The following is a 99,870-nucleotide window of genomic DNA, read 5'->3' on the forward strand; positions in this document are numbered from 1 at the left end:
CCACCACCCCCTGCGACCTCCTCGGCATCGGCATCGGCCCCTTCAACCTCTCCCTCGCCGCCCTCGCCGACCCCGTCCCCGCGCTGCGCACCGCCTTCTACGACCGGTGCCCCCGCTTCAGCTGGCACCCCGGCCTGCTCCTCGACGACGTCACCGTCCAGGTCCCCTTCCTCGCCGACCTCGTCACCCTCGCCGACCCCACCAGCCCCTGGACCTTCCTCAACCACCTCAGAGCCCGCGAACGGCTCTATCCCTTCTACTTCGCCGAGCACTTCCACATCCGCCGCACCGAGTACGACGCCTACTGCCGCTGGGTCGCCGACCACCTCCCCTCGCTCCGCTTCGGCCACCACATCGACACCGTCCGCTGGAACCACCGGCACGCCCTCTTCGAGGCGGAGTTCACCCGGCTCGACCCCGACGGGCGCACCGCCGCCACCGGCCGCGTCCACGCCCGCAACATCGTCCTCGGCATCGGCACCGAACCCTTCACGCCCGAGCCGCTGCGCCCCCTCGCCGAGACCCCCGGCGTCCCCGTCGTCCACGCCGAGGACTACCTCACCCACCGCGACACCCTCCTCGCCGCGGGCCATGTCACCGTCATCGGCACCGGACAGTCCGGCGCCGAGATCTACCTCGACCTGCTGCGCCGGCGGCCCCCCGGCCGCGAGCGGCTGCACTGGATCGGCCGGACCGGGGCCTTCGCGCCCATGGAGTACTCCAAACTCGGCCTCGAGCACTTCACCCCCGACCACACCCGCTACTTCCACGCCCTGCCCGAACCCGTCCGCGACCGGCTCGTCCCCGCCCAGTGGCAGCTCCACAAGGGCGTCGACGCCGCCACCCTCGCCGCCATCCACGACGAGCTCTACCGGCGCACCCTGCACGGCGGCTGGCCCGACACCGTCCTCACCCCCGCCGTGCACGTCCGTGCCGCCCGCCGCACCGACCGCGCGCGGATCGAGCTCCACCTCGAACACGCCCACCAGCAGACCCACGCCCGCCTGACCACCGACGCCGTCGTCCTCGCCACCGGCCACCGCGCGCGCCCCCTGGACCGGCTCCTCGGCCCCCTCGAACCGCACCTGCGCCGCGACCGCGCCGGCCGGCCCCGCATCGACGCGCACTTCCGCCTCGGCCTCGACCGCGTCATCACCGGCGGCGTCTACGTGCAGAACGCCGAACTCCACACCCACGGCGTGGGCGCCCCCGACCTGGGACTGGCCGCCTGGCGCAGCGCCACGATCCTCAACCACGTCGCCGGCCGGCCCGTCTACCCCCTCCCCGCGCGCACCGCCTTCACCACCTTCGGTCTGCAGCCCCGGACGCGTCAGGTCCCGCCCGCCCGGCGAGCCGCACGGCTCGCCCCCCTGGCGGACGGGACCTGAGGTCACCCGCGACGTCGGGCGGCGGTCAGAACACCGGCGTGCCGTCCCGCGTCAGCCTCCAGTCCGCCGAAGCGAAGTCCGCCGGGTCCAGCACACCCTTGTCCGTCACCCACTCCGCGATCCGGGTCCGGATCTCCGTCGACTCCGCCCACAGCTCCCGCGCCGACGCGACGTGCGGGAACGCGCCGCCGCCGTTCGCCCGGTAGTTGTTCACCGCGAACACGAACTGCCGCGCGTCGTCGAGGGCGGCACCGTCGTGGGTGACGTTCCGGATCCGCGACCCGGCCGGGCGGGCGATGTCGATCTCGTACCGGAGTCCCGACACGTAGTCGTAGTTGTAGTCGGGACGGCCGCCCGCGTTCGTCAGCCGCTCGACGTCGACCGGCGCCCCGGCCGGGGTGTGGACGAAGTACTCCGCCGAGTACTCGAGGTACGCCCGGACCTGGGCGCCCGTCATCAGCTTCGCCACCAGCGTGTTGTCGTACACGTACAGGCTCGACAGGTCCCGGATCGTCACCTCGCCCGCGGGGATCTCGGAGGTGCGGGAGAACGGCGACGCCTGCGACAGCACCGGCAGCGACGCGTACGCGGTGCCCGCGAGGGCCGCCCGCACCACGTCCTCCTGCACCTTGCCGATCAGGTCGATGATCGGCGCGTCCTCGTAGCGGGCCCGTGCCGTGGTCAGCGTCTCGGTCGCCGACCCCACCACCTGGTTGACGTAGGCCACCACCTCGGCGTGCTCGTCACGCAGCAGCCGGGTGATCCCCGGGTCGTCCGGCACGGTGGCCGCGTCGCGCAGCGACGCCCGCACCGACTCCACCCGCCAGCGGCCCCGCTCGAAGACCAGCTCGAAGTCGAACAGCGACAGCCGTTCGGCGTAGCACAGCGGCTCCGACAGCACGACCTCCCTGCCGGTCACCTCGTTGGTGACCCGCAGCTCGGGGATCTCCGCGTGCGCGTGCCCGACCAGGATCGCGTCGATCCCCGGCACCTGCCGCGCCACGTTCGCCGCCGCGTTCTCCACGTACGGCAGCTGGTCGCCGTACGACGAGGTGCCCGAGGAACCCGAGTGCGCGGACACCACGACCACGTCCGCGCCCATCGACCGCAGCTTCGGCACCCACTTCGCCGCCTGCTCCTCCAGGCCCGGGAAGGTCAGCTTCCCCTGCACGTACGCCTTGTCCCAGATCGCGATCCCCGGGTTCGTCAGCCCCAGGACGGCCACCTTGACCGGGGGAGCGCCCTTCACCCGGAACGTCTTGAGGAAGTATGGGGGGAAGGCCGGCTTGAGCGTCCTCGCGTCCAGCGCGTTGGCCCCCAGCAGCGGGAAGTCGCACTGCTCCTCGAACTTCCGCAGCGTCTCGATGCCGTAGTTGAACTCGTGATTGCCGAGCGCCACCGCGTCGTACCCGATCGCGTTCATCGCCTGTGCCATCGGGTGCACCGGGCCGCCCTCGGCGGTGATCGGGTCGACCTTCGCGTAGTAGTACGTCAGGGGCGTGCCCTGGATGGTGTCGCCCGCGTCCAGCAGCAGCGTGTTCTCCCGGCCCTTCTCCTCACGGATCCGGTCGACCAGCGTCGACACCCGGGCGAGGCCCTGCGCGTTGCCGGCCGCGTCGGTGTACTCGGCGTCCTTGAAGTAGTCCCAGTTGAAGACGTGCCCGTGCAGGTCGGTCGTGCCCATCACGGTCAGCGCGTACCGCTTCACCGGCTTCCTCCCCCGTCCCGCCCCGGCCGCCGCGGCCGCGGGAGCCGCCGCAGCGCCCGCCAGCGTCACCCCCGCCCCCGTCACGGCGGACCTCGTCAAGAACTTCCGGCGGTTCAACGCCATGTCAGGTTCCTCTCGCACCACAACGAACAACGCGCGTAGATTCGCCCGACGATTCTGACCTGAACACGTCGACCGGAACAGTCCCCGCGGGTTGTGAATACGGTGAGGGCGAACTCGGCCGAGTGCTGTCCGGAACCGGTGTCCGCGTGCTCATCGGAGCGGACGGGTGCACAATTCAACACTTGTCAATAACCCTTCATCGGCCGGTCGTTGAGTCGTCACGCGCCACCAGATCGCTACCCGCCGGTAAGCCCTAGGCTCGCACCATGCGCCGAGCGAAAATCGTCTGCACCCTGGGGCCCGCCACCGACTCGTACGACCAGATCAAGGCGCTGGTCGACGCCGGAATGGACGTGGCCCGGTTCAACCTCAGCCACGGCGAGCACGCCGAGCACGAGGACCGCTACCACCGGGTGCGCAAGGCCGCCGACGAGACCGGCCGCAGCGTCGGCCTCCTCGCCGACCTCCAAGGCCCGAAGATCCGGCTCGGCCGATTCACCGAAGGACCCGTACTCCTCGAACGCGGCGACACCTTCACCATCACCGTCGAGGAGGGCGCCGAAGGCGACCGCCACGGCTGCGGCACCACCTACGCGGGACTCGCCGAGGACGTCACCACCGGTGAGCGCATCCTCGTCGACGACGGCAAGGTCACCCTGGAGGTCACCGCCGTCGACGGCCCCCGGGTGCGCACCCGCGTCGTCGAGGGCGGCATGGTCTCCGACCACAAGGGCCTCAACCTCCCCGGCGTCGCCGTCTCCGTCCCCGCCCTGTCCAAGAAGGACGAGGACGACCTCCGCTGGGCCCTGCGCACCGGCTTCGACGTCGTCGCCCTCTCCTTCGTCCGCAGCGGGCGCGACATCAGGGACGTCCACCGCATCATGGACGAGGAGGGCCGCCGTCTCCCCGTCATCGCCAAGGTCGAGAAGCCCCAGGCCGTCGAGAGCATCGACGACATCGTGGCCGCCTTCGACGGCATCATGGTCGCCCGCGGGGACCTCGGGGTCGAGATGCCCCTGGAGCAGGTGCCCATCGTCCAGAAGCGCGCGATCAAGCTCGCCCGGCGCAACGCCAAGCCGGTCATCGTCGCCACCCAGATGCTCGACTCGATGATCGACAACGCCCGCCCCACCCGCGCCGAGGCGTCCGACGTCGCCAACGCCGTCATCGACGGCACCGACGCCGTGATGCTCTCCGGCGAGACCAGCGTCGGCAAGCACGCCGTCGACACCGTCCGCACCATGGCGCGCATCGTGGAGGCGGCCGAGGAGGACATCCTCGCCAAGGGGCTGCCGCCCCTCACCGAGCGCAACAAGCCCCGTACCCAGGGCGGTGCGGTCGCCCGTGCGGCGGCCGAGATGGGCGACTTCCTCGGCGCGAGGTTCCTGGTGGCCTTCACCCAGTCCGGTGACACCGCCCGCCGCCTCTCCCGCTACCGCTCCCCGATCCCGGTGCTCGCCTTCACCCCTGATCCGGCCACCCGCTCCCAACTCAGCCTGACCTGGGGCGTGGAGACCTTCCTCGGCCCGCATGTGAACTCCACGGACGCGATGGTCGAGCAGGTCGACGAGCTGCTCATCGGCTACGCCCGCTGCGCGGTGGGCGACACGGTCGTCATCACGGCCGGCTCCCCGCCGGGCGTTCCGGGGTCCACGAACCTCGTGCGCGTCCACCACATCGGTGAGGACGACAGCCCCGCGTAGAGGGCGGCCGGGCAGGGGACGACGGCCCCGGGGCGAAGGGTCGCGGCGCTTTCACGCAGGACACACGACAAAAGCGGATGTTCACCCAAAAGGTGAACATCCGCCATTAAATGGTGACCTTGAATACAGAGGAAAAGTACCCCGGGTCGGATTCGAACCGACGCTGGATGGTGTTTGAGACCATTGCCTCTACCGCTGGGCTACCGGGGCGCCCTACAAAACGAAGGTCGACGGTTACCCGCCGTGTCCCCACCTTATCGCAGCTGGGTACGCTCTTGTCAGCAGTACCGGCCTGCCCCGCATCAAGGAGCCCAGAGTGAGCGCCCCCGAGTCGCCCCAGCCCGCAGACGTGCCCGACGAGGACAAGTCGCACGTTCCTCCGATGACGACGCGCGTCGTCATCGCCGAGGACGAGGCCCTGATCCGGCTCGATCTCAAAGAGATGCTGGAGGAGGAGGGGTACACCGTCGTCGGTGAGGCCGGTGACGGTGAGCAGGCCGTGGAGCTGGCGCGCGAGCACCGGCCCGACCTGGTGATCCTCGACGTGAAGATGCCCAAGCTGGACGGCATTTCGGCGGCCGAGAAGATCGCCGAGGAGAGCATCGCCCCGGTGCTGATGCTGACCGCGTTCTCGCAGCGCGACCTGGTGGAGCGGGCGCGCGACGCCGGCGCGATGGCGTACCTGGTGAAGCCGTTCAGCAAGAGCGACGTGGTGCCGGCCATCGAGATGGCGGTGTCGCGGTTCACGGAGCTGAAGGAACTGGAGCGCGAGGTCGCGGACCTGAGCCTGCGGCTGGAGACGCGCAAGCTGGTGGACCGCGCCAAGTCGGTGCTCCAGACGCAGTACGGGCTGAGTGAGCCGGCCGCGTTCCGCTGGATCCAGAAGACCTCGATGGACCGCCGGATGTCGATGCAGCAGGTGGCGCAGGCGGTCATCGACGACGCCGAGGAGAAGAAGGCGTCCAAGGGCTAGGACGGCGTACGGCCGAGGCCCGCACCCCCCGTCGCGGGGGGTGCGGGCCTCGGCCGTGTGCGGGTGCCTCAGTCCTCGCCGAGGTAGGCCTTGCGGACCGACTCGTCGTGGAGCAGGTCCCGGCCGCTGCCGGAGAGGACGATGTTGCCGACCTCCATGACGTGGCCGTGGTCGGCCAGGGACAGGGCGGCCTGGGCGTTCTGCTCGACGAGCAGGATGGTGGTGCCCTGGGCCTTCAGCTCGGCGATGGTCGTCATGATCTTCTGCATCATGATCGGCGACAGACCCATGGAGGGCTCGTCGAGCATGAGGAGCTGGGGCTGGGACATGAGGGCCCTGCCCATGGCTAGCATCTGCTGCTCACCGCCGGAGAGGGTTCCCGCGGCCTGCTTGCGGCGTTCCCCGAGGATGGGGAAGAGGTCGTAGGCGCGCTGGATGTCCTTCTCGATGCCCGCCTTGTCGCCGCGCAGGAAAGCACCGAGGCGGAGGTTGTCCTCGATGGTCATGCGCGGGAAGATGTGCCGCCCCTCGGGGGAGTGGGCGAGCCCGAGGGAGACGATCTTGTGGGCGGGGATCTTCTTGAGCGACTTGCCGTTGAACTTGATCTGGCCGCCGACGGGCTTCAGGAGCCCGGAGAGCGTGCGCAGCGTGGTGGTCTTCCCGGCGCCGTTGGTGCCGATGAGGGTGACCACCTCACCCGCCTCGACACTGAACGAGATGCCCTTGACGGCCTGGATCTTGCCGTAGGCGACTTTGAGGTCCTCGACTTCGAGGAGTGCGGTCATCGGTCGTTCTCCTTGCCGGGCGCGGCGTCCGTGGCGGCCTCTGCCTCGGCCGCGGCTTCGGCCGCCGCTTCGGCGGCCTCGACCTCGGCGGCTTCGGCGGCGCCGGGGTCGTTCTCCATGGGCTCACCGATGTAGGCGGCGATGACGCGCTCGTCGCCCTGGACGGTGGCCGGGTCGCCCTCGATCAGCTTCTGTCCCTGCACGAGGACCGCGACGCGGTCGCAGAGGTTGAAGATGAACCGCATGTCGTGCTCGATCACGAGGACCGCGGTGCCCTGGTCGCGGATGGCGAAGATGAGCTCCTCGGCCGCCCGGGTCTCCTGGGGGTTCATACCGGCGGTGGGCTCGTCGAGGAGCAGCAGACCGGGGTCGCTGGCGAGGGCACGGGCGATCTCCAGCTTGCGCTGCTCGCCGTAGGGCAGGTTCCGCGAGAGGTGGTCGGCCTTCTCGGCGAGGCCGACGAACTCCAGGAGTTCCATGGCACGGGTCCGGGAGGCCGCCTCGGCCCGGTGGAACCCCGGTCCGCGCAGGACGGCCGACCAGAAGCCCTCCTTGGTGCGGGTGTGCCGGCCGACGAGGACGTTCTCCAGGACGGTCATGTTGGAGAACAGCCGGATGTTCTGGAACGTCCGGGCGATGCCGGCGGCCGTGACCTTGAACGGCTTGGGCGGCAGCACCTTGTCCTTGTAGCGGACCTCGCCCTCGGTGGGGATGTAGAGACCGGTCAGGCAGTTGAAGAAGGTGGTCTTGCCGGCGCCGTTGGGGCCGATCAGGCCGACGATCTCGCCGCTGCGGACGGTGAGGTCGACGTCGCGGACGGCGGTGAGGCCGCCGAAGCGCATGGTGACGCCGCGTGCGTCGAGGACGGTGTCACCGGGGGCGGGTGCGCCCGCGGTGGTGTCCTTGGTGGTGGTGTCGGTGGTCATGGTGGTCAGGCCCCTGTCTTGCTCAGGACTGTGGGCGCGTCGGCCTCTTCGTGGAACTCCAGCTGGCGGCGCCGGTTGGGGATGAGCCCCTCGGGACGGAAACGCATCAGCAGGACGAGTGCGAGACCGAAGGCCAGGAGCTGGAAGTCGCCGAGGAACTGGAGCTTGTTGGGGATCAGGAAGAGCAGCGCCGCTCCGATGAGGGGTCCGGCGATGGTGCCCATGCCGCCGAGGACGACCGCGGCGAGCAGGAACGCGGAGTTGGGCGGGGTGGTGCCGGCGAACAGGTACTGCTCGGGCGTCACGGTGTAGGTGACGTGTGCCTGGACGGTTCCGGCGAGACCGGCGAGGGTCGCGCCGACGGCGAAGGCGATGAGCTTGACCCGGAAGCCGTTGATGCCCATGGCGAGGGCCGCGGTCTCGTCCTCGCGGATGGCGACCCAGGCGCGCCCGATGCGGGAGTCGCCGCTGCGCCGGAAGACGAGGACGACGACGGCCGTGATGAGCAGCATCAGGAAGAAGTAGTTGGCGAACCGGCCGATGGTGAAGCCGGCGATGTCGTGCTGGATCCCGAAGTCGAAGCCGAAGATGTTCAGGTCCGGGATCGACGCGATGCCGTTGGAGCCGTTGGTGATGTCGGGACCGGAGGTGCCGTCGGTGTTGTTGACGGCGATGCGGAAGATCTCACCGAAGCCCAGGGTGACGATGGCGAGGTAGTCGCCGCGCAGCCGCAGCGTCGGGGCACCGATCAGCACGCCGAAGATCAGCGAGGCGACGGCCCCGACGAGCACGGCGGCCCAGAAGGGGAAGTGGACGCCGAAGGGCGAGCTGGGGGAGCCGGAGACGAGGGCCGCCGCGTAGGCGCCGACGCCGAGGAAGGCGACGTAACCGAGGTCGAGCAGGCCGGCGAGTCCGACGACGATGTTCAGACCGAGGGCGACCGTGGCGAAGATGAGGATGTAGACGCCGAGGGTGGCGTACTGGTCGTCGGTCTGGGTGAAGGGGAAACAGGCCGCCGCGATGAACGCACCGCAGACGGTGATGTTCGTGTGGCGTGCGCTGATCTGCGAGGCGTGGGCGATCAGACCGGCGCGGTTCAGGGCGCTGAACCCGAAGCCGGCGGTGATCAGGAAGCCGACGAAGAGCTCGTCGTACTCGGTGCCGATGCCGTACGTGAAGACGATCAGACCGAGCGCCAGGATGCCGACGATGATCAGGATCTCGACGTAGGACGGCAGGGTGCGCACGGGGCGCGGGCTACCGGAGGCAAAGGCGGCCCGGAAGGTGGCCCAGCCGTGGCCGGCCTCGTGCTTGAACCGCTCCCAGCCCGTCTCGTCGGGGTCGATGGGGTCGGGCTCGGGCCGGTCGAAGGGCAGGGCCAGCGCGCCGAGGAGGGCTATGAGCGTCGCCGCCGCGACGAGGTAGCCGCCGGGTTCGAGGTTGACGAGGCCGCCGAGCTGGAAGCTGATCGCGAGGACGGTGTACCAGGCGGTGGCGAAGGTGCCGAGCACGGCGTACTTGAGGGCCGCGTCGGCGCCGGCCGGGGTGAGCCAGCCCAGGCCCTTGACGCCGTAGGAGGCGAGCCCGAACAGCGTGGCGAGCAGGCCGCCCACGAGGACGAGGACTTGGAGTCCGCCGGGGTAGCCGTAGAAGGTGAGGTCGCCGGGGAACTCGTCGGTCCAGGTCCAGGCGAGGAAGGTGGAGACGACGGCGAGGACGCTGCCGCCGGTGGCGAGGGCGCGGCCGAGGTGCGCGGGGATGCCGATGAGGCCGGTGGGAGCGCTCGCGGTGGGCGCGGCCACGGGGGTGGTGGCGGTGGTGTCTGTGGTCATCGGTGTCACGCCCTGTCCGCGACGCGCTCGCCGAGCAGGCCCTGTGGCCGGAACAGCAGCACGAGGATGAGGAGGATGAAGGCCCAGACCTCGGCCCAGGACTGGCTGCCGAACTGGTGCAGGCCGGGGATGTCGGCGATGTAGGCGGTGGCCAGGGTCTCGACGACGCCGAGGACCAGGCCGCCGATCATGGCTCCGTAGATGTTGCCGATGCCGCCGAGGACTGCCGCGGTGAAGGCCTTGAGGCCGAGGATGAAGCCCATCTTGAAGTCGATCTGGCCGTACTTGAGACCGCTCGCGACACCGCCGACGGCGGCGAACACGGCGCCGAGGGCGAAGGCGATCACGATGATGCGGTCGGTGTTGACACCCATGAGCTTGGCGGTGTCGGGGTCCTGCGCGGTGGCCTGCATGCCGCGTCCGGTGCGGGTGCGCATCACGAAGTAGGCGAGGAAGGCCATGCTGATGGGCGCGGCGACGAGGAGGAAGATGTCGCCGGTCTGGATCGTGGCGCCGCCGATGGTAAAGGGGCCGCCCTCGATCTGCGGGAAGGCCAGCTTGGACTTCGCCTCGGGGTAGAAGGCCCAGACGGCCTGCTGGAGCGCGAGGGAGAGGCCGATGGCCGTGATGAGCGGTGCCAGGCGGGGCGCGCCGCGCAGGGGGCGGTAGGCGAACCGTTCCGCTCCGATGGCGACCAGGACCGAGACGATCACGGCGCCCAGCAGCATCAGGGGCAGCGCGACCCAGATGGAGGTGCCGTCGGGCAAGACGTACAGATGGACGGTGATGGCGCCGAAGGCGCCGACCATGAAGATCTCGCCGTGGGCGAAGTTGATGAGCTGGACGATGCCATAGACCATTGTGTAGCCGATGGCGACCAGGCCGTACATGGATCCCAGTAGCAGGCCGTTGACCAGCTGCTGCGGCAGTTCGTTCACCGCATGTCCTCCGAGACTTTCGGAAAATATTCGACGGATGGGGCCGGATGCGAGTCCGCGCGGGGCGCCAGTGGAACAGCGCCCCGCGCGGCTCGTGGGAGGGGTACGGGCGGCGGTCAGCCGGTGAAGGTGCCGGACTTCACGGTGGCCCAGTTGCCGTCCTTGACGGAGTACACGGTGAGCTGCTTGTTGGTGGCGTCACCGAACTCGTCGAAGGAGACCTTGCCGGTCACGCCGTCGAAGGAGACGTTCTGCATGGCGTCGACGACCTTGGCGCGGGCGTCGTCGGGGAGCTTGCCGTCGTTGTCCTCGACGACCTTCTTGACGGCCTCGATGATCGCCCAGGCGGAGTCGTAGGAGTAGCCGCCGTACGCCTCGAAGGCCTCCTTGTAGCCGGCCGCCTTGTAGTTGGCGACGAACTCCTTGGCGGAGGGCAGCTCCTCCACGGGCGCGCCGACGGAGGTGGCCAGGTCGCCGGTGCCGGCGGCACCGGACAGCTTGATGAAGTCGGCGCTGTAGATGCCGTCACCGCCGACCAGCGGGATCTTGGCGCCGGCTTCCTTGATCTGCTTGCTCAGCGGGCCGGCCTGCGGGTACTCGCCGCCGTAGTAGACGACGTCGGCGCCGCTGTTCTTGACCTTGGTCGCGACGGCGTTGAAGTCCTTGCTGTCGGGGTTGATGTGCTCGGTGCCGACGACCTCGCCGCCGAGCTTCTTGAACTCCTCGGTGAAGGTGGCGGCCAGGCCGGCGCCGTAGGTCTTCTTGTCGTCGATGACGAAGACCTTCTTCTTCTTGGCCTCGTTGAAGACGTACTGCGCGGCGAACGGGCCCTGGATGGCGTCCGTGGTCGCGGTGCGGAAGTACGACTTGTACGGCCGGACCTTCTCGGTCTGCCACTTCACGCCCTGGGTCAGGGCGGGGTTGGTGTTGGCGGGCGACACCTCGACCAGCTTGGCGGTGTCGAAGACCTTCTGCATGGCCTCGCCGACGGAGGAGTTCAGCGGCCCGACGACACCGAGGACGTCGTCGTTGGCGACGAGCTTGGTGGCGTTCTGCTGGCCGACGGAGGCCTGGCCCTGGTCGTCGAGGGCTTCGATCTTGAAGGTGACGCCCTCGACGTACTTGTCCTTGTTGGCGGTCTTGGCCGCGAGGTCCACGGAGTTCTTGATGCCGAGGCCCAGCGCGGACAGGTCGCCGGTCATCGGCGCGTCGACACCGATGACCACGGTGGTGCCACCGTTGCCGGAGTCCGAGCTGCCACCGCCGTCGTCGTCGCGTGAACCGCAGGCGGTGAGGGTGAGTGCACCCGCCGCCAGGGCGGCGGTGATGGCGATGAGCGAACGTTGACGCACGATCCAGTCCTTTCCCCAGACAGCCGCCTCCCGGTGGAAGCGGCCGAGTCGAGCGCTGGGCCGAATGAGAATCAGGCGGCGCGGTGACTGGCCGTGACTCTAAGCGCGGGTGGGGAATGCGGAGGAGACTCTGGCCAAGGCTGTGACGCTCTTGTTATGACACGACGTATTGCAGAGCGGTACTGAGTGGGGGGAAGAGCAGAATTCTCGCCGTTTTGTTCTGTCCGCATGGTGAGAAACCGCAGGACCCGGCAGGGTTGGTTCAGGTGTATCAGCGGTTTTGGTGATTACCGGGAATCGTTGCTGCAGGCTACCTGTAGGGCCCGGGAGAGGTCCTGTGCGTACTGGGGGCCGAGGATGAAGCTGTGCGCCTGCATTGCGCGCGTATTACGCAGCGTTACATCCAGGAAAGGGAGTCCGGCATTCCGTGGCACTTTTCCGCATTCTGTCACCCGCATGGTCAGGGTGATCTTGCGGGGTGATCCGGATTTTGTCCGGAATGGTGTGCGGGGACTGGAGGTCACGGACAGGCCCGCGTACGGCTGGGAAATCCTGACGACGGTGACCGGAGGGCCGGATTCCGTGGTCACCTCCACGGCGAAAGTGAAGCTGCGCGGGGTCGATTCGGCGTCCGTGACCTGCGGATACAGATACTCGACGGCGGTCACCTGGTTCGGGTACGGAGGGACCGGCGGCGGCTCGCTCCGGGGCCGGGTGACATAGAGGGAGCCACCGCCCGCGAGGACGGCGACCACGAGGAACGCGCCTGCCACGGCCCTGCGGTGCTCCTCCGCGTACCGTGCGGCAGCCCCGCGTCGGAGCCGGGGCGCGGGCGGGACGTCCTGGACGTGAGTGCCCTCGCCCGGCTCGACGGGCCCCACCCCGCTCACTGCCAGGGCCCCTCGCCGGGCCCGCCGGAGCGGTACCACGCGACGCAGCCCCCGCGCGCCTCACGGTCGATCAACTGTCCGATGTCCGCCTGCCCTTGGCGCCGGGCGGCGCGTGCGGAATCGACCACCTCGCGCAGGATGTCGTACTGGCCGCCGGACAGCCCCATCGACTGGTAGTCGCCGTAGCCGCGGCCGTCGAGCACCTCGCGCGACCAGTGGCCGACGATCTCGGTGCACAGGTCCTCGTCGGACGTCACCCGGGGTGACGGTGAGGCGGACGGGCCCGCCTCCCGCGCGTGGCCGGAATCCGCCGTCCCACACCCGGCCACCGCCCACACGGCCACGAGGGCCGAGGCGATCGCCCCGGCCCGTGCCCCCGCCCATGCCCGAGAGGTGCCTCCCCGTCGCATGCCCCGAACCTAGGACGCCCGCCCGCCGGAGGCAATGGCGGTGCGGGCGGGCGGAGTTGTGGTGCGGGCGTGCCGCCACCGCGCCGGAACGGCGACCGGGCCGCCCGCCCGCCGGAGGCGATGGCGGTGCGGGCGGCGGGAGTTGTGGTGCGGGCGCGCCGGCCGGGCGCGCTGCTCCCGTGAGGCGGCGGCGGTCAGCCCGCCGCCGGCTGCGCGTCCCCGGGGTTCACGTCGCGCAGCAGACAGGTCAGCCGCGCGGTGCACACCCGCTTGTCCGCCTCGTCGGTGATGACGATCTCGTAGGTCGCCGTCGACCGCCCCCGGTGCACCGGCGTGGCCACCCCGGTGACCAGTCCGGAGCGCACGCCCCGGTGGTGCGTGCAGTTGAGGTCGACACCGACCGCGATCTTGGAGCTGCCCCCGTGCAGCATCGAGCCCACCGACCCCAGCGTCTCGGCCAGCACCGCCGACGCGCCGCCGTGCAGCAGCCCGTACGGCTGGGTGTTGCCCTCCACCGGCATCGTCCCGACCACCCGGTCCGCGGACGCCTCCAGGATCTGCACGCCCATCCGGGTGCCCAGATGGCCCGCCGAGAACAGCGCCGGAAGGTCCACACCGAGCGCGGCGTACTCGTCGATGACCCCTTGCGGGAACTTCACCTGCTGCTGCTCTCCCATGGGCCGGGCTCCATTCGTCTCGTCGTGCGTCGTACGGCTGACTGGTGAGCGAACGCTCAGTCGGTCGCCGATTGTTCCAGACGCACCACCACCGACTTGCTGGCCGGGGTGTTACTGGTGTCCGCGGTGGCGTCCAGCGGCACCAGGACGTTCGTTTCCGGGTAGTACGCCGCCGCGCAGCCCCGCGCGGTCGGGTAGTGCACGACCCGGAAACCTGGCGCCCTGCGCTCGACACCGTCCTTCCACTCGCCGACCAGGTCGACGTGGGCGCCGTCCGCCAGCCGCAGCTCCCGCGCGTCCTCCGGGTTCACCAGCACCACCCGGCGGCCGTTCCTGATCCCCCGGTAGCGGTCGTCGAGGCCGTAGATCGTGGTGTTGTACTGGTCGTGCGAGCGGAGCGTCTGCAGCAGCAGCCGGCCCTCCGGCAGCTTCGGGTACTCCACCGGCGCGGCGGTGAAGTTGGCCTTGCCGGTGGCCGTGGGGAAGCGCCGCTCGTCGCGCGGCGCGTGGGGGAGCGCGAAGCCCCCGGGGCGCGCCACACGCGCGTTGAAGTCCTCGAAGCCGGGGATCACCCGCGCGATGCGGTCCCGGATCGCCGCGTAGTCCCGCTCGAACTCCTCCCACGGCACCGTGCTGCGCTCGCCGAGGACACGGCGGGCCAGCCGGCACACGATGGCCGGCTCGGACAGCAGCTGCCCGCTCGCCGGTTCGAGCCGGCCCCGCGAGGCGTGCACCATGCCCATCGAGTCCTCGACCGTCACGAACTGCTCACGGCCGCCCCGCACATCGCGTTCGGTGCGGCCCAGCGTCGGCAGGATCAGCGCACGCGCGCCCGTGACGGTGTGCGAGCGGTTCAGCTTGGTCGACACGTGCACCGTCAGCCGGGCCCGGCGCATCGCCGCCTCGGTGACCTCCGTGTCGGGGGAGGCGGAGACGAAGTTGCCGCCCATGGCGAAGAAGACCTTCGCGTGGCCGTCCCGCAGGGCGCGGATGGCCCGCACCACGTCGTATCCGTGCTCGCGCGGCGGCGCGAAGCCGAACTCCTTCTCCAGGGCGTCCAGGAACGCCGGCGCGGGCCGCTCGAAGATGCCCATGGTGCGGTCGCCCTGCACGTTGGAGTGCCCGCGCACCGGGCACACACCCGCGCCCGGCCGGCCGATGTTGCCGCGCAGCAGGAGGAAGTTGACGATCTCCCGGATCATGGGCACGGAGTGCTTGTGCTGGGTGAGGCCCATCGCCCAGCAGACGATGACGCGCTCGGACGCGAGGACCATCCGCAGGCACTGCTCGATGTCCCCGCGCGTCAGGCCGGTCGCGGTGAGCGTGTCCGCCCAGTCGGCGGCACCCGCGGCCGCGGCGAACTCCTCGAAGCCGTGCGTGTGTTCGCGTACGAACTCCTCGTCCACCGCGCCCGGCGTGTCCAGGATCAGCTTGTTGAGGAGACGGAAGAGGGCCTGGTCGCCGCCGAGGCGGATCTGCAGGAACAGGTCGGTCAGGGCGGTGCCGGCGGCGAGTCCCCTGGCGGTCTGCGGGTTCTTGAACCGCTCCAGGCCCGCCTCGGGCAGCGGGTTGACGCTGACGATCCGCGCGCCGTTGGCCTTGGCCTTCTCCAGGGCGGTCAGCATCCGCGGGTGGTTGGTGCCGGGGTTCTGCCCCGCGACGATGATCAGATCGGCCTGGTACAGGTCCTCCAGCAGCACGCTGCCCTTGCCGACGCCGATCGTCTCCGACAGGGCCGAGCCCGACGACTCGTGACACATGTTGGAGCAGTCCGGCAGGTTGTTGGTGCCGAGCTCACGGGCGAACAGCTGGTAGAGGAACGCGGCCTCGTTGCTGGTGCGGCCGGAGGTGTAGAAGACGGCCTCGTCCGGGGAACCGAGGGCCGCGATCTCCTCGCCGACGATGTCGAACGCCCGCTCCCAGGTCACCGGCTCGTAGTGTGTCCCGCCCTCGGGGAGGTACATGGGGTGCGTCAGCCGGCCCTGCTGCCCCAGCCAGTAACCGCTGCGGCCGGCCAGGTCCGCGACCGGGTGCGCGGCGAAGAACCCGGGGGTGACCCGGCGCAGGGTGGCCTCCTCGGCCACGGCCTTCGCCCCGTTCTCGCAGAACTCCGCCCTGTGCCGGTGCTCCGGCTCCGGCCAGGCGCAGCCCGGGCAGTCGAAGCCGTCCTTCTGGTTCACGCCGAGCAGTGTCAGCGCCGTGCGCCGCACGCCCATCTGCTGGTGGGCCATGCGCAGGGTGTGCCCGATCGCGGGGAGCCCGGCCGCCGCCCGTTGCGGCCCGGCGACCTGCGGCGCGTCCTGAACCGGATCGCCCTGGGGCGGCTTCGTTGCCATCGCGCACTCCTGTCCACGCACACGTGTGAGGTACGCCTCCGATCCTGCCACGCGGCACCTGCGCGAAGGGCCCGCCCCCGGCGGGGAGGCCAGGGGCCCGGCCCCCCGGGGGAGCGGGAGCGTCGGGGACCCGGTGCCGCAGGCGGCCGGGACCGGCTGTCAGTGACCCATGGCAGGATCGGACATGTGGCAGAGACAGCATCGAAGAAGAGCGACCAGACCCCCGGCGGCTCCCGTCCCCGCCTGATGCTCATGGACGGGCACTCACTCGCGTACCGCGCGTTCTTCGCGCTGCCCGCGGAGAACTTCACCACCGCGACGGGCCAGCCGACCAACGCCGTCTACGGCTTCGCGTCGATGCTGGCCAACACGCTCCGTGACGAGGCACCCACCCACTTCGCGGTCGCCTTCGACGTCTCCCGCAAGACATGGCGCTCCGAGGAGTTCACCGAGTACAAGGCGAACCGCTCCAAAACCCCCGACGAGTTCAAGGGCCAGGTCGAGCTGATCGGCGAGCTGCTCGACGCGATGAACGCGCAGCGCTTCGCCGTCGAGGGCTTCGAGGCCGACGACGTCATCGCCACCCTCGCCACCCAGGCCGAGGCCGAGGACTTCGAGGTGCTGATCGTCACCGGGGACCGCGACTCCTTCCAGCTGGTCTCCGAGCACACCACCGTGCTCTACCCCACGAAGGGCGTCTCCGAGCTGACCCGGTTCACCCCGGAGAAGGTCTTCGAGAAGTACGGCCTGACCCCCGCCCAGTACCCCGACTTCGCCGCGCTGCGCGGCGACCCGTCCGACAACCTGCCCGGTATCCCCGGCGTCGGCGAGAAGACCGCCGCGAAGTGGATCAACCAGTTCGGCTCCTTCGCCGAGCTCGTCGAGCGCGTCGACGAGGTCAAGGGCAAGGCCGGGCAGAACCTGCGCGACCACCTGGAGTCCGTCAAGCTCAACCGCAGGCTCACCGAGCTGGAGCGCCGGGTCGAGCTGTCCAGGGGCGTCCTCGCCCTGGAGCGCGCCGCCTACGACCGCAAGGCCGTGGCGATGATCCTGGACACCCTGGAGATCAGGAACCCCTCGCTGCGCGAGCGGCTGTTCGCCGTCGACCCGGGCGCCGAGGAGGCCGAGGCCACCCCGGTCGTCACCGAGGGTGTGGAGCTGGACGGCACCGTCCTGGGCACCGGCGAGCTGACCGCCTGGCTCGCCGAGCACGGCACCGGCCCCCTCGGGGTCGCCACCGTCGGGACCTGGGCGCTGGGCACCGGCTCCGTCGCCGAGATCGCGCTGGCCACGGCCGCCGGACCGGCCGCCTGGTTCGACCCCTCCGAGCTGGACGAGGCCGACGAGCGGGCGCTCACCGCGTGGCTCGCCGACGCGGAGCGCCCCAAGGTGTTCCACAACGCCAAGGGCGCGATGCGTGTCTTCGCGGAACACGGCTGGACCATCGAGGGCGTCACCATGGACACCGCGCTCGCCGCGTACCTGGTGAAGCCGGGCCGCCGCTCCTTCGACCTGGACGCGCTGTCCCTGGAGTACCTGCACCGCGAGCTGGCACCCGCCTCCGCGCCCGACGGGCAGCTCGCCTTCGGCGCGGACGACGGCGCGGAGGCCGAGGCGCTGATGGTGCAGGCCCGCGCCGTCCTCGACCTCGGCGAGGCCTTCGAGGCCCGCCTGGAGGAGGTGGGCGCGGCGGACCTGCTCCGTGACATGGAGCTGCCCACGTCCGCGCTGCTGGCCCGCATGGAGCGGCACGGCATCGCGGCCGACCGTGAGCACCTGCAGGCGATGGAGCAGATGTTCGCGGGCGCCGTGCAGCAGGCGGTGAAGGAGGCCCACGCGGCGGCGGGGCACGAGTTCAACCTGGGCTCGCCCAAGCAGCTCCAGGAGGTCCTCTTCGGTGAGCTGGCGCTGCCGAAGACGAAGAAGACGAAGACCGGCTACACCACCGACGCGGACGCGCTGGCCTGGCTGGCGGGCCAGACCGACAACGAACTGCCGGTGATCATGCTCCGTCACCGTGAGCAGGCGAAGCTGCGCGTCACGGTCGAGGGCCTGATCAAGACGATCGCCGCGGACGGCCGCATCCACACCACGTTCAACCAGACCGTCGCCGCGACGGGCCGTCTGTCCTCCACGGACCCCAATCTGCAGAACATCCCGGTCCGCACGGACGAGGGCCGCGCGATCCGCCGCGGCTTCGTCGTCGGCGAGGGCTTCGAGTCGCTCCTCACCGCGGACTACAGTCAGATCGAACTGCGCGTGATGGCGCACCTCTCGGAGGACGCGGGCCTCATCGAGGCGTTCACCTCGGGCGAGGACCTGCACACCACGGCGGCGGCGCAGGTGTTCTCCGTGGAGCAGTCCGCGGTGGACGCGGAGATGCGCCGCAAGATCAAGGCGATGTCGTACGGCCTGGCGTACGGTCTGTCGGCGTTCGGCCTGTCCCAGCAGCTGAACATCGAGGCGGCGGAGGCCCGCGCCCTGATGGACGCGTACTTCGAGCGCTTCGGCGGCGTCCGGGACTATCTGCGCCGGGTCGTCGACGAGGCGAGGGCGACGGGCTACACGGCGACCCTGTTCGGCCGCCGCCGCTACCTGCCCGACCTCAACAGCGACAACCGGCAGCGCCGCGAGGCGGCCGAGCGCATGGCGCTCAACGCGCCGATCCAGGGGACGGCGGCGGACATCGTCAAGATCGCCATGCTGAACGTGGACCGCGCCCTGCGCGAGGCGGACCTGCGCTCCCGCATGCTCCTCCAGGTCCACGACGAAATCGTCCTGGAACTCGCCCCCGGGGAACGCGCCACGGTGGAGGACCTGGTCCGCCGCGAGATGGCCTCGGCCGTCCAGCTCCGGGTCCCCCTGGGCGTCTCCGTGGGCGCGGGCCCCGACTGGGAGTCCGCAGCCCACTGACCCGACCGCTCGCTCCCGCCGCGACGGCGGCCGGGCACCACGGTGAAACCCGCGGCGCCCGGCCGCCCGCGCCGGGCGGCGGCGCGACTACCCCGGCGTCGGACGGCCGGCGGCCGCCACCGGGGGCCGCTCGCCGCCCGCCGTGACAGCGGCCGGTCACGCGGGTGCGGCCCCGTCGCGGCAGGACTGCCGCAACGGCGTGTCTCCGCAGCGGGGGCGACGGCCGGGTTCCGGAGGGGTCGGACTTTACGGAACAGACCGCTGCCCATCACGGAGCGGCCGGGCGGCAGCCGCCGGAGAGGGCTTCACCCGCGTGGACCCCGCGGGCACGCCGTCGGCCGGGTTGGCCGACAGGATGCGACGCATGGGTATACGCATGCTTCACCGCACCGCGGCACCCCCGCGGGACGGCGCCGACGGACGCGGTCCCGAGGCGTTCCCGCCGGTTCCGGTCTTCGCGGCCGCCGCGAGCACCGCCCGCGTCCCCGCCACCCTCGCGACCGTGCTCCGCAACGCCACCGCGGTCCTCGGCCGCCGGAGAGGCCACCGCACGACCACCGGCGAGCAGCCACCCTGGCGGCTGTGGGCCGAACTGGCCCGCGCCCGTCTCACCCTCGTGGTGAGCCTGCTGCCGCGTCCCCGCCCCGTCCGCACCGTCACCGTGTTCGTGGCGGCGAGCGAGACCCTCAGCGTGCGGCAGTACGGTCCGGCCGCCGCGTGCCGGGTCCTGCCCGCTCCGCCGTGGCCGGGGTGGCCGGACGCCACGCCCTGACCGCCAGCGCGTACAACGGCAGCGCGAGGACCAGCCCCGCGCCCGCGCCGAAGCACACCGTGGGGATCAGCTCCCAGGGCTTCGCGGCCGACCCCCAGTAGGCCCACCACCGCGAGGCCCGCTGCACCGCCCCCGCCACCGCGCACCCGCCGAGCAGCGCCACGGCCGCCCACCGGTCGGCACCGGAGAGCACCGGCACCCCCACCGGCCCGGCCGCGGCCCCCGCGCTCTCCTCCGCCGCCGGCCCCGTCCGGCGCAGCGCCCGCGCCACGAACAGCGCGATCACGACCGCGGCCACCGCCGAACCGCCGTACTGCAGGTACCAGTACAGCGGCGACCCCGCGAACTCCTCGCCCAGGACGGGGAACACCCGCATCCCCCACCGGTCGAGATGCGTGAACGCGTCCCACACCACGTGCGTCGACGCCCCCAGCACCGCCGAGACGTACCAGCGCCCCACCAGCGAGGGACGGACGCGCGCCCGCGGCGCCCCGCAGCGCACCAGCGCCGCCGGCCGCCCCTGCCGCGCCCGCGGCACCAGCGCCACCAGCGGCTCGCGCACCAGCAGCCACAGTCCCACCAGCGCCCAGGCGATGAGCACGTCGACCGTGAACACACCCCGGAAGTCGTGCGTCACCTCGCCGAACTCCATCGCCCCCGGCAGGACACTCGCCGCGTAATAGGTCATGTCGGGAGCGAAACTGCCCGCGACGAGCACGGAGGGGACCAGCGCGCCCCGGCCGCTCCCGTCGGTGCGCACGGCCGGCAGGACCGCCGCCGCGTGGCTCAGCGTGAACGGCAACTCGGCTCCTCGCGGCAGACGTTCATCGGAAGGCCCCAGTATGCGCGACACCCGGCCCGGCACCGGCCGCAACGGAAACGTGGCCAACCGGTGAATATCGGTCATGAACGGGTGTTGGCGCAAAGGAAGTTGTCGTAGGGTCGCGAGGATCGTCGTGGCGGACGGCCGCACCGGGCAACCGGCCCGGCGGGCAGGAACGTCACAACAGGGCGGACACGGCACACACGTCGACGGGCGCCACGGCGTCCACGGGAGGGGTTCACTCTATGGCGGCGCAATTCGGCAGGAGGCTGTGCAAGGGAGCCGCGACCACCGCCGTGGCCGCGGCAGCGGTGGCAGCCCTGTCCGCGTCCCAGGCTCCGGGCGTCACGGTCGACGGCCAGGGCAGACAGACCACCTCCGGCACCGCACCGTCGCCCGGGGAGACCGCCGACGGCGGCAGCGCGACCGGCAACTCGCCGTACTACACGGACCTGCCGCCCCTCAACAGCCCCAACCCCTCCCCGACCAGCGGCACCGGCACGGTCGACCCATCAGCGGCCGAGGCCGGCATACCCGCGACCGTCCTCGACGCCTACAAGCAGGCCGAGGCGGCGCTGCGCGAGAAGAAGCCCGGCTGCAACCTGCCCTGGCAACTCCTCGCCGCCATCGGCAAGGTGGAGTCGGGCCAGGCACGCGGCGGACGCGTCGACGCCGACGGCACCACCCTCTCGCCCATCCTCGGGCCCCAGCTCGACGGCAACGGCTTCGCCCTCATCAAGGACACCGACGACGGCGCCTACGACGGCAACAGCACCTACGACCAGGCCGTCGGCCCCATGCAGTTCATCCCCTCCACCTGGAAGTGGGCGGGCCGCGACGGCAACGCGGACGGTCGTAAGGACCCCAACAACATCTACGACGCGGCCCTCGCCGCCGGGCACTACCTGTGCCGCTTCGACTGGGACCTGTCCGACCGCCGCGACCTGAGGAAGGCGATCCTCAGCTACAACAACTCGACGGACTACCTGAACACCGTCCTGTCGTGGCTGGAGTACTACCGCAAGGGCACCCACGAGATCCCGGACGGTTCCGGCGCGCTGCCCGGGGACCGCAGCGACAACGGGACGACGGTACGGCCCTCCTCGCCGGTCTCGGCCACCCCGCCGGCGCCCAGGCCCACGCCCACCCCCAAGCCCACCCCGCCGCCCGGCAAGCCGGGCGGCGCCGGCCCGGGCCCGAAGCCGACCGACCCGGGCAGCCCGACCACCCCGCCGCCGGCCACCACCCCGCCGACCCCCACCGACACGGTGGACCACCTGGAGGCCGCGGGTACCGTGACGCTCACCGCGATGGCGGGCGACACCTTCGACACGAGGGCCGCCGCCCGGGCGGAGACGGACGCCGGCGAGGCGGTGGCCAAGGTACGGATCCGCTTCACCGTCCAGGGCGACACCGACACCACGTTCACCGGCGGCGAGAGCGTGGCCACCGTGGTCACCAACGCGTCCGGCGTCGCCGTGGCACCCGCGCTGCAGGCCGGTGAGAAGACCGGCGCGTTCGCCGTCCGTGCCGTCGTGGTGGGCCGCGACATCCCGGGCGTCGCGTACAAGGCGAACGTCACCGAACGCGCCGCCGACACCCTCGTCCGCACCGGCGACGCGGCCCTCACGTGCACCCCCGGCGGCGAGTTCGCCGAGGTCGGGCTGAAGGCCACCTACGGCGGCGCCGCCGCCGGCAAGGTCGCCGCCACCGCCACGCTCGTCACGTCCGCCGACGACCCGGCCGTGAACGACAAGGGCCCCTACTTCAAGGACGCCGACGGCAAGGCGGTCCGCTCGCTGAAGGGCCTCAAGACCGACGCGGACGGTCTGCTGACGCTGCCGCGGCTGTACGCGGACGACACCACCGGCACGTTCCTGCTCCGCGTCACCACCGCGGGCGGAGCGACCCTCACGGTCGAACTGACCGTGGCGGCCGCCGAGAACGGGAACGAGACCGGGACCGGCGCCGGGACCGGGTCCGAGGCACCGTCCCCGGCCCCGTCGACCGGACCCGACGCCTGACGGCACGCCGGCGCACGGCTCAGCGCCGGAGCCGTGCGCTCGTGTGCCGGGTCGGTTCGGCGGCGGCCGGGTCCTCGGGCCACGGGTGCTTGGGGTACCGGCCGCGCAGTTCGGCCCGTACGCCCCTGTAGCCGTCGCGCCAGAAGGACGCGAGGTCGGCGGTCACGGCGGCGGGACGCCCGGCCGGGGACAGCAGGTGCACCAGCAGCGGCACCCCGGCCACCCGGGGCGACTCCTGGAGCCCGAACATCTCCTGGAGCTTCACGGCGAGCACCGGCCGCTCCGGGTCCGCGTAGTCGACCCGGACCGCGGACCCACTGGGCACGGTGATCCGCTCGGGCGCCAGCTCGTCGAGCCGCGCCGCCTCACCGGAGGCCCACGGCAGCAGCCGGCCCAGCGCCTGAGCGGCGTCGATCCGGGCGAGGTCGGCCCGCCGCCGGGCACGGCTCAGCTCCGGCTCCAGCCACTCCTCCACCCGCGCGTACAGCGCCTCGTCGGACACGTCGGGCCACGGTGCGCCGAGCCGGCCGTGCAGGAAGGCCAGCCGCTGCCGCAGTACGGTCGCCCCGGCGGGCCGGCGCAACAGGGCGAAGCCCTCCCGCCGCAGCCCCTCCAGCAGCGCGCCGCGCACGAGGGAGGGGTCGGCGCCGGTGTGCGGCCGTACGGTCAGCTCCACCGCTCCGAGCCGCTCGACCTCCCGCGCGACGACGTCCCCGTCGGCCCAGTGGACCTCCTCCCGGCGCTCCAGCAGCGCGGCCGCCGCGTACCGGGCGATCCCCTCGTCGACGACCGCCCCGAGCGTCACGCGCGCGTGCCCGCGCCCCACCGGCCGGTCGGCCACGGCCACGGCGACCCACTCCGCGCCCCGCACCCCTGACCCGGCCCCCGGCTCGGCCCGGGTCCCGCCCGCCATCAGATACGAACCGCCGTCCGAGCGGGCCACCCGCTCGGGGAACGCGAGCGCCGCCACCAGCCCGACCCGCGCGTCCTCCCCGCCGGCCCCCGAGGCGAGCGGACCACCGCCGGACACCCGCACGGTGCCGGACGGCCCAGGAGCGGACGTGTCCCCGGCCGCACCGGCCCCTCCAGCCGCTCCTGTCCTGCCGTCCCCACGGGTTCCGCCGGTGTCCTCGGGCACGAGCCCCCGCAGCCGGCGGACCTCCGTACGCCACCGGCCGGCATACGCGTCGCCCCCGCGGCGCGCGGTGCGCAGGGCGCCCGCCAGGTCGTCCCCGTACTCGCGCGGCGGCTCCTCACCGATCAGGGCGACCACCTCGGCGGCGAGACCGGGACCCACCACCGGCGCCGCGTCCAGCAGGGCACGCCCCAGCCGGGGGTGCAGCCCCAGCCGCGACAGCCGCGCACCGCGCGCCGTGGCACGGCCGTCCGCGCCCACCGCGCCGATCGCCGTCAGCGTGGACCGGGCCGCCGCCATCGCGCCCGCGGGCGGGGCGTCCAGCAGCGCCAGCCCCGAGGCGTCCGGATCGCCCCAGCAGGCCGCCTGGAGCGCGAACGCCGTCAGATCGGCCACCTTGATCTCGGGGGAGGGGAACCGCGGCAGCCGCGCGTCCTCCGCCTCCGCCCAGCAGCGGTACACCGCGCCCGGTGCCTCACGCCCGGCACGCCCCGCCCGCTGCCGCCCGGAGGCCCGCGAGGCCCGGACCGTCGTCAGCGCGCTCAGCCCCCGCGCGTGATCGACCCGCGGCTCGCGCGCGAGACCCGAGTCCACGACCACCCGCACCCCCGGCACCGTCAGCGACGACTCCGCCACCGCCGTCGCCAGCACCACACGGCGCCGCTCCCCGCCGGTCAGCACCGCGTCCTGCACGGCCGCCGGCGCCCGCCCGTGCACCTGGAGCACCTCGACACCGTCCAGGCCGCCCAGCAGCCCGGCCACCCGGGCGATCTCACCGACCCCCGGCAGGAACACCAGCACGTCCCCGTCCCGCTCGGCCAGCGCCCGCCGCACCACCGACGCCACGTGCGTCAGCAGGGCCGGATCGACCCGCATGCCGTGCGGCGGCCGCACCGCGCCCGCGGGAGGCGCCCAGACGACCTCCACCGGGTACGCCGCACCGCGCGCCTCGACCACCGGCGCACCGCCCAGCAGCCCGGCCCAGCCCTCCGCGTCCGTCGTCGCCGACGCGGCCACCAGCCGCAGCTCCGGGCGGAGCGTCCCGCGCACGTCCCACAGGAACGCCGCCGCCGTGTCCGCGTCCAGATGCCGCTCGTGGCACTCGTCGAGCACCACCACGTCCACCCCGGCCAGTTCCTGATCGCGCTGGAGGCGCTGCAGGAGCACACCGGTCGTGACGACCTCCACCCGCGTGCGCGGTCCCACCGCCCGCTCCCCGCGCACGGTGAAACCGACCTGCCCGCCGACCCGCTCGCCCAGCAGCCACGCCATCCGCCGGGCCGCCGCGCGGGCGGCGATCCGCCGCGGCTCGGCCACCACCACCCGCCGCGCGGGACCCGCCCCGAGCAGTCCCGCCAGCGCCAACGGCACCAGCGTCGTCTTACCGGTCCCGGGCGGCGCCACGAGCACCGCCGTGCCGTGCGCGTCGAGCGCGTCGGTCAGCCCGGGCAGCGCCTCGCGTACGGGAAGGGTGTCCAGGGCGTCGTGACGGATCACGCGCTCAGTCCCGCACGCACACGAAGATCGCCGTCCCCGGGATCAGGTTGCCGCGCAGCGGGGACCAGCCGCCCCACTCGGAGGTGTTCCAGGCCGGCCACTGCGGCTCCACCAGATCCACCAGCCGGAACCCCGAGGCGACGACGTCCCGCACCCGGTCCCCGATCGTCCGGTGGTGCTCGACGTACACCGCGCGGCCGTCCTCGTCCTGCTCCACGTACGGAGTGCGGTCGAAGTACGACGCCGACACGCTCAGCCCCTCGGGGCCCGGCTCGTCCGGGAACGCCCAGCGGATCGGGTGCGTCACCGAGAACACCAGCCGGCCGCCCGGCCGCAGCACCCGGCGCACCTCGCGCAGCACCAGCCGCGGCTCGGCGACGAAGGGCAGCGCCCCGTACGCCGAGCAGGCCAGGTCGAAGGAGCCGTCGGCGAACGGCAGCGCGCCCGCGTCGGCGCACACCAGCGGGAACGGCCCGCCGATCCGCAGCGCGTGCTGCAACTGCCGGTGCGAGATGTCCAGCGCCACCGGACGCGCCCCCTGGGCGGCCAGCCAGCGCGAGCACTGCGCCGCGCCGGCGCCCAGCTCCAGGACGTCGCGCCCCTTCAGCTCCTCCGGCGGACCGAGCAGCTCCGCCTCCACCTCGTCCAGACCCTCGGGACCCCACACGAAGCGGTCGTCACCGAGGAACGTGCCGTGCTCGGTCTGGTACTCGTCGGCGTTGCGGTCCCACCAGCCCCGGTTGGCGCGTGAGCTCTCCGTGACACCGGCCTCCCGCCGGGTCGCCTCCGGTTCGGGCGCTACGGACTCTTGGATGATCGGCTCCCTCGTCGTACTCTTCCGTCCAGCCGGACTCCGGTGTGTCGCAGAAGCGGATTCCCAGCCCCTGCGTGGCCTCGGATGACGGGACTTGTGCCGGTTATGCGGCGATCCGCCCCGGGTGGGCGGCTTCGCGCATTGACCCTGCCCGGCTGCCCCCGTATGCTACAAGTTGCGCTGCGAGCCTGCGCGCCTCAGACGTAGCAGGCTGCGCTCGCATCTGTTGTATGTCCCCTCGGTTCTCGAGGCGCCGACGCCAGTATCTGGTGGAGCGCTTCCTTGGCTGTCCGGCTTCGGCAGAGCGAAACGGGCTCCGGCGTAGCAGTACCTACGACTTCAATGTCCGTACCGGAGCCCTTTCCCACATGACGAGCAGCACCGAGACCACCGCCACCACCCCGCAGGTAGCGGTCAACGACATCGGTAACGAGGAAGCATTCCTCGCCGCGATCGACGAGACGATCAAGTACTTCAACGACGGCGACATCGTCGACGGCGTCATCGTGAAGGTCGACCGGGACGAGGTCCTGCTCGACATCGGTTACAAGACCGAAGGTGTCATTCCGAGCCGAGAGCTCTCGATCAAGCACGACGTCGACCCCAACGAGGTCGTCGCCGTCGGTGACGAGATCGAGGCCCTTGTTCTCCAGAAGGAGGACAAGGAAGGCCGCCTGATCCTCTCGAAGAAGCGCGCCCAGTACGAGCGTGCCTGGGGCACCATCGAGAAGATCAAGGAAGAGGACGGCATCGTCACCGGTACCGTCATCGAGGTCGTCAAGGGTGGTCTCATCCTCGACATCGGCCTCCGCGGCTTCCTTCCGGCCTCCCTGGTCGAGATGCGCCGTGTCCGCGACCTCCAGCCCTACGTGGGCAAGGAGCTCGAGGCGAAGATCATCGAGCTGGACAAGAACCGCAACAACGTGGTCCTGTCCCGCCGTGCCTGGCTGGAGCAGACCCAGTCCGAGGTCCGCCAGACGTTCCTCACCACCCTCCAGAAGGGTCAGGTCCGTTCCGGCGTCGTCTCCTCGATCGTCAACTTCGGTGCCTTCGTGGACCTGGGTGGCGTCGACGGTCTGGTCCACGTCTCCGAGCTGTCCTGGAAGCACATCGACCACCCGTCCGAGGTTGTCGAGGTCGGCCAGGAAGTCACCGTCGAGGTCCTCGACGTCGACATGGACCGCGAGCGCGTCTCCCTGTCGCTGAAGGCGACCCAGGAAGACCCGTGGCAGCAGTTCGCCCGCACCCACCAGATCGGCCAGGTCGTGCCCGGCAAGGTCACGAAGCTGGTTCCGTTCGGTGCGTTCGTCCGCGTGGACGAGGGCATCGAGGGTCTGGTCCACATCTCCGAGCTGGCCGAGCGCCACGTGGAGATCCCGGAGCAGGTCGTCCAGGTCAACGACGAGATCTTCGTCAAGGTCATCGACATCGACCTCGAGCGCCGTCGCATCAGCCTCTCGCTGAAGCAGGCCAACGAGGCCTTCGGTGCCGACCCGTCGTCGGTCGAGTTCGACCCGACCCTGTACGGCATGGCCGCGTCCTACGACGACCAGGGCAACTACATCTACCCCGAGGGCTTCGACCCCGAGACCAACGACTGGCTCGAGGGCTACGAGACCCAGCGCGAGGCGTGGGAGACCCAGTACGCCGAGGCGCAGTCCCGCTTCGAGCAGCACCAGGCGCAGGTCATCAAGTCCCGCGAGGCGGACGAGAAGGCCGCTGCCGAGGGTGGCGAGGCTGCCGCTCCGGCCGCGTCCGGCGGCGGTTCGTACTCCTCCGAGGGTGGCGACCAGTCCGGCGCGCTCGCCTCGGACGAGGCTCTCGCCGCCCTGCGCGAGAAGCTGGCGGGCGGCCAGAGCTGAACGCTCCCCGCTGACGCCTAGCCGTTGACTGAGGGGCCGTACCCACCCGGGTACGGCCCCTCAGTGCTACCCGCACACCCACCCCCTGGGGGCGCGGGGAACTGCGCGACCAACCCCCACCGACCCGCGGCTGCCCACCCACCCCCCAGGGGCGCGGGGAACTGCGCGACCAACCCCCACCGGCCGCAGCCCCTCCACCACCCCCCGGAGGGAACCGCACGGCTCGGGAATGCCTGTGTCGCCCGACACGTTGTCCCGTACGGACACAAGGAGGAGCGGTCACTGTGCTTGATCCGCAGGATTTGTACGCATGGGAGCCGAAGGGGCTCGGCGTCGTCGACATGGCGCTGGCCCAGGAGTCGGCCGGACTAGTCATGCTCTACCACTTCGACGGATACATCGACGCGGGAGAGACCGGGGACCAGATCGTCGACCGGCTCCTCGACTCGCTGCCCCACCAGCTCGTCGCCCGCTTCGACCACGACCGGCTCATCGACTACCGCGCCCGGCGCCCCCTGCTGACCTTCACCCGTGACCGCTGGAGCGACTACGAGGTGCCCGCACTCGAGGTGCGCCTCGTCCAGGACGCCACCGGAGCGCCCTTCCTGCTGCTGTCCGGTCCGGAGCCGGACGTCGAGTGGGAGCGCTTCGCGGCGGCCGTCCGGCAGATCGTGGAGCGCCTCGGCGTCCGCCTGTCGGTGAACTTCCACGGCATCCCCATGGGCGTCCCGCACACCCGCCCCGTCGGCATCACCCCGCACGGCAACCGCACCGACCTCGTCCCGGTGACCAGCAGCGTCTTCGACGAGGCGCAGGTGCCCGGCAGTGCCGAGGCCCTCGTCGAGTACCGGCTGATGCAGGCCGGCCACGACGTCCTGGGCGTCGCCACCCACGTGCCGCACTACATCGCCCGTTCCGCGTACCCGGACGCGGCGCTGACCGCCCTGGAGACGATCACGGCCGCCACCGGGCTCGTGCTGCCCGGCGTCGCGCACTCGCTGCGCACCGCCGCCCACCGCACCCAGACCGAGATCGACCGCCAGATCCGCGAGGGCGACGAGGAACTGACCGCCCTCGTCCAGGGGCTCGAGCACCAGTACGACGCAGCCGCCGGCGCCGAGACCCGGGGCAACATGCTCGCGGAGCCGGCGGAGATCCCGTCGGCGGACGAGATCGGCCGCGAGTTCGAACGCTTCCTCGCGGAGCGGGAGGGCGAGAGCTGACATCCCCCGGCCCGGCCCGGCGCACGCCGGCCCGGGCTGTGGACCTAGGCTGCTGTCCATGCTGACAGTGGGCCTGACCGGTGGTATCGGCGCCGGCAAGAGTGAGGTGTCGCGGCTGCTCGTCGAGTGCGGGGCCGTGCTCATCGACGCGGACCGCATCGCGCGCGAGGTCGTCGAGCCCGGCACGCCCGGTCTGGCGGCGGTCGTGGACGCCTTCGGCGAGGACGTGCTGGCCGCCGACGGGCGCCTCGACCGGCCCCGGCTCGGCTCGATCGTCTTCGCCGACGCGGAGAAGCTGGCCGTGCTCAACTCCATCGTCCACCCCCTGGTGGGCGCCCGCTCCCGCGAGCTGGAGGAGGCCGCCGCCGAGGACGCCGTCGTCGTGCACGACGTCCCGTTGCTCACGGAGAACGGTCTCGCGCCCCTCTACGACCTGGTGATCGTCGTCGACGCGAGCCCCGCCACCCAGCTCGAGCGGCTCGTGGGCCGGCGCGGCATGAGCGAGGACGACGCACGCGCGCGGATGGCCGCCCAGGCGACCCGTGAGCAGCGCCGGGCCGTCGCCGACATCGTCATCGACAACGACGTCCCGCTCGACGAACTCGCCGAACGCGTCAAGGACGTGTGGTCCGAGCTCGTCCGCCGGTCGCGGGCATCCCGCCCGGAGCGGCCGCAGCCTCCGGAACAGCCGGAATAGAGGCCCCCGGGCGAGGCGTTGAACCCCATCAGCGAGGGAAGGATGCCGCCGTGCCCGAGACCAGTGGTTCGACCGGACGTACGCCGGAGACGCATGTCATCGACTTCCGTGCCGCCGAGCATCTCCTCGCCTCACGGGATCCGCGGGGCGCGGTGAAGCTGCTGGACGGCGTGATCGACGTCCACCCCGAGAACACCGCCGCGCGCCTGCTGCGGGCCCGTGCCTTCTTCGCCGCGGCTCAGCTGCGCCCCGCCGAGCTGGAGTTCTCCCTCGTCCTTGAGCGCGAGCCCGACAACGCCTACGCCCACTTCGCGCTCGCCCGCACCTACCAGCGGCAGAACCGTCCCCACCCGGCCAAGCGCCACTTCCGGCTGGCGGCCGCCCTGGACCCCAACCCGGAGTACCTGAGGGCGGCCCGCTTCGACGCGTGACGGCGGTGTGCCGCCTGCGCGCTACCGCCGCCCGGCCGGCGGTTCGTACGGAGGGACGTCGCGCCCCGGCTGGTAGTGCGATCCCTGACGGATGTGCCGGACGACGAGGACCAGGTCGACCGTGACGAGCAGCCACAGCGCCGCGCAGGCCACCGCCCAGCCGGGGTATCCCGCGAGCGCGAAGGCCACCGTCCCGGCGACCGTCCAGACCTCGCCCCACACACTGAGCCAGAACCGCATCCGCAGAGCACTGCGCGCGGTCACCGGCTCACTGCCCGTCCGCATCGTCCTCACCGCCGCTCACGCCCGAATCCGGTCCGCGACCTTCGTTCCTGTCCCCTCCGGGTCCCCGGAACCGGCCGTTGCTCACACGTTCGAGTGAACCCGCGACGGACAGGAACGGACGTGCGAGCACGGGCCGTTGGACGGACATGGAGCTGAGAATGCGTGAGGGGTACGAGGGGACGGGGCCCGGGGCGATCACCCCGGACGGCTGCGCGGTGGAGCTCTACTCGCGGCTGCCCGTCGGGGACGAGCCGGACATCATCGCCGCCGCGGTGAAGCCGGGGGCGCGGGTACTGGAGCTGGGCAGCGGCGTGGGACGGATGACGCACGCGCTGCTGGAGCGTGGCTTCGAGGTGACGGCGGTCGACGAGTCGCCGGAGATGCTGGAGCGCGTGCGCGGGGCACGGACGATATGCGGCCGCATCGAGGAAGTCGACGTCGGGGAGACGTTCGACGTGGTACTGCTCGCGTCCTTCCTGGTTCACGCGGGAGACGTCGAGGTGCGCCGGGGCATCCTGCGCACCTGCGTACGGCATCTGGCGAAGGGCGGATGCGTGCTCATCCAGCGGGAGGGCGAGGACTACCACACCGACGTGCCGCGCGAGCGGGTCGACCCGGCGGGCTTCACCGTGCGGATCGTGTCGGTGGAACCGGTCGGCGACGGGGTCGACTCGGTGCACGCGGAGTACGTGTTCCCGGACGCGGTCTGGACGCAGACGTTCCGGTCCCGTCCTCTCGACAGGGAGCAGTTCGAGGAGGCACTGGGGGAGGAGGGCCTGGGAGTCGACCGGTACCTGACGGCCGACGGGATGTGGGTGCGGGCGGTGAGAGCAGACCCCGGACAGCGATGAGGTCACGCGCGGGAGACGCCCTGCCTCCCTCACCGCACGGAGTGTGGCCCTTCACCGGGCCCGTGCGGCCACACGGCTGCCGGCCGCGCGGCGACGGCTGCCAGGGTCAGCCGCGCCGGGAGCCGCCGGGGCCTTGGCGGCGGGAGGTGCGGCCGGGCTCGGCGCCCCTGCCGCCTGCCGCACGTCGGTCGGTGGTCCTTCCGCGGCGGCCGGCGTCACCGGGCGCGGCACCCGGGTCAGGGGGCCCGGGCATCCCACCGGGCACGCCCGGCCCGCCCAGGCCGCGCAGGCGTTCCATCTCGCGCCGGTCGCGCTTGGTCGGGCGACCGGTACCGCGGTCGCGGATGCCGGCCGGAGCGACGGCGTCGCGGGGCGGAGGCGGCGGCGAGTTGTCGACATAGCACTGGACTGCCACCGGGGCGCCCACCCGCTTGCGGATCAGCCGTGTGACGACGACGATCCGCTCCCGGGTCTCCACCCGCAGACGCACCTCGTCACCGACACGGACGGAGTGGGAGGGCTTCACCCGCTCGCCGTTCACCCGGACGTGCCCGCCCCGGCAGGCGGCGGCGCCCATGGAGCGCGTCTTGACCAGCCGCACGGACCAGATCCAGCTGTCGATCCGCACGGATTCGCCGCTCGGCGGGCCGGCCGCCTCGGCGGCCGCCACCACCGCGGCGATCCGCGGGTCGGCGGGCGCGGGCGCCGCCTCACCCGGGCCGGGCGTGTCCGCCCCGGCCGTCCTGTCGTGCTCCGCACCCTCGCTCACCATGTTCCCGACCTTAGCCCGATCGCCCCGCGGACCGTACGGGGATTTCCCCCCGGGGATCTCCCCCTGTCCCGAACGCCTACCGTGGAGTCATGGACCGCAGCGCCCTCTCCCGGCTCGACCGGCGCATCGCCGGCTGCCGTGCCTGCCCCCGGCTGGTCGACTGGCGTGAGGAGGTCGCCCGTACCAAGCGGGCGGCGTTCGCGGACTGGACGTACTGGGGCAGGCCGGTCCCCGGGTTCGGGCCGCCGGACGCCCGGCTGCTGATCGTCGGCCTGGCCCCCGCGGCACACGGCGGGAACCGCACGGGACGGATGTTCACCGGGGACCGTTCCGGGGACGTGCTGTGCCGGGCGCTCCACGACGTGGGGCTCGCCTCCCGGCCGACGGCCACCCACGCCGACGACGGACTGGAGCTGTACGGGGTGCGTGTCACCTCACCCGTGCACTGCGCCCCGCCCGCCAACAAGCCCACGCCCGGGGAGCGGGACGCGTGCCGGCCCTGGCTCGTTCAGGAACTGCACCTGCTGCGGCCGACGCTCCGGGCCGCGCTCGTCCTCGGTGCCTTCGGCTGGCAGGCGGCGCTGCCCGCGTTCGCCGAGGCCGGCTGGGCCGTGCCCCGGCCCCGGCCCGCCTTCGCGCACGGCGCCCGCACCACCCTGGACGCGGCCGACGGCCCCGGTCTGCACCTCTTCGGCTGCTTCCACGTCAGCCAGCGCAACACCTTCACCGGCCGGCTCACCCCCGAGATGCTCAGGGACGTCCTGCGCACGGCGGCCGACGCGGCGGGACTGCACACCGGGAAAAGGGGATGAGCGCCACCGGCCGGCACCGATAGCCTGCGCCGATGGCCAGATACCCGGAGATCGAACCGTACGACCACGGCATGCTCGACGTCGGTGACGGCAACCACGTCTACTGGGAGACCAGCGGGAACCCGCAGGGCAAGCCCGCGCTGGTGCTGCACGGCGGCCCGGGCTCCTCGGCCGGCCCGAACCTGCGGCGCTATTTCGACCCGGCCGCCTACCGCATCGTCCTGCTCGACCAGCGCGGCGCCGGGCGGTCGCTGCCCCCGGCGAGCGATCCCGCCACCGACATGAGCGTCAACACGACCGCGCACCTCATGGCGGACCTGGAGCGGCTCCGCGCCCACCTGGGCATCGAGCGGTGGCTGGTGTGGGGCGTGTCGTGGGGGTCGGCCCTCGGACTGCGGTACGCGCAGACCCACCCCGGGGTCGTGTCCGAACTCGTCCTGACCGGGGTGGCCACCGGCTCGAACGCCGAAGTGGCCCTGCTGACCAGGGGACTCGGCACGGTCTTCCCCGAGGCGCACGAGCGTTTCCTCGCCGGGCTGCCCGCCGACGAGCGCGACGGCAACCTGGCCGCCGCCTACAACAGGCTGCTGGAGTCACCCGATCCGGAGGTCAGGGAGCGGGCCGCGCTGGCCTGGACCGACTGGGAGACGGCGACGATCCCCGCCCCGCCGGGCTCGGTCGAACGCTTCCGGGACCCGGTGTACCGCCTGGGCTTCGCCCGCACCGTCACCCACTACTGGGGCAACGACCACTTCCTCGGTGACGGCGAAGGACGGGACAACGACGACGGTGTCGTCCTGCGCGACGCCCACCTGCTGAAGGGAATCCCCGGCACCCTCGTCCAGGGCAGCCTCGACTTCGGCAACCTCCTCGGCATCGTCTGGCGGCTCCACCACGCCTGGCCGGGCAGCGAGCTGGTGATCGTCGACGACGGCGGCCACGACACCGGCACGGCCGGTGACGACGCCCTCCTCGCCGCGACGGACCGCTACGCCCGCCGCCGCGGCTGAGGTCTCACGGCCGCCACCGGTACCGCACGTCCGGCTCCCGCTCCTCGTTGCCGGAGCCGTCCGTGTGCTCCACGGCCGTGAATCCGTGCCGTTCGTAGAAGCGGTGCGCGGGCGCGTTGACCTGGAAGGTCCACAAGGACAGGCCCACGGGGCTGCGTTCCTTGGCCAGGGCCACGAAGCGGTCGCCGAGCCCTCGCCCGCGCCAGCCGGGTTCCAGGTACAGCTGATCCAGCTCCGCACCCTCCAGCACCAGCACCCCGACGACGCCCTCGCCCGCCGCTTCCGCCACCCACGTCTCCCGCAGCGGCACCAGGACGTGCCGGAAGTAGTCCCGCACCTCGTCGTCGGAGCGGGGCCGGACCACGTCCGGCAGCGCGGCGGCGAAGGAGCGCAGCCACACCCCGGCCGCGGCCGCGGCGTCCACGGCGTGGGCCCGGCGCAGTGTCACCGGACGCTCGCCGGCGGTCACGCGGCGGCCGGACCGGGGCCGGGGACGACCGCCGTCGCCGTGATCTCGACGAGCTGCCCGGTGTAGCCGAGGCAGGCCACGCCGATCAGGGTCGACGAGTGGGGTCCCGTGCTCAGCCCGGACGCCTCGACGACGTCCCACACGGCGGAGAGCACGGACGGCTCGGCGCTCACGACGTACACGTCCGTCGCGACGACGTGCTCCAGGTCGCTGCCCACCGCCCGCAACTGTTCGCCGAGGTTGGCGATGACCTGCCGGGCCTGCCGCACCGGGTCCCCGGCTCCCACCAGCTCGCCGTCCGCGTCCAGCGGGACGGACCCGGCGAGGAACGCCAGCCGGGTGCCCGCCTCGACGACGGAGACGTGGGAGTAGACGGGCGGCGGGAACAGGGAGGGCACGGTGACGCGCTGGATCACGAAGGCTCCTGGAAGGGGAACGGTGGACGGCCGGTGCCGTCCACCGTTCCACCGCTCGGCCCGCCCCCGCATCCGAATTACCCCCGGAGACCTCCGGCCGCCGCGGGCTACGGGTGCAGGATCACCTTGGTGTAGCCCTCGATGCGCTTGTCGAACTTGTCGTAGGCCGACGGCGCCTGATCGAGGGGCATTTCGTGGGAGACCACGAAGCTGGGCTTCGCCCGCCCCTCGATGATCATGTCGCGCAGCTGCCGGTTGTAGCGCTTCACGTTGCACTGTCCCGTGCCCAGCTTCAGGCCCTTCTCGAAGAGCTTGCCGACCGCGACGAGGAGCATGCCCTGCTTGGACTGCTCGTCGGGGGCGCCGGGGTCGGACGGGACGTAGAGCCCGGGAATGCCGAGCATGCCGGTGGCCCGGACGGTGCGCACCAGCGAGTTCAGCACGGTCGCCGGCTCCTCCCGGTCCGAGTCCTTGCCGCCCGCCGACGCCTGGTAGCCGACCGCGTCGACGCCCTTGTCGGTGCCGATGCCCTCGGTCTGCGCGTGGATCTGCTCGACCGGGTCGCCCTCGGCGAAGTTGATGGGCACCGCGCCGATCTCCTCGGCCTTCTGCAGCCGCTCGGGCACCCGGTCCACGACGAACACCTTCCTCGCGCCGCGCAGCAGCGCCGAGTAGGCGGCCATCAGACCGACCGGGCCCGCGCCGTACACCGTGACGCTCTCGCCGGGCCGCACCTGGGCGAGTTCACAGCCGTGGTAGCCCGTGGGGAAGATGTCGGCGAGCAGGATGAAGTCCTTCTCGTGTTCCGTCCCCTCGGGCAGTTTCAGGCAGTTGAAGTCGGCGTAGGGGACGCGCAGGTACTCCGCCTGGCCGCCCTTCCACGGCCCCATCGCGACGTAGCCGTAGGCGCCGCCGGGGAAGCCGGGGTTCACGGTCAGGCAGTAACCGGTGAATCCGTCCACGCAGTTGGTGCAGAACCCGCAGGCGACGTTGAAGGGCATGACCACCCGGTCGCCCTCCTTGAGCGAGGTGACGCCCGGGCCGACCTCCGCGATCGTGCCCATGTTCTCGTGGCCGAAGGTGATGCCGGGCTCGGCGGCGGTACGGCCCTCGTACATGTGCAGATCGGAACCGCAGATGGCGGTCGAGGTGACCCGTACGATCACGTCGTTCGGATGCTGGATGGTGGGGTTGTCGACTTCTTCGACCGCAACCTCGAACGGTCCCTTGTACACGACGGCCTTCATGGCTCAGACCTCCACTCGGTGGTGTGCGTGTCCGGTGCCGCGCCTCCCCCGATGCTCCGCGTGACCCATTTCTCATGGTTATCCGGTCTGTCCCGCTGGGCAAGCCGGTAATGTCCCCATACGTATCGTCCTACGAAATACGTATCGTCCTACGAAAGCGAAGGGGGCCGTCATGGCGGCACAGCGGCTGGGAACCCTGCTCGTCCCCGTGCCCGGGCTGTCCGGCACGACCTACCCGGTGGGCACCACCGTGACCGTCCGTGGTCGCGGCGCGACGGTCGACGGGTTCGTGAACGGCGACTGGCTGCCGCTGTCGTGGTGGGAGTTCTCCGACGGCCTCCGTGAGGACATCGCCGACCGCTGACCCCCCCGCACGCCGCACCCGGACGGTCCCCGTCAGCCGTCGTCGCTCACCCGCACCCAGTCCAGCGTGCGCTCCACCGCCCGCTTCCAGTCCTGGTAGCCCTCCTGACGCCGCTCCTCGTCCCACTGCGGCTGCCAGCGCTTCGACTCCTGCCAGTGGGTGCGCAGCTCGTCGGTGTCGGACCAGAAGCCCACCGCGAGTCCGGCGGCGTACGCGGCACCGAGCGCGGTGGTCTCGGCGACCACGGGACGGCTGACCGGCACCCCCAGCACATCGGCCTGGATCTGCATGCACAGGTCGTTGGCGGTGACGCCGCCGTCGACCTTCAGCACGTCCAGGTGCACGCCGGAGTCCTTCTCCATCGCCTCGACCACGTCACGGCTCTGGTAGCAGATCGCCTCCAGGGTGGCCCGCGCGATGTGACCGCCGGTGTTGTACCGGGACAGTCCGACGATGGCGCCCCGGGCGTCGGAGCGCCAGTAGGGGGCGAACAGGCCGGAGAACGCCGGGACGAAGTACATCCCGCCGTTGTCCTCCACCGAACGCGCCAGCTGCTCGCTGTCCGGGGCACTCCCGATGATCTTGAGCTGGTCACGCAGCCACTGCACGGCCGCACCGGTGACGGCGATGGAGCCCTCCAGCGCGTAGACCGCGGGGCTGCCCGCGAACTGGTACGCCACCGTCGTCAGCAGGCCGCTGCGTGACCGCACCAGTTCCTCGCCGGTGTTGAGCACCAGGAAGTTGCCGGTGCCGTAGGTGTTCTTCGCCTCGCCGGGGGAGAAGCAGACCTGTCCCACGGTCGCGGCGTGCTGGTCGCCGAGCACGCCGGTGATCGGGACGGCGGCGCCCAGCGGCCGGGAGGTGCGGGCGGTGCCGAAGGCCTCGCTGTCGGACGAGGGGTGGATGGCCGGCAGCATCGAGCGGGGGATGCCGAAGATGCCGAGCAGTTCGTCGTCCCAGTCCAGGGTCTCCAGGTTCATCAGCATGGTGCGGCTGGCGTTGGTCACGTCCGTGGCGTGCACACCGCCGTTGGGTCCGCCAGTGAGGTTCCACAGCACCCAGGCGTCGGTGTTGCCGAACAGGGCGTGGCCCGCCTCGGCGGCCTCGCGCAGCCCGTCCACGTTCTCCAGCAGCCACTTGATCTTGCCGCCGGAGAAGTAGGTGGCCGGCGGCAGACCGGCCTTGTGGCGGATGACGTCGCCGTGCCCGTCGCGTTCGAGAGCCGCGGCGATGCGGTCGGTGCGCGTGTCCTGCCAGACGATGGCGTTGTAGTACGGGCGGCCGGTGCGCGGGTCCCAGACCACGGTCGTCTCGCGCTGGTTGGTGATGCCGATGGCCCGCAGGTCGCTCGCCGACAGGCCGCCGTCCCGCAGGGCGTTCTGGATCACCGTGTTGGTGCGTTCCCAGATCTCCACCGGGTCGTGCTCCACCCAGCCGGAGCGCGGCAGGATCTGCTGGTGTTCCAGCTGGTGCCTGGCCACCTCGTTGCCGGAGTGGTCGAAGATCATGAAGCGTGTGCTGGTGGTCCCCTGGTCCACCGCGCCGACGAATTCTGGCATCGCTGCCACCTCTCCTGGTGTGACGACAGAGCCTGGGGATCTACGGTTCCTCGGTGGCGGGGCCTTCCTCCTGCGCTCCCGCCCTGGCGGTGATCACCGGCTTGAGGAGCAGGTCGTAGACGAGGACACCGGCGATTCCGCCGATGAGCGGGCCGGCGATGGGGATCCACCAGTAGCCGCTGAACCATCCGAACGTCCCCGGCAGGGCGATGTCGCCCCAGCCTTCGAAGTAGGTGAACAGACGGGGTCCGAAATCACGCGCGGGATTGATGGCGTATCCGGCATTCGTGCCGAACGTGAGACCGATCGCGACGACCACCAGGCCGATGAGGAACGGGTGGAGATTCGACAGCGGAGCCACGTTGCGCATGTCGATGAGCGCGCAGATCAGCAGGAGGAGAATTCCCGTTCCCACGATCTGGTCCAGCAGCGGGCCCCACCAGGAATCACCGAAGTATTCGGCGGGGAACGTGGCGAAGATGGAGTAGGTCGCCAGTGACTCGTCCCGCGGGATCGCCGCCTTGGTGTTGGCCGCGTCGATGGCCCACCGGTAGCAGGCGTAGACGAGCGCGGCGCCGACGAAGGCGCCGAGGATCTGGGCCAGCCAGTACGGCAGGACCTTCTGCCAGGGGAAGTCCCTGCGTACGGCGAAGGCCAGCGTCACCGCGGGGTTGAGGTGGGCTCCGCTGATGCCGCCGGCCACGTAGACACCGAAGACCACGGCGAGGCCCCAGCCCCAGGAGATGATCAGCCAGTTGGCCGGCCCGAATTCCACGAATTGTCGCCCCGACCCGGGCAGGCCCACGACGGCGACGGCCACCGACCCGATTCCCAGCAGAAGCAGGACGAACGTTCCCAGGAATTCGGCGAGCATGTCGCCGGCAATTCCTTCTTTGTATCCACGGCGACGTGGCGGTGCTGCAATGCGTTCAGCCATCGGCTCTCCTCAGCAGGAATGGCGTGGGCCTTTCCTCCCCCTGACGGCAGCGTAGGTCGAACACGCCGACAGGGCGCGCGGAGCGGCATAATTACCTCCAACAGCCCAATTCGGCTCGTCAGCGGTGGCGGGCGAGTTCACCGGACACGGCGGCATTACGGCGTGCCGGCCCCCCCCACGGTCCGGACCCCGTCGCAGGAGATCGAGTGCGGTCAGTTGCCCGGGAGTCCGTCCGGGGCCGGGGCACGGACGCGGCCGGACGAATTTCCGTGGCCGCGCGCTCCACGGCGCCCTAGCCTGTCCGGCGGCCCCCGCACACCCCGGACCACCAGGAGCCGACCGTGCCGCCCGTCCCCTCCGACGAGGACTTCCTCGACCGTACGGCCGACCGCCTCGCCGCCCTGCCCGGTGTCCACGCCGTCACCCTCGGCGGCTCGCGCGCCCAGGGCACCGAGCGGCCCGACAGCGACTGGGATCTCGCGCTGTACTACCGAGGCTCCTTCGACCCCGGCGATCTGCGCGCCCTCGGCTGGGAGGGCGAGGTCTGCGGCATCGGGGACTGGGGCGGCGGCGTCTTCAACGGCGGCGCCTGGCTGACCGTCGAGGGGCGCCGCGTCGACATCCACTACCGGGACCTCGCCGCCGCCGAACACGAGCTGGCGGAGGCCGAAGCGGGCCGCTTCCGGGTCGAACCCCTGATGTTCCACCTCGTCGGCATCCCGACCTACCTGATCGTCGCCGAACTCGCCGTCAACCGGGTGCTCCGGGGCGACACACCCCGCCCGCGCACCTACCCGCCGGCGTTGCGCGCGAGCGCCCCACCTCACTGGACCGGCATCGCCGACGCCACCCTCGCCTACGCCAGGGCCGGCCATGCTCCCCGGGGAGCCCTCGCCCAGGTCGCCGGTGCCGTCGCCGTGGCCGCGACCTGCGCCGCGCACGCCGTGATGGCGGCACGCGGGGAGTGGGTCACCAACGAGAAGGGGCTGCTCCAGCGCGCCGGGCTGGGCGGGATCGACGAGTTGGTCACGCGGCTGACCGCCACGCCCGACACGCTCGTCCAGGGCGTCACCGAGGCGGAGGACATGCTCGCGCGGGCGGTCGCGGAGGCCCGGCCCGCCTGAACCGGACAAGGGGCGGCGGCGGATCCAGGATCAAGGCTACGAGGGGGCTTCGAAGGGCTCCGAGGGGCTTCGAGAGGGCTCCGAAAGGCTCCCAAGGGCCTCGAAGGCACTCACGACACGTGCGATCACCTTCACCGAGCGTCACCGATTGCTCCGTAAAGACGAGAGCCCGCTCACACTTGGCGGTGAACGGGTGTCAACTACGTCTCAGTACCGTCACCGGGCGAGGCGTTCGCCCCATGGTTGGCGTTTAACTCTACGAGTACAGCGCAACATGGAGGTGGCAGGGTGAACGGGCGAACAGTGCTCGAACGCTTTCCCGCAGGTGGACCGCGCGGCTCATGGCCGGCGGAGGAGTTCGCGCACGCGCGGCGCCTGGAGGGTCTGCCCGCCGAGGTTGTCATGGACCTCGCGACCGACATGTTCCTGGTGATCGTCCGCGCGGACGGCGGCGGCGATGTGAGGGCGTGACGCCGCGAGCGGACGCCCGGCCGTCGTGACGCGGTGTTACGCGATGACCGGGCGGGACCACGCGGGTGCGGTGCCCGTGAGACGGCAGAGGGCCAGATACAGCGGTATCGGCGGGGTGTAGGGGAGCGTGCCGTCCGGGCGGTGGATCAGGCCGGGCAGGGCGGGGACCCCGGCGTCGGGCAGGACCGCGCCGGTCGCGTACCGCGCGGGGGCGGGCCACTCCAGGGCGTAGTCCGAGTCCGACGGGACCAGCCACCACCAGTGCGCCTCGTCGGCGTAGACGCACCCGACCCGCGGCAGCCTGGGCAGCACGAGGGGCCCGAGCCGGGCGGGGACCGCCACGGCGTCGCAGCCCATCGGGGCCGTCATCCCGTCCGGGACCGGAAGGCGCCGGGGGACGGTCCGGGGCTGCCGTCCGCGCTGGAGGCGGACCAGCGAGTCCAGGCTCAGCAGGGTGCCGGTGCCGGGAGCGCCTGTCACGCAGCTCCTCCGTTCCGGGGAGACTCCGGCCGCAGCCGGGCGGACTCGCCGCTGTCGGCGTCGCCGTGGTCGCCACCGTGGTCCTCGTCGTGACCGTCGTCCGAGCCGCCGGCCGGGCCGGGCTTCGGGCGGGCGCCCCAGCCCAGGTCGTTGCGCGGCTCGGCCGGATCGCCCGGGGCGTCCGCCTTGTGGGGCAGATCCGCCCACACCAGCAGACCGGGGCCCTGCTCGTGGGCGCCCCAGGAGTGACACAGGGCGTCGACGAGGAGCAGTCCCCTGCCGTGCTCGTCGTCCGGCCGCTGCCTGGTGTTCGCCCGCGGCCTGTCCGGCGCGCAGCCCTCGTCCCGCACGGCTATGCGCACCAGGTCGCCGCCCTCGTGCAGCTCGCAGACTATGTGGCTGCTCGCCGTGTGCACGATGGCGTTGGTGACGAGTTCGGAGACGACCAGTTCCGCCGTCTCGCAGGTGTCCTCGCACACCGACCAGCCGGTCAGTCGTGCCCTCGTCAGGCGTCTGGCCTGAGCCGGGGAACCCAGATGAGCGGCCAGCTCGAAACGGAACCGGCGCTCGGCGGCGGTCCCCCAAGGGGCCGGTGCCGAGGCGGCGCCGAGGCCGACGGAACCTGCGGCGGCGTCTGTTCCTAAGGGCGCGGACGGAATCACGCTTGCCACTATCGCCCCGCCGTGAACACTTGGCAAGTGTCACTCTGGAAAATGCAGAGTGCTGTGTGACGGTCTGGACGGCCGTGGCACACTGCTCGCAACAGCACCCCGCGCGGCGCCAGTTGGGATCGCCGGAGATTGGTTCGAACGCAAGTTCGCTTGAACGAATCTTCGAATGGATCTTCGAATGGCGCCGCCGGGCTGTCAGCATGTGTGCGAAGGAGGTGGAGTGTGAGTGAACCGCGGTCCGCGCCGACGGTGGGACAGGTCGTCCTCGGCCGGCGCCTGCTGGACCTGCGGGAACGCGCGGGACTGAAGCGCGAGGAGGCCGCCCGCGTCCTCCGCGTCGCCCCCGCCACCGTGCGCCGCATGGAGATGGCCGAGGTCGCGCTCAAGATCCCGTACCTCCAGCTCCTGCTCAAGGCGTACGGCGTCTCCGACGACGAGGCCGACGCCTTCGTGCAACTGGCCGAGGACGCGAACCGTCCCGGCTGGTGGCAGCGCTTCCACGACATCCTCCCCGGCTGGTTCTCGATGTACGTCAGCCTGGAGGGTGCCGCCTCCCTCATCCGCAGTTACGAACCCCATTTCGTCCCCGGAGTGCTCCAGACCGAGGACTACGCGCGTGGCGTGCTGCGCTCCGGTGCCATCGGGCAGACCCGGCCCGAGGACATCGAGCGCCACGTCGACCTGCGCATGCAACGGCAGGAACTGCTCACCCGTGAGGACGCGCCCCGGCTGTGGGTCGTGATGGACGAGACCGCGCTCCGCCGCCGGGTCGGCGGCCCGGAGGTGATGCGTGCGCAGATCGACAAGCTGCTCGAGGCCACGAAGCTGCCCAATGTGACGCTGCAGGTCGCGACCTTCGCCGGCGGGCCGCACCCCGGTACGTACGGGCCGTTCGTGCTGTTCCGATTCGCCATGCCCGAACTGCCGGACATGGTCTACAGCGAGTACCTGACCGGCGCGGTCTACCTGGACGCGCGCACCGAGGTGGCGACCCACCTCGAGGTCATGGACCGCATGGCGGCGCAGGCCGCTACGGCACATCGCACGAAGGAGATCCTCCGGGATCTCCGCAAGGAGCTGTGAATGGAACTCATGGAGTCCCGGAAGTCCCTGCCCCAGCCGCTGGTCCGCACCGAGCGGATCTACAACGGCATGCCCGCGAGGGACCTGGGCAGCGAGGGCTGGCACAAGCCGTGGAGCGGGGGCAACGGAGGAAACTGCCTGGAGGCGATGAAGCTCGACGACGGCCGCATCGCCGTACGCCAGTCCACCGATCCCGACGGACCCGCGCTGATCTACACCTCCGCCGAGATGACGGCCTTCATCGAGGGAGCGAAGGCGGGAGAGGCGGACTTCCTGCTGTCCTGACCTGTTGCGTGCTCCTCTTCTTCTGATCCCGACTTGGCACCGCCTTGATCACTAACAGTTGCAGACACTTACGGAGTCCGTCATGACCGGGCAGAACCCCGTGGAGATCGACACCAGCAGGCCGCACCCCGCACGTATGTACGACTGGTACCTCGGAGGCAAGGACAACTACCCCGTCGACGAGGCCGTGGGCCGGCAGATGCTGGCCCTCGACCCCCGGGTGCCGGTGATGGCCCGCGTGAACCGCGCGTTCATGCAGCGGGCCACGCGCTGGCTGGCCGGGCGGGGCGTACGGCAGTTCCTGGACATCGGCACCGGCATCCCCACCGAGCCCAACCTGCACCAGGTGGCCCAGGACGTCGTCCCGGACGCCCGCGTCGTCTACTGCGACAACGACCCCATCGTCCTGGCCCACGCGGCGGCGCTGCTGCGGGGCACGGACGAGGGGGCCACCGAGTACCTCCAGGCGGACGCCCGTGACCCGGACGCCATCCTGGAGGGTGCGCGGAAGGTCCTCGACTTCGGCGAGCCGATCGCGCTGTCCCTCATCGCGCTGCTCCACTTCGTCCCCGACGAGGACGGCGCACGGGATCTCGTCCGCCGTCTGCTGGACCCGCTGCCCCCGGGGAGCCACCTGGTCCTCACCCACGCCACGGCCGACTTCACGCCCGAGGAGTCGGCGGCGGCCACGGCGAAGCTGAAAGCGGCGGGGGTGACGCTGGCCCTGCGCTCGCGTGAGGACGTCAGCCGCTTCTTCGACGGCCTCGACCTCGTCCCGCCGGGCGTCACCATTCCCCACGAGTGGCACCCGGAGCTGGGCGACCCCGTACCCGGGCAGGCCGACGGCGTCATCCCGGGCTACGGAGCGGTGGCCCGCAAGCCCTGACGCCGCAGGGCACGCGGCGAGGGGCGGTGGGGGAGGAGGGGCGCGCCGGGGGCTCCGACGCGCCGTGTCGGTGCCCGTGGCCTGCCGGCGCCGGGTCTGCCGGGTGCGGCGCCCGGCCGGGTGCCGCGCGGGTCTGCCGGGTGCCGCGCGGGTCTGCCGGGTGCCGTTCGGCACGGCCGGGCCGCGGAACCCCCTGGCACGCACCGGCGCCGGTCACGCTGTCATCGGGCGGTCGTACGGGCCGATCGGCGCCGGCAGCCGCGAACCACTCCCGGTCAGGTAACCGTCGACCGCCGCCGCCACGGCCCGCCCCTCCGCGATCGCCCACACGATCAACGACTGTCCCCGAGCCGCGTCCCCCGCCGCGAAGACCCCCGGCGCAGCCGTGCCGAAATCCCCGCCCCGGGAGATCGTGCCCCGCGGCTCCAGCGACAGCCCCAGCCCCGCGAGCAGCCCGTCGCCGCGCTCCGGCCCGGAGAACCCCAGCGCCAGCAGCACGAAGTCCGCCCGCAACGACCGCTCCGTCCCGGGCACCGCCCGCCGGCCGGAGTCGACCTCCACCATCTCCAGCGACGACACCCGCCCTTCCCCGTCCCCGACGAACCGCGACGTCGACGCCGCGAACACCCGGGCGTGCGCGTCGGCCTCCACCCCCGGCGCCCTGCGCAACGCCCCCGCCTCCTCGTGCGACCCCGACACCCGGTACACCTTCGGATAGGTGGGCCACGGCTGCGCCTCTTCGTCCCGGGCGGCCCCCGGCCGCGCGTAGATGTCGAGCTGCGTCACCGACGCCGCACCCTCCCGCACCGCCGTCCCCACACAGTCCGACCCCGTGTCACCACCCCCCACGACCACCACGTGCCGGCCCGCCGCGGACAACGGCGACGACTCCAGATCGCCCTCGCACACCCGGTTGGCCAGCGGCAGATACTCCATCGCCTGGTGAATCCCCGCCAGCTCGCGCCCCGGCACGGGAAGTTCGCGCCACACGGTCGCCCCCGTGGCCACCACCACCGCGTCGTACCGCGCCCGCAACTCCGCCGCGTCCACGTCCCGTCCGACCGCCGTGGACGTGCGGAACTTCGTCCCCTCCTCCCGCATCTGCGCCAGACGCCGCTCCAGATGCCGCTTCTCCATCTTGAACGCGGGGATGCCGTACCGCATCAGCCCGCCCAGCCGGTCGTCCCGCTCGTACACCGCGACCGTGTGCCCCGCCCGCGTCAGCTGCTGGGCCGCCGCCAGCCCGGCGGGGCCCGAACCGATGACCGCGACCGTCCGGCCGGAGAGCCGCTCCGGCGGGGCCGGTGGCGCGAACCCCTCCTCCCACGCCCGGTCGGCGATCGCGCACTCGACGTTCTTGATGGTGACCGCCGGCTGATTGATGGCGAGCACACAACCCGCCTCGCACGGCGCCGGACACAACCGGCCGGTGAACTCGGGGAAGTTGTTGGTGGCGTGCAGCCGCTCCGCCGCGGCCCGCCAGTCCTCCCGCGACACCAGTTCGTTCCACTCCGGGATGAGATTGCCCAGCGGACAGGCCTCGTGGCAGAACGGGACCCCGCAGTCCATGCACCGGTCGGCCTGAGCGCCGATGATCGGCAGCAGCGCACCGGGGACACACACCTCGTCCCAGTCGCGGACCCGCTCCGCCACCGGCCTGCGCGGCCACTCCTCACGGGGCGTGGTCAGGAAACCCTTGGGATCGGCCATGGCCGTGTTCCTCTGCGTGCGCGGGTGACAGGCCGGGCGTCGCCGGGCGGCGCTCTTCCGGCCACGATACGTCCGCCGTGAGCCACGCAGCGACCTCGTCACCCGGTGAGTGCCAGCACGTACGCCAGCGCCGCCCCGGCCGAGGCGACCGTGCGCACGTGGTTCCACCTGGTCCACTCGCGCACGTACCGGGGCCAGTACGCGGCCGCCTCCCCGCTCCCCGGTTCCAGCCGGGCCAGCGCGTCGTTGCGCGGTACGTTCGCGACCGCGGTCACCCCGAACGACCCCACCAGGAACAGCGCACCACCGGCCAGCAGTTCCACCGCCCCTTCCGTCGGCCACAGCACGAACGTCACCACGGTGAGCACCGCGCACAGCAGCGTCGACCCGAGGAACACCAGCATGAAGGCCGGCCGCACCGCCGCCGTGTTCACCGTCCGCATCGCCGCCACACCCTGCGCGGGCGGCAGCGCGGCGAGCCCTCTCATCACGAACGTCGAGAAGGCGCAGAAGACCCCCGCCGTCAGCCCCGTCCCGAGCACACCCAGCACCGTCAGCACGTAGTACGGCCCGTCGATCATGTCGTCATCCCCGTTCCCCGGTCCTCAACCCCGTCCCCCGGCCGGCACACCCTCCCTCCGGCCCGTCACCACCAGTGAAGGCGGTCCGCGACCCGTCCCGCCATGGCCGAGCCGCGCCGGCCCATACGCGAGCGTCCAGCCCCCGGACCCCCGACCGGCCCCGCGCCGTGTTCCGTCCCCCGGCAGGCGCATCATGGCCGTGTGCGACTCGAACCGATCACCTGGGAGCGGCTCGGCGACCTCCTCGCCGACCGGCTGCTGGAACTGAAGACGTCCGACGGCGGCCCCTGGCCCCGGGTCGCGCTCGACGGCGCCCCGGCCGCCCGCCCGGGCGACCTCGCCGGACGCGTCGCCGAGGCGCTGCGGATACGCGGCCGTCCCTCCCTCGCGGTGGGCACCGACGGCTTCCTCCGCCCCGCCTCGGTCCGGCTCGAGTACGGCCACCAGGACGTCGAGTCGTACTACAGCGGCTGGTACGACACCGGAGCCCTGTGGCGCGAGGTGTTCGGCCCCCTCGAACCGGGCGGCAGCGGACGCGTCCTGCCCGACCTGTGGGACCCCCGCACCGACCGTGCCACCCGCACCCCCTACGTCCAGCTCCCGCCCGGCGGTGTGCTGTTGCTGCACGGGCCCCTCCTCCTGCGTCACTGGTTCCCCTTCGACCTCAGCGTCCACGTCCTCCTCTCCCCGGGCGCCCTGCGCCGCCGCACCCCCGGCGCCGACCACTGGACCCTCCCCGCGTTCGCCCGCTACGAGCGGGAGACCGACCCGGCCGGCACGGCCGACGTCCTGGTGCGGGCCGACGACCCCCGCCACCCCGCCTGGCGCGGCTGACCGGCGGGTGAGGGGCCGCCGGGCACAACGGACACCGGTGGGGGAGACCGCCGGACACCCCGCCCGCCCCGCTCCCGGAGGTCCGCTCCCCACGTGCCGTACGCGGGCGGCACGACGAGAATGAAAGGCGCCGGGACTCGCGGTGCGACCCGTGCCGCGCCGGCCGTCCGGCCATCAGGAGGTACCCCATGACCACCGCCGGAGACATCATGCACCGCGGCGCCCAGTGGATCCCCGCGCACGAGACCCTCGACCGGGCCGCCCAGTTGATGCGGGAACTCAACGTCGGCGCCCTGCCCATCAGCGACGAGAACGAGCGGCTCTGCGGCATCCTCACCGACCGCGACATCGTCGTCGGCTGCGTCGCCATGGGGCACGATCCCGCCCGGGTCACCGCCGGCGAGATGGCCAAGGGCACACCCCGCTGGATCGCCGCGGACGCCGACATCGACGACGTCCTGCACGAGATGCAGACCCACCAGATCCGCCGGCTCCCCGTCATCGACGACAAGCGCCTCGTCGGCATGATCAGCGAAGCGGACCTCGCCCGTCACCTGACGGGAGACCAGATCGCCACCTGGACCGAGACCGTCTACGCCCGGTCCGCCACGAGCTGAACCGCCCCCGGGCATCACCGCGGTGAGCCCGGTCGCGCACTGACCGTCAGTGTGTCGACATGCGGCCCCCTTCCCTGATCACCCCTGCCGTTGCCGCCTCCGCGCCCGCACCGCCAGTCTGCCCGTCCCGGACGGACCGCGTGCGGGCCTGTGGACAACGGCCGGAGCACCGCGTTCCCGCCTGTGGACAACGCGAGTTCTCCCCGCTCACGGCCGCCCGTCGGGCGAGCGGGGCGGACGGCCCCCGGTCCGCCCGACCGCCTGCGCGCCCGCCCCGCAGCCCTCCCGCGCCGCCTCTTCCGGCTCCGCGCCCGCGAGCAGCGCCGCGAGGAACGCACCGGTGAAGGCGTCACCCGCACCCGTGGTGTCCAGAGCCGTCACCGGTACCGCCGGAACCCGGGCGCACACCTCGCCCGACCGGGCCAGCAGCGCCCCCCGCGCTCCCTGCTTGGTCACCACCAGCGGCACATGGCGGCTCAGCCGCGCCGCCGCGTCCACCACGTCCGGCACCCCCGTCAGCAGACACGCCTCGTCACGACTGGGCAGCAGCACCTCCACCCCCTCGACCAGCGCCAGGAAACGGTCGGCGCCCAGCGTGCCGAGGAACCCGGCCGACGCCGGATCCAGGCTCACCGGCACCCCCCGCGCCCGCGCCGCCTTCAACGCCACAGCGACGAACGCCCGGCCCGACTCGGAGAACAGCAGATAACCCGACAGATGCAGCCGCCCCACCCCGTCCAGCAGCGCGTCCGACCAGTCACCCGGGTCCAGCCGCAGCGACGCCCCGCTGTCGGTGAGGAAGGTCCGCTCGCCCGCCGCACCCCCGTCCACCAGACAGATCACCGTCCCGGTCGGTGCCCGCTCGTCCACCACCAGCAACGGACGGACCCCGCACGCGGCCAGCTCCCTCTCGTGCCAGGCCGCCGCGTCCGCGCCCACCCGCCCCAGCAGCCGCACCTCCGCGCCGGCCCGGCGCGCCGCCCAACAGGCCACATTGGCGCCCGCGCCCCCCGGCACCGTACGGATCGCCGCCGCCGTGTCCGTCCCCGGAGCGAGCGGCCCCCGGTGCCTGGCCACCACATCCGTGATCACATCACCCGCGACCAGCAGCGCCCCGCCCCGCACGGCCCCCCTCACCCCGCCGTCACTCCCCGGCGGCCCAGGCGCCCGCGACCCGCGCCGCCAGCCGCACATTGCCGCGCACCGCCGCCAGATTCGCCTCCAGGGAGGCACCGCCGCTGCCGCGCACCAGATGGCCGAGCAGGAACGGGGTGACACCCTGCCCCGTGATCCCCTCCGCCGCGCACGCGCGCAGCGCCTCGTCGAGCACCCGCGCGTGCACCCCGGGGTCCAGTTGCTCGTCCTCGGGAACCGGATTGGCCACGATCAGCGCCGACCCGGGCCCGCCGAGCGCGTCCTGCGCCCGCATCGCCCGTGCCACCTGCCCCGGCGAGTCCAGCCGCCAGTCCACGGGATGCCCCGAGTCGGCCAGGTAGAAGCCGGGGAAGCGGTCCGTGCCGTACCCGGCGACCGCCACTCCCAGCGTCTCCAGCCGCTGCAACGTCGCCGGCACGTCCAGGATCGACTTCACCCCCGCGCACACCACGGTGATCCGGGTACGCGCCAGCAGCCCCAGGTCGGCCGACTCGTCCTGCGTCACCGTCCACTCCCGGTGCACCCCGCCGAGCCCTCCGGTGGCGAACACCCGTATGCCCGCCAGCTCCGCCAGGAGCGCCGTCGCCGACACCGTCGTCGCCCCGCTCGCCCCGGCCGCCACCGCCAGCGGCAGATCGCGGTGGCCCAGCTTGCGGATGCCGTCCTCGTCCGCCACCCGCTCCAACTGGCCCCCGTCCAGGCCCACCCGGGGGCGCCCGTCGAGTACGGCGATCGTCGCCGGGACCGCGCCCTCCTCCCGGACGGCCGCCTCCAGCTCCAGCGCCACGCGGAGATTGCGCGGCCGGGGCAGCCCGTGCGCGATGATCGTGGACTCCAGCGCCACCACCGGCCGGCCCGCGGCGAGCGCCTCCCGCACCTCTTCGGACACCATCAGCACCACGCGCCTGCCTCCTGTCTGCCGCCTCCCCCTCATCTCTGGCGGGCCACGCCGCGCACCAAACCCCTTGCGTGTCGCGGCGCAGGTCACCGAGGCTGGCAGACATGACGGACCACACGACTCGACTCGACCACATCGTGCTGTGGGTGCGTGATCCCATCGCCGCCGCCGGCTTCTACGAGAAGACCGTGGGCCTGGAGCCCGTCAGGCTCACCGACTACGCGGAGGGCGAGGCACCCTTCCCCTCGGTGCGGGTCAACGAGGGGACCATCCTCGACCTCATGCCGCTGACCATGGCCGCACGCATGACGATGCTCCCCGGCGCGGCCGAAAGCTCCGGCCACCCCGTCAACCACGTCTGCCTGTCCCTGCCGGCCGACGCCTTCGACACCCTCCGCGGCCGCCTGCTGGAGCAGTCCGTACCGGTGACGGACCTCTCGCACGGCTCGTTCGGGGCGCGCGGCGCCGCCCGGCGCAGCTTCTACTTCCGCGACCCGGACGGCAACGTCTTCGAGGCGCGGCACTACGACTGACCGGACCGGGCCCCGCCCGGTGCGCCCGAGCCGTCAGAACAGCGGCTCGGGCAGCACACCTTCCAGGGCGAGCAGCCGCCGCTTGGTCTCCAGCCCGCCCCCGAAACCGCCGATGCCGCCGTCCCGCTCCACGATCCGGTGACAGGGCACGACCACCGGCAGGGGATTGGCGCCCATGGCCGTCCCCACCGCCTGCGCACCGCCCGGCCGGTTCACCCGCCCGGCCAGGTCGCCGTACCCGATGACCGTGCCGAACGGCACCCCGGCCGCCAGCTCGCGCAGCACCTCCCGGTGGAAGCCCGATATCAGCGACCAGTCCAGCGGCAGCTCGAAGGACCGGCGCTCACCCGCGAGGTAGGCCTCCACCTGGCGCACCGCCTCGCCGAGCACCGCGGAACCGGACTCCCGCGCCGCCGCCGTGCCCAGCTCGGCCGGCTCGCCGCCGAGCCGGGACGCCAGCCGCTCCAGCGCGCGGTCGCGCACCTCGTCGGTGGCGTGGAAGACGACGTTGACCAGGCCGTCCCCGGTCGCGGCCAGCAGCAGCGGACCGATACCGGTGGCCACGACGGTCCACACGGCCGGCCGCTCGTCCTGCCCAGGGCTGTCCATGCGCCTCAGCGTACGACCCGCCACCGACAGGCCGGGGCGGGAGCCGCTGACCCGGGCGCGCGCTCAGCCGCCCACCGCATCGCGCACCACGTCGGGCGTGTTGGTGATGATGCCGTCCACCCCGAACCCGGCGACCCGCCGCGCCGCGGCCGCGTCGTTCACGGTCCAGGTGTGCACCTGCATCCGCGTGCCGTGGGGCCCCCGGAAGCCGTGCACGGCGGCGACGTAGGGAGCGGAGATCGAACCGTGGGAGGGATTGATCTGGTCGGCGAAGGACGCGTACGAGGGCAGGTCCGCCACGGGTGGCGTCCCGAGGAACCCGGTCCTCACCGCCGGCTTCAGGGCGTGGACCGTGCGCACGCTGTCCGCGCTGAAGCTCTGCACGACCAGCCGGCCGCCCGTGTGCCCGGGGTCGAGCCACCCCTCGTTGGCGAGGACCTTGAGCGTCTCGCGCTCGATGCCCGGATAGAGCTGCGGGTTCTTGAGCTCCAGCAGCAGCTTCTGGTCGTGGCGCTCCATGCGGTCCAGGAACTGCTGGAGCGTCGGTACGCGGGTGCCCGCGTACGCAGGAGCGAACCAGCTGCCCGCGTCGAGGCGGGCTATCTCCGCGGCGGTGAAGTCCTTCACCTTCCAGGGGGACCGGTCGGGGAAGACCTCCTCGACGTCGGTGGTGCGCTGCAGGCTGTCGTCGTGCAGCACGACGAGCGCACCGTCCCTGGTCCGCTGGACGTCGTTCTCCACCCACTCGACGTCCAGGGCGGCGGCCTTGTCGACGGCCGCGAGCGTGTTCTCGGGCGCGTAGGCGGAAGCGCCCCGGTGGGCGACGACCACGGGATGCGGCCCCGTGTCCGCGGCGGCCCGCGCGGGCGGGAGCGGGAGCAGCAGGGCCGCCGTTCCCAGGAGCGCGGTGGTCGATGCGGCGACAGCGCGTGCGTGCATGCGTACTCCTCGCGTCGAACGATCACGGTCGGATCAACTCTGACAGCAGAGGGTCAAGGGGAGACGGGCACAGAATGACCACAGATTGAACGGACTTGCCCGAACTCCGCACACTGATGCCACACACCTGGGGCAAGGGCGTGTTTCTTTGCCGGAAAGTCGTTCGACCATTCCGGTGGGGGTCATACTCTCTGCGTCGCCCGGGCCGCCCCCGCGTCCTGGGAGGGGGCTCACATCGGGACACCGCGGGACGTACAGGGCGGGAAGGACAGCCGCGCATGCAAGGCACGGTCGACGGATTCAGCTACGGCCTGGTCACACCGTTGGTGGCCTTCCTCATGGCCTGCCTCGGCGGCGCCCTGGGCCTGCGCTGCACCACCAGGTCCATGACGGCGCCCCGGCCCTGGCGTCCCGTCTGGCTCGCCCTGGGCTCCGTGGCCATCGGCTCCGGCATATGGACGATGCACTTCATCGGCATGATGGGCTTCGCGATAGAAGGCACCCCCATCCACTACGACCGGGCCCTGACCTTCGCCAGCCTCGCCGTCGGCATCGTCATGGTGGGCACCGGGATCTTCATCGTCGGCTACCGGGGCCACTCCGGGACGGCGCTGTTCACCGGGGGCACCGTCACCGGCCTCGGCATCGCCTCGATGCACTACCTCGGCATGGCCGGCATGAGCCTCGACGGGCGGCTGGAGTACGACACGGTCGTGGTCGCCGTCTCCGTGGCCATCGCCATGGCCGCCGCCAGCGCCGCCCTCTGGGCGGCCGGCCAGGTGCGGGGCTTCCTGTGGAGCGTGGGCGCGAGCCTCGTCATGGGGCTCGCCGTCACCGGCATGCACTACACCGGCATGGCCGCGCTCGACGTGCACGTCCACGGTTCGGCCGTCCCCGCCGGGGGTGAATCCGCCGCCGCCCTGCTCGGCCCCCTGATGGTCGGCCCGCTCGCCTTCCTCGTCCTCGCCGGCGTCGTCGTGGCCGTCGACCCGCTGATGATCTCCGGCCGGCCGCCTGGTCCCCGGGCCGAGCACAGGCCCGGTGTCCCCGCCCACTCCACGGCCCGCCGCCCGTCGCGCTCACGGCTGCGCCACCGCGGCCCCGTGGAACACCGCTCCCGGACCCCGCAGCGCCACTGATCCGGACCCGTTGTCAGTGGGGGGTCGTACGGTGGATGGCATGCGGCCCGTTTCCCAGATCGAACGCACGGTGGCGCCCTTCGAGGTCGTCAGCCCCTACCAGCCCAGCGGCGACCAGCCGACGGCCATCGCCGACCTCGCCCGGCGCATCGAAGCAGGCGAGAAGGACGTCGTCCTGCTCGGCGCCACCGGCACCGGCAAGTCCGCCACCACCGCGTGGATGATCGAGAAGCTCCAGCGTCCCACCCTGGTCATGGCGCCGAACAAGACCCTGGCCGCCCAGCTCGCCAACGAGTTCCGCGAGCTGCTGCCGAACAACGCCGTCGAGTACTTCGTCTCGTACTACGACTACTACCAGCCCGAGGCGTACGTCCCGCAGTCGGACACCTACATCGAGAAGGACTCCTCGATCAACGAGGAGGTCGAGCGGCTGCGCCACTCGGCGACCAACTCCCTGCTCACCCGCCGCGACGTCGTCGTGGTCGCCTCCGTCTCCTGCATCTACGGCCTGGGCACGCCGCAGGAGTACGTGGACCGCATGGTCCCGCTCCGCGTCGGCGACGAGTTCGACCGCGACGAGCTGCTGCGCCGCTTCGTCGACATCCAGTACACGCGCAACGACATGGCCTTCACCCGCGGCACCTTCCGGGTGCGCGGCGACACCATCGAGATCTTCCCGGTCTACGAGGAGCTCGCCGTCCGCATCGAGATGTTCGGTGACGAGATCGAGGCCCTGTCCACGCTCCACCCGCTCACCGGCGAGATCATCAGCGACGACCGGCAGCTCTACGTCTTCCCCGCCTCCCACTACGTCGCCGGCCCCGAGCGGCTGGAGCGCGCGGTCAACGACATCGAGAAGGAACTCGGCGAGCGCCTGAGCGACCTGGAGAAGCAGGGCAAGCTCCTGGAGGCCCAGCGCCTGCGGATGCGCACCACCTACGACATCGAGATGCTCCGCCAGATCGGCTCCTGCTCCGGCGTGGAGAACTACTCGATGCACTTCGACGGCCGCTCTCCCGGCTCCCCGCCGAACACCCTGCTGGACTACTTCCCCGACGACTTCCTCCTCGTCATCGACGAGTCGCACGTCACCGTCCCGCAGATCGGCGCCATGTACGAGGGCGACGCCTCCCGCAAGCGCACCCTCGTCGACCACGGCTTCCGCCTCCCCTCCGCCCTGGACAACCGCCCGCTGAAGTGGGAGGAGTTCCAGGAGCGCATCGGCCAGGCCGTCTACCTGTCGGCCACCCCCGGACAGTACGAACTCTCCCGCTCCGACGGCTTCGTCGAGCAGATCATCCGCCCCACCGGCCTCGTCGACCCCGAGGTCGTCGTCAAGCCCACCGAGGGCCAGATCGACGACCTGGTGCACGAGATCCGCACGCGCGTGGAGAAGGACGAACGCGTCCTGGTCACCACGCTCACCAAGAAGATGGCCGAGGACCTCACCGACTACTTCCTGGAACTCGGCATCCAGGTGCGCTACCTGCACAGCGACGTCGACACACTGCGCCGCGTGGAGTTGCTGCGGGAGCTGCGCTCCGGCGAGTACGACGTGCTGGTCGGCATCAACCTGCTGCGTGAGGGCCTCGACCTGCCCGAGGTGTCCCTGGTGGCGATCCTCGACGCCGACAAGGAGGGCTTCCTGCGCTCGGGCACCTCCCTGATCCAGACCATCGGCCGCGCGGCGCGCAACGTGTCCGGCCAGGTCCACATGTACGCCGACAAGATCACCCCGGCGATGGAGAAGGCCATCGACGAGACCAACCGCCGCCGGGAGAAGCAGATCGCCTACAACCAGGCGCGCGGCATCGACCCCCAGCCCCTGCGCAAGAAGATCAACGACATCGTCGCGCAGATCGCCCGCGAGGACATCGACACCGAGCAGCTGCTCGGCTCGGGCTACCGCCAGGCCAAGAAGGACGGCGGCGGCACCAAGTCGCCCGTGCCCTCCCTCGGCGTCAAGGCCGCGAAGAACGCCAAGGGCGCCAAGGGCAAGGCCGCCGAGACCGTGCCGACCGACCGTCCCGCCGCGGAACTCGCCGGGCAGATCGAGGAACTGACCACGCGGATGCGGGCCGCCGCGGCCGACCTCCAGTTCGAGATCGCCGCCCGGCTGCGCGACGAGGTGTCGGAGATGAAGAAGGAACTGCGGCAGATGCGGGAGGTCGGCCTCTCCTGACATCGCGTACGGGATGTGTTGCAAGAACGACACAAAGTGCGGACCTGGCTACGTCGCTGTCAGTGCCCCTGCGTAGGGTTCTGACAACCGCGGTACCGCGGCAACAGGGGACAGTCCGAGAGGGGAATCAGCGCGTGACCGTCAACATGACCAAGGGTCAGGCCATCAGTCTGCAGAAGAACGACGGAGGCAGCCTGACCGCGGTGCGCATGGGTCTCGGCTGGCAGGCGGCTCCCCGTCGCGGCCTGTTCGGCTCGCGCACCCGCGAGATCGACCTGGACGCCTCGGCCGTCCTGTTCGCCGACAAGCAGCCCGTCGACGTCGTCTTCTTCCGCCACCTGGTGAGCGACGACGGCTCCGTGCGCCACACCGGTGACAACCTCGTCGGCGGTGTCGGCCAGGGCGGCGACGACGAGGCCATCCTCGTCGACCTCTCGCGCGTCCCGGTCCACATCGACCAGATCGTCTTCACCGTGAACTCCTTCACCGGCCAGACGTTCCAGGAGGTGCAGAACGCGTTCTGCCGCCTCGTCGACGAGACCAACGGCCAGGAGCTCGCCCGGTACACGCTGGCCGGCGGCGGCGCCTACACCGCTCAGATCATGGCCAAGGTGCACCGCACCGGCACCGGCTGGACGATGACGGCGCTCGGCAACCCGGCCAACGGCCGCACCTTCCAGGACCTGATGCCGGCGATCCTGCCGGTCCTCTAGGCACCGGAGGCGCACCGGCCCCCGGCGGGGCCGGCGAGCGGCACCCGACCCATCACACGCGACGCAGGGGGACGAAGGCGATGACGGCCGAGCTGGTGCGGGGACAGAACCACCCGCTCTCCCAGTCCCGTCTGGAGATCCGGATCTCGGCCGGCACACCGGTCGTGGCCGCGGCCGCGCTCGGCGACGAGAGCGGCCGGATCCACGGGACCGAGTGGGTGGCCCACCCGGGCGCTCCCACCCAGCCCGGCCTGGAGGTGTCGCGCCAGGCGGCCGCCGACCACCGCCTCGCGGTGGACCTGGACGCCGTGACGGACGCGGTGCACCGCGTCAGCGTCCTGCTCGCGCTGCCCGCCGCGGAAGGCGGCCCGGGTCCCGCCCGGTTCGGCTCCGTGGCGGCCCCCTTCGTCGCCGTCACCGGCCTGGACGGCGAGGAGGTCGCCAGCTACACCATCACGGGTCTGGAGGCCGAGTCGGCCGTCGTCGCCCTGGAGCTGTACCGGCGCCAGGGCGCCTGGAAGGTCCGCGCCGTCGGCCAGGGCTACGCGGGCGGACTGGCCGAACTCCTCACCGACCAGTCCCTCCCCGAGGCCGTACAGCTCGCCGGGACCATCGGCGAGGCGGTCGCGCGGGGCCTCGCCCGCTCCGTTCAGGCGCCCCCGCCCCGCCCGTCCGACGGCGACCGCTCCCGCCAGCCGGCCGCGCCCGCGGTCGGTCCCGACCAGGGCGGCACCGCACCCCAGGGCACCCCCGACCCCGTACCGCCGTCCTACGGCGGACAGCCGTCCGGCGGGCCCGGCCAGGACGGACCGCAGCCGGCCTACGGCGCCGGTGCCGCGGACCCGTCCACCACCGGCGGCCCGATCGACTACAGCCACCCCCGCCGGCAGACCTCCGCCCCGCCACCGCCGCCGCCCGCCGCGCCGCAGCCCCGGCCCGGGCAGCCCGCCCAGCCCGTCGCGGGGGACGCGACCGGCTGGTCCATGGAAGAGCGGCTCTACAACCAGGTCTGGGGCATGTTCGAGGACCTGGCCCGCACCACCGCCGCCTACCGCAGCGCCGTCGACTTCGCCGAGTCCCGCATGGACAAGGAGCTGGAACAGGCCCTGTCCGACCCGCGCAGCCGCCTCGGCGGCCAGGGCGACGCCGCCCGCGAGGCCGCCCGGGCCCGGCACGCCGAGCTGGTCGGCCAGGCGCGGGAATCCCTCGACCGGGACCTCGCCCAGCTGGTCGCCGAGGCCGAGGTGGTCGAACCCGCCCTGCCCCCGGCGTTCGCCCGCTGGGACAACCCCGCCTGGCACGCCTACCGGGTGCCCATGGAGATACCCATGGCGCTCCGCCTGGGCGACCTCCGCCTCCCCGAGGCCGACCCGCTCCGCATCCCCATGCTGCTCCGGCTGCCGCTGGAGCGCGGGCTGTGGATCGACAGCGGCCGGGCCGACTCCCTCGACGGTTCCTTCACCGACTCCCACGACATGCGGCGCCTGGCCATGGAGACGGCCGTCGCGCACGCCGCCCGGCTGCTCGCGGTCTATCCGGCAGGCGAGTTCACGGTGCACGTCATCGACCCGGCCGGCTCCGGTGCGCAGGCGCTGGCGCCGCTGACAGGGACCGGTGTGCTGGCGGCCCCGCCCGCCCAGGGCGCCGCGGGCGTGGGGGACGTGCTGGGACGGCTCACCCAGCGGGTCGACCTGGTGCAGATGGCGCTGCGCGGGGGCGCCCCGGACGCGCTGCCGCCCGGCTTCGACACCTCCCAGCAACTGCTCGTCGTCAACGACTTCCCGCACGGCTTCGACGACCGGGCCGTGAACCAGCTGCGCTATCTCGCCGACGAGGGCCCGTCCGTGGGCGTCCACCTGATGATGGTCGCGGACCGTGAGGAGTCCTCCGCCTACGGGCCGCTGCTCGACCCGCTGTGGCGCTCGCTGCTGCGCCTGACCGCCGTGCCCGACGACCACCTCGCCGATCCGTGGGTCGGGCACGCCTGGACGTACGAGCCGCCGGTGGTGCCGCCGGGCAGCCAGGTGCTCCATCAGGTGCTCACCCAGGTCGCGGCCGCCCGCCGCGCGTGGCGGCGGTGACCCGCACGCTGCCATCACCAAGATCATGCAAAGGCGCCTGAGCAGCGCCTTTGTAAGTTTCTTTACTTCTCCCTTTACCAACCCTTGGTGATTGGGTACTGTTGACCGCACGGAGGGGAGTACTCCCTGTCTGTGCGGCGACCCCGTCAATACGGATCAGGCCAGATCCCGGGGCGTCGGCCCGAAGGACCGTCCGGACGCTTTCACAGCGCCCGGCGGCCGGGTGGAAGAGACCTCCGGCAGCGACGACGCTGACATTGCCTGTGACGTATCTGCCGGAGGCGCAGTGGAAGTTTCCATGACCCTGTGGGTCTTGACCATCGTGGGCCTGTGCGCCCTCATCGCCGTCGACTTCTTCATCGGCCGCAAACCGCACGACGTATCCATCAAGGAAGCCGGGATCTGGACCATCGTCTGGATCGTGCTGGCCGCCCTCTTCGGCGTCGGCCTGCTGATCTGGGGCGGAGCCCAGGCGGGCGGCGAGTTCTTCGCCGGCTACATCACCGAGAAATCGCTGAGCGTCGACAACCTCTTCGTCTTCGTCCTGATCATGGCGAAGTTCGCGGTGCCGTCGCAGTACCAGCAACGGGTTCTCCTGGTGGGTGTCCTCATCGCCCTGGTGCTGCGCGCGATCTTCATCGCCGCCGGCGCCGCGATCCTCGCCAGCTTCTCGTGGGTGTTCTACCTCTTCGGCGCCTTCCTCATCTGGACCGCCTGGAAGCTCATCCAGGAAGCGCGGGCCGACGAGGACGAGGAGGAGTTCGAGGAGAACAAGCTGCTCAAGGCCGCCGAGCGCCGCTTCGGTGTGGCCGACCGCTACCACGGCACCAAGCTGTGGATCGAGCAGAACGGCAAGCGGGTCATGACCCCGATGCTCGTCGTCATGCTCGCCATCGGCACCACGGACATCCTGTTCGCGCTCGACTCGATCCCCGCGATCTTCGGCCTCACCCAGGACCCGTACATCGTGTTCACGGCGAACGCGTTCGCGCTGATGGGCCTCAGGCAGCTGTACTTCCTCATCGGCGGACTGCTGCGGAAGCTGGTCCACCTCTCCTACGGCCTGTCGATCATCCTCGGCTTCATCGGTGTGAAGCTGGTGTTGCACGCGCTGCACGAGTCCGGGGTCCACGTCCCCGAGATCAGCATCCCCGTGTCGCTGGGCGTCATCTGCGGCGTCCTGATCGTCACCACGATCACCAGCCTGCGGGCCTCCCGCAAGATGGCGGAGGCCGCGTCGGCCGAGGACCAGGACGACAGCCCCGCGAAGAACAACATCGACGTCTGACCCCGTCGGACGTCCACGGAGACACCGGCACCGGGAGCGAAGGCCGCACATCGCCGGCCACCGCTCCCGGTGCCCCTCTGTCTCCACCCGCGCCGCTCGCCGGCGCCGACCCCATACGACTCGCACCAGGAGGCCATGCGTGATCATGATGACCCCGAGACGATCAGGAGGGCGCGCCGGAGGGACACGCCGAGCGGCGGTGACACCCCCCATCGCCTCCACGGTCCACCGCCGGGCGGACGCCTCCCGCGAGGTGCGGCCCGCCATCACGTCTGCGACGATCGCCCCGTGATCGCTTCGCTCAGGGCAGTCGCGACCCGGTGGACGACCATCGTGCCCGTAGTCGCCGTGCTGCTGCTGGTGCTGACCTGGGGACGCGATCTGCCCGGCGGACTCGTCGCGCTGGTGACCCTGGTCCTCGCGGCGTCCGTGCTGGCCGCCGTGCACCACGCCGAGGTGGTCGCGCACCGGGTGGGCGAGCCCTTCGGCTCCCTGGTCCTCGCGGTCGCCGTCACCGTGATCGAGGTGGCGCTGATCGTCACCCTGATGATCGACGGAGGCGACCAGAGCGCCACCCTCGCCAGGGACACCGTGTTCGCGGCCGTGATGATCACCGTCAACGGCATCCTCGGCATCAGCCTGCTGGTGGGCTCACTGCGCCACGGCACGGCGGTCTTCAACTCCGAAGGCACCGGAGCGGCCCTCGCCACCGTGGCCACACTGGCGACCCTCAGCCTCGTCCTGCCGACGTTCACCACCAGCAAACCCGGCCCCGAGTTCTCCACCGTTCAGCTCACCTTCGCCGCGGTCTCCTCGCTGGTCCTCTACGGCCTGTTCGTCGCCACCCAGACCATCAGACATCGCGACTACTTCCTGCCGATAGTCAAACCCGGCAAGGCGGCCGCACCGGAGGAGCACGCCCCGGCGCCCTCCACCCGCACCGCCCTGATCAGCCTCGGCCTGCTGGGCCTGGCCCTGATCGGTGTGGTCGGTCTGGCCAAAGGGGTATCGCCCACCATCGAGTCGGGAGTGGAGGCCGCGGGGCTGGGCCACTCCGTCGTCGGTGTGATCATCGCCCTCCTGGTTCTCCTCCCCGAGACCATCGCGGCGGTCCGCGCCGCGCGCCGCAACCAGGTGCAGACCAGCATGAACCTCGCGCTCGGTTCGGCCATGGCCAGTATCGGTCTGACCATCCCCGCCGTCGCGCTGGCCTCCCTCTGGCTCACCGGCCCCCTCGTCCTCGGACTCGGCAACACGCACATGGTGCTGCTCGCCCTCACCATGGTGGTGGGCGCGCTGACCGTGGTCCCGGGACGGGCCACCCCCCTCCAGGGAGGGGTGCACCTGGTGCTGCTGGCCGCCTACCTCGAACTGGCGATCAACCCGTAGGGCCACGGCCCGCCCGGCGTCAGTACGTGACGGTGACGCGCCGGGCGGGCCCGTCGACGCGCACGACACCCCCGTAGGGGATCACCAGCTGCGGATCGGTGTGCCCGAGGTCCACGTCGAAGACGACGACGGCGTCGGGTGCGTAGACCCGCATCGCCCGCAGCACGGCCGCACGCTGGTCGGCGGCGTAGGCGGCGGCCTCCCCGGGCTGGTGGGGCCGCTCGAAGGACCAGCTCTTCGGACGGCCCATCAGGAGCGCGGCGAAACGTCCGAGCAGCCCTCGCTCACCCATGTTCCGCAGGGTGCGGAAGACCTCCTCCCCGCTGGGCAGTTCCTCCGAGGTCTCCAGGAACAGCACGCCACCGTCGTACTCGGACAGGTCCGGTGCCACCCCGCGGCCGGCCATCAGCATCCAGCCGACGATCTCCAGGCAGCCGCCCCAGGTGCGGCCCTCGACGACCCGGCCGGCGTTCACCCAGGTCCAGCCCGTCCCCGGCCGGGTCTCCGGCTCCGCGTCGAACGTGGCGGGATCTGCCCAGTCACGGTCCTGGTCGCGCCACCGCCCGGCCGGACGCAGCTCGTACGCGCCCGGGGTGAACAGGGCCGCCCGCAGGGACGCCGCGGTCTGCGGATGCATCGCCCCGGGGCGGCCGAGCTCCACCATCACACTCGCACCGTGGAACCCGACGATCCCGGTCTCACGGAGGAAGGCGAGCAGATGGGTGTTGTCGCTCGTCCCGAAGAACGGCTTCGGGTGGGCGCGGATCAGCTCCCGGTCCAGCAGCGGCACCACGGTGATCTGGTCGTCACCGCCGATCGACGCGAAGACCGCCTTGATCTCCGGGTCGGCGAAGGCGGCATGGATGTCGTCGGCTCGCTCCTGCGGCGTCGAGCCCATCCGGCGCGTCGCCGGATACTCCACCGGCTCCAGCCCGTACTCCTCACGCAACCGCTCCAGCCCCAGCTCGAACGGGAGCGGGAAGAGCCCCGCAAGACCGGAGGAGGGAGAGATCACGGCGACGCGGTCGCCGGGCGCGGGCTTGGGAGGGTAGGAAAGGGTCGTCATGCCGGGAGGCTAGGGCCCCGCGGGCCCCAGCCGCACCGTGATAAACCGGGGGCGAGCAGCGGTCCCGCCGGGAACCGCCCACCCCGACGGACCGGAGGAACCGTGCCCCGCAATCTGGCCAACGCCCCGATCATGATCCTCAACGGCCCGAACCTGAACCTCCTCGGGCAGCGCCAGCCGGAGATCTACGGTTCCGACACGCTCGCGGACGTGGAGAGGATGTGCGCCGAGGCGGCCGCCGCGCACCACGGCACGGTGGACCCGCGCCAGTCCAACCACGAGGGGCGACTGGTGGACTGGATCCACGAGGCCCGGCTGAACCACTGCGGCATCGTCATCAACCCCGGCGCCTACTCGCACACCTCCGTGGCGATCCTGGACGCCCTCAACGCCTGCGACGGGCTGCCCGTGATCGAGGTCCACGTCTCCAACATCCACCGGCGCGAGTCGTTCCGGCACCACTCCTACGTCTCGCTCCGCGCGGACGGGGTCATCGCCGGCTGCGGCGTGCAGGGGTACGTCTTCGCGGTGGACCGGATCGCGGCGCTGGCGGGCCCGGGGGCGGCCCGGGCGTAGGCCCGGTCCGCCGGGGTGAGTGCCCTCGGGGGCCGGCTCACCAGCCCCGCGCGTGCCACTCCGGCAGGTGCGGGCGTTCCGCGCCCAGGGTGGTGTCGTCGCCGTGGCCGGGGTACACCCAGGTCTCGTCCGGGAGGACGTCGAAGATCCTGGTCTCCACGTCGTGGATCAGACGGGCGAAGGCCTCCGGATCCCTGTGGGTGTTGCCCACACCGCCCGGGAACAGGCAGTCCCCGGTGAACACGTGGGGGTGTCCATGGGGGTCGTCGTAGACCAGGGCGATGGATCCGGGGGTGTGGCCGACCAGGTGGCGGGCGGTGAGCTCGACCTGCCCCACGCGGACGGTGTCGCCGTCGTCGAGCAGCACGTCGGTGTGCACCGGGATGCCCTCGGCGTCGTCCCGGCCGGCGTGGGTGCGGGCGCCGGTGGCGGCCACGACCTCGGCGAGCGCCTGCCAGTGGTCGCCGTGCCGGTGGGTGGTGACGACGGACGTGATGCCGTCGTCACCGATCGTCCCCAGCAGCGTCCGGGCGTCGTCGGCCGCGTCGATCAGCAGCTGCTCGTCGGTGGCCCGGCAACGCAGCAGGTAGGCGTTGTTGTCCATGGGGCCGACCGCGACCTTGGTGATCATCAGGTCCTTGAGTTCGTGCACGTCGGCTGGGCCGCCGACCGTCACCCGACCGCTGTACGTCATGGCCGCCAGCCTATCCCCGGAAGCGGCGCGGGACAGTCCGACGAGGGAAGGAGGGAGGGACGGGACAGTCCTACAGGGGAGGGAGGGACGGGAGGGCGCCGCCCTTCACCGCCAGTCCGGAACCGTCCCGGCGGCCGGCGAGCCAGCCGAGCAGGTCGGCCGCCGTCCCCTCCACGGTCACCGGGTCGCCGGCCGCCCCGCCGCCGGTCGTCCAGGTGCGGCCGTCCACGGTGGCCAGGGCGGTCGACGGCACGTCGGGGTGACCGGCGAAGCGCGCGGCGAGGAAGCCGATCTCCCGCTCCGTGAACTCCTCGGACAGGTCCTCCAGTTCGTAGCCGATCCCGAGGTCCACGTGGTGCAGCTCCACCTCGATCCACCGCCGGAACGGCACCCGCTCGGCGCGGTCGGTGACCCCGTTGCGCAGTTCCACCGTGCGCGACCAGTCCGCCGGGACGGCGCCCGCCGCGCGCAGGCGCTCCGCGCTCTCCCGCACGTCCGCGAGCTGGACGTCGAGGGGGCGTGGGGCGTCCCGCTCGATGTCGGCGTCCCTGGCCTCGCCGGAGAGGTACATGGGGCGGCCCTCCAGGACGTTCACGAGGGCGTCCGCGTTGCGTGCGAGGTGGGCCAGCACATGGCCCCGGGTCCAGCCGGGCAGGCGTGACGACTGGGTCACAGCCGCGTTGTCCAGTGCGCCGACCGCGGCGAGCAGCCGCTCGGTAGCGGCTTGTACAGACGCCAGGTCATCAGCGTGATCAATCATGGTGCCGACCCTAGTCCGGCCACTCCTTCGAGTGAAGGCGCCGAAGCTCGACCCATAATCGAATGCACGTGCTATAAGCTCGGGGGTGGCGTCGGGCATTCTGGAGAGCCGGGGTTTGTTGACAACCGTGAATCCGACCGGCGTTGTCAGTGGCTCGCCCTAGTCTGGAAAAAGACGGGGGCCTCGCCCCTGTCACTTCTCTCAAGAAAGGTGCGGACCGGCGTGGCCGACCGTCTCATCGTCCGTGGAGCGCGCGAGCACAACCTCAAGAACGTCTCGCTCGACCTCCCGCGCGACTCGCTCATCGTCTTCACGGGCCTGTCGGGGTCGGGCAAGTCCTCGCTGGCCTTCGACACGATCTTCGCCGAGGGGCAGCGGCGCTACGTGGAGTCGCTCTCCTCGTACGCCCGGCAGTTCCTCGGCCAGATGGACAAGCCGGACGTCGACTTCATCGAGGGCCTCTCCCCGGCGGTCTCCATCGACCAGAAGTCGACCTCCCGCAACCCGCGCTCCACGGTCGGCACCATCACCGAGGTCTACGACTACCTGCGCCTGCTCTTCGCGCGCATCGGCAAGCCGCACTGCCCCGAGTGCTCCCGGCCGATCTCCCGCCAGTCGCCCCAGGCCATCGTCGACCGGGTCCTGCAGCTGCCGGAGGGCAGCCGCTTCCAGGTGCTCTCCCCGCTGGTGCGCGAGCGCAAGGGCGAGTTCGTCGACCTCTTCTCCGACCTCCAGACCAAGGGTTACTCCCGCGCCCGCGTGGACGGCGAGACCGTCCAGCTCTCCAGCCCGCCCACGCTGAAGAAGCAGGAGAAGCACACCATCGAGGTGGTCGTCGACCGCCTCACCGTGAAGGACGGCGCCAAGCGCCGCCTCACCGACTCCGTGGAGACCGCCCTCGGTCTGTCCGGCGGCATGGTCGTGCTCGACTTCGTCGACCTCCCCGAGGACGACCCCGAGCGCGAGCGGATGTTCTCCGAGCATTTGTACTGCCCGTACGACGACCTGTCCTTCGAGGAGCTCGAGCCCCGCTCCTTCTCCTTCAACTCGCCCTTCGGCGCCTGCCCCGAGTGCACCGGCATCGGCACGCGCATGGAGGTCGACCCCGAGCTGATCGTCCCCGACCCGGACAAGAGCCTCGACGAGGGCGCCATCCACCCGTGGTCGCACGGCCACACCAAGGACTACTTCGACCGTCTGATCGGCGCCCTCGCCGACGCCCTGGGCTTCCGCACCGACATCCCCTTCGCGGGCCTGCCGCTGCGCGCCAGGAAGGCCCTGCTGGGCGGCCACAAGACCCAGGTCGAGGTCCGCTACCGCAACCGCTACGGGCGCGAGCGCAGGTACACCACGGCCTTCGAGGGCGCCGTCCCCTTCGTCAAGCGCCGGCACAGCGAGGCCGAGAGCGACTCCAGCCGCGAGCGGTTCGAGGGCTACATGCGCGAGGTGCCCTGCCCCACCTGCGAGGGCACCCGCCTCAAGCCGGTCGTCCTCGCCGTCACCGTCATGGGCAAGTCCATCGCCGAGGTCTCCTCGATGTCCATCAGCGACTGCGCGGACTTCCTCGGCGAGCTGAAGCTCACCGCACGCGACAAGAAGATCGCCGAGCGCGTGCTCAAGGAGGTCAACGAGCGGCTGCGGTTCCTGGTCGACGTCGGCCTGGACTACCTGTCGCTGAACCGCGCCGCGGGCACCCTCTCCGGCGGTGAGGCCCAGCGCATCCGCCTGGCCACCCAGATCGGCTCCGGACTCGTCGGCGTGCTCTACGTCCTCGACGAGCCGTCCATCGGCCTGCACCAGCGCGACAACCACCGGCTGATCGAGACCCTCGTCCGGCTGCGCGACATGGGCAACACGCTCATCGTCGTCGAGCACGACGAGGACACCATCAAGATCGCCGACTGGATCGTCGACATCGGCCCCGGCGCCGGTGAGCACGGCGGCAAGGTCGTCCACAGCGGCTCGCTCAAGGAGCTGCTGGCCAACGCCGAGTCGCAGACCGGCCAGTACCTCTCCGGCAAGAAGTCCATCCCGCTGCCCGAGATCCGCCGCCCGCACGACCCGTCGCGCCGGCTCACGGTGCACGGCGCCCGCGAGAACAACCTCCAGGACATCGACGTGTCCTTCCCGCTGGGCGTGTTCACCGCGGTCACCGGTGTGTCCGGCTCCGGGAAGTCCACGCTGGTCAACGACATCCTGTACACGCACCTGGCCCGCGAGCTGAACGGCGCCCGCAGCGTGCCCGGCCGGCACACCCGGGTCGACGGCGACGACCTCGTCGACAAGGTGGTGCACGTCGACCAGTCGCCCATCGGCCGTACCCCGCGTTCCAACCCGGCGACGTACACCGGCGTCTTCGACCACGTCCGCAAGCTGTTCGCCGAGACGACGGAGGCCAAGGTCCGCGGGTACATGCCGGGCCGCTTCTCCTTCAACGTCAAGGGCGGCCGCTGCGAGAACTGCGCGGGCGACGGCACCATCAAGATCGAGATGAACTTCCTCCCGGACGTGTACGTCCCGTGCGAGGTCTGCCACGGCGCCCGCTACAACCGGGAGACCCTGGAGGTCCACTACAAGGGCAAGTCCATCGCCGACGTCCTGAACATGCCGATCGAAGAGGCCATGCACTTCTTCGAGGCCGTCCCGGCGATCTCCCGCCACATGAGGACGCTCAACGACGTCGGTCTCGGCTACGTCCGGCTCGGCCAGGCCGCGACCACCTTGTCCGGTGGTGAGGCACAGCGGGTGAAGCTCGCCAGCGAGCTGCAGAAGCGCTCCACCGGACGCACGGTCTACGTCCTGGACGAGCCGACCACCGGTCTGCACTTCGAGGACATCAGCAAGCTGCTGACGGTCCTGTCCGGCCTGGTCGACAAGGGCAACACGGTCATCGTCATCGAGCACAACCTCGACGTGATCAAGACCGCCGACTGGGTCGTCGACATGGGTCCCGAGGGCGGTTCCGGCGGCGGTCTGGTCGTCGCGGAGGGCACGCCCGAGCAGGTCGCCGGCGTTCCGGCCAGCCACACGGGCAAGTTCCTGCGGGACGTCCTCGGGGCGGAGCGCATCAGTGACGCCGCCCAGGTGCGCGCCCCGCGCGGGACGGCGGCGAAGAAGACGGCCGCCGCCAGGGCGGGCGCCCGGAAGACCGCCACCGAGGCCGTCGACAGCAAGCCGGCCAGGAAGACGGCCACCAAGGCCGCCGCGAAGAAGACGACACGGGCCGCCAAGGCCTGACCTGCACCGCCCGCACGGACACGCGCCGTGTCGCGCAGGGGCTCACGCCCCCCGCGGCACGGCGCGTGTCCGCGTCAGGCCCCCCTCGCCTCCAGTTCGTGCGCGTACGGCGGTTCCGCGCCCGCGCGGGAGCAGGTGACCGCCGCCGCGCGCGCCGCGAGGCCGAGCAGGTCCCGCCAGCCCTCCGCGCCCAGCGCGGCGACCCCCTCCGCACTGAGCGCGTCGCGGGCCGCCAGACCGTGCAGCAGCGCCGCGTTCACCGTGTCACCGGCACCGATCGTGTCGACCACCTCGACCCGCTCCCCGGGCACCGAGTACACGCGGCCGTCACGGGTGTACGCGGTCAGCCCGTCACCGCCCCGGGTGACCACGACCGCCGCCGGACCGGCCGCCGCCCAGGCCTGCGGGGACCCGCCGAGCCAGTCGGCGTCCTCCTCGGACAGCTTCAGCAGCGTCACCGACGGCAGCCAGCCGTGGAACCGGTCCCGGTAGGCGTCGGCGTCCGGTATCAGGCCCGCCCGGATGTTCGGGTCCAGCGCCGTGAACACACCCCGCGCGGACGCGGCGCGCATCAGCTCCTCGTAGGCGCTCGCACCGGGCTCCAGCACCAGGGAGCAGGTGCCGAAGGAGACCGCGCGGGTGCCGGCCGGCAGGGCTCCCGGCGCCGTGAACAGCCGGTCGGCGGTCCCCTCCACGTAGAAGGAGTACGCCGCCGAGCCGCCCGCGCCGACCGTGGCCACGGCCAGCGTCGTCGGCTCGTCGCCGCGCTGCACCGACGACACGTCCACGCCGGTCTCCCGCAGCCGCTCCAGCAGCGCCTCGCCGAAGGCGTCACGGGACACCCGGGAGCAGAAGGCGGTGGGGGAGCCCAGGCGGCCCAGGGCCACCGCCGTGTTGAACGGCCCGCCGCCGAGCGCCGGCGTCAGCGCCGCGAGCGCGCCGGGGCCGCGCGGTACCAGGTCGATCAGTGCCTCACCGGCTACGACGATCACGAGGGGTTCCCTTCTCCGGGGCGGTCGGGGCAGCCGCAGGACGTGCGGTGCACGAAGGCGCAGGGGAGCTGTTCGGTCCGGGCGGGCAGGCCCGGTTCGGCGAGGCGCTCCAGGAGCATCCCCACGGCCCGGGCGCCGATCTCCCTGCTGGGCTGGGCGACAGCCGTGAGCCGGGGGGAGAACAGGTCCGCCCAGGGGAAGTCGTCGAAGCAGCACAGGGCGATGTCCCCGGGCACGGACAGGCCGTGGTCCCGCAGCGCGTGCAGCGCGCCGATCGTCATGGCGTTGTTGGCCGTGATCAGCGCGGTGGGGCGGGCGCCGAGAGCCAGCAGGCCGGCGGTGGCCCGCCGCGCCCCCGGCGTCCGGGAGTCGCCGTGCACCAGGATCCGCTCGTCGTAGGGCAGACCGGCCGCCGCCAGCCCGCGGCGGTAGCCGGTGATCCGCTCGTCGGTGGTGCTGAGTCCCGGCAGGCCGGCGACCAGGGCGATGCGCCGGTGGCCGAGTCCGGCGAGGTGGGTCACCAGGCGGGCCGTCGGTTCCGCGGACTCGGCGCCGACCTGGTCGAAGCGGGGGCCGTCGCCGGTCCCGGGTGCCTCGACCAGCCGGTCCAGGAACACGGTGGGCACGCGGTGGCGCGCGAGGTGGGCGAGCAGCTCACGGGGGCGGGGGGACGGGGCGACGATCATGCCGTCCACGCGGCGTTCGTGGAGGAGCCGGACGACCTCGACCTCGTGGAGCGGGTCGTCGTGGGGGTCGGCGACGAGGAGGCTGTAGCCGTGGTCCAGGGCCGCCGCCTCGACGCCCTGGAGGATCTCCGTGAAGTAGGGGTTGCCGATGGCGGAGACGGCCAGGCCGATCGACCGGGTGCGGGCGGTGACCAGGGAGCGGGCGAGGGTGTTGGGGGTGTAGCCGAGTTCCTCGACGGCGTCGAGGACGGCCCGGCGGGTGTGGGGGCGCACCGGGCGGGTGTCGTTGAGGACGTGGGAGACGGTGGCGACCGAGACACCCGCGCGGCGGGCGACGTCCGTCATGGTTGCCATCGGGTCCCCCCGTTTCCGTCGCCGTTACCCGTTCCGGTGCCGTTCCGCGTGCTCGGTGGGGGGACGGTATCCCATGCGCCGGCGACGCGTAAACGCTTGCGCAAGCGTTTACGTCGGTGCGGCGAGGGGCGGGGTGAGGGGGTGGGAGCGGGGTCGGTATCGTCGTGGCGAGTGCTGTTGGTCTTGTATGAGCAGGGGAGATCCATGTCCGGCCGGCCCGTCGCGAGTCGTCGTACCGTTCTGCGGGGAGCGGCGCTCGCTCCCGTCGCCGGGCTGGGGCTCACCGCGTGCGGGGGCGGGGGTGACGACAGGGCCGCTCCGCTGAGCGGGCCCGTCGAGCTCGGTCCGGAGAGCGAGGTCGCCGCGGGCGACGCGAAGCTGTACCGGGATCAGCGCGTGGTGGTCAGCCGCGGCGAGGACGGCACCCTCACGGCGTACGACACGCTCTGCACGCACGCGGGCTGCCCCATCAACAAGCTGGACGGGACGAGGCTGATCTGCCCCTGCCACGGCAGCGAGTTCGACGTCACCACCGGCAAGGTGCTGCGCGAGCCGGCCGTGGCGCCCCTGAAGCGGCTGACCGTCGAGGTGAAGAACGGCACCATGGTCGCCGCCCCGCAGGTCTGACCGGAGTCACTCCCAGTCCCAGGCGATGCCCAGGTAACCCGACCGGACGCGCGGTTCCACCAGGTGCACCGAGTGGTGCCGCCCCCGGATCGGCAGCTCCTGGCGCCCTCCGCGCGGTGCCGCCGCCGAATGCTGGGCGAACCGGTGGCAGCGCACCGGGACCGCCCCGGAGTCGAAGCACACCTGGAGTGCGTACTGGCCGCCGGGGGAGCCCGCCCCGCGCACGTACTCGCGCGAGACCCCGGCCGTGCCGTCCTCGACCGCGTAGCGGAAGAGGAACGTGTCGCCGGCCCGCAGCCGGGTGTCGAAGAGCAGCTCGGCGGCGAGCACACCGGTGTCGTGATGCCGGCGGACGCGCCCGGTGCGGCAGTTCTCCAGGGCGTGCACGGTCATCCGCTCCGGCGCGGAGCCGGGGTCCCCGCGGTGCACGGCCACATAGCGGTCGACGCCGTCGCGGTGCGCGCGCACGATGTGGTGCGACTCGCACTCCGCCAGCTCACGGCGCGCTCCGATCCGGACCCGCTCGTGGTGCCCGAGGGTGTGCAGCCCGCCGTCGCGCGGGGCGCCGAAGTCCGCCAGCAGGCGTTCCAGGGCCCCCGACGCCGCCACCAGGGAGCGGTAGGACCGGCCGGGGGAGCGGCGGTCCGCCGCGCGCTCGTCCGACTCGGCGAGCAGCCGGATCAGCGACTCCTCCGGAAGCTGCAGGATCTCCTCCAGCGCCCGTACCGCGCGCAGGGACTCCGGACGCTGCGGACGCCGGGCGCCCTGCTGCCAGTAACTCAGGCTGGTGACGCCCACCTTCACGCCGCGGCGCGACAGATGGTGCTGCACCCGTTGCAGCGGCAGCCCCCGCGCGGCTATCGCGGCGCGCAGGGCGACGTGGAACGGGCCGACCCGCAGGGCCGAGTCCAGTTCCGCCGTGGCGACGTCCACGTGCTGTGTGGCGTGCGGCATGCAGGGGCCTTTCTGTGTATGTCCACAACGGCTGGTCAGACCGTTCGCGCGGGGCACCCCGGAGCCCGCCCCCGTCGGCGCGGCCGATCCTTCACATCCGTACGCCGCCGTTCAGGCCCCGAGTTCCCCCGCATTGAAGCGTGTTGACCAAGCCCCGACAACACCTGGCGCCCAACAGCCGCGCACACGCGCCGGGGGCCGTACCGGCCCGGAGGCCGGTACGGCCCCCGGGGCACGTACCGTGATGCGCTGTTCGTCCGTTCCCGGAGCGGCCGCGGCCGCCGGGGCGGCAGGAGCCGCTACCGGGGTCCGGTCACGACCCGCCGGACCCGTCCTGGTCCCGCAGGGCCGACCGAAGGCGCTTGGCGCGCACGATGTCCGGATCGCGCGGGTCGAGGGAGTCGGGCAGCGCGGACCTCTCGTCCGCGTACCGGCGGGACCGGGCCGGCCGTCGTGGTTTCTCGATCCGCGTCTGTCGCATCCGACCAGCCCTCCGACTCGTGACCACGCGCGTGGCCGCCCTCCGCGACCGGCTGCCGATCTCCCGGGGCACGGACCCCCCACCTTCCCGCTTCCCACCCGCCGTAACCCCTTCGCGGCGCACCGGACGCCGCGTGGCGTCCACAGCCCCGCCGCGGTGTCGGTCCCCGCCAGTAGGGTGTGAGACATGGCCGACCCCTCCAGCTACCGCCCCAAACCGGGTGAGATCCCCGACTCACCGGGGGTCTACCGGTTCCGCGACGAGCACCGCCGGGTGATCTACGTCGGAAAGGCGAAGAGCCTGCGCCAGCGCCTGGCGAACTACTTCCAGGACCTGGCCGGGCTGCACCCCCGCACGCGCTCCATGGTGACCACGGCCGCGTCCGTGGAGTGGACGGTGGTGTCCACGGAGGTCGAGGCGCTCCAGCTGGAGTACTCCTGGATCAAGGAGTACGACCCCCGGTTCAACGTCAAGTACCGCGACGACAAGAGCTACCCGTACCTCGCGGTGACGATGAACGAGGAGTTCCCGCGCGTGCAGGTGATGCGCGGTCACAAGAAGAAGGGCGTCCGCTACTTCGGCCCCTACGCGCACGCCTGGGCGATCCGCGACACCGTGGACCTGATGCTGCGCGTCTTCCCGGTGCGCACCTGCTCGGCGGGGGTGTTCAAGAACGCCGCCCGCACCGGCCGGCCCTGTCTGCTCGGTTACATCGACAAGTGCTCGGCGCCCTGCGTCGACCGGATCTCCGCCGAGGACCACCGTGAACTGGCCGAGGAGTTCTGCGACTTCATGGCCGGCCGCACGGGCACCTACCTGCGCCGCCTGGAGCGGCGGATGGCGGACGCGGCCGAGGAGATGGAGTACGAGCGGGCCGCGCGCCTGCGCGACGACATCGGCGCCCTGAAGAAGGCCATGGAGAAGAACGCGGTCGTGCTCGCCGACGCGACCGACGCCGACCTGATCGCGGTCGCCGAGGACGAGCTGGAGGCGGCCGTCCAGATCTTCCACGTGCGCGGCGGACGCGTGCGCGGTCAGCGCGGCTGGGTCACCGACAAGGTCGAGGAGATCACCACCGGCGCCCTGGTCGAGCACGCCCTGCAGCAGCTCTACGGCGAGGAGACCGGCGACGCGGTGCCCCGGGAGGTCCTGGTCCCCGCCCTGCCGGACCCGGTGGAACCGGTCCAGCAGTGGCTGACCGAGCGGCGCGGCTCGGGCGTGTCCCTGCGTATCCCGCAGCGCGGCGACAAGAAGGCGCTGATGGAGACCGTCGAGCGCAACGCCCAGCAGGCGCTCGTGCTGCACAAGACCAAGCGCGCCTCCGACCTCACCACGCGCTCGCGCGCGCTGGAGGAGATCACCGACGCGCTGGAACTGGACAGCGCCCCGCTGCGGATCGAGTGCTACGACATCTCCCACCTCCAGGGCGACGACGTGGTGGCCTCCATGGTCGTCTTCGAGGACGGACTGGCCCGCAAGAGCGAGTACCGCCGGTTCCAGATCAAGGGCTTCGCCGGGCAGGACGACGTCCGCTCGATGCACGAGGTGATCACCCGCCGCTTCCGGCGCTACCTCGCGGAGAAGGAGCGGACGGGGGAGTGGACCGACGGTGAGGACCCGGGGGCCGGGACGCCGGCCGGAGGGCTCGCCGAGCCGCCGGGGAACACGCTCACCGAGGACGACGGCCGCCCCCGGCGGTTCGCCTACCCGCCGCAGCTCGTGGTGGTCGACGGCGGTGCCCCCCAGGTCGCGGCGGCCCGGCGGGCGCTGGACGAACTGGGGATCGACGACATCGCCGTGTGCGGTCTCGCCAAGCGCCTCGAGGAGGTCTGGGTCCCGGGCGACGACGACCCGGTGGTGCTGCCCCGCAGCAGCGAGGGCCTCTACCTGCTCCAGCGGGTCCGTGACGAGGCGCACCGCTTCGCGATCACCTACCAGCGCGCCAAGCGCGCCAGGCGTTTCCGCGCCAGCCCCCTGGACGACGTGCCCGGCCTCGGTGAGACCCGCAAACAGGCGCTGATCAAGCACTTCGGCTCGTTGAAGAAGCTGCGATCGGCGACAATCGACCAGATCTGCGAGGTTCCGGGCATAGGCCGCAAGACGGCCGAGACGATCGCCGGGGCCCTCGCGCGGGCGGCGCCCGCCGCCCCCGCCGTGAACACGGCCACGGGCGAGATCATGGATGACACGGAAGAACCCGGGCAGGCGACGGGTTCTCCCGGGGAGCCCGTGTCCACGGGCGCCCCGGACGAACGACGGGGGCAGGAACGATGACCGAGCACGAGACGGGACCCGCGGCGGAGCAGGACGGGGCCCGGCAGCACACGGGCGGGACCGAGACCCGCGGGAGCACCCGCCGGACCAACGGAGCACAGGTGGAAACGGGCAAGGACAAGGCCGGGGTGCCCGAGGCGGGCATCCCCGAGCTGGTGATCATCTCCGGCATGTCCGGGGCCGGCCGCTCGACGGCCGCGAAGTGTCTGGAGGACCTGGGCTGGTTCGTCGTGGACAACCTGCCCCCCGCGCTGATCACCACCATGGTGGAGCTCGGCGCGCGCTCCCAGGGCAACGTGGCGCGGATCGCGGTCGTCGTCGACGTCCGCGGCCGGCGCTTCTTCGACAACCTGCGCGAGTCCCTCGCCGACCTCGACGGGCGGGGCGTGACCCGGCGGACGGTCTTCCTGGAGTCCTCCGACGAGGCCCTGGTGCGCCGCTTCGAGTCCGTGCGCCGTCCGCACCCCCTCCAGGGCGACGGCAGGATCGTCGACGGCATCGCCGCCGAGCGGGAGCTGCTGCGCGAGCTGCGCGGCGACGCCGACCTGGTGATCGACACCTCCAGCCTCAACGTGCACGAACTGCGCGCCAAGATGGACGCCCAGTTCGCCGGCGAGGAGGAGCCCGAGCTGCGGGCCACCGTCATGTCCTTCGGCTTCAAGTACGGCCTCCCCGTCGACGCCGACCTGGTCGTGGACATGCGGTTCCTGCCCAACCCGCACTGGGTCCCCGAGCTGCGCCCGTACACCGGCCTCAACGAGGAGGTGGCGTCGTACGTCTTCAACCAGCCCGGCGCCAAGGAGTTCCTCGACCGGTACGCCGAGATGCTGCGGCTGATCGCCGCGGGCTACCGCCGGGAGGGCAAGCGCTACGTGACCATCGCGGTCGGCTGCACGGGCGGCAAGCACCGCTCGGTCGCCATGTCGGAGAAGCTCGCCGCCCGGCTCGCCGCCGAGGGTGTGGAGACGGTGGTCGTCCACCGGGACATGGGACGGGAATGACACGACGTACTCCGCGGCTGAGCCGGTTGCGCAGAGCGGTCCCGGAGGGCCGCGCCGGCCGCCCGGCCGAGACCCGTGGCGCGAGACCGCGCCGCAGGGGCACCCAGCCCAAGGTCGTCGCCCTCGGGGGCGGCATGGGCCTGTCCGCCTCCCTCGCCGCCCTGCGCCGGATCACCGGTGACCTCACCGCCGTCGTCACCGTGGCCGACGACGGCGGCTCCAGCGGACGCCTGCGCGACGAACTGGGCGTGCTGCCCCCCGGTGACCTGCGCAAAGCGCTGGCCGCGCTGTGCGGGGACGACGACTGGGGGCAGACCTGGGCACGCGTCATCCAGCACCGCTTCCAGTCCCAGGGCGACCTGCACGAGCACGCGGTCGGCAATCTGCTGATCGTCGCCCTCTGGGAGCAGCTCGGCGACCACGTCCAGGCCCTGGACCTGGTCGGCCTGCTGCTGGGCGCGCACGGGCGGGTGCTGCCCATGTCCGCCGTGCCGCTGGAGCTCCAGGCCCTCGTCAAGGGTCATGACCCGGAGCGGCCGGAGGAGATCGACACGGTCCGCGGGCAGGCCACCGTCGCCCTCACCCCCGGCGAGGTGCAGTCCGTGCACCTCGTGCCGAACGACCCGCCGGCCGTACCCGAGGCGGTGGAGGCGGTCCTCGACGCGGACTGGGTGGTGCTCGGTCCCGGCTCCTGGTTCTCCTCGGTCATCCCGCACCTGCTCGTGCCGGAACTGCTGGACGCCCTCGTGGAGACGAAGGCGCGCCGGGTACTCTCGCTGAACCTCGCGCCGCAGCCGGGAGAAACCGAGGGCTTCTCCCCGCAGCGTCATTTGGAGGTTTTGGGACGACACGCCCCTAAACTCGCCCTGGACGTGGTGCTGGCCGACGAGGCCGCCGTGCCCGACCGCGACTTGCTCACCGATGCCGCCAAGCGGTTCGGCGCCGCGGTCGAGCTGGCCCCCGTGGCCCGGCCCGACGGAAGCCCCCGGCACGACCCGGAGCTGTTGGCCGCCGCGTACGACCGTATTTTTCGGATGCATGGAAGGATCGGCCCATGGCGATGACGGCAGCGGTGAAGGACGAGATCAGCCGGCTCCCCGTCACCCGTACGTGCTGCAGAAAGGCGGAGGTCTCCGCCATCCTGCGGTTCGCCGGCGGCCTCCACCTGGTGAGCGGGCGCATCGTGATCGAGGCGGAGCTGGACACCGCGATGGCGGCGCGCCGGCTCAAGCGGGACATCCTGGAGATCTTCGGCCACAGCTCCGAGCTCATCGTGATGGCACCGGGCGGTCTGCGCCGCGGCTCGCGCTACGTCGTCCGGGTGGTCGCGGGCGGGGACCAGCTGGCCCGCCAGACCGGTCTGGTGGACGGCCGGGGACGCCCGATCCGCGGTCTGCCCCCGCAGGTGGTCTCGGGGGCCACCTGCGACGCGGAGGCGGCCTGGCGCGGCGCCTTCCTGGCCCACGGCTCCCTCACCGAGCCCGGGCGCTCCTCCTCCCTGGAGGTGACCTGCCCCGGTCCCGAGGCGGCGCTCGCCCTGGTCGGCGCCGCCCGCCGGCTGCACATCGCCGCCAAGGCGCGCGAGGTGCGCGGCGTGGACCGGGTCGTGGTCCGGGACGGCGACGCGATCGGCGCGCTGCTCACCCGGCTCGGCGCGCACGAGTCGGTGCTGGCCTGGGAGGAGCGCCGGATGCGCCGCGAGGTGCGCGCCACGGCCAACCGGCTGGCCAACTTCGACGACGCCAACCTGCGCCGCTCCGCCCGTGCCGCCGTCGCCGCCGGCGCCCGGGTCCAGCGGGCCCTGGAGATCCTCGCCGACGACGTGCCCGAGCACCTCGCCGCGGCCGGCCGGCTGCGCATGGAGCACAAGCAGGCCTCCCTGGAGGAGCTGGGCGCGCTCGCCGACCCGCCGCTCACCAAGGACGCCGTGGCCGGCCGGATCCGCCGGCTGCTGGCCATGGCCGACAAGCGCGCCTCCGACCTCGGCATCCCGGGCACGGAGGCCAACATCGGCGAGGAGCTGGAAGACAAGCTCGTCGTCTGACCATCACTCAGGACGCCGGCGCCCTCACCCACTTGGGTGGAGGGCGCCGGTTCCGTGTGTCGTGATGGCGCCCTTGACTCGATCATGTTGTGTCATGAGCCTGGCATCTGTTCGCCGCTGTGGCGGACCACTCCCTGGGGGGCTCATGAGACACAGAGCGAGATCGATCCTCGCTGTCGGCACGCTCCTGATCGGCGGAGCGGGCTTCGCACCCACCGCACAGGCACAGCCCGGTGACCCCGCGGCCTCCGGCCCCGAGGAGGTCAAGGTCTTCCGCGCCGAGGTCCGCAAGGAGCAGGTGTCCCTGCTGCTCGCGGCCGGGCAGGACGGCCACGAACTCGGCGAGCGGGTGCCCGACGAGGGCACCGCCACCGTCGAGGTCTACCTCACCGACGGACAGGCCCAGAAGCTCGAGAAACGGGGCGTCGACCTCACCGAGCACACCCTCTCCGCCCGCGCGGAGGACCGGGTCGAGGACGCCGCCGAGGGCGTGTTCCGCCCGTACAGCGGGAAGGGCGGCCTCAAGGAGGAGATCCTGCGCACCGCGCGGGAGCACCCCGACCTCACCAAGGTCGTCTCCATCGGGAAGACGGTGCGGGGCAAGGACATCCTCGCCCTGAAGCTCACCAGGAAGGCCAAGAAGACCAAGGACGGCTCGCGGCCCGCCGTCCTCTACATGTCCAACCAGCACGCGCGCGAGTGGATCACCCCGGAGATGACCCGGCGGCTGATGCACCACTACCTGGACTCCTACCGGTCGGACAAGCGGATCAAGAAGCTGGTCGACACCACCGAGCTGTGGTTCGTCCTCTCCGCCAACCCCGACGGCTACGACCACACCTTCGCCGACGACGCCAACCGCCTGTGGCGCAAGAACCTGCGGGACGTCAACGGCGACGGCGTCATCAGCACCGGCGACGGTGTCGACCTCAACCGCAACTTCCCCTACAAGTGGGGCTACGACGACGAGGGCTCGTCACCCAACCCCACCAGCCAGACCTACCGCGGCGCGTCCCCCGGCTCCGAACCCGAGACCAAGGCCGTCGACGCCTTCCAGAAGCGCATCGGCTTCACCTACGGCATCAACTACCACTCCGCCGCCGAACTCCTCCTCTACGGGGTCGGCTGGCAGGTGGCCACGCCCACCCCCGACGACGTCCTCTACGAGGCCCTCGCCGGCACCCCGGACAACTCCGCGATCCCCGGCTACCACCCGCAGCTCTCCTCCGAGCTGTACACCACCAACGGTGAGGCCGACGGCCACGCGGCCAACGTCAACGGCATGGCGATGTTCACCCCCGAGATGTCGACCTGCCAGACCGTGTCGGACGCCGACCCCGACGACGAGTGGAACGCGCGCGACTGCCGCTCGGGCTTCAACTTCCCCGACGACGAGAGGCTGATCCAGCAGGAGTTCGTCAAGAACATCCCGTTCGCGCTCTCCGTCGCCGAGTCCGCCGCCCACCCCGACCGGCCGTCCTCCGCGGTCGGCCTGGAGGCCGCGGACTTCACCCCCGCCGCCTTCACGACGTCCTTCGCGCGGGGCGCCGACCAGGAGGTGTCCGTCGTCGCCCGCAAGTCCCTGCGGGACAAGGAGCTCAAGTACCGCGTCAACGGCGGCCGTACGCACGACGCCGATCTGAGGCGCTGGAAGGGCGGCGAACGGTACGGCGGTGAGGACAACCTCTACTTCGACGAGTACCGGGCGAAGGTGGAGAACGCCCGGCCCGGCGACACGGTCGAGGTGTGGTTCACCGGCGAGGCCCAGCGCGGCAGGAAGGTGTCCAGCGAGCGCTTCACCTACACCGTGGCCGAACGCCCCCGCGCGGACGTCCTGGTCGTCTCCGAGGAGGGAGCCAAGGCCGCACGGACGCAGCAGTACGTCGACGCGCTCCGGGCCAACGGTCACCGCGCCGCCGTCTGGGACGTCGCGGAGCGGGGCGCCCCGGACGCGCTCGGTGTGCTCAGCCACTTCCGCACGGTCGTCCACCACACCGGTGCGGCCACCCCCGGCATCGCCACCCAGCTCCAGCTGCGGGCGCACCTCAACGAGGGCGGCCGGCTCATCGAGGCGGGCGAGCAGGCCGGCGGCAGCGTCGACCTCGGCGGAGGAACCCTCTCCAACGACTTCAGCCAGTACTACCTGGGCGCCTACAACCGCACCTCCACCCCGGGCGTCACCGGATTCACCGGGGCCGGCGCGCTGGACGGCGTCACCGGGCCGCTCGGCGACGCGCCCGGCAATCCGCTGGACCGGGCCGGTACCTACGCCGTCACCTCCGACGAACTGCCCGCCGACCGGTACCCCCTCTTCGCGAGCGCCGGAGCCGGACAGTACCCCGGCACGGTCAGCCCGTACGGGCCCTACGCCGGCTCGTACATGGCCGCCGCCGTGCACACCGACGACGGCTACAAGCGGCTCACCCGCACGGTGGACCTGACGGACGTCACGGCGGCCGAGCGGCCCGCCCTGCGCACCCGGCTGCTGTGGGACACCGAGCCCGGATACGACCACGTCCTCGTCGAGGCCCACACGGCCGGCGCCGACGACTGGACGACCCTGCCCGAGGCCGGCGGCGCCACCCGCGCCACCGTGCCCGCCGAGTGCGCGGCCGGGTTCTTCATGACCGGGCACCCCTGGCTGGCGCACTACCTGACGCTGTCCGACGAGGGCTGCGCCGCGACCGGCACCACCGGTTCCTGGAACAGCCTCACCGGGTCCTCCGGCGGCTGGCAGCAGGTGGAGTTCGACCTGAGCGCCTACGCCGGCACGACGGTCGAGGTGTCCCTCGCCTACGTCACCGACCCGGGCAGCGGCGGCCGCGGCGTCCTCGCCGACGAGGCCTCCCTGGTCGTCGGCGGCACGGCCGTCCGGACGGAGGGTTTCGAGACATCCCTCGGCGTGTGGAAGGCGTCAGGACCGCCCGCCGGCAGCCCGGCCGTACTGAAGGACTGGACCCGGACCGGAGCGCTGTTCCGGACCCACGCGGCGGTCACCACCGACGACACGGTGCTGCTGGGCTTCGGCCTGGAGCACCTCACCTCGGCGGCCGACCGGGCGGCGCTGCTCGGCAGGGCGCTGGACGCCCTGGACGGGTGACACCACCGGCCGGCACGGTCGTCGGCCGGTAGCGGAACGGGGTGGGAAACGGCCACCGGTAAGTGCGGTACCTGCCCTACTGGCGGGTAGGTACCGCACTGCCGGGTATGGGGCAACTCGATGTCACGGCCGGGGCCCCGGAGAGGTAGGGTCGACAGTGGTCGGGGACATCCCAAATACAGCTCGCCGGCGTCAGAGCCGGCGTACCAACGAGGAGATCGGTTCGTGACGATCCGCGTAGGCATCAACGGGTTTGGCCGCATCGGTCGCAACTACTTCCGCGCGTTGCTGGAGCAGGGCGCCGACATCGAGATCGTGGCCGTCAACGACCTGGGTGACACGGCGACCACGGCTCACCTGCTGAAGTACGACACCATCCTGGGCCGCCTCAAGCAGGAGGTCTCGCACACCGAGGACACCATCACCGTCGGCGACAAGACGGTCAAGGTCCTCTCCGAGCGCAACCCCGCCGACATCCCGTGGGGCGAGCTGGGCGTCGACATCGTCATCGAGTCGACCGGCATCTTCACCAAGAAGGAAGACGCCGAGAAGCACATCACCGGTGGCGCCAAGAAGGTCATCATCTCCGCCCCGGCGAAGAACGAAGACGTCACCATCGTCATGGGCGTCAACCAGGACCAGTACGACCCGGCGAACCACCACGTCATCTCCAACGCCTCGTGCACCACCAACTGCGTGGCGCCGCTGGCGAAGGTGCTCGACGAGAACTTCGGCATCGTCAAGGGCCTGATGACGACGGTGCACGCGTACACCAACGACCAGCGCATCCTGGACTTCCCGCACAAGGACCTGCGTCGCGCGCGTGCCGCCGCCGAGAACATCATCCCGACCACCACCGGTGCCGCGAAGGCCACCGCGCTGGTGCTGCCGCAGCTCAAGGGCAAGCTGGACGGCATCGCGATGCGCGTCCCGGTCCCGACCGGCTCGGTCACCGACCTGGTCGTCGAGCTCGGCCGCGAGGTCACCAAGGAAGAGGTCAACGCCGCCTTCCAGAAGGCCGCCGAGGGCGAGCTGAAGGGTCTGCTCGAGTACACCGAGGACCCGATCGTCTCCTCCGACATCGTCAACGCCCCGGCGTCCTGCACCTTCGACTCGTCCCTGACCATGGTTCAGGACGGCAAGAGCGTGAAGGTCATCGGCTGGTACGACAATGAGTGGGGCTACAGCAACCGTCTCGTCGACCTGACGGTCTTCGTGGGCAACCAGCTCTGATCGTGGAGCGGACGGCCTGATATGAGTGCAGGGCTCGGCCGGTGCGGCAACGCGTCGGCCGAGCCCTGACGCACGTATCGGAGCGGACGTCCTCTTCCGATCACGAGCGATCACGAGCGAACACGAGCCCTAGCCAGGGAGCCCCCATGAAGACGATCGACGAACTCCTCTCCGAAGGTGTCGCGGGCAAGCGGGTCTTCGTCCGCGCCGACCTCAACGTGCCGCTGGACGGCACCACCATCACCGACGACGGCCGGATCCGCGCCGTGGTGCCCACCGTCAAGGCGCTCGCCGAGGCGGGCGCCCGCGTGGTCGTCGCCTCGCACCTGGGCCGCCCCAAGGGTGCCCCGGACCCCGCCTTCTCCCTCGCCCCGGCCGCCGCGCGCCTCGGTGAACTCCTCGGTGCCGACGTCGCCTTCGCCACGGACACCGTCGGCGAGTCCGCCGGCGCCACCGTCGCCGGCCTCGCCGACGGGCAGGTCGCGGTCATCGAGAACCTGCGCTTCAACGCCGGCGAGACCAGCAAGGACGACGCCGAGCGCGGCGCCTTCGCCGACCGGCTGGCCGCCCTCGCCGACGCGTACGTCGGCGACGGCTTCGGCGCGGTCCACCGCAAGCACGCGTCGGTGTTCGACCTCCCGGCGCGGCTGCCGCACTACGCCGGGTACCTCATCGCGACCGAGGTCGGCGTGCTGCGCAAGCTCACCGACGACGTCAAGCGGCCCTACGTGGTCGTCCTCGGCGGCGCCAAGGTCTCCGACAAGCTGGCCGTCATCGACCAGCTGCTCGGCAAGGCCGACCGCATCCTCATCGGCGGCGGCATGGCGTACACCTTCCTCAAGGCCCAGGGCCACGAGATCGGCACCTCGCTGGTGCAGGAGGACCAGATCCCGGCCGTCCGGGAGTACCTGGAGCGCGCCGAGAAGAACGGCGTCGAGCTGCTCGTGCCGGTCGACACGCTGGTCGCGGCCGAGTTCCCCGACCTGCGGACCAAGGCGCCGGGCGACCCCGCCAACGTCGCCGCGGACGCCGTGCCCGCCGGCCGGATGGGACTGGACATCGGTCCCGAGACCCGCAAGCTGTACGCCTCGAAGCTCGCCGACGCCGGCACCGTCTTCTGGAACGGCCCCATGGGCGTCTTCGAGCACCCCGACTACGCCGAGGGCACCAAGGCGGTCGCCCAGGCCCTCATCGACTCCCCGGGATTCACCGTGGTGGGCGGCGGGGACTCCGCCGCCGCGGTCCGTACCCTGGGCTTCGACGAGCAGGCATTCGGCCACATCTCGACCGGAGGCGGCGCCTCCCTCGAATACCTCGAGGGCAAGACGCTCCCCGGCCTCGCCGCACTGGAGGACTGACCCTCAATGACCACCCGTACGCCGCTGATGGCGGGCAACTGGAAGATGAACCTCAACCACCTCGAGGCCATCGCCCACGTCCAGAAGCTCGCCTTCGCCCTGGCCGACAAGGACTACGAGGCCGTCGAGGTCGCCGTCCTGCCGCCCTTCACCGACCTGCGCTCCGTGCAGACCCTCGTCGACGGCGACAAGCTGAAGATCAAGTACGGCGCCCAGGACATCTCGGCGCACGACGGCGGCGCCTACACCGGCGAGATCTCCGGTCCCATGCTGGCCAAGCTGAAGTGCGCCTTCGTGGCCGTCGGCCACTCCGAGCGCCGCCAGTACCACGCCGAGACCGACGAGATCGTCAACGCCAAGGTCAAGGCCGCCTACAAGCACGGCATCACCCCCATCCTCTGTGTCGGCGAGGAGCTGGAGGTCCGCGAGGCGGGCAACCACGTCGCCCACACGCTCGCCCAGGTCGAGGGCGGTCTGAAGGACCTCCCGGCCGAGCAGGCCGAGTCGGTCGTGATCGCCTACGAGCCGGTGTGGGCCATCGGCACCGGCAAGGTCTGCGGCGCCGAGGACGCCCAGGAGGTCTGCGCCGCCATCCGCGGCAAGATCGCCGAGCTGTACGGCCAGGAGCTGGCCGACGGCGTGCGCATCCAGTACGGCGGCTCCGTCAAGTCCGGCAACGTCGCCGAGATCATGGCGCAGGCCGACATCGACGGTGCCCTGGTCGGCGGTGCCTCGCTGGACGCGGACGAGTTCGTCAAGATCATCCGTTTCCGGGACCAGTGAGTAGGCCGTAGGGTCGATCCGTCGTACCCTTGCGGGGTCCAGTCCTGTACTGGGCCCCGCGTCGTCCATCCGAATCCGAGGAAGTTGGTCCAGCCGTGGTTATGGGGTTCTCCATCGCCCTGATCGTCTTCAGCCTGCTGCTGATGCTGCTGGTGCTGATGCACAAGGGGAAGGGCGGCGGCCTCTCCGACATGTTCGGTGGTGGCATGCAGTCCTCCGTCGGCGGCTCCTCGGTCGCCGAGCGCAACCTCGACCGGATCACCGTCGTGGTCGGTCTGCTCTGGTTCGCCTGCATCGTGGCGCTCGGCATCATGATGAAGGTCAACAACTGACCCGAGGGCGCATTCCGCTCGTATTCACACGTGAAGCCCCATGGTGGGTACGCGCCGTCGGGCGCGGCCTATCATGGGGCTTGCGTCTGGATGCGAGGAAAGGTAACTCCTATCACTGGACGCGCGTTGGGCCTTACGTAGACTAAGGCGCTCGCGGCGAAGCGGAAGGCCGACTCGTTTCGCGGCACCATCACGCAGGGAGTTACGACCGTGGCAAGTGGCAACGCGATCCGGGGAAGCCGGGTCGGGGCGGGGCCGATGGGCGAGGCCGAGCGTGGCGAGTCCGCGCCGCGGCTGCGCATCTCCTTCTGGTGCTCCAACGGGCACGAGACACAGCCGAGCTTCGCAAGCGACGCGCAGGTGCCCGATACCTGGGACTGCCCCCGCTGCGGCTTTCCGGCCGGGCAGGACCGCGACAACCCCCCGGACCCGCCTCGTACCGAGCCCTACAAGACGCACCTCGCCTATGTGCGGGAGCGGCGCAGCGACGCGGACGGCGAGGCGATCCTCGCCGAGGCGCTCGCCAAACTCCGGGGCGAGATCTAGAACCCCACCGGGCAGCCTCCGGGCCCCGGCCGGGACCGGTTCGCACTCCGGACTCCTTCGGCCTTCTTCACCGCTGATCAATTAGGTTGGGAACAGCCGGCACAGCGGGGGACACCCAAGGAAGAAGGCTGAAGTCCGAGATGAACGCAGACGGCCGTACGAGGCTCAACCAGACGCCCGAGTGGACCGCACTGGCCAAGCACCGCGAGGAGCTCGGCGAGGTGCGGCTGCGCGAGCTGTTCGCCGCCGACCCCGCCCGCGGCACCGGGTACACCCTCCGGGTCGGTGACCTGTACGTCGACTACTCCAAGCACCTGGTCACCGACGAAACCCTGCGGTTGCTGCGGGAGTTGGCCGCCGCCACCGACGTGTCGGGGCTGCGCGACGCCATGTTCCGCGGCGAGAAGATCAACACCACCGAGGACCGTGCGGTGCTGCACACCGCGCTCCGGGCCGCCCGGGACGCGGTGATCGAGGTCGACGGGGAGAACGTCGTCCCGGCCGTGCACGCCGTCCTCGACAAGATGGCCGACTTCGCCGGCCGGGTCCGCTCCGGCGCGTGGACCGGACACACCGGCAAGCGCATCCGCAACGTCGTCAACGTCGGCATCGGCGGCTCCGACCTCGGCCCCGCCATGGCCTACGAGGTGCTGCGCGCCTTCACCGACCGCGACCTCACCGTCCGTTTCGTGTCCAACGTGGACGGCGCGGACCTGCACGAGGCGACCCGGGACCTGGACCCGGCCGAGACGCTGTTCATCATCGCGTCCAAGACCTTCACCACCATCGAGACGGTCACCAACGCCACCTCCGCGCGGACCTGGCTGCTCAACGGGCTCGGCGCCGGCGACGAGGCGGTGGCCGAACACTTCGTCGCCCTGTCGACGAACGCCGAGAAGGTCGCCGAGTTCGGCATCGACACGGCGAACATGTTCGAGTTCTGGGACTGGGTCGGCGGCCGCTACTCCTACGACTCCGCGATCGGCCTCTCGCTGATGATCGCGATCGGCCCGGACCGCTTCCGGGAGATGCTCGACGGGTTCCGCCTCGTCGACGAGCACTTCCGCACCGCCCCCGCCGAGTCCAACGTGCCGCTGCTGCTCGGCCTGCTGGGCGTCTGGTACGGCAACTTCCACGACGCGCAGTCGCACGCGGTCCTGCCGTACTCGCACTACCTGTCGAAGTTCACCGCCTACCTCCAGCAGCTCGACATGGAGTCCAACGGCAAGTACGTCGGCCGGGACGGGCGCGAGGTGGAGTGGCAGACCGGTCCGGTCGTGTGGGGCACCCCGGGCACCAACGGGCAGCACGCCTACTACCAGCTGATCCACCAGGGGACGAAGCTGATCCCGGCGGACTTCATCGGTTTCGCCGAGCCCGTCGCCGAGCTGAGTGACGAACTCAAGGCGCAGCACGACCTGTTGATGGCCAACTTCTTCGCCCAGACCCAGGCCCTCGCCTTCGGCAAGACCCCGGAGGAGGTGCGCGGCGAAGGCGTCCCGGAGGAACTGGTCCCGCACAAGACGTTCAAGGGCGACCACCCCACGACCACCATCCTCGCGCGCGAGCTCACGCCGTCCGTGCTCGGCCAGCTCGTCGCGCTCTACGAGCACAAGGTGTTCGTCCAGGGCGCGATCTGGAACATCGACTCCTTCGACCAGTGGGGCGTCGAGCTCGGCAAGGTCCTCGCCAAGCGCGTCGAGCCCGCGCTCACCGAGGGCGCCGACGTCCCGGGTCTGGACCCCTCCACCAAGGCGCTGGTCGCCACCTACCGGGAGCTGCGCGGGAGGCGGTGACCCGACGGGGTGAGCGGGCGGCGGGCCGCCGCCCGCTCCCGTAGAATCCCCGGCGATCATCGCGACGAACGCCCGGGGGACCACAACGTGACACGCGCGTCCGGAAGTTGGACCGGGGGCACGCTCAGTGCCCGGACCTTCCTGAAACCCCACCAGGTGGCGAGGGCGGTGTTCCACCCCGCGTGGATCCCGCCGTCGCTCGACCCGTCCGTCGAGCGGCTCAAGCGCATCCGCGTCATCGCCGGAGCGGTCGCCTCCATCGGTGTCTACACCGTCCTGGAGGGCGGCTTCGACGTCACGGAGCTGCTGGAGAACGCGCTGACCGCCTCGGCGGTGCTGCTCCTCCTCACGCCGGCGACGGTCGGCGTGATGCTCCTCGTCTGGCGGCGCACCGGCACCGTGCGGCAGATGAAGGTGTCGCTCCTCAACTCCCTCAAGCTGCTCCTGCTGTTCATCGGCTGTGTGATCGCGCTGGTGCTGCTGGTGCAGTCGGCGAGCTCCGGCGGCAACCCCCTGCTGACCCTCGGTGCGGGCGCGGCCATGATGTGGATGCTGGTCTTCGTCGGCTCCGGCGCCTTCCGGGTCTCCGGCAACTTCTTCGGCACGGCCGCGGTGCACCGCTGTCTGCCCGCGCTGCTCGCCACGGTGACCACCTGGCTGATGGCGATCCCGGACCTGGTCACCGGCGATCTGCACGGGCTCAGCCTCACCATGGGCATCGTCTTCATCCTCGGCGCCCCGGTGACCGTCACGGCGATCGCCCTGCTGGAGACGGGCCGGCTCAGGCGCCGCTACGGCATCCGTCTGCGCACCCACCCGGCGAGCCTGCCCCCGGTGCCGGGACGGACCCCGCCGGTCCCGCCGACGGGACTGCCCCACGTACCCCCGCAGCAGAACCCGTACGGCCACCCGCAGCCCTCGTACGCCCCCTGGGCGGGCACCACCACCCCCTCCGGCCACCCGCAGCCCCCGTACGCTCCCGGCACGGGCGGCAACCCGTACGCTCCCGGCGCGGGCGGCAACCCGTACGCCCCGCATCCGCAGCCCCCGTACGCCCCGCGGCCCCCGCACGGCGGCCCCTACGGGAGCTGACGCGCCGGCCAGGTGTTGCTCAGGCCACCGCGCCGAGCGTGTCCGCGAGGCGGCGGCGGGCCGCCCGCGCGGCCGGGAGGGCGGCGAGGGCGGCGGAGCCCAGCACCGCGGCCGCGCCGAGCAGCAGCAGGAGCAGCGGGGAGGGCCCCTGGGCGATCCCGGCGCCGATGCCGCTAGACCGCCCCTGGGCGTCGATCAGCCAGTGCGCCAGCGGCAGCCCCAGGGCCACCGCGAGGAGCACCGCCACCAGGGCCGTGGCGGCGGTGGCCGTGACCGTGACCGCGGTGATCTGCCGGGGGGAGAGGCCGATGGCCTTGAGCGCCAGCAGATCGCGTTCGCCCTCGCGGACCGTGCCGCCGATCGCCGTCAGCAGTTCGATCAGGCCGATCAGCGCGAGGATCACGATCAGCCCGAGCACGACCGCGCGCAGCGGGGACAGCCCGTCCGCGGGATTGGTCACCGTGTGCACGTCCAGGTGGCCGCGGCCCGCCGAGGCCAGCCGGGCGGCGACCGTGTCCGGGTCGGCGCCGGGCTCCAGCCGGAGCTGGTAGCGGCTCGGCCGCAGGTCCGGGTCGCCCGCGCGGAGGGTGTCCAGCGAGGTGGAGATGACCCGGCCGGCGTTCTCCGGTTCGATGCTGCGGCCGACGATGTGCAGGATCTGAGGCCGGTCGCCGACGGTCATCCGCACCCAGTCGCCGACCCGGACGTGCAGCAGGTCGAGCAGGCCCTGCCCGGCCACCGCCTCACCGGGTGCCCGCGCGGCGCGGCCCTCGGCCAGCGAGAACGGGTACGGCTCCGCACGGGTGCCGAGTCCGCGCAGCGCGATGGTGGCGGTCTGGCCGGGGACCAGCGCGGCCACCTCCACGCCCGGGTAGGCGGCGGCGACCTGCGGATCGCGCTCCAGCAGGGCGCGGGCCCCGCCCTCGTCCAGCGAGGCGTCCGCGCGGACACCGAGCGCGGTGGGCATCCCCATCCGTTCGGGACTGCTGTGGAAGCGTTCGATGGTGGTCCAGGCGCTGAGCGCCACCACGATCAGCAGCAGCGGGAGCGCCAGCCTGCCCACCGCGACCGGCGAACGCGACCGGCGGCCGAACGCCTTGTGCCAGCCCAGTACCAGCGCGGGCGGCACCCGCGCCCCCAGCGCCCGCCGGGCCAGGCCCGTCAGCCGCCCCGCCGGGGGCGCCGCGGGCCGCGGCACCGGCACGGGCGGCACCCGTCCCGCCCGCCAGGCGGCCAGCCCGGTGGTCGCGCCGATGAACAGCACCGCCCCGGCCGGTACCGCGAACAGGGCCGCCGTGTGCCCGGGCAGCCCCTGCCACACGCCGACCGCGTCCCCGAGCCGCCCCGGAACGGCGGCGCCCAGCGCCTCGGTGAGCGCGGCGGCCGCCACCGCCCCGAGCAGGGCGTAGACCAGGTGCTGGACGAGGAAGACCCGGACGACCTGGCCGGGCGTGAAGCCGATCGCCTTCAGGACGGACAGGTCCCGCAGGTGCCCCCGGATCCTGGTGGCGATCGCCCCGTGCACGGCGAACCCGGCGGCGACGAGCGCGCCGAGCCCGAACAGGCCCAGCACCTGCCCCAGCAGCCGGTTGTCGCCCTGCGCCTCGGCGCGCGCCTGCTGCCAGGTCGCCACCTCGCCGATCGCCCCGGCGCCCAGCTCGGTCACCGCGCGCTGCACCGCGTACCCGCTGTCGCCCGGGTCGCCCAGCCGCAGCCCGACGACCTGGCCGTCCGGTGCCGGCACCGCCGCCGGCAGGGCCCACACCAGGCCGGACCGCTCACCGGGCCGGTAGCGCGGCTCGGCACTGTCGGCGACGCCCACCACGGTCAGTCTCCGCGCGGTACCGGGCACGGTGAGCGTGTCACCGGGCGCGGCCAGCAGCGCGCGGGCGAGCCGGCTCTCCAGGACCACCCCGCCCGGGGTGGCCGGGTCCAGCCAGTGCCCGGAGGTGATCAGCGGGCGGCCCACCTCCGGCCGGGCGGGGGTGGAGCGCAGTTCCACGGAGGCGCGGCCGCCCCGCGAGGCGAGGGTGAGGGAGGCCGTCGGGTAGGGGCCGGCGACGGACTTCACACCGTCCAGTCCTGCCAGCTTCCCCGCGTCGGCGGCGGTGGTGGTGTGCAGTGTGACGTGCGCGCCGTGCGCCTGGGTGAAGACGCGCTGCCAGGGGTTGGTGGCGTAGCCGAACAGGGCCGCGGCCAGCAGCAGGGACGCGACGATGCCCGCGGTGGCGAGCACCAGGAACAGCGCCTCGCCGCGGTGCCTGCGCAGATCGGAGTGCGCCCAGCGCAGAGTCGCCCGCACCGGTGGTCAGTCCCTCGAAGGTCGGTCGTGGCGGCGCATGTCAGTCCCTGAGCTCCAGCACACCGGAGATGCCGGTCCGGCGCGTCGGCGCGCCGCCGTCCAGTTCCGCGTCGTCGGCGATCCGGCCGTCGAAGAAACTGATCACCCGGTCCGCGGCGCTCGCCAGCCGGGCGTCGTGCGTGACCAGCAGGATCGTCTGCCCGCGCCGGTGGAAGCGGGACAGCAGCCGCATCACCTCGCGGGTGCCCCTGCTGTCCAGACTGCCCGCGGGCTCGTCGGCCAGCAGCAGCGGCGGATGGTTGACCAGGGCCCGCGCGAGGGCGACCCGCTGCTGCTCACCGCCGGACAGCTCGCCCGGCATGCTGCGTTCCTTGCCCTCCAGGCCGAGCTCGGCCAGCAGTTCCTCCCGCTCGGCGCGGGCCTTCCTCGGCGGCACCCCGGCGAGCAGGGCGGGCAGCTCCACGTTGTCGGCGACGGACAGATCGGAGACGAGGTTGAAGAACTGGAAGACGATCCCGATGCGCTTGCGGCGCTCCACCGCCCAGCGGGCCTCGCCGTAGCCGTCGGTGCACTCGCCGTCCAGCCAGATGCTGCCGGCGTCGGGCCGCTGGAGCCCTCCGAGCAGGTGGAGCAGCGTCGACTTGCCCGCACCGGACGGACCCGTGATCGCCACGAACTCGCCCCGGGTCACCCGCAGATCCACCCCGCGCACGGCACGGGCCGGGGCGCCCTCGCCGTGGTGCGTCTTGACCAGGCCCTCGGCGCGCAGCACTTCAGCGGTGCTCTCGCTCACTGAAGCTCCTCCAGCTCTTCCTGGCACCGTTCCAGCCAGTCGAGGTCGGCCTGCAGGTGCAGCATCGCGCCCTCGATCAGCAGATGGGAGATGCGGTTGTCCCGGTCTTCGGCGGCGGCCAGCTTCGAGAGCTGCCGCATGGTGTTCAGGTACTGGCGCCGCTGTCTGTTGATCAGGGCGATCTGGTCGGCGAGACCGGTCTGCGGGGCCAGGGCCAGTTTCATGAAGAACTCGTCCCGTACCCGCGGCTCGTCCGCCGTCTCCTCGTACCAGGCGCGCAGCGCCTCCCGCCCGGCGTCGGTGAGGTGGTAGACCTTCTTGTTGGGCCGGCTCGACTGCTCGACGTCCTCGCCCTCGATCAGTCCGGTCTTCTCCAGGCGGCCGAGGGTGACGTAGATCTGGCCGACGTTCGGCTGAGGGTACGCGGAGCCCAGCAGTTGCTCAAGGTCCTGCTTGAGCTCGTAGCCGTGGGCCGGGCCGCGGGCGAGCAGGGCCAGGAGGGCAAGCCGCACTCGTGCTCTCCTCCTCGCGTCCCGGGGGCAATGTGCCGCAGGCCCTAGTATCGCCCATACCTAACGGGTATACATGGCCTCTGACTCCCGGACGATGGTGTCCGGGTGCCGGTGTACAGGGAGGAACCTATGCGGTGGATCCATGCCGCCGGTAGGGGCCTCCTCGTCCTGATCGTGGTCCTGACCGGTCATGTCGCCTCCGGCGCACGGGCGGACGAGCCCGCCGGGAGCGGCCGGGGACCGCTCACCCTGGCCACGGCCGGTGACCTCACCGGCTATCTCGGCGCCGTCCTCGACGGCTGGAACCGCACCCATCCCGGCGAGAAGGTCACCCTCGTCGAACTGCCCGACTCGGCCGACGAGACCCGCGCGCAGATGATCACCGATCTGCGCGGCGGGGAACGCGGCCGCTTCGACGTGCTGAACATCGACGTGAGCTGGACCTCGGAGTTCGCCGCCGCCGGGTGGATCCGTCCGCTGCCCCGCGAACGCTTCCCGCTCGACACGTTCCTGCGCCCGGTCGTGGGCACCGCGACCTACGACGACCGGCTCTACGCCGTCCCCTACGTGACCAACGCCGGGCTGCTGCTGTACCGCAAGGACGTCCTCGACGCGGCGGGCGTGCCGCCGCCGCGCACCTGGGCCGAACTGGAACACGCCGCGAAGACGCTCGCCCCCGAGCACGGACTCGGCGGCTACGCGGGCCAGTTCCTCCCCTACGAGGGCCTGACGGTGAACGCGGCCGAGGCCGTCTACTCGGCGGGCGGCACCATCCTCGGCGACGAGGGGGAGCGCGTCACCGTGAACTCCCGTGCGGCCCGGGAGGGCATCGGCTTCCTGGCCCGGGGCATCGGTGAGGGCTGGATACCGAAGGAGGCGCTCGCGTACAAGGAGGAGGAGTCCCGGCAGGCCTTCCAGGACGGACGGCTGCTGTTCCTGCGCAACTGGCCCTACGCCTACGTCGCGGCCTCCGCTCCGGGATCGAAGGTCGCCGGCAAGGTCGGCGCCGTGCCGCTGCCCGGTCCCGAGGGTCCGGGCACCAGCGTCCTCGGCGGCTCCAACCTGGCCGTCAGCAGCCACGCCCGGCACCCCGACTCCGCCGCGCGTCTGCTCGCGTACCTCACCAGCGAGTCCGTCCAGCGCCAGGTGCTCACGCGCGGCGCGCTGCCTCCCGTACGGGCCGGCCTGTACGACGATCCCGGACTGGTCCGGCGGTTCCCGTACCTGCCGACCCTGCGGGAGAGCGTGCGGGCCGCCGCTCCCCGCCCCAAGAGCCCGCACTACGACCAGGTGAGCCTGGTGGTGCAGGCGGTGGTGCACGACGCGATGGCCGGGCGGCAGACGCCCGAGGCCGCGGTGCGCCGGCTGGCGGGCGAGCTCGCCGCCGTCTCCTCCCGGTAGACCGGAACGGGAACACCTCACCCCTCCTTTAGTTACGTGTTAGGTAACGCGGACGTCTCAACTGGGTCGGATTTCTGCGCCTTTGCCCGTGTTTGAGTAGCTCAACCACCCGGTAGCTTGCGCGGATTCATTGACACGCTCTCGACACCCCTACTTAACATGCATGCATAACGACTATGGCTCCTCACAGACAGGTCGATGGGGTGAACAGGCACCACTGGTGGCGTGACGCGGTGATCTACCAGGTGTACGTCCGCAGCTTTCTGGACAGCACCGGCGACGGCATCGGCGATCTCGCCGGGGTCAGGGCGGGACTGCCCTACCTGAGGAAGCTCGGCGTGGACGGGATCTGGCTGAGCCCCTTCTACCCCTCACCGCAGGCCGACCACGGCTACGACGTGGCCGACTACCGCGACGTCGACCCGGTCTTCGGCGACCTCGCCGAGTTCGACTCACTGGTGGCCGCCGCCCGCCGGCTCGGCATCAGGGTCCTGCTCGACATCGTCCCCAACCACTGCTCCAGCGAGCACCCCTGGTTCCGCGAGGCCCTCGCCGCCGCCCCCGGCAGCCCCGAGCGCGCCCGCTTCCACTTCGCCGACGGCCGCGGACCGGACGGCGCCGAGCCGCCCAACAACTGGCACGCCATGTTCGGCGGCCCCGCCTGGACCCGGGTCACCGAACCCGACGGCCGCCCCGGCCAGTGGTACCTGCACATGTTCACGCCCGAACAGCCGGACTGGAACTGGCGCGAGGCCGAGGTTGCCGCCGATTTCGAGCGCACCCTGCGGTTCTGGCTGGACCGGGGCGTCGACGGCTTCCGGATCGACGTCGCCGCCGGGCTGTTCAAGCACCCCGAGCTGCCCGACTCCCCGGACCCCGAGGCCGACGCCCGCACCCGCGACTCGGTCAATCCCCTCGCCTGGAACCAGCCCGAGGTGCACGACGTGTGGCGGCACTGGCGCGCCGTGTGCGAGGAGTACACCGCCCGTGACGGCCGCGAACGGCTCCTGGTCGGCGAGGTCTCCGTCCCCACGGCCCGCGAACACGCCCGGTACGTCCGCGCCGACGAGCTCCACCAGGCCTTCTTCTTCGACCTGCTGAGCGCCCCCTGGGACGCCGACGCCTTCCGCAAGGTCATCTCCGAGGCGATGCAGGACATCGCCGGCACCGGCTCCACCGTCACCTGGGTCCTCAACAACCACGACCAGGTCCGCACCGTCACCCGCTACGGCGAACCCGCCCCCGAGGGCAGCGGGCTCGGCGCCGCCCGCGCCCGCGCCGCCGCCCTACTGATGCTCGCGCTGCCCGGGGCCGCGTACATCTACCAGGGCGAGGAACTGGGCCTGCCCGAGGTCGTCGACCTGCCCGACGACGTGCTCACCGACCCGATCTTCCGCCGCACCGGCAGCCGTGCCCGGATACGCGACGGCTGCCGTGTCCCGCTGCCCTGGTCGGGGCAGGCGTCCCCGTTCGGCTTCACCTCCGGCGCCGAGGGCACCAAGCCCTGGCTGCCGCAGCCCGAGTACTTCGCCGAGTACGCCACCCACCGCGCACTCGCCGACACCCGCTCCTCCTGGCACCTGTACCGCGACGGCCTCCAGCTGCGCGCCGCGCTGGACCAGCTCGGCGACGGCACGCTGCGCTGGCTGGACACCCAGCCCGGCGTCCTCGCCTTCGCCCGCGGCGACGGCCTCGTCTGCGCCGTCAACTTCGGAACCGCCCCCGTACCCGCTCCGGTCTCCGGCACCCCGCTGCTCGCCAGCGGGCCCTGCCCGACCGGAGTGCTTCCCGGCTCCACCGCCGCCTGGTGGATCGACGCCCCGTGAGAAGCAAGCCCGGTCAACTCCCGTATCCCGAAGGGACATCGATGATGATGCGACGACGTACCACCCTGCTCACCGGATGCACCGCCCTCGTCCTCGCGCTCGGCGCGACCGCCTGCGGCGGCAGCGAGCCCGTCGCGGCCGGCGGCGGCGACAAGTCGCTCGGCGGCCAGACCGTCACCGTCGCCGGCGTCTGGTCCGGCAGCGAGCAGAAGAACTTCCAGAAGGTGCTGGACGCCTTCACCGAGAAGACCGGCGCCAAGACCCAGTTCGTCTCCACCGGCGACAACGTCTCCACCGTCGTCGGCAGCAAGATCGAGGGCGGCAACGCCCCCGACGTCGTCATGGTCCCGCAGGTCGGCGTGCTCAAGCAGTTCGCCGGCAACGGCTGGCTCAAGCCCCTGGACAAGAAGGTCACCGCCACCGTCGGCGACAACTTCGCCGAGGTCTGGCAGAACTACGGCAGCGTCGACGGCACCCTCTACGGCCTCTACTTCAAGGCCGCCCACAAGTCGACCGTCTGGTACAGCCCCGAGGCCCTCGAACAGGCCGGCGTCACCCCGCCGAAGACCTTCGACGCCATGCTGAAGGACGGACGGACCGTCTCCGACTCCGGACTCGCCGCCTTCTCCGTCGCCGGACAGGACGGCTGGACCCTCACCGACTGGTTCGAGAACGTCTACCTCTCCCAGGCCGGCCCCGAGAAGTACGACGCCCTCGCCGCGCACGAGATCAAGTGGACCGACCCGACGGTCGTCGAGGCGCTCACCACCCTCGGCACCCTCTTCAAGGACAAGCAGCTCATCGCCGGCGGACAGAAGGGCGCCCTCAACACCGACTTCCCCGGCTCGGTGGAGAAGGTCTTCGGCCCCAAGGCCGAGGCCGCCATGGTCTACGAGGGCGACTTCGTCGCCGGCGTCGCCAAGGACCAGTTCGGCAAGAACATCGGCACCGACGCGAACTTCTTCCCCTTCCCGCCGGTCGGTGACGGCGAGGCCCCCGTGGTCAGCGGCGGTGACGCGGCCGTCGTCCTCAAGGACGGCAAGAACAGCGAGGCCGGCATGGCGCTCGTGGAGTACCTGGCGAGCCCCGAGGCCGCCGCCGTGTGGGCCGAGGCGGGCGGCTTCCTCTCCCCGAACAAGAAGCTCGACCTCTCCTCCTACGGCGACGACGTCACCCGCGCCACCGCCAAGTCCCTGATCGCCGCCGGTGACTCGGTCCGCTTCGACATGTCCGACCAGGCACCCGCTGCCTTCGGCGGCACCAAGGGCGCCGGCGAGTGGAAGATCCTCCAGGACTTCCTGCGCGACCCGGCCGACCCGGCGAAGACCGCCGCCGAGCTCGAGACCGCGGCCGCCAAGGCCTACGGGAACTGACAGCCATGACCGCCACCATGGTGAAAGAGGCGAGCCCTCCCGCACCCGTGCACCCCGACGGCGCGCGCGGCCGGCGCCTGCGCCGCCGGGGGCGGGTCGTCGCCCTGCTGTTCGTGTTCCCCGCGCTGCTCCTGCTGGGCGCGCTCGTGGTCTACCCGGTGCTGTTCTCCGTCGGCCGCAGCCTGTTCGACGCCACCGGCAACGAGTTCGTCGGCGGCGAGAACTACGCGGAGATGTTCCGCGACCCGACCACCCTCACCGCCGTCCGCAACACGGCCATCTGGGTCGTCGTCGCGCCGACCCTGCTGACCGGGCTCGGACTGATCCTGGCGGTCCTGGTGGAGAAGGTCCGCTGGGCCACCGCCTTCAAGCTGCTGCTGTTCATGCCGATGGCGGTGTCCTTCCTGGCGGCCGGCATCATCTTCCGGCTCGCCTACGACGAGGACCCCGACAAGGGCGTCCTCAACGCCGCCGTCGTCTCCGTCCACGACACCTTCCGGGGCAGCTCCTCCTACCCGACCGCCCGCGCGCGGGACGGCGAGGGGCTGACCAAGGACGCGGACGGCTCGTACGTCACCGGCGCGGACGTCTCGCCCGGCGGGAGCGCCGCCGCGCTGGGCCTGGTCGGAATCGCCCCCAAGGACCTGCCGGGCGACGCCGCACCCGCCTCGGGTGCGGCGCCCGGGAAGGCCGGCGCCGACGAGGTGCGCGGTGTGGTCTACCTCGACTTCACCCCCGGCGGGGGAGGCGAGCCGGGCGTGGTCGACCGGGGGGAGAGCGGACTGCCCGGCGTCACGGTCGAGGCGGTGCGCGACGGGGACACCGTCGCGCGCACCACCACCGCGGACGACGGCTCGTTCCGGTTCACGGGGCTCCAGGGCGGCGCGTACGCCCTGAAGCTGCCGGCGTCGAACTTCGCCGCCCCCTACGACGGCATCTCCTGGCTCGGCCCGGCGCTCGTCACCCCCGCCATCATCGGGGCGTACCTGTGGATCTGGACCGGGTTCGCCATGGTGCTGATCGGTGCGGGGCTCGCTGCCCTGCCCCGGGACGCGCTGGAAGCGGCCCGCATGGACGGCGCCAACGAGTGGCAGATCTTCCGCCGGATCACCGTCCCGCTGCTCGCGCCCGTCCTCACGGTCGTCTTCGTGACCCTGGTCATCAACGTCATGAAGGTCTTCGACCTGGTGTACATCATCGCGCCGGGGCCGGTGCAGGAGGACGCGACCGTGCTCGCGACGCAGATGTGGCTGGTGTCGTTCGGCGGCGGCAACAACCAGGGGCTGGGCAGCGCGCTGGGTGTCCTGCTGCTGCTCCTGGTCGTTCCGGCCATGGTGTTCAACGTCCGCCGTTTCCGAAGGAGTGAGCGATGAACGCGGTGCGGCGGCTGCTCGGCAGCACGGTGGTGCAGGCGTTCCTGGTGGTCGTCGGGCTGGTGTGGATGACTCCGCTGGCCGGTCTCTTCCTGTCCTCGCTGCGGTCGGCCGAGGACACGGCGAAGGGCGGCTGGTGGACCGTGTTCACCAGCCCCGGGCAGCTGTCCTTCGACAACTACGCGGCCCTGCTGGAGAACTCGGGCATCACCCAGGCGTTCTGGAACACCGTGCTGATCTCCGTGCCGACGACCGTGCTGGTCGTGGTGGTGGCGGCGCTCGCCGGATACGCCTTCGCCTGGCTGGACTTCCCGGGGCGGGACGCCGTGTTCCTCGTCGTGGTCGCGCTGCTGGTCGTGCCCGTGCAGATCGGCCTGCTGCCGGTCGCCAAACTCTTCGGCCAACTCGGGCTGTTCGGGACCATCCCGGGCGTCGTGCTGTTCCACGTGGCGTACGGGCTGCCGTTCGCGGTGTTCCTGCTGCGGAACTACTTCGCGGAGATGCCGAAGGAGATGCTGGAGGCCGCGCGGATGGACGGGGGGAGCGAGTGGCGGATCTTCACCCGGCTGGTGCTGCCGGTGGGGCGGCCGGCGATCGCGAGCCTCGCGATCTTCCAGTTCCTGTGGGTGTGGAACGACATGCTGGTGGCGCTGCTGTTCGCGGACAGTTCGTCGCAGCCGCTGACGGTGGAACTGCAGTCGCAGATACGGCAGTTCGGGAGCAACATCGATGTGCTCGCGCCGGGGGCGTTCCTGTCGCTGATCGTGCCCGTCGTGGTGTTCTTCGCGTTCCAGCGGCACTTCGTGCAGGGAGTCATGGCGGGGTCGGTGAAGTAGGGGACAGGGAAGGGGCGGCGGGGGCTCTCGCCCCCGCCGCCCCTTCCCTGTCCGTCCCCGGGGCCGTGCCCCGGACCCCCTCTTCGGCCCTGAACGGGCCTCGCCTCAGACGCCGGACGGGCTGCGGAGTTTCGACGCCGCCGCCCGGTCCAGGAGCCACAGGGTGCGGTTCCGGCCCTTCGCCAGGGCTGCCGGGACCTCCGCCTCGGCCGTTCCCGACAGGGCGGTCGCCGCTGCCTCCGCCTTGTCCTCGCCCGCCGCCAGCAGCCAGACCTCCCGGGCCGCCCGGATCGCCGGGAGGGTCAGGGTGATCCGGGTGGGCGGGGGCTTCGGCGCGTCCTGGACGCCGACCACCGTGCGTTCCCTCTCGCGGACCGCGGGGAGCCCGGGAAAGAGGGAGGCCACATGGGTGTCCGGGCCCACGCCCAGCATCAGGACGTCGAAGGCGGGGACGGGATCGCCCGCGGCGGCGAGTTCCTCCGCGTAGGCGGCCGCCGCCGCGTCCACGTCCGGGCCGTGCGGGCCGTCCGACGCGGGCATGGCGTGCACGCGCTCCGGGTCCAGCGGCACCGCGTCGAGCAGCGCCTCGCGGGCCTGGGTGACATTGCGGTCCGGGTCACCCTCCGGCAGGAAGCGTTCGTCGCCCCACCACAGGTCCAGCCGCGACCAGTCGACCGCGTCCCGGGCCGGGGCGGCGGCCAGCGCGGCCAGCAGGCCGTTGCCGTTGCGGCCACCGGTCAGGACGACGGACGCCGACCCCCGCGCGGCCTGCGCGTCCACGATGCCGGTGATCAGCCGGGCCGCGGCCGCCCGGGCCATCAGCTCCTTGTCCCGGTGCACGACCAGCAGCGGTGCCGTACTCATTTCGCCGCCGCCTTCTTCACCGGGGCCTGCGCCGTCGCCTGGTCCGCGGGAGCTTTCGCCGCCGACTCGACGGGAGCGGGGACCGCTTCCGGTCCTCCTTTGGCCGGCGTGCCCGCCCCGTCCGCGGACTTCAGGCGCTCCACGCCGTAACGCAGCGCCGAGGCGTAGGTGTCGTCCGGGTCGAGCCGGCGCAGCTCCTCCGCGATCAGCTCCGCCGTGTCACGGCGCTTGAGCGCCACCGCGCGCTTGGGCTGGCCCTGGATGGACAGCGTCGCCAGCGAGCCGTCGGCGCGGTCCAGCGAGATCGGGCCGCAGTCGGTGTCCATGCGGACCGCCGTGAGTCCCGGACCGGCGGAGCGGGTGCGCCTGACGGGGACGTCCAGCCGGTCCGCGAGCCACATCGCCAGCAGCTCACAGCTCGGGTTGAACTCCTCGCCCTCCACCTCCACGCCCTGCACCTCGCAGGCGACCTGGTCCAGCGCCGCGGCCAGCATCGAACGCCAGGGCGTGATGCGGGTCCACGACAGGTCCGTGTCACCGGGGGTGTAGGCGTCGGCCCGGGCGGCCAGCTCCTCCACCGGCTTCTCGCAGGCGTAGGTGTCGGTCACCCTGCGCTGGGCCAGCGCGCCCAGCGGGTCCTGCGCCGGGTCCAGCGGGGCGTTCACCGGCCACCACACCACCACCGGGGCGTCCGGCAGCAGCAGCGGCAGCACCACCGACTGGGCGTGGTCGACGACCTCGCCGTACAGACGGAGGATGACGGTCTCGCCGGTGCCGGCGTCCGCGCCGACCCGCACCTCGGCGTCCAGCCGGGACTGGGTGCGGTCACGGAGCGAGCGGGAGACGCGCTTGATGACGACGAGCGTGCGCGAGGGGTGCTCGTGCGAGGCGTCGCTCGCCGCCTTCAGCGCGTCGTAGGCGTTCTCCTCGTCCGTCACGATGACCAGCGTCAGCACCATGCCGACGGCAGGGGTGCCGATGGCCCGGCGGCCCTTCACCAACGCCTTGTTGATCTTGCTGGCAGTGGTGTCCGTGAGGTCTGTCTTCATGGCCGGCGCCAGCTCCGTCCGTCTCGCTCGAGCATTTCGTCCGCCTCGACGGGGCCCCACGTACCGGCCGGGTACTGGGCCGGCCTGCCGTTGGCGTCCCAGTACTCCTCGATCGGGTCGAGGATCTTCCAGGACAGCTCGACCTCCTCCGTGCGCGGGAAGAGGTTGGAGTCGCCGAGCAGGACGTCGAGGATCAGCCGCTCGTACGCCTCCGGGCTGGACTCGGTGAACGACTCGCCGTAGGCGAAGTCCATCGACACGTCCCGGATCTCCATCGACGTGCCCGGCACCTTCGAGCCGAAGCGCACGGTGACGCCCTCGTCGGGCTGCACGCGGATGACGATCGCGTTCGAGCCCAGCTCCTCGGTGGCCGTGGTGTCGAAGGGGGAGTGCGGGGCCCGCTGGAAGACGACGGCGATCTCCGTCACCCTGCGGCCCAGCCGCTTGCCGGTGCGCAGGTAGAAGGGGACGCCCGCCCAGCGCCGGTTGTCGATGCCGAGGCGGATCGCCGCGTAGGTGTCGGTCTTCGAGGAGGCGTCGATGCCGTCCTCCTCCAGGTACCCGACCGCCTTCGCGCCGCCCTGCCAGCCCGCCGCGTACTGCCCGCGCACGGTGTCCCGGCCCAGGTCCTTCGGCAGCCGCACGGCCCCGAGCACCTTGGTCTTCTCCGCGGCCAGCGCGTCCGCGTCGAAGGAGGCGGGCTCCTCCATCGCGGTCAGCGCGAGCAGCTGCAGGAGGTGGTTCTGGATGACGTCGCGGGCGGCGCCGATGCCGTCGTAGTAGCCGGCCCGGCCGCCGATGCCGATGTCCTCGGCCATGGTGATCTGCACGTGGTCCACGAAGGACCGGTTCCAGATCGGTTCGAACATCGTGTTGGCGAAGCGCAGCGCCAGGATGTTCTGGACGGTCTCCTTGCCCAGGTAGTGGTCGATC

At 71.9% G+C, this 99,870-nt stretch carries 89 protein-coding genes and 1 tRNA gene; 48 read left to right on the forward strand and 42 right to left on the reverse strand.

The window, feature by feature from the left end; genetic code table 11:
• Nucleotides 1-1,388: lysine N(6)-hydroxylase/L-ornithine N(5)-oxygenase family protein (locus tag IE172_RS04610; RefSeq protein WP_229885767.1), on the forward strand; the 1,388-nt coding region annotated here is incomplete at its 5' end.
• Nucleotides 1,389-1,413: 25 nt separating this feature from the next.
• Here the strand turns inward: IE172_RS04610 and IE172_RS04615 are convergent.
• Complete coding sequence (locus IE172_RS04615) at nt 1,414-3,219, reverse strand: bifunctional metallophosphatase/5'-nucleotidase (RefSeq protein ID WP_190095742.1); 1,806 nt, start codon at nt 3,217-3,219, stop codon at nt 1,414-1,416.
• Nucleotides 3,220-3,485: 266 nt separating this feature from the next.
• Here IE172_RS04615 and pyk point away from each other — a divergent pair, with 266 nt between their 5' ends.
• Nucleotides 3,486-4,922 carry a pyruvate kinase gene (pyk, locus tag IE172_RS04620; RefSeq protein WP_190095743.1) on the forward strand — a complete coding sequence of 479 codons (1,437 nt, stop codon included), beginning with the start codon at nt 3,486-3,488 and terminating at the stop codon, nt 4,920-4,922.
• A gap of 137 nt (nt 4,923-5,059) precedes the next feature.
• Here the strand turns inward: pyk and IE172_RS04625 are convergent.
• Nucleotides 5,060-5,132 (reverse strand) — tRNA-Leu (locus IE172_RS04625).
• A 106-nt stretch (nt 5,133-5,238) separates the two neighbouring features.
• Between IE172_RS04625 and IE172_RS04630 the strand changes: the two genes are divergently transcribed.
• Nucleotides 5,239-5,895, forward strand: coding sequence for an ANTAR domain-containing response regulator (locus IE172_RS04630; protein ID WP_190095744.1), 657 nt, complete (start codon nt 5,239-5,241; stop codon nt 5,893-5,895).
• Between the two features lie 68 nt (nt 5,896-5,963).
• Here the strand turns inward: IE172_RS04630 and IE172_RS04635 are convergent, their stop codons facing one another.
• The 9 genes from IE172_RS04635 to IE172_RS04675 all read right to left on the reverse strand — a co-directional run bounded on the left by IE172_RS04635 (nt 5,964) and on the right by IE172_RS04675 (nt 16,041).
• The gene (locus IE172_RS04635; RefSeq protein WP_190095745.1) at nt 5,964-6,680 is read right to left on the reverse strand and encodes an ABC transporter ATP-binding protein; all 717 of its coding nucleotides are present in this window, start codon (nt 6,678-6,680) and stop codon (nt 5,964-5,966) included.
• On the reverse strand, nt 6,677-7,606 hold the full coding sequence (locus IE172_RS35085; RefSeq protein ID WP_190095746.1) for an ABC transporter ATP-binding protein: 930 nt from the start codon (nt 7,604-7,606) through the stop codon (nt 6,677-6,679). The genes IE172_RS04635 and IE172_RS35085 overlap by 4 nt, the downstream gene beginning before the upstream one ends.
• Nucleotides 7,607-7,611: 5 nt before the next feature.
• The gene (locus tag IE172_RS04645) at nt 7,612-9,438 is read right to left on the reverse strand and encodes a branched-chain amino acid ABC transporter permease (protein ID WP_190095747.1); all 1,827 of its coding nucleotides are present in this window, start codon (nt 9,436-9,438) and stop codon (nt 7,612-7,614) included.
• 5 nt (nt 9,439-9,443) lie between these two features.
• Nucleotides 9,444-10,376, reverse strand: a complete 933-nt coding sequence (locus tag IE172_RS04650) for a branched-chain amino acid ABC transporter permease (RefSeq protein ID WP_190095748.1) — start codon at nt 10,374-10,376, stop codon at nt 9,444-9,446.
• Nucleotides 10,377-10,492: 116 nt separating this feature from the next.
• On the reverse strand, nt 10,493-11,728 hold the full coding sequence (locus IE172_RS04655; protein ID WP_190095749.1) for a branched-chain amino acid ABC transporter substrate-binding protein: 1,236 nt from the start codon (nt 11,726-11,728) through the stop codon (nt 10,493-10,495).
• A 287-nt stretch (nt 11,729-12,015) separates the two neighbouring features.
• Nucleotides 12,016-12,618, reverse strand: coding sequence for a Tat pathway signal sequence domain protein (locus tag IE172_RS04660; protein ID WP_190095750.1), 603 nt, complete (start codon nt 12,616-12,618; stop codon nt 12,016-12,018).
• Complete coding sequence (locus tag IE172_RS35230) at nt 12,615-12,875, reverse strand: hypothetical protein (protein ID WP_306432775.1); 261 nt, start codon at nt 12,873-12,875, stop codon at nt 12,615-12,617. The genes IE172_RS04660 and IE172_RS35230 overlap by 4 nt, the downstream gene beginning before the upstream one ends.
• Before the next feature lie 347 nt (nt 12,876-13,222).
• Nucleotides 13,223-13,705: a PaaI family thioesterase gene (locus IE172_RS04670; RefSeq protein ID WP_190095752.1), complete on the reverse strand. Its 483-nt coding sequence runs from the start codon at nt 13,703-13,705 to the stop codon at nt 13,223-13,225.
• Between the two features lie 56 nt (nt 13,706-13,761).
• Nucleotides 13,762-16,041, reverse strand: a complete 2,280-nt coding sequence (locus IE172_RS04675; protein ID WP_190095753.1) for an FdhF/YdeP family oxidoreductase — start codon at nt 16,039-16,041, stop codon at nt 13,762-13,764.
• A gap of 186 nt (nt 16,042-16,227) precedes the next feature.
• Here IE172_RS04675 and polA point away from each other — a divergent pair, with 186 nt between their 5' ends.
• Both polA and IE172_RS04685 read left to right on the forward strand, forming a co-directional pair.
• The gene (gene polA / locus IE172_RS04680) at nt 16,228-18,954 is read left to right on the forward strand and encodes a DNA polymerase I (RefSeq protein ID WP_190095754.1); all 2,727 of its coding nucleotides are present in this window, start codon (nt 16,228-16,230) and stop codon (nt 18,952-18,954) included.
• 364 nt (nt 18,955-19,318) lie between these two features.
• Nucleotides 19,319-19,726: a hypothetical protein gene (locus IE172_RS04685; protein ID WP_229885768.1), complete on the forward strand. Its 408-nt coding sequence runs from the start codon at nt 19,319-19,321 to the stop codon at nt 19,724-19,726.
• Here IE172_RS04685 and IE172_RS04690 read toward each other — a convergent pair.
• Nucleotides 19,641-20,528, reverse strand: coding sequence for a DUF4184 family protein (locus IE172_RS04690; RefSeq protein ID WP_190095756.1), 888 nt, complete (start codon nt 20,526-20,528; stop codon nt 19,641-19,643). The genes IE172_RS04685 and IE172_RS04690 overlap by 86 nt on opposite strands.
• A gap of 266 nt (nt 20,529-20,794) precedes the next feature.
• Here IE172_RS04690 and IE172_RS04695 point away from each other — a divergent pair, with 266 nt between their 5' ends.
• Nucleotides 20,795-22,573, forward strand: a complete 1,779-nt coding sequence (locus IE172_RS04695) for a lytic transglycosylase domain-containing protein (protein ID WP_190095757.1) — start codon at nt 20,795-20,797, stop codon at nt 22,571-22,573.
• Between the two features lie 19 nt (nt 22,574-22,592).
• Here IE172_RS04695 and IE172_RS04700 read toward each other — a convergent pair whose 3' ends face one another.
• Together IE172_RS04700 and IE172_RS04705 are read right to left on the reverse strand one after the other, a co-directional pair.
• On the reverse strand, nt 22,593-25,205 hold the full coding sequence (locus IE172_RS04700; protein WP_190095758.1) for an ATP-dependent RNA helicase: 2,613 nt from the start codon (nt 25,203-25,205) through the stop codon (nt 22,593-22,595).
• Between the two features lie 4 nt (nt 25,206-25,209).
• The gene (locus IE172_RS04705; RefSeq protein ID WP_190096014.1) at nt 25,210-26,022 is read right to left on the reverse strand and encodes a class I SAM-dependent methyltransferase; all 813 of its coding nucleotides are present in this window, start codon (nt 26,020-26,022) and stop codon (nt 25,210-25,212) included.
• Nucleotides 26,023-26,387: 365 nt separating this feature from the next.
• Here IE172_RS04705 and rpsA point away from each other — a divergent pair, with 365 nt between their 5' ends.
• From rpsA to IE172_RS04725, 4 genes are all read left to right on the forward strand, one after another.
• Nucleotides 26,388-27,881 (forward strand): 30S ribosomal protein S1, encoded by a 1,494-nt coding sequence (gene rpsA, locus IE172_RS04710; protein ID WP_190095759.1) that lies wholly within the window; start codon nt 26,388-26,390, stop codon nt 27,879-27,881.
• A 284-nt stretch (nt 27,882-28,165) separates the two neighbouring features.
• Nucleotides 28,166-29,104: a PAC2 family protein gene (locus tag IE172_RS04715; protein ID WP_190095760.1), complete on the forward strand. Its 939-nt coding sequence runs from the start codon at nt 28,166-28,168 to the stop codon at nt 29,102-29,104.
• Nucleotides 29,105-29,162: 58 nt separating this feature from the next.
• Nucleotides 29,163-29,801, forward strand: coding sequence for a dephospho-CoA kinase (coaE, locus tag IE172_RS04720; RefSeq protein ID WP_190095761.1), 639 nt, complete (start codon nt 29,163-29,165; stop codon nt 29,799-29,801).
• A gap of 50 nt (nt 29,802-29,851) precedes the next feature.
• Nucleotides 29,852-30,232 (forward strand): tetratricopeptide repeat protein, encoded by a 381-nt coding sequence (locus IE172_RS04725; protein WP_190095762.1) that lies wholly within the window; start codon nt 29,852-29,854, stop codon nt 30,230-30,232.
• A gap of 21 nt (nt 30,233-30,253) precedes the next feature.
• Here IE172_RS04725 and IE172_RS04730 read toward each other — a convergent pair whose 3' ends face one another.
• Entirely contained in the window at nt 30,254-30,517 is a 264-nt protein-coding gene (locus IE172_RS04730; protein WP_190095763.1) for a DUF6343 family protein, read from the reverse strand.
• 158 nt (nt 30,518-30,675) lie between these two features.
• Between IE172_RS04730 and IE172_RS04735 the strand changes: the two genes are divergently transcribed.
• A complete protein-coding gene (locus tag IE172_RS04735; protein WP_229885769.1) occupies nt 30,676-31,368 on the forward strand; it encodes a class I SAM-dependent methyltransferase in 693 nt (230 codons plus the stop codon).
• Between the two features lie 106 nt (nt 31,369-31,474).
• Here the strand turns inward: IE172_RS04735 and IE172_RS04740 are convergent, their stop codons facing one another.
• Nucleotides 31,475-32,140 carry an RNA-binding S4 domain-containing protein gene (locus IE172_RS04740; RefSeq protein ID WP_190095765.1) on the reverse strand — a complete coding sequence of 222 codons (666 nt, stop codon included), beginning with the start codon at nt 32,138-32,140 and terminating at the stop codon, nt 31,475-31,477.
• A gap of 89 nt (nt 32,141-32,229) precedes the next feature.
• On the opposite strand from IE172_RS04740, the gene IE172_RS04745 reads away from it, so the two are divergent.
• Nucleotides 32,230-32,952, forward strand: coding sequence for a uracil-DNA glycosylase (locus tag IE172_RS04745; protein ID WP_190095766.1), 723 nt, complete (start codon nt 32,230-32,232; stop codon nt 32,950-32,952).
• Between the two features lie 32 nt (nt 32,953-32,984).
• Nucleotides 32,985-33,962: a prolyl aminopeptidase gene (gene pip / locus IE172_RS04750; protein ID WP_190095767.1), complete on the forward strand. Its 978-nt coding sequence runs from the start codon at nt 32,985-32,987 to the stop codon at nt 33,960-33,962.
• A 4-nt stretch (nt 33,963-33,966) separates the two neighbouring features.
• Here the strand turns inward: pip and IE172_RS04755 are convergent, their stop codons facing one another.
• From IE172_RS04755 to IE172_RS04765, 3 genes are all read right to left on the reverse strand, one after another.
• On the reverse strand, nt 33,967-34,431 hold the full coding sequence (locus tag IE172_RS04755) for a GNAT family N-acetyltransferase (RefSeq protein WP_190095768.1): 465 nt from the start codon (nt 34,429-34,431) through the stop codon (nt 33,967-33,969).
• Complete coding sequence (locus IE172_RS04760; RefSeq protein ID WP_190095769.1) at nt 34,428-34,847, reverse strand: RidA family protein; 420 nt, start codon at nt 34,845-34,847, stop codon at nt 34,428-34,430. The genes IE172_RS04755 and IE172_RS04760 overlap by 4 nt, the downstream gene beginning before the upstream one ends.
• Before the next feature lie 107 nt (nt 34,848-34,954).
• On the reverse strand, nt 34,955-36,094 hold the full coding sequence (locus IE172_RS04765; RefSeq protein ID WP_190095770.1) for a glutathione-independent formaldehyde dehydrogenase: 1,140 nt from the start codon (nt 36,092-36,094) through the stop codon (nt 34,955-34,957).
• A 172-nt stretch (nt 36,095-36,266) separates the two neighbouring features.
• On the opposite strand from IE172_RS04765, the gene IE172_RS04770 reads away from it, so the two are divergent.
• A complete protein-coding gene (locus IE172_RS04770) occupies nt 36,267-36,458 on the forward strand; it encodes a hypothetical protein (protein ID WP_189555277.1) in 192 nt (63 codons plus the stop codon).
• Nucleotides 36,459-36,490: 32 nt separating this feature from the next.
• On the opposite strand, the gene glpK is transcribed toward IE172_RS04770, so the two are convergent.
• Nucleotides 36,491-38,017, reverse strand: a complete 1,527-nt coding sequence (gene glpK, locus IE172_RS04775) for a glycerol kinase GlpK (RefSeq protein ID WP_190095771.1) — start codon at nt 38,015-38,017, stop codon at nt 36,491-36,493.
• Between the two features lie 40 nt (nt 38,018-38,057).
• Nucleotides 38,058-38,891: an MIP/aquaporin family protein gene (locus IE172_RS04780; protein ID WP_229885770.1), complete on the reverse strand. Its 834-nt coding sequence runs from the start codon at nt 38,889-38,891 to the stop codon at nt 38,058-38,060.
• 404 nt (nt 38,892-39,295) lie between these two features.
• On the opposite strand from IE172_RS04780, the gene IE172_RS04785 reads away from it, so the two are divergent.
• Nucleotides 39,296-40,078: a nucleotidyltransferase domain-containing protein gene (locus IE172_RS04785; RefSeq protein WP_190095773.1), complete on the forward strand. Its 783-nt coding sequence runs from the start codon at nt 39,296-39,298 to the stop codon at nt 40,076-40,078.
• Nucleotides 40,079-40,366: 288 nt separating this feature from the next.
• Complete coding sequence (locus IE172_RS04790; protein ID WP_190095774.1) at nt 40,367-40,549, forward strand: DUF8839 family protein; 183 nt, start codon at nt 40,367-40,369, stop codon at nt 40,547-40,549.
• Nucleotides 40,550-40,585: 36 nt separating this feature from the next.
• On the opposite strand, the gene IE172_RS04795 is transcribed toward IE172_RS04790, so the two are convergent.
• Together IE172_RS04795 and IE172_RS04800 are read right to left on the reverse strand one after the other, a co-directional pair.
• Nucleotides 40,586-41,029 (reverse strand): hypothetical protein, encoded by a 444-nt coding sequence (locus IE172_RS04795; RefSeq protein ID WP_190095775.1) that lies wholly within the window; start codon nt 41,027-41,029, stop codon nt 40,586-40,588.
• Nucleotides 41,026-41,727, reverse strand: coding sequence for an ATP-binding protein (locus IE172_RS04800; RefSeq protein WP_438817004.1), 702 nt, complete (start codon nt 41,725-41,727; stop codon nt 41,026-41,028). Before IE172_RS04800 ends, IE172_RS04795 begins: the two co-directional genes overlap by 4 nt.
• A 195-nt stretch (nt 41,728-41,922) precedes the next feature.
• On the opposite strand from IE172_RS04800, the gene IE172_RS04805 reads away from it, so the two are divergent.
• The 3 genes from IE172_RS04805 (at nt 41,923) to IE172_RS04815 (ending at nt 43,954) form a co-directional block, all read left to right on the forward strand.
• Entirely contained in the window at nt 41,923-42,783 is an 861-nt protein-coding gene (locus tag IE172_RS04805) for a Sco1979 family transcriptional regulator (protein ID WP_190095777.1), read from the forward strand.
• Nucleotides 42,784-43,068, forward strand: a complete 285-nt coding sequence (locus tag IE172_RS04810; RefSeq protein ID WP_190095778.1) for a DUF397 domain-containing protein — start codon at nt 42,784-42,786, stop codon at nt 43,066-43,068.
• A gap of 82 nt (nt 43,069-43,150) precedes the next feature.
• Nucleotides 43,151-43,954 carry an SAM-dependent methyltransferase gene (locus IE172_RS04815; RefSeq protein ID WP_190095779.1) on the forward strand — a complete coding sequence of 268 codons (804 nt, stop codon included), beginning with the start codon at nt 43,151-43,153 and terminating at the stop codon, nt 43,952-43,954.
• Between the two features lie 213 nt (nt 43,955-44,167).
• On the opposite strand, the gene IE172_RS04820 is transcribed toward IE172_RS04815, so the two are convergent.
• Together IE172_RS04820 and IE172_RS04825 are read right to left on the reverse strand one after the other, a co-directional pair.
• Complete coding sequence (locus tag IE172_RS04820) at nt 44,168-45,664, reverse strand: glutamate synthase subunit beta (RefSeq protein ID WP_190095780.1); 1,497 nt, start codon at nt 45,662-45,664, stop codon at nt 44,168-44,170.
• Between the two features lie 98 nt (nt 45,665-45,762).
• Nucleotides 45,763-46,245 carry an anthrone oxygenase family protein gene (locus IE172_RS04825; protein ID WP_190095781.1) on the reverse strand — a complete coding sequence of 161 codons (483 nt, stop codon included), beginning with the start codon at nt 46,243-46,245 and terminating at the stop codon, nt 45,763-45,765.
• A gap of 201 nt (nt 46,246-46,446) precedes the next feature.
• Between IE172_RS04825 and IE172_RS04830 the strand changes: the two genes are divergently transcribed.
• Both IE172_RS04830 and IE172_RS04835 read left to right on the forward strand, forming a co-directional pair.
• A complete protein-coding gene (locus IE172_RS04830; RefSeq protein WP_190095782.1) occupies nt 46,447-47,079 on the forward strand; it encodes a nucleoside/nucleotide kinase family protein in 633 nt (210 codons plus the stop codon).
• A 188-nt stretch (nt 47,080-47,267) separates the two neighbouring features.
• A complete protein-coding gene (locus tag IE172_RS04835; RefSeq protein ID WP_190095783.1) occupies nt 47,268-47,696 on the forward strand; it encodes a CBS domain-containing protein in 429 nt (142 codons plus the stop codon).
• A gap of 207 nt (nt 47,697-47,903) precedes the next feature.
• On the opposite strand, the gene IE172_RS04840 is transcribed toward IE172_RS04835, so the two are convergent.
• Together IE172_RS04840 and IE172_RS04845 are read right to left on the reverse strand one after the other, a co-directional pair.
• Nucleotides 47,904-48,890, reverse strand: a complete 987-nt coding sequence (locus IE172_RS04840) for a carbohydrate kinase family protein (protein ID WP_190095784.1) — start codon at nt 48,888-48,890, stop codon at nt 47,904-47,906.
• Nucleotides 48,841-49,752 carry a pseudouridine-5'-phosphate glycosidase gene (locus IE172_RS04845; RefSeq protein ID WP_190095785.1) on the reverse strand — a complete coding sequence of 304 codons (912 nt, stop codon included), beginning with the start codon at nt 49,750-49,752 and terminating at the stop codon, nt 48,841-48,843. Before IE172_RS04845 ends, IE172_RS04840 begins: the two co-directional genes overlap by 50 nt.
• Before the next feature lie 101 nt (nt 49,753-49,853).
• Between IE172_RS04845 and IE172_RS04850 the strand changes: the two genes are divergently transcribed.
• Complete coding sequence (locus IE172_RS04850; protein ID WP_190095786.1) at nt 49,854-50,282, forward strand: VOC family protein; 429 nt, start codon at nt 49,854-49,856, stop codon at nt 50,280-50,282.
• A gap of 33 nt (nt 50,283-50,315) precedes the next feature.
• On the opposite strand, the gene IE172_RS04855 is transcribed toward IE172_RS04850, so the two are convergent.
• Together IE172_RS04855 and IE172_RS04860 are read right to left on the reverse strand one after the other, a co-directional pair.
• Nucleotides 50,316-50,891 carry a methylated-DNA--[protein]-cysteine S-methyltransferase gene (locus tag IE172_RS04855; RefSeq protein ID WP_190095787.1) on the reverse strand — a complete coding sequence of 192 codons (576 nt, stop codon included), beginning with the start codon at nt 50,889-50,891 and terminating at the stop codon, nt 50,316-50,318.
• Between the two features lie 63 nt (nt 50,892-50,954).
• Nucleotides 50,955-51,830 carry a glycerophosphodiester phosphodiesterase gene (locus IE172_RS04860; RefSeq protein WP_190095788.1) on the reverse strand — a complete coding sequence of 292 codons (876 nt, stop codon included), beginning with the start codon at nt 51,828-51,830 and terminating at the stop codon, nt 50,955-50,957.
• 278 nt (nt 51,831-52,108) lie between these two features.
• Between IE172_RS04860 and IE172_RS04865 the strand changes: the two genes are divergently transcribed.
• From IE172_RS04865 to IE172_RS04890, 6 genes are all read left to right on the forward strand, one after another.
• The gene (locus IE172_RS04865) at nt 52,109-52,969 is read left to right on the forward strand and encodes an MHYT domain-containing protein (RefSeq protein ID WP_190095789.1); all 861 of its coding nucleotides are present in this window, start codon (nt 52,109-52,111) and stop codon (nt 52,967-52,969) included.
• Between the two features lie 40 nt (nt 52,970-53,009).
• Nucleotides 53,010-55,151, forward strand: coding sequence for an excinuclease ABC subunit UvrB (gene uvrB, locus IE172_RS04870; protein WP_190095790.1), 2,142 nt, complete (start codon nt 53,010-53,012; stop codon nt 55,149-55,151).
• A 134-nt stretch (nt 55,152-55,285) separates the two neighbouring features.
• A complete protein-coding gene (locus IE172_RS04875; protein WP_190095791.1) occupies nt 55,286-55,864 on the forward strand; it encodes a TerD family protein in 579 nt (192 codons plus the stop codon).
• An 80-nt stretch (nt 55,865-55,944) separates the two neighbouring features.
• Nucleotides 55,945-57,945 carry a TerD family protein gene (locus IE172_RS04880; protein WP_190095792.1) on the forward strand — a complete coding sequence of 667 codons (2,001 nt, stop codon included), beginning with the start codon at nt 55,945-55,947 and terminating at the stop codon, nt 57,943-57,945.
• Between the two features lie 286 nt (nt 57,946-58,231).
• The gene (locus IE172_RS04885; RefSeq protein ID WP_190095793.1) at nt 58,232-59,233 is read left to right on the forward strand and encodes a TerC family protein; all 1,002 of its coding nucleotides are present in this window, start codon (nt 58,232-58,234) and stop codon (nt 59,231-59,233) included.
• A gap of 288 nt (nt 59,234-59,521) precedes the next feature.
• Entirely contained in the window at nt 59,522-60,622 is a 1,101-nt protein-coding gene (locus IE172_RS04890) for a calcium:cation antiporter (protein WP_190095794.1), read from the forward strand.
• A gap of 19 nt (nt 60,623-60,641) precedes the next feature.
• Here the strand turns inward: IE172_RS04890 and IE172_RS04895 are convergent, their stop codons facing one another.
• Complete coding sequence (locus IE172_RS04895; RefSeq protein WP_190095795.1) at nt 60,642-61,688, reverse strand: S66 family peptidase; 1,047 nt, start codon at nt 61,686-61,688, stop codon at nt 60,642-60,644.
• A gap of 102 nt (nt 61,689-61,790) precedes the next feature.
• Between IE172_RS04895 and aroQ the strand changes: the two genes are divergently transcribed.
• Nucleotides 61,791-62,264: a type II 3-dehydroquinate dehydratase gene (gene aroQ, locus IE172_RS04900; protein WP_190095796.1), complete on the forward strand. Its 474-nt coding sequence runs from the start codon at nt 61,791-61,793 to the stop codon at nt 62,262-62,264.
• A 37-nt stretch (nt 62,265-62,301) separates the two neighbouring features.
• On the opposite strand, the gene IE172_RS04905 is transcribed toward aroQ, so the two are convergent.
• Together IE172_RS04905 and IE172_RS04910 are read right to left on the reverse strand one after the other, a co-directional pair.
• Nucleotides 62,302-62,958 carry an MBL fold metallo-hydrolase gene (locus tag IE172_RS04905; protein ID WP_190095797.1) on the reverse strand — a complete coding sequence of 219 codons (657 nt, stop codon included), beginning with the start codon at nt 62,956-62,958 and terminating at the stop codon, nt 62,302-62,304.
• Between the two features lie 70 nt (nt 62,959-63,028).
• Entirely contained in the window at nt 63,029-63,718 is a 690-nt protein-coding gene (locus IE172_RS04910; RefSeq protein ID WP_190095798.1) for a maleylpyruvate isomerase family mycothiol-dependent enzyme, read from the reverse strand.
• A 222-nt stretch (nt 63,719-63,940) separates the two neighbouring features.
• Here IE172_RS04910 and uvrA point away from each other — a divergent pair, with 222 nt between their 5' ends.
• Nucleotides 63,941-66,955, forward strand: coding sequence for an excinuclease ABC subunit UvrA (gene uvrA / locus IE172_RS04915; RefSeq protein WP_190095799.1), 3,015 nt, complete (start codon nt 63,941-63,943; stop codon nt 66,953-66,955).
• A 74-nt stretch (nt 66,956-67,029) separates the two neighbouring features.
• Here uvrA and IE172_RS04920 read toward each other — a convergent pair whose 3' ends face one another.
• Together IE172_RS04920 and IE172_RS04925 are read right to left on the reverse strand one after the other, a co-directional pair.
• The gene (locus IE172_RS04920; RefSeq protein WP_190095800.1) at nt 67,030-67,947 is read right to left on the reverse strand and encodes a carbohydrate kinase family protein; all 918 of its coding nucleotides are present in this window, start codon (nt 67,945-67,947) and stop codon (nt 67,030-67,032) included.
• Entirely contained in the window at nt 67,944-68,987 is a 1,044-nt protein-coding gene (locus IE172_RS04925; RefSeq protein WP_190095801.1) for a LacI family DNA-binding transcriptional regulator, read from the reverse strand. Before IE172_RS04925 ends, IE172_RS04920 begins: the two co-directional genes overlap by 4 nt.
• Before the next feature lie 204 nt (nt 68,988-69,191).
• Between IE172_RS04925 and IE172_RS04930 the strand changes: the two genes are divergently transcribed.
• Complete coding sequence (locus IE172_RS04930; protein WP_190095802.1) at nt 69,192-69,614, forward strand: Rieske (2Fe-2S) protein; 423 nt, start codon at nt 69,192-69,194, stop codon at nt 69,612-69,614.
• Nucleotides 69,615-69,620: 6 nt separating this feature from the next.
• Here IE172_RS04930 and IE172_RS04935 read toward each other — a convergent pair whose 3' ends face one another.
• Entirely contained in the window at nt 69,621-70,568 is a 948-nt protein-coding gene (locus IE172_RS04935) for a hypothetical protein (RefSeq protein WP_190095803.1), read from the reverse strand.
• A 313-nt stretch (nt 70,569-70,881) separates the two neighbouring features.
• Nucleotides 70,882-71,049, reverse strand: a complete 168-nt coding sequence (locus IE172_RS04940; RefSeq protein WP_190095804.1) for a hypothetical protein — start codon at nt 71,047-71,049, stop codon at nt 70,882-70,884.
• Between the two features lie 186 nt (nt 71,050-71,235).
• Between IE172_RS04940 and uvrC the strand changes: the two genes are divergently transcribed.
• From uvrC to IE172_RS05000, 12 genes are all read left to right on the forward strand, one after another.
• On the forward strand, nt 71,236-73,323 hold the full coding sequence (gene uvrC / locus IE172_RS04945) for an excinuclease ABC subunit UvrC (protein ID WP_190095805.1): 2,088 nt from the start codon (nt 71,236-71,238) through the stop codon (nt 73,321-73,323).
• Nucleotides 73,320-74,324, forward strand: a complete 1,005-nt coding sequence (gene rapZ, locus IE172_RS04950; protein ID WP_190095806.1) for an RNase adapter RapZ — start codon at nt 73,320-73,322, stop codon at nt 74,322-74,324. Before uvrC ends, rapZ begins: the two co-directional genes overlap by 4 nt.
• The gene (locus IE172_RS04955) at nt 74,321-75,388 is read left to right on the forward strand and encodes a gluconeogenesis factor YvcK family protein (protein ID WP_190095807.1); all 1,068 of its coding nucleotides are present in this window, start codon (nt 74,321-74,323) and stop codon (nt 75,386-75,388) included. The genes rapZ and IE172_RS04955 overlap by 4 nt, the downstream gene beginning before the upstream one ends.
• Entirely contained in the window at nt 75,379-76,368 is a 990-nt protein-coding gene (gene whiA / locus IE172_RS04960) for a DNA-binding protein WhiA (RefSeq protein WP_190095808.1), read from the forward strand. Before IE172_RS04955 ends, whiA begins: the two co-directional genes overlap by 10 nt.
• Nucleotides 76,369-76,513: 145 nt before the next feature.
• The gene (locus IE172_RS04965; protein WP_190095809.1) at nt 76,514-79,468 is read left to right on the forward strand and encodes a M14 family metallopeptidase; all 2,955 of its coding nucleotides are present in this window, start codon (nt 76,514-76,516) and stop codon (nt 79,466-79,468) included.
• A 225-nt stretch (nt 79,469-79,693) separates the two neighbouring features.
• Nucleotides 79,694-80,701: a type I glyceraldehyde-3-phosphate dehydrogenase gene (gene gap, locus IE172_RS04970; RefSeq protein WP_190095810.1), complete on the forward strand. Its 1,008-nt coding sequence runs from the start codon at nt 79,694-79,696 to the stop codon at nt 80,699-80,701.
• Nucleotides 80,702-80,847: 146 nt separating this feature from the next.
• Entirely contained in the window at nt 80,848-82,059 is a 1,212-nt protein-coding gene (locus IE172_RS04975; RefSeq protein ID WP_190095811.1) for a phosphoglycerate kinase, read from the forward strand.
• Nucleotides 82,060-82,065: 6 nt separating this feature from the next.
• On the forward strand, nt 82,066-82,842 hold the full coding sequence (tpiA, locus tag IE172_RS04980; RefSeq protein WP_190095812.1) for a triose-phosphate isomerase: 777 nt from the start codon (nt 82,066-82,068) through the stop codon (nt 82,840-82,842).
• A gap of 101 nt (nt 82,843-82,943) precedes the next feature.
• Nucleotides 82,944-83,174 (forward strand): preprotein translocase subunit SecG, encoded by a 231-nt coding sequence (gene secG, locus IE172_RS04985; RefSeq protein WP_190096015.1) that lies wholly within the window; start codon nt 82,944-82,946, stop codon nt 83,172-83,174.
• Between the two features lie 210 nt (nt 83,175-83,384).
• A complete protein-coding gene (locus tag IE172_RS04990) occupies nt 83,385-83,720 on the forward strand; it encodes an RNA polymerase-binding protein RbpA (protein WP_003957010.1) in 336 nt (111 codons plus the stop codon).
• Nucleotides 83,721-83,860: 140 nt separating this feature from the next.
• On the forward strand, nt 83,861-85,516 hold the full coding sequence (pgi, locus tag IE172_RS04995; RefSeq protein ID WP_190095813.1) for a glucose-6-phosphate isomerase: 1,656 nt from the start codon (nt 83,861-83,863) through the stop codon (nt 85,514-85,516).
• An 87-nt stretch (nt 85,517-85,603) separates the two neighbouring features.
• Nucleotides 85,604-86,608 carry a DUF3824 domain-containing protein gene (locus IE172_RS05000; protein WP_190095814.1) on the forward strand — a complete coding sequence of 335 codons (1,005 nt, stop codon included), beginning with the start codon at nt 85,604-85,606 and terminating at the stop codon, nt 86,606-86,608.
• Nucleotides 86,609-86,627: 19 nt separating this feature from the next.
• On the opposite strand, the gene IE172_RS05005 is transcribed toward IE172_RS05000, so the two are convergent.
• Genes IE172_RS05005 through IE172_RS05015 form a run of 3 tightly spaced genes read right to left on the reverse strand, consistent with a single transcriptional unit; the run spans nt 86,628 to nt 90,215 of the window.
• Nucleotides 86,628-88,910 carry an FtsX-like permease family protein gene (locus IE172_RS05005; RefSeq protein WP_190095815.1) on the reverse strand — a complete coding sequence of 761 codons (2,283 nt, stop codon included), beginning with the start codon at nt 88,908-88,910 and terminating at the stop codon, nt 86,628-86,630.
• A gap of 40 nt (nt 88,911-88,950) precedes the next feature.
• The gene (locus IE172_RS05010) at nt 88,951-89,703 is read right to left on the reverse strand and encodes an ABC transporter ATP-binding protein (protein WP_190095816.1); all 753 of its coding nucleotides are present in this window, start codon (nt 89,701-89,703) and stop codon (nt 88,951-88,953) included.
• Nucleotides 89,700-90,215, reverse strand: coding sequence for a PadR family transcriptional regulator (locus tag IE172_RS05015; RefSeq protein WP_190095817.1), 516 nt, complete (start codon nt 90,213-90,215; stop codon nt 89,700-89,702). Before IE172_RS05015 ends, IE172_RS05010 begins: the two co-directional genes overlap by 4 nt.
• A 129-nt stretch (nt 90,216-90,344) precedes the next feature.
• Between IE172_RS05015 and IE172_RS05020 the strand changes: the two genes are divergently transcribed.
• From IE172_RS05020 to IE172_RS05040, 5 genes are all read left to right on the forward strand, one after another.
• Nucleotides 90,345-91,616, forward strand: coding sequence for an ABC transporter substrate-binding protein (locus IE172_RS05020; protein ID WP_190095818.1), 1,272 nt, complete (start codon nt 90,345-90,347; stop codon nt 91,614-91,616).
• Between the two features lie 176 nt (nt 91,617-91,792).
• Nucleotides 91,793-93,442, forward strand: coding sequence for a glycoside hydrolase family 13 protein (locus IE172_RS05025; protein WP_190095819.1), 1,650 nt, complete (start codon nt 91,793-91,795; stop codon nt 93,440-93,442).
• A 44-nt stretch (nt 93,443-93,486) separates the two neighbouring features.
• Nucleotides 93,487-94,815, forward strand: a complete 1,329-nt coding sequence (locus IE172_RS05030; RefSeq protein WP_190095820.1) for an ABC transporter substrate-binding protein — start codon at nt 93,487-93,489, stop codon at nt 94,813-94,815.
• Nucleotides 94,816-94,820: 5 nt separating this feature from the next.
• Nucleotides 94,821-96,188 (forward strand): ABC transporter permease, encoded by a 1,368-nt coding sequence (locus IE172_RS05035; protein WP_190095821.1) that lies wholly within the window; start codon nt 94,821-94,823, stop codon nt 96,186-96,188.
• Nucleotides 96,185-97,024: a carbohydrate ABC transporter permease gene (locus IE172_RS05040; protein ID WP_190095822.1), complete on the forward strand. Its 840-nt coding sequence runs from the start codon at nt 96,185-96,187 to the stop codon at nt 97,022-97,024. The genes IE172_RS05035 and IE172_RS05040 overlap by 4 nt, the downstream gene beginning before the upstream one ends.
• 105 nt (nt 97,025-97,129) lie before the next feature.
• On the opposite strand, the gene pgl is transcribed toward IE172_RS05040, so the two are convergent.
• The 3 genes from pgl to zwf all read right to left on the reverse strand — a co-directional run.
• Entirely contained in the window at nt 97,130-97,888 is a 759-nt protein-coding gene (gene pgl, locus IE172_RS05045; protein WP_190095823.1) for a 6-phosphogluconolactonase, read from the reverse strand.
• Nucleotides 97,885-98,937 carry a glucose-6-phosphate dehydrogenase assembly protein OpcA gene (opcA, locus tag IE172_RS05050; RefSeq protein WP_190095824.1) on the reverse strand — a complete coding sequence of 351 codons (1,053 nt, stop codon included), beginning with the start codon at nt 98,935-98,937 and terminating at the stop codon, nt 97,885-97,887. The genes pgl and opcA overlap by 4 nt, the downstream gene beginning before the upstream one ends.
• A partial coding sequence (zwf, locus tag IE172_RS34325; RefSeq protein ID WP_229885772.1) for a glucose-6-phosphate dehydrogenase occupies nt 98,934-99,870 on the reverse strand: 937 nt, incomplete at its 5' end. The genes zwf and opcA, both read right to left, overlap by 4 nt.

The sequence above is a fragment of the Streptomyces griseoflavus genome (genome assembly GCF_014649995.1).
Lineage (GTDB): Bacteria > Actinomycetota > Actinomycetes > Streptomycetales > Streptomycetaceae > Streptomyces > Streptomyces griseoflavus.

Excerpts from the sequence above, each read along its gene's own strand:
- IE172_RS04615 (WP_190095742.1), bottom strand. The coding sequence starts at position 3,219 with ATGGCGTTGAACCGCCGGAAGTTCTTGACGAGGTCCGCCGTGACGGGG.
- pyk (WP_190095743.1), top strand. The coding sequence starts at position 3,486 with ATGCGCCGAGCGAAAATCGTCTGCACCCTGGGGCCCGCCACCGACTCG.
- IE172_RS04635 (WP_190095745.1), bottom strand. The coding sequence starts at position 6,680 with ATGACCGCACTCCTCGAAGTCGAGGACCTCAAAGTCGCCTACGGCAAG.
- IE172_RS35085 (WP_190095746.1), bottom strand. The coding sequence starts at position 7,606 with ATGACCACCGACACCACCACCAAGGACACCACCGCGGGCGCACCCGCC.
- IE172_RS04645 (WP_190095747.1), bottom strand. The coding sequence starts at position 9,438 with ATGACCACAGACACCACCGCCACCACCCCCGTGGCCGCGCCCACCGCG.
- IE172_RS04670 (WP_190095752.1), bottom strand. The coding sequence starts at position 13,705 with ATGGGAGAGCAGCAGCAGGTGAAGTTCCCGCAAGGGGTCATCGACGAG.
- IE172_RS04675 (WP_190095753.1), bottom strand. The coding sequence starts at position 16,041 with ATGGCAACGAAGCCGCCCCAGGGCGATCCGGTTCAGGACGCGCCGCAG.
- IE172_RS04685 (WP_229885768.1), top strand. The coding sequence starts at position 19,319 with ATGGGTATACGCATGCTTCACCGCACCGCGGCACCCCCGCGGGACGGC.
- IE172_RS04695 (WP_190095757.1), top strand. The coding sequence starts at position 20,795 with ATGGCGGCGCAATTCGGCAGGAGGCTGTGCAAGGGAGCCGCGACCACC.
- rpsA (WP_190095759.1), top strand. The coding sequence starts at position 26,388 with ATGACGAGCAGCACCGAGACCACCGCCACCACCCCGCAGGTAGCGGTC.
- coaE (WP_190095761.1), top strand. The coding sequence starts at position 29,163 with ATGCTGACAGTGGGCCTGACCGGTGGTATCGGCGCCGGCAAGAGTGAG.
- IE172_RS04730 (WP_190095763.1), bottom strand. The coding sequence starts at position 30,517 with ATGCGGACGGGCAGTGAGCCGGTGACCGCGCGCAGTGCTCTGCGGATG.
- IE172_RS04735 (WP_229885769.1), top strand. The coding sequence starts at position 30,676 with ATGCGTGAGGGGTACGAGGGGACGGGGCCCGGGGCGATCACCCCGGAC.
- IE172_RS04740 (WP_190095765.1), bottom strand. The coding sequence starts at position 32,140 with ATGGTGAGCGAGGGTGCGGAGCACGACAGGACGGCCGGGGCGGACACG.
- IE172_RS04745 (WP_190095766.1), top strand. The coding sequence starts at position 32,230 with ATGGACCGCAGCGCCCTCTCCCGGCTCGACCGGCGCATCGCCGGCTGC.
- pip (WP_190095767.1), top strand. The coding sequence starts at position 32,985 with ATGGCCAGATACCCGGAGATCGAACCGTACGACCACGGCATGCTCGAC.
- IE172_RS04765 (WP_190095770.1), bottom strand. The coding sequence starts at position 36,094 with ATGAAGGCCGTCGTGTACAAGGGACCGTTCGAGGTTGCGGTCGAAGAA.
- IE172_RS04770 (WP_189555277.1), top strand. The coding sequence starts at position 36,267 with ATGGCGGCACAGCGGCTGGGAACCCTGCTCGTCCCCGTGCCCGGGCTG.
- glpK (WP_190095771.1), bottom strand. The coding sequence starts at position 38,017 with ATGCCAGAATTCGTCGGCGCGGTGGACCAGGGGACCACCAGCACACGC.
- IE172_RS04780 (WP_229885770.1), bottom strand. The coding sequence starts at position 38,891 with ATGCTCGCCGAATTCCTGGGAACGTTCGTCCTGCTTCTGCTGGGAATC.
- IE172_RS04810 (WP_190095778.1), top strand. The coding sequence starts at position 42,784 with ATGGAACTCATGGAGTCCCGGAAGTCCCTGCCCCAGCCGCTGGTCCGC.
- IE172_RS04815 (WP_190095779.1), top strand. The coding sequence starts at position 43,151 with ATGACCGGGCAGAACCCCGTGGAGATCGACACCAGCAGGCCGCACCCC.
- IE172_RS04820 (WP_190095780.1), bottom strand. The coding sequence starts at position 45,664 with ATGGCCGATCCCAAGGGTTTCCTGACCACGCCCCGTGAGGAGTGGCCG.
- IE172_RS04825 (WP_190095781.1), bottom strand. The coding sequence starts at position 46,245 with ATGATCGACGGGCCGTACTACGTGCTGACGGTGCTGGGTGTGCTCGGG.
- IE172_RS04835 (WP_190095783.1), top strand. The coding sequence starts at position 47,268 with ATGACCACCGCCGGAGACATCATGCACCGCGGCGCCCAGTGGATCCCC.
- IE172_RS04840 (WP_190095784.1), bottom strand. The coding sequence starts at position 48,890 with ATGTGCGGCTGGCGGCGCGGGTCGCGGGCGCCTGGGCCGCCGGGGAGT.
- IE172_RS04850 (WP_190095786.1), top strand. The coding sequence starts at position 49,854 with ATGACGGACCACACGACTCGACTCGACCACATCGTGCTGTGGGTGCGT.
- IE172_RS04855 (WP_190095787.1), bottom strand. The coding sequence starts at position 50,891 with ATGGACAGCCCTGGGCAGGACGAGCGGCCGGCCGTGTGGACCGTCGTG.
- IE172_RS04860 (WP_190095788.1), bottom strand. The coding sequence starts at position 51,830 with ATGCACGCACGCGCTGTCGCCGCATCGACCACCGCGCTCCTGGGAACG.
- IE172_RS04865 (WP_190095789.1), top strand. The coding sequence starts at position 52,109 with ATGCAAGGCACGGTCGACGGATTCAGCTACGGCCTGGTCACACCGTTG.
- uvrB (WP_190095790.1), top strand. The coding sequence starts at position 53,010 with ATGCGGCCCGTTTCCCAGATCGAACGCACGGTGGCGCCCTTCGAGGTC.
- IE172_RS04880 (WP_190095792.1), top strand. The coding sequence starts at position 55,945 with ATGACGGCCGAGCTGGTGCGGGGACAGAACCACCCGCTCTCCCAGTCC.
- IE172_RS04895 (WP_190095795.1), bottom strand. The coding sequence starts at position 61,688 with ATGACGACCCTTTCCTACCCTCCCAAGCCCGCGCCCGGCGACCGCGTC.
- IE172_RS04905 (WP_190095797.1), bottom strand. The coding sequence starts at position 62,958 with ATGACGTACAGCGGTCGGGTGACGGTCGGCGGCCCAGCCGACGTGCAC.
- IE172_RS04910 (WP_190095798.1), bottom strand. The coding sequence starts at position 63,718 with ATGATTGATCACGCTGATGACCTGGCGTCTGTACAAGCCGCTACCGAG.
- IE172_RS04925 (WP_190095801.1), bottom strand. The coding sequence starts at position 68,987 with ATGGCAACCATGACGGACGTCGCCCGCCGCGCGGGTGTCTCGGTCGCC.
- IE172_RS04930 (WP_190095802.1), top strand. The coding sequence starts at position 69,192 with ATGTCCGGCCGGCCCGTCGCGAGTCGTCGTACCGTTCTGCGGGGAGCG.
- IE172_RS04935 (WP_190095803.1), bottom strand. The coding sequence starts at position 70,568 with ATGCCGCACGCCACACAGCACGTGGACGTCGCCACGGCGGAACTGGAC.
- IE172_RS04940 (WP_190095804.1), bottom strand. The coding sequence starts at position 71,049 with ATGCGACAGACGCGGATCGAGAAACCACGACGGCCGGCCCGGTCCCGC.
- uvrC (WP_190095805.1), top strand. The coding sequence starts at position 71,236 with ATGGCCGACCCCTCCAGCTACCGCCCCAAACCGGGTGAGATCCCCGAC.
- rapZ (WP_190095806.1), top strand. The coding sequence starts at position 73,320 with ATGACCGAGCACGAGACGGGACCCGCGGCGGAGCAGGACGGGGCCCGG.
- IE172_RS04955 (WP_190095807.1), top strand. The coding sequence starts at position 74,321 with ATGACACGACGTACTCCGCGGCTGAGCCGGTTGCGCAGAGCGGTCCCG.
- whiA (WP_190095808.1), top strand. The coding sequence starts at position 75,379 with ATGGCGATGACGGCAGCGGTGAAGGACGAGATCAGCCGGCTCCCCGTC.
- IE172_RS04965 (WP_190095809.1), top strand. The coding sequence starts at position 76,514 with ATGAGACACAGAGCGAGATCGATCCTCGCTGTCGGCACGCTCCTGATC.
- IE172_RS04975 (WP_190095811.1), top strand. The coding sequence starts at position 80,848 with ATGAAGACGATCGACGAACTCCTCTCCGAAGGTGTCGCGGGCAAGCGG.
- tpiA (WP_190095812.1), top strand. The coding sequence starts at position 82,066 with ATGACCACCCGTACGCCGCTGATGGCGGGCAACTGGAAGATGAACCTC.
- secG (WP_190096015.1), top strand. The coding sequence starts at position 82,944 with ATGGGGTTCTCCATCGCCCTGATCGTCTTCAGCCTGCTGCTGATGCTG.
- pgi (WP_190095813.1), top strand. The coding sequence starts at position 83,861 with ATGAACGCAGACGGCCGTACGAGGCTCAACCAGACGCCCGAGTGGACC.
- IE172_RS05020 (WP_190095818.1), top strand. The coding sequence starts at position 90,345 with ATGCGGTGGATCCATGCCGCCGGTAGGGGCCTCCTCGTCCTGATCGTG.
- IE172_RS05025 (WP_190095819.1), top strand. The coding sequence starts at position 91,793 with ATGGCTCCTCACAGACAGGTCGATGGGGTGAACAGGCACCACTGGTGG.
- IE172_RS05030 (WP_190095820.1), top strand. The coding sequence starts at position 93,487 with ATGATGCGACGACGTACCACCCTGCTCACCGGATGCACCGCCCTCGTC.
- IE172_RS05035 (WP_190095821.1), top strand. The coding sequence starts at position 94,821 with ATGACCGCCACCATGGTGAAAGAGGCGAGCCCTCCCGCACCCGTGCAC.
- IE172_RS05040 (WP_190095822.1), top strand. The coding sequence starts at position 96,185 with ATGAACGCGGTGCGGCGGCTGCTCGGCAGCACGGTGGTGCAGGCGTTC.
- pgl (WP_190095823.1), bottom strand. The coding sequence starts at position 97,888 with ATGAGTACGGCACCGCTGCTGGTCGTGCACCGGGACAAGGAGCTGATG.
- opcA (WP_190095824.1), bottom strand. The coding sequence starts at position 98,937 with ATGAAGACAGACCTCACGGACACCACTGCCAGCAAGATCAACAAGGCG.